Source organism: Methylophilus sp. TWE2, from assembly GCF_001183865.1.
Taxonomy (GTDB): Bacteria; Pseudomonadota; Gammaproteobacteria; order Burkholderiales; family Methylophilaceae; genus Methylophilus.
On sequence record NZ_CP012020.1, the window covers coordinates 2,234,361 to 2,349,703 of the forward strand.

The 115,343-nt window shown below is 50.5% G+C and carries 100 protein-coding genes and 2 rRNA genes (2 of these 102 cut by a window edge); 32 read left to right on the forward strand and 70 right to left on the reverse strand.

What is annotated here, in order from left to right:
• A protein-coding gene (locus ACJ67_RS10520; protein ID WP_049639886.1) for a lipocalin family protein crosses the window boundary here: on the forward strand, nt 1–100 show its 3' portion. The gene continues 428 nt to the left of window position 1, outside the view; 100 of the gene's 528 nt are visible here — the last part of the coding sequence; its start codon lies beyond the left edge, outside the window; the stop codon is at nt 98–100.
• A 45-nt stretch (nt 101–145) separates the two neighbouring features.
• Here the strand turns inward: ACJ67_RS10520 and ACJ67_RS10525 are convergent, their stop codons facing one another.
• From ACJ67_RS10525 to ACJ67_RS10535, 3 genes are all read right to left on the reverse strand, one after another.
• Nucleotides 146–559 carry a BON domain-containing protein gene (locus tag ACJ67_RS10525; protein WP_049639035.1) on the reverse strand — a complete coding sequence of 138 codons (414 nt, stop codon included), beginning with the start codon at nt 557–559 and terminating at the stop codon, nt 146–148.
• 144 nt (nt 560–703) lie between these two features.
• Nucleotides 704–1,219 (reverse strand): BON domain-containing protein, encoded by a 516-nt coding sequence (locus tag ACJ67_RS10530; protein WP_049639036.1) that lies wholly within the window; start codon nt 1,217–1,219, stop codon nt 704–706.
• 156 nt (nt 1,220–1,375) lie between these two features.
• Nucleotides 1,376–2,800, reverse strand: a complete 1,425-nt coding sequence (locus tag ACJ67_RS10535) for a CHASE3 domain-containing protein (RefSeq protein WP_049639037.1) — start codon at nt 2,798–2,800, stop codon at nt 1,376–1,378.
• Between the two features lie 299 nt (nt 2,801–3,099).
• Here ACJ67_RS10535 and ACJ67_RS10540 point away from each other — a divergent pair, with 299 nt between their 5' ends.
• From ACJ67_RS10540 to ACJ67_RS10560, 5 genes are all read left to right on the forward strand, one after another.
• Nucleotides 3,100–3,504 carry a YqjD family protein gene (locus ACJ67_RS10540; protein ID WP_049639038.1) on the forward strand — a complete coding sequence of 135 codons (405 nt, stop codon included), beginning with the start codon at nt 3,100–3,102 and terminating at the stop codon, nt 3,502–3,504.
• A gap of 12 nt (nt 3,505–3,516) precedes the next feature.
• Nucleotides 3,517–4,008 (forward strand): phage holin family protein, encoded by a 492-nt coding sequence (locus ACJ67_RS10545; protein ID WP_049639039.1) that lies wholly within the window; start codon nt 3,517–3,519, stop codon nt 4,006–4,008.
• Nucleotides 4,009–4,031: 23 nt separating this feature from the next.
• On the forward strand, nt 4,032–4,664 hold the full coding sequence (locus tag ACJ67_RS10550) for a response regulator transcription factor (protein ID WP_018986371.1): 633 nt from the start codon (nt 4,032–4,034) through the stop codon (nt 4,662–4,664).
• Between the two features lie 64 nt (nt 4,665–4,728).
• A complete protein-coding gene (locus ACJ67_RS10555) occupies nt 4,729–5,109 on the forward strand; it encodes a response regulator (protein WP_049639040.1) in 381 nt (126 codons plus the stop codon).
• A 64-nt stretch (nt 5,110–5,173) separates the two neighbouring features.
• Complete coding sequence (locus ACJ67_RS10560; protein WP_197080602.1) at nt 5,174–5,653, forward strand: hypothetical protein; 480 nt, start codon at nt 5,174–5,176, stop codon at nt 5,651–5,653.
• 7 nt (nt 5,654–5,660) lie between these two features.
• Here the strand turns inward: ACJ67_RS10560 and ACJ67_RS10565 are convergent, their stop codons facing one another.
• The gene (locus ACJ67_RS10565) at nt 5,661–6,512 is read right to left on the reverse strand and encodes a TraB/GumN family protein (protein WP_049639042.1); all 852 of its coding nucleotides are present in this window, start codon (nt 6,510–6,512) and stop codon (nt 5,661–5,663) included.
• A gap of 167 nt (nt 6,513–6,679) precedes the next feature.
• On the opposite strand from ACJ67_RS10565, the gene ACJ67_RS10570 reads away from it, so the two are divergent.
• Nucleotides 6,680–9,160, forward strand: a complete 2,481-nt coding sequence (locus tag ACJ67_RS10570; RefSeq protein ID WP_231587150.1) for a patatin-like phospholipase family protein — start codon at nt 6,680–6,682, stop codon at nt 9,158–9,160.
• Nucleotides 9,161–9,173: 13 nt separating this feature from the next.
• A complete protein-coding gene (locus tag ACJ67_RS10575; RefSeq protein WP_082164005.1) occupies nt 9,174–10,217 on the forward strand; it encodes a DUF2235 domain-containing protein in 1,044 nt (347 codons plus the stop codon).
• Here the strand turns inward: ACJ67_RS10575 and ACJ67_RS10580 are convergent.
• Entirely contained in the window at nt 10,214–12,397 is a 2,184-nt protein-coding gene (locus tag ACJ67_RS10580) for a YgiQ family radical SAM protein (protein WP_049639045.1), read from the reverse strand. The two genes, ACJ67_RS10575 and ACJ67_RS10580, sit on opposite strands and share 4 nt — an antisense overlap.
• A 281-nt stretch (nt 12,398–12,678) precedes the next feature.
• Between ACJ67_RS10580 and ACJ67_RS10585 the strand changes: the two genes are divergently transcribed.
• The 4 genes from ACJ67_RS10585 (at nt 12,679) to ACJ67_RS10600 (ending at nt 17,587) form a co-directional block, all read left to right on the forward strand.
• Nucleotides 12,679–15,465, forward strand: coding sequence for an EAL domain-containing protein (locus ACJ67_RS10585; RefSeq protein ID WP_197080603.1), 2,787 nt, complete (start codon nt 12,679–12,681; stop codon nt 15,463–15,465).
• 189 nt (nt 15,466–15,654) lie between these two features.
• The gene (gene aat / locus ACJ67_RS10590; RefSeq protein ID WP_049639046.1) at nt 15,655–16,353 is read left to right on the forward strand and encodes a leucyl/phenylalanyl-tRNA--protein transferase; all 699 of its coding nucleotides are present in this window, start codon (nt 15,655–15,657) and stop codon (nt 16,351–16,353) included.
• On the forward strand, nt 16,340–17,068 hold the full coding sequence (locus ACJ67_RS10595) for an arginyltransferase (RefSeq protein WP_049639047.1): 729 nt from the start codon (nt 16,340–16,342) through the stop codon (nt 17,066–17,068). The genes aat and ACJ67_RS10595 overlap by 14 nt, the downstream gene beginning before the upstream one ends.
• 24 nt (nt 17,069–17,092) lie before the next feature.
• Nucleotides 17,093–17,587: a hypothetical protein gene (locus ACJ67_RS10600; RefSeq protein ID WP_049639888.1), complete on the forward strand. Its 495-nt coding sequence runs from the start codon at nt 17,093–17,095 to the stop codon at nt 17,585–17,587.
• 3 nt (nt 17,588–17,590) lie between these two features.
• Here the strand turns inward: ACJ67_RS10600 and ACJ67_RS10605 are convergent, their stop codons facing one another.
• The 4 genes from ACJ67_RS10605 to ribD form a co-directional block, all read right to left on the reverse strand.
• On the reverse strand, nt 17,591–18,229 hold the full coding sequence (locus ACJ67_RS10605) for a class II aldolase/adducin family protein (RefSeq protein WP_049639048.1): 639 nt from the start codon (nt 18,227–18,229) through the stop codon (nt 17,591–17,593).
• The gene (mtnA, locus tag ACJ67_RS10610) at nt 18,226–19,299 is read right to left on the reverse strand and encodes an S-methyl-5-thioribose-1-phosphate isomerase (RefSeq protein ID WP_049639049.1); all 1,074 of its coding nucleotides are present in this window, start codon (nt 19,297–19,299) and stop codon (nt 18,226–18,228) included. Before mtnA ends, ACJ67_RS10605 begins: the two co-directional genes overlap by 4 nt.
• A 271-nt stretch (nt 19,300–19,570) precedes the next feature.
• Entirely contained in the window at nt 19,571–20,371 is an 801-nt protein-coding gene (locus ACJ67_RS10615) for a TatD family hydrolase (RefSeq protein ID WP_049639050.1), read from the reverse strand.
• Nucleotides 20,372–20,376: 5 nt separating this feature from the next.
• Nucleotides 20,377–21,468: a bifunctional diaminohydroxyphosphoribosylaminopyrimidine deaminase/5-amino-6-(5-phosphoribosylamino)uracil reductase RibD gene (gene ribD / locus ACJ67_RS10620; RefSeq protein ID WP_049639051.1), complete on the reverse strand. Its 1,092-nt coding sequence runs from the start codon at nt 21,466–21,468 to the stop codon at nt 20,377–20,379.
• 163 nt (nt 21,469–21,631) lie between these two features.
• Here ribD and ACJ67_RS10625 point away from each other — a divergent pair, with 163 nt between their 5' ends.
• Both ACJ67_RS10625 and ACJ67_RS10630 read left to right on the forward strand, forming a co-directional pair.
• Entirely contained in the window at nt 21,632–23,776 is a 2,145-nt protein-coding gene (locus tag ACJ67_RS10625) for a RimK family alpha-L-glutamate ligase (protein ID WP_049639052.1), read from the forward strand.
• Nucleotides 23,773–24,915, forward strand: coding sequence for a phosphoserine transaminase (locus ACJ67_RS10630; protein ID WP_049639053.1), 1,143 nt, complete (start codon nt 23,773–23,775; stop codon nt 24,913–24,915). Before ACJ67_RS10625 ends, ACJ67_RS10630 begins: the two co-directional genes overlap by 4 nt.
• Before the next feature lie 4 nt (nt 24,916–24,919).
• On the opposite strand, the gene ACJ67_RS10635 is transcribed toward ACJ67_RS10630, so the two are convergent.
• The 4 genes from ACJ67_RS10635 to ACJ67_RS10650 all read right to left on the reverse strand — a co-directional run bounded on the left by ACJ67_RS10635 (nt 24,920) and on the right by ACJ67_RS10650 (nt 29,537).
• Complete coding sequence (locus tag ACJ67_RS10635) at nt 24,920–25,297, reverse strand: hypothetical protein (protein ID WP_049639054.1); 378 nt, start codon at nt 25,295–25,297, stop codon at nt 24,920–24,922.
• 20 nt (nt 25,298–25,317) lie between these two features.
• Nucleotides 25,318–25,779, reverse strand: coding sequence for a transcriptional regulator NrdR (gene nrdR / locus ACJ67_RS10640; RefSeq protein ID WP_018986353.1), 462 nt, complete (start codon nt 25,777–25,779; stop codon nt 25,318–25,320).
• 21 nt (nt 25,780–25,800) lie between these two features.
• A complete protein-coding gene (glyA, locus tag ACJ67_RS10645; RefSeq protein ID WP_049639889.1) occupies nt 25,801–27,048 on the reverse strand; it encodes a serine hydroxymethyltransferase in 1,248 nt (415 codons plus the stop codon).
• Nucleotides 27,049–27,437: 389 nt separating this feature from the next.
• Nucleotides 27,438–29,537 (reverse strand): AsmA family protein, encoded by a 2,100-nt coding sequence (locus tag ACJ67_RS10650; protein ID WP_049639055.1) that lies wholly within the window; start codon nt 29,535–29,537, stop codon nt 27,438–27,440.
• A 138-nt stretch (nt 29,538–29,675) separates the two neighbouring features.
• Here ACJ67_RS10650 and iscX point away from each other — a divergent pair, with 138 nt between their 5' ends.
• Genes iscX through ACJ67_RS10665 form a run of 3 tightly spaced genes read left to right on the forward strand, consistent with a single transcriptional unit; the run spans nt 29,676 to nt 31,798 of the window.
• The gene (iscX, locus tag ACJ67_RS10655; RefSeq protein ID WP_018986349.1) at nt 29,676–29,870 is read left to right on the forward strand and encodes a Fe-S cluster assembly protein IscX; all 195 of its coding nucleotides are present in this window, start codon (nt 29,676–29,678) and stop codon (nt 29,868–29,870) included.
• On the forward strand, nt 29,871–31,274 hold the full coding sequence (locus tag ACJ67_RS10660) for a phosphomannomutase/phosphoglucomutase (RefSeq protein WP_049639056.1): 1,404 nt from the start codon (nt 29,871–29,873) through the stop codon (nt 31,272–31,274).
• An 11-nt stretch (nt 31,275–31,285) separates the two neighbouring features.
• Nucleotides 31,286–31,798 (forward strand): TIGR02281 family clan AA aspartic protease, encoded by a 513-nt coding sequence (locus tag ACJ67_RS10665; RefSeq protein WP_049639057.1) that lies wholly within the window; start codon nt 31,286–31,288, stop codon nt 31,796–31,798.
• A 37-nt stretch (nt 31,799–31,835) separates the two neighbouring features.
• Here the strand turns inward: ACJ67_RS10665 and ACJ67_RS10670 are convergent, their stop codons facing one another.
• From ACJ67_RS10670 to ACJ67_RS10685, 4 genes are all read right to left on the reverse strand, one after another.
• Nucleotides 31,836–32,213: a putative quinol monooxygenase gene (locus tag ACJ67_RS10670; protein WP_049639058.1), complete on the reverse strand. Its 378-nt coding sequence runs from the start codon at nt 32,211–32,213 to the stop codon at nt 31,836–31,838.
• Between the two features lie 25 nt (nt 32,214–32,238).
• Nucleotides 32,239–33,792 carry a M48 family metalloprotease gene (locus tag ACJ67_RS10675; RefSeq protein ID WP_049639890.1) on the reverse strand — a complete coding sequence of 518 codons (1,554 nt, stop codon included), beginning with the start codon at nt 33,790–33,792 and terminating at the stop codon, nt 32,239–32,241.
• 35 nt (nt 33,793–33,827) lie between these two features.
• Nucleotides 33,828–35,459 carry an alpha-D-glucose phosphate-specific phosphoglucomutase gene (locus tag ACJ67_RS10680; protein ID WP_049639059.1) on the reverse strand — a complete coding sequence of 544 codons (1,632 nt, stop codon included), beginning with the start codon at nt 35,457–35,459 and terminating at the stop codon, nt 33,828–33,830.
• Nucleotides 35,460–35,591: 132 nt separating this feature from the next.
• On the reverse strand, nt 35,592–36,248 hold the full coding sequence (locus ACJ67_RS10685) for a YoaK family protein (RefSeq protein WP_049639060.1): 657 nt from the start codon (nt 36,246–36,248) through the stop codon (nt 35,592–35,594).
• Nucleotides 36,249–36,444: 196 nt separating this feature from the next.
• Here ACJ67_RS10685 and pqqA (ACJ67_RS14655) point away from each other — a divergent pair, with 196 nt between their 5' ends.
• Nucleotides 36,445–36,516 (forward strand): pyrroloquinoline quinone precursor peptide PqqA, encoded by a 72-nt coding sequence (pqqA, locus tag ACJ67_RS14655; RefSeq protein WP_081624291.1) that lies wholly within the window; start codon nt 36,445–36,447, stop codon nt 36,514–36,516.
• Between the two features lie 64 nt (nt 36,517–36,580).
• Here the strand turns inward: pqqA (ACJ67_RS14655) and ACJ67_RS10690 are convergent, their stop codons facing one another.
• Complete coding sequence (locus ACJ67_RS10690; RefSeq protein WP_231587153.1) at nt 36,581–37,387, reverse strand: sulfite exporter TauE/SafE family protein; 807 nt, start codon at nt 37,385–37,387, stop codon at nt 36,581–36,583.
• A 240-nt stretch (nt 37,388–37,627) separates the two neighbouring features.
• Here ACJ67_RS10690 and ACJ67_RS10695 point away from each other — a divergent pair, with 240 nt between their 5' ends.
• Nucleotides 37,628–38,254 (forward strand): LexA family transcriptional regulator, encoded by a 627-nt coding sequence (locus ACJ67_RS10695; protein WP_049639062.1) that lies wholly within the window; start codon nt 37,628–37,630, stop codon nt 38,252–38,254.
• A 71-nt stretch (nt 38,255–38,325) separates the two neighbouring features.
• Here ACJ67_RS10695 and pqqA (ACJ67_RS15190) read toward each other — a convergent pair whose 3' ends face one another.
• Nucleotides 38,326–38,397 (reverse strand): pyrroloquinoline quinone precursor peptide PqqA, encoded by a 72-nt coding sequence (pqqA, locus tag ACJ67_RS15190; RefSeq protein ID WP_081624291.1) that lies wholly within the window; start codon nt 38,395–38,397, stop codon nt 38,326–38,328.
• Between the two features lie 138 nt (nt 38,398–38,535).
• Here pqqA (ACJ67_RS15190) and ACJ67_RS10705 point away from each other — a divergent pair, with 138 nt between their 5' ends.
• Nucleotides 38,536–39,846: a Y-family DNA polymerase gene (locus ACJ67_RS10705; protein ID WP_231587154.1), complete on the forward strand. Its 1,311-nt coding sequence runs from the start codon at nt 38,536–38,538 to the stop codon at nt 39,844–39,846.
• Nucleotides 39,847–39,874: 28 nt separating this feature from the next.
• Here the strand turns inward: ACJ67_RS10705 and ACJ67_RS10710 are convergent, their stop codons facing one another.
• Nucleotides 39,875–40,513 carry a response regulator transcription factor gene (locus ACJ67_RS10710; protein WP_018986338.1) on the reverse strand — a complete coding sequence of 213 codons (639 nt, stop codon included), beginning with the start codon at nt 40,511–40,513 and terminating at the stop codon, nt 39,875–39,877.
• A complete protein-coding gene (locus tag ACJ67_RS10715; protein ID WP_049639065.1) occupies nt 40,510–41,889 on the reverse strand; it encodes an ATP-binding protein in 1,380 nt (459 codons plus the stop codon). Before ACJ67_RS10715 ends, ACJ67_RS10710 begins: the two co-directional genes overlap by 4 nt.
• A 419-nt stretch (nt 41,890–42,308) precedes the next feature.
• On the opposite strand from ACJ67_RS10715, the gene ACJ67_RS10720 reads away from it, so the two are divergent.
• The 4 genes from ACJ67_RS10720 (at nt 42,309) to ACJ67_RS10735 (ending at nt 45,270) form a co-directional block, all read left to right on the forward strand.
• Nucleotides 42,309–43,064, forward strand: coding sequence for a hypothetical protein (locus ACJ67_RS10720; protein WP_053092896.1), 756 nt, complete (start codon nt 42,309–42,311; stop codon nt 43,062–43,064).
• A 73-nt stretch (nt 43,065–43,137) separates the two neighbouring features.
• The gene (locus ACJ67_RS10725; RefSeq protein WP_049639066.1) at nt 43,138–44,016 is read left to right on the forward strand and encodes a HEPN domain-containing protein; all 879 of its coding nucleotides are present in this window, start codon (nt 43,138–43,140) and stop codon (nt 44,014–44,016) included.
• 56 nt (nt 44,017–44,072) lie between these two features.
• On the forward strand, nt 44,073–44,621 hold the full coding sequence (locus tag ACJ67_RS10730; protein WP_082164009.1) for a transposase: 549 nt from the start codon (nt 44,073–44,075) through the stop codon (nt 44,619–44,621).
• Between the two features lie 124 nt (nt 44,622–44,745).
• Nucleotides 44,746–45,270, forward strand: coding sequence for a hypothetical protein (locus tag ACJ67_RS10735; RefSeq protein ID WP_049639068.1), 525 nt, complete (start codon nt 44,746–44,748; stop codon nt 45,268–45,270).
• A 282-nt stretch (nt 45,271–45,552) separates the two neighbouring features.
• On the opposite strand, the gene ACJ67_RS10740 is transcribed toward ACJ67_RS10735, so the two are convergent.
• From ACJ67_RS10740 to ACJ67_RS10810, 15 genes are all read right to left on the reverse strand, one after another.
• Entirely contained in the window at nt 45,553–46,515 is a 963-nt protein-coding gene (locus ACJ67_RS10740) for a beta-propeller fold lactonase family protein (RefSeq protein ID WP_049639069.1), read from the reverse strand.
• Between the two features lie 205 nt (nt 46,516–46,720).
• Complete coding sequence (locus ACJ67_RS10745) at nt 46,721–47,671, reverse strand: beta-propeller fold lactonase family protein (RefSeq protein WP_156171675.1); 951 nt, start codon at nt 47,669–47,671, stop codon at nt 46,721–46,723.
• Between the two features lie 153 nt (nt 47,672–47,824).
• On the reverse strand, nt 47,825–48,217 hold the full coding sequence (locus tag ACJ67_RS10750) for a thioredoxin family protein (protein WP_156171676.1): 393 nt from the start codon (nt 48,215–48,217) through the stop codon (nt 47,825–47,827).
• A 3-nt stretch (nt 48,218–48,220) separates the two neighbouring features.
• A complete protein-coding gene (locus ACJ67_RS10755) occupies nt 48,221–48,586 on the reverse strand; it encodes a hypothetical protein (protein WP_049639070.1) in 366 nt (121 codons plus the stop codon).
• A 10-nt stretch (nt 48,587–48,596) separates the two neighbouring features.
• Nucleotides 48,597–49,193, reverse strand: coding sequence for an SRPBCC family protein (locus ACJ67_RS10760; RefSeq protein WP_049639071.1), 597 nt, complete (start codon nt 49,191–49,193; stop codon nt 48,597–48,599).
• Between the two features lie 31 nt (nt 49,194–49,224).
• Entirely contained in the window at nt 49,225–50,319 is a 1,095-nt protein-coding gene (locus tag ACJ67_RS10765; protein WP_049639072.1) for a vWA domain-containing protein, read from the reverse strand.
• Entirely contained in the window at nt 50,319–50,921 is a 603-nt protein-coding gene (locus tag ACJ67_RS10770) for a hypothetical protein (protein WP_049639073.1), read from the reverse strand. The genes ACJ67_RS10765 and ACJ67_RS10770 overlap by 1 nt, the downstream gene beginning before the upstream one ends.
• Nucleotides 50,918–51,949: a VWA domain-containing protein gene (locus tag ACJ67_RS10775; RefSeq protein WP_049639074.1), complete on the reverse strand. Its 1,032-nt coding sequence runs from the start codon at nt 51,947–51,949 to the stop codon at nt 50,918–50,920. Before ACJ67_RS10775 ends, ACJ67_RS10770 begins: the two co-directional genes overlap by 4 nt.
• Nucleotides 51,950–51,951: 2 nt before the next feature.
• The gene (locus ACJ67_RS10780) at nt 51,952–52,878 is read right to left on the reverse strand and encodes a hypothetical protein (protein WP_049639075.1); all 927 of its coding nucleotides are present in this window, start codon (nt 52,876–52,878) and stop codon (nt 51,952–51,954) included.
• A complete protein-coding gene (locus tag ACJ67_RS10785; RefSeq protein WP_231587155.1) occupies nt 52,875–53,813 on the reverse strand; it encodes a DUF58 domain-containing protein in 939 nt (312 codons plus the stop codon). Before ACJ67_RS10785 ends, ACJ67_RS10780 begins: the two co-directional genes overlap by 4 nt.
• 29 nt (nt 53,814–53,842) lie before the next feature.
• Nucleotides 53,843–54,862 (reverse strand): MoxR family ATPase, encoded by a 1,020-nt coding sequence (locus ACJ67_RS10790; RefSeq protein ID WP_049639076.1) that lies wholly within the window; start codon nt 54,860–54,862, stop codon nt 53,843–53,845.
• A 127-nt stretch (nt 54,863–54,989) separates the two neighbouring features.
• Entirely contained in the window at nt 54,990–55,265 is a 276-nt protein-coding gene (locus tag ACJ67_RS10795; RefSeq protein WP_018986322.1) for a methanol dehydrogenase [cytochrome c] subunit, read from the reverse strand.
• Nucleotides 55,266–55,347: 82 nt separating this feature from the next.
• Entirely contained in the window at nt 55,348–55,956 is a 609-nt protein-coding gene (gene moxG, locus ACJ67_RS10800) for a cytochrome c(L), periplasmic (protein WP_197080605.1), read from the reverse strand.
• A gap of 37 nt (nt 55,957–55,993) precedes the next feature.
• The gene (gene moxJ / locus ACJ67_RS10805; RefSeq protein WP_049639077.1) at nt 55,994–56,836 is read right to left on the reverse strand and encodes a methanol oxidation system protein MoxJ; all 843 of its coding nucleotides are present in this window, start codon (nt 56,834–56,836) and stop codon (nt 55,994–55,996) included.
• Nucleotides 56,837–56,934: 98 nt separating this feature from the next.
• Nucleotides 56,935–58,731, reverse strand: coding sequence for a methanol/ethanol family PQQ-dependent dehydrogenase (locus tag ACJ67_RS10810; RefSeq protein WP_049639078.1), 1,797 nt, complete (start codon nt 58,729–58,731; stop codon nt 56,935–56,937).
• Nucleotides 58,732–59,008: 277 nt separating this feature from the next.
• Here ACJ67_RS10810 and ACJ67_RS10815 point away from each other — a divergent pair, with 277 nt between their 5' ends.
• The 5 genes from ACJ67_RS10815 to ACJ67_RS10835 are packed head-to-tail and all read left to right on the forward strand — an operon-like array spanning nt 59,009 to nt 63,547.
• Nucleotides 59,009–60,400 (forward strand): histidine kinase, encoded by a 1,392-nt coding sequence (locus tag ACJ67_RS10815; RefSeq protein WP_231587156.1) that lies wholly within the window; start codon nt 59,009–59,011, stop codon nt 60,398–60,400.
• Nucleotides 60,387–60,740, forward strand: coding sequence for a hypothetical protein (locus ACJ67_RS10820; RefSeq protein WP_049639079.1), 354 nt, complete (start codon nt 60,387–60,389; stop codon nt 60,738–60,740). Before ACJ67_RS10815 ends, ACJ67_RS10820 begins: the two co-directional genes overlap by 14 nt.
• Nucleotides 60,741–60,753: 13 nt before the next feature.
• Entirely contained in the window at nt 60,754–61,386 is a 633-nt protein-coding gene (locus ACJ67_RS10825) for a response regulator transcription factor (protein WP_018986316.1), read from the forward strand.
• Between the two features lie 12 nt (nt 61,387–61,398).
• Nucleotides 61,399–62,145 carry an ABC transporter permease gene (locus ACJ67_RS10830; RefSeq protein ID WP_049639080.1) on the forward strand — a complete coding sequence of 249 codons (747 nt, stop codon included), beginning with the start codon at nt 61,399–61,401 and terminating at the stop codon, nt 62,143–62,145.
• Nucleotides 62,138–63,547 (forward strand): DUF4350 domain-containing protein, encoded by a 1,410-nt coding sequence (locus tag ACJ67_RS10835; protein ID WP_231587157.1) that lies wholly within the window; start codon nt 62,138–62,140, stop codon nt 63,545–63,547. The genes ACJ67_RS10830 and ACJ67_RS10835 overlap by 8 nt, the downstream gene beginning before the upstream one ends.
• A gap of 70 nt (nt 63,548–63,617) precedes the next feature.
• Here ACJ67_RS10835 and ACJ67_RS10840 read toward each other — a convergent pair whose 3' ends face one another.
• From ACJ67_RS10840 to ACJ67_RS10875, 8 genes are all read right to left on the reverse strand, one after another.
• Nucleotides 63,618–64,595: an EpsD family peptidyl-prolyl cis-trans isomerase gene (locus ACJ67_RS10840; protein ID WP_231587158.1), complete on the reverse strand. Its 978-nt coding sequence runs from the start codon at nt 64,593–64,595 to the stop codon at nt 63,618–63,620.
• 125 nt (nt 64,596–64,720) lie between these two features.
• Entirely contained in the window at nt 64,721–65,407 is a 687-nt protein-coding gene (locus ACJ67_RS10845) for a CAAX prenyl protease-related protein (protein WP_049639082.1), read from the reverse strand.
• A gap of 40 nt (nt 65,408–65,447) precedes the next feature.
• Nucleotides 65,448–66,122: a hypothetical protein gene (locus ACJ67_RS10850; protein WP_049639083.1), complete on the reverse strand. Its 675-nt coding sequence runs from the start codon at nt 66,120–66,122 to the stop codon at nt 65,448–65,450.
• Between the two features lie 9 nt (nt 66,123–66,131).
• The gene (locus ACJ67_RS10855) at nt 66,132–67,760 is read right to left on the reverse strand and encodes a putative porin (RefSeq protein ID WP_049639084.1); all 1,629 of its coding nucleotides are present in this window, start codon (nt 67,758–67,760) and stop codon (nt 66,132–66,134) included.
• Nucleotides 67,761–67,807: 47 nt separating this feature from the next.
• Nucleotides 67,808–68,524 (reverse strand): TonB C-terminal domain-containing protein, encoded by a 717-nt coding sequence (locus ACJ67_RS10860; protein WP_049639085.1) that lies wholly within the window; start codon nt 68,522–68,524, stop codon nt 67,808–67,810.
• Between the two features lie 2 nt (nt 68,525–68,526).
• Nucleotides 68,527–68,931, reverse strand: coding sequence for a biopolymer transporter ExbD (locus ACJ67_RS10865; RefSeq protein ID WP_049639086.1), 405 nt, complete (start codon nt 68,929–68,931; stop codon nt 68,527–68,529).
• Nucleotides 68,932–68,934: 3 nt separating this feature from the next.
• The gene (locus tag ACJ67_RS10870) at nt 68,935–69,345 is read right to left on the reverse strand and encodes a biopolymer transporter ExbD (protein WP_019883051.1); all 411 of its coding nucleotides are present in this window, start codon (nt 69,343–69,345) and stop codon (nt 68,935–68,937) included.
• Between the two features lie 9 nt (nt 69,346–69,354).
• The gene (locus ACJ67_RS10875; RefSeq protein ID WP_049639087.1) at nt 69,355–71,031 is read right to left on the reverse strand and encodes a DUF2341 domain-containing protein; all 1,677 of its coding nucleotides are present in this window, start codon (nt 71,029–71,031) and stop codon (nt 69,355–69,357) included.
• Between the two features lie 275 nt (nt 71,032–71,306).
• Between ACJ67_RS10875 and ACJ67_RS10880 the strand changes: the two genes are divergently transcribed.
• Together ACJ67_RS10880 and ACJ67_RS14925 are read left to right on the forward strand one after the other, a co-directional pair.
• Nucleotides 71,307–73,520: a PhoX family phosphatase gene (locus ACJ67_RS10880; protein WP_049639088.1), complete on the forward strand. Its 2,214-nt coding sequence runs from the start codon at nt 71,307–71,309 to the stop codon at nt 73,518–73,520.
• A gap of 53 nt (nt 73,521–73,573) precedes the next feature.
• Nucleotides 73,574–74,233 (forward strand): FxDxF family PEP-CTERM protein, encoded by a 660-nt coding sequence (locus ACJ67_RS14925; RefSeq protein WP_231587159.1) that lies wholly within the window; start codon nt 73,574–73,576, stop codon nt 74,231–74,233.
• A 790-nt stretch (nt 74,234–75,023) separates the two neighbouring features.
• Here the strand turns inward: ACJ67_RS14925 and ACJ67_RS10890 are convergent.
• The 10 genes from ACJ67_RS10890 to epsA form a co-directional block, all read right to left on the reverse strand.
• On the reverse strand, nt 75,024–75,524 hold the full coding sequence (locus ACJ67_RS10890) for a PEP-CTERM sorting domain-containing protein (RefSeq protein WP_231587160.1): 501 nt from the start codon (nt 75,522–75,524) through the stop codon (nt 75,024–75,026).
• Nucleotides 75,525–75,558: 34 nt separating this feature from the next.
• Nucleotides 75,559–77,850, reverse strand: a complete 2,292-nt coding sequence (locus tag ACJ67_RS10895) for a 5'-nucleotidase C-terminal domain-containing protein (RefSeq protein ID WP_049639090.1) — start codon at nt 77,848–77,850, stop codon at nt 75,559–75,561.
• Between the two features lie 47 nt (nt 77,851–77,897).
• A complete protein-coding gene (locus tag ACJ67_RS10900; protein WP_049639091.1) occupies nt 77,898–78,656 on the reverse strand; it encodes a PEP-CTERM sorting domain-containing protein in 759 nt (252 codons plus the stop codon).
• Nucleotides 78,657–78,712: 56 nt separating this feature from the next.
• Entirely contained in the window at nt 78,713–81,790 is a 3,078-nt protein-coding gene (locus ACJ67_RS10905; protein WP_049639092.1) for an ExeM/NucH family extracellular endonuclease, read from the reverse strand.
• A 275-nt stretch (nt 81,791–82,065) separates the two neighbouring features.
• A complete protein-coding gene (locus tag ACJ67_RS10910) occupies nt 82,066–92,265 on the reverse strand; it encodes a filamentous haemagglutinin family protein (protein ID WP_231587161.1) in 10,200 nt (3,399 codons plus the stop codon).
• 54 nt (nt 92,266–92,319) lie between these two features.
• Nucleotides 92,320–94,029, reverse strand: coding sequence for a ShlB/FhaC/HecB family hemolysin secretion/activation protein (locus ACJ67_RS10915; RefSeq protein ID WP_231587162.1), 1,710 nt, complete (start codon nt 94,027–94,029; stop codon nt 92,320–92,322).
• 311 nt (nt 94,030–94,340) lie between these two features.
• Entirely contained in the window at nt 94,341–95,750 is a 1,410-nt protein-coding gene (locus ACJ67_RS10920; protein ID WP_082164011.1) for a hypothetical protein, read from the reverse strand.
• A 189-nt stretch (nt 95,751–95,939) separates the two neighbouring features.
• Entirely contained in the window at nt 95,940–97,358 is a 1,419-nt protein-coding gene (locus ACJ67_RS10925) for a hypothetical protein (RefSeq protein WP_049639095.1), read from the reverse strand.
• Nucleotides 97,359–97,433: 75 nt separating this feature from the next.
• A complete protein-coding gene (locus tag ACJ67_RS10930) occupies nt 97,434–98,231 on the reverse strand; it encodes a PEP-CTERM sorting domain-containing protein (protein WP_049639096.1) in 798 nt (265 codons plus the stop codon).
• Nucleotides 98,232–98,496: 265 nt separating this feature from the next.
• Nucleotides 98,497–99,330, reverse strand: coding sequence for an XrtB/PEP-CTERM-associated transcriptional regulator EpsA (gene epsA / locus ACJ67_RS10935; protein WP_231587163.1), 834 nt, complete (start codon nt 99,328–99,330; stop codon nt 98,497–98,499).
• A 272-nt stretch (nt 99,331–99,602) separates the two neighbouring features.
• Between epsA and ACJ67_RS10940 the strand changes: the two genes are divergently transcribed.
• Nucleotides 99,603–100,268 carry a lytic transglycosylase domain-containing protein gene (locus ACJ67_RS10940; protein WP_082164013.1) on the forward strand — a complete coding sequence of 222 codons (666 nt, stop codon included), beginning with the start codon at nt 99,603–99,605 and terminating at the stop codon, nt 100,266–100,268.
• 6 nt (nt 100,269–100,274) lie between these two features.
• Here the strand turns inward: ACJ67_RS10940 and ACJ67_RS10945 are convergent, their stop codons facing one another.
• The 16 genes from ACJ67_RS10945 to ACJ67_RS11020 form a co-directional block, all read right to left on the reverse strand.
• The gene (locus ACJ67_RS10945) at nt 100,275–100,763 is read right to left on the reverse strand and encodes a type II secretion system protein (protein WP_049639901.1); all 489 of its coding nucleotides are present in this window, start codon (nt 100,761–100,763) and stop codon (nt 100,275–100,277) included.
• Nucleotides 100,764–100,776: 13 nt separating this feature from the next.
• Nucleotides 100,777–101,169, reverse strand: coding sequence for a type II secretion system protein (locus ACJ67_RS10950; RefSeq protein WP_049639098.1), 393 nt, complete (start codon nt 101,167–101,169; stop codon nt 100,777–100,779).
• A complete protein-coding gene (locus ACJ67_RS10955) occupies nt 101,156–101,668 on the reverse strand; it encodes a type II secretion system protein (protein ID WP_049639099.1) in 513 nt (170 codons plus the stop codon). Before ACJ67_RS10955 ends, ACJ67_RS10950 begins: the two co-directional genes overlap by 14 nt.
• Nucleotides 101,668–103,743, reverse strand: a complete 2,076-nt coding sequence (locus ACJ67_RS10960) for a secretin and TonB N-terminal domain-containing protein (protein ID WP_049639100.1) — start codon at nt 103,741–103,743, stop codon at nt 101,668–101,670. The genes ACJ67_RS10955 and ACJ67_RS10960 overlap by 1 nt, the downstream gene beginning before the upstream one ends.
• On the reverse strand, nt 103,740–104,372 hold the full coding sequence (locus tag ACJ67_RS10965; RefSeq protein WP_049639101.1) for a hypothetical protein: 633 nt from the start codon (nt 104,370–104,372) through the stop codon (nt 103,740–103,742). Before ACJ67_RS10965 ends, ACJ67_RS10960 begins: the two co-directional genes overlap by 4 nt.
• The gene (locus ACJ67_RS10970) at nt 104,362–104,979 is read right to left on the reverse strand and encodes a hypothetical protein (RefSeq protein ID WP_049639102.1); all 618 of its coding nucleotides are present in this window, start codon (nt 104,977–104,979) and stop codon (nt 104,362–104,364) included. Before ACJ67_RS10970 ends, ACJ67_RS10965 begins: the two co-directional genes overlap by 11 nt.
• A complete protein-coding gene (locus tag ACJ67_RS10975; protein WP_049639103.1) occupies nt 104,976–105,542 on the reverse strand; it encodes a hypothetical protein in 567 nt (188 codons plus the stop codon). Before ACJ67_RS10975 ends, ACJ67_RS10970 begins: the two co-directional genes overlap by 4 nt.
• Nucleotides 105,532–106,380: a hypothetical protein gene (locus tag ACJ67_RS10980; RefSeq protein WP_049639104.1), complete on the reverse strand. Its 849-nt coding sequence runs from the start codon at nt 106,378–106,380 to the stop codon at nt 105,532–105,534. The genes ACJ67_RS10975 and ACJ67_RS10980 overlap by 11 nt, the downstream gene beginning before the upstream one ends.
• On the reverse strand, nt 106,361–108,043 hold the full coding sequence (locus tag ACJ67_RS10985; protein ID WP_049639105.1) for a GspE/PulE family protein: 1,683 nt from the start codon (nt 108,041–108,043) through the stop codon (nt 106,361–106,363). The genes ACJ67_RS10980 and ACJ67_RS10985 overlap by 20 nt, the downstream gene beginning before the upstream one ends.
• On the reverse strand, nt 108,040–109,212 hold the full coding sequence (locus ACJ67_RS10990) for a type II secretion system F family protein (RefSeq protein ID WP_049639106.1): 1,173 nt from the start codon (nt 109,210–109,212) through the stop codon (nt 108,040–108,042). Before ACJ67_RS10990 ends, ACJ67_RS10985 begins: the two co-directional genes overlap by 4 nt.
• A gap of 6 nt (nt 109,213–109,218) precedes the next feature.
• Nucleotides 109,219–109,641, reverse strand: a complete 423-nt coding sequence (gene gspG / locus ACJ67_RS10995; RefSeq protein ID WP_049639107.1) for a type II secretion system major pseudopilin GspG — start codon at nt 109,639–109,641, stop codon at nt 109,219–109,221.
• A 192-nt stretch (nt 109,642–109,833) separates the two neighbouring features.
• Nucleotides 109,834–111,663: an ABC transporter ATP-binding protein gene (locus ACJ67_RS11000; protein WP_049639108.1), complete on the reverse strand. Its 1,830-nt coding sequence runs from the start codon at nt 111,661–111,663 to the stop codon at nt 109,834–109,836.
• Nucleotides 111,664–111,669: 6 nt separating this feature from the next.
• Nucleotides 111,670–112,152: a 2-C-methyl-D-erythritol 2,4-cyclodiphosphate synthase gene (gene ispF / locus ACJ67_RS11005; RefSeq protein ID WP_049639109.1), complete on the reverse strand. Its 483-nt coding sequence runs from the start codon at nt 112,150–112,152 to the stop codon at nt 111,670–111,672.
• Entirely contained in the window at nt 112,149–112,856 is a 708-nt protein-coding gene (gene ispD / locus ACJ67_RS11010; protein ID WP_049639110.1) for a 2-C-methyl-D-erythritol 4-phosphate cytidylyltransferase, read from the reverse strand. Before ispD ends, ispF begins: the two co-directional genes overlap by 4 nt.
• Nucleotides 112,857–113,033: 177 nt before the next feature.
• Nucleotides 113,034–113,147 (reverse strand): 5S ribosomal RNA (rrf, locus tag ACJ67_RS11015).
• Between the two features lie 224 nt (nt 113,148–113,371).
• Nucleotides 113,372–115,343 (reverse strand): 23S ribosomal RNA (locus ACJ67_RS11020); it runs 911 nt beyond the window's last position.

The window sequence follows — 115,343 nt, forward strand, 5'->3', positions numbered from 1 at the left end:
CAAGGCATTGGGATTTGCCACTGATCAATTACTATTCATCAGACAAGCCAACCAGGTTGAGTACGAATCCGGTCGACATGTGGTGCCCGAGCATCACTAACTCTTGCCTGGTCAATCCCCGGGAGAGCGGTGTCTCCCGGTGAGCTCATTGCGCATTTATCTGCTGTTGGCTAGTCTCATTACCAGCGGCAGGGGCATCCATCACAGGATCAAGGCCACCTGGAACGGGGGCAGGCACTACTTCACCAGTCTCATAGCGTAAAGAACCCAGAACAGCATATACACCCTCTGACTGCTGTGCAATCTGGGTAATGCTTTCAACCTGTTGTTTTGAGTCCACTTCACCTCTTAATCGCACCACACCTTGCGCATCAGCATCGACTTGAATGGCAGACACATCTACGCCATGGCTTTGGAGGTTGCTTTTCACATTATCCACCACGGTGTCACTGGGCAGAAAATCATACATGGGTTCGCCTTTAGCCATGGCATGAGCGCCTGACACCAGCAAAATACCACTGAATACACTACTTACCAGATAACGATTCATCTTGTTCATGATGTTTCCTTTCTGTTACTTAAGGTGGCGAGTTGTTCGAGTCGCACAGAGGATGAATCAGCCAACACTTGTGAACAACCCGCCGGAAAAAAAAGAGCAAGCTACGTACTTGGGAGAGAAAATGTAGCTTGCAAGGGGGTGTAATTAACCTTTAACTACGATTGCATTTTTGACTGACTTTACGCCTTCGACCGTCGCAACAAGCTCTTCTGCTTTTGCTTTAAGGGTGGAGTCATTCACAAACCCGCTCAGCAACACTTCACCTTTATGTGTTTCAACACTGATTTTCAGTGACTTCAATGATTCTTCTTCTAACAGACGCGCTTTTACCTTAGTGGTAATCCAGCTGTCAGACATGGCGCCCTTGATGGCTTTCTGACCAGTTTGCGTTTTGAGTTCTGCGTATTCTTCGTAACTCAAGGTACCATCTTTGTCATGGTCGTAGGATTTAAAATCTTGCTGCTTGAGCCCTTTGTCTTTTTGCGCTTCAGCCCAGGTCAGAGTGTTATTCGCGTTTTTGTCCAGCGTAGTGAACTCTTCTAAATAAGGCTTATCACCCTTTTGCACTTCCTCAAGATCGAACGCAAAAGCGTTTAATGTAATGGTTGTCGCCAACAGGCCGCCAAAGATTGTTGCTTGTTTGTATTTTGACATTAACATGTGCGTCTCCTTTTTCACACTTAGCCACAAAACAATTCAATTGAATTTGTTGTTTAGTGTGTTGCCATGTTAACAAGACAAACAAATGCAGTCAGTCGTCCGATCACTGAATCCAGTGTCAGAATATGACTACATGAGGTGAAATACGTGAAGTGACTAGGAAGGATCAGCCAGAAGATATGGCAGTAACACGCGCGTGCTGGTTCCCTGGCCGGGAGCACTGGTGACTTCATAGTGACCACCAATCGACTCTACCCGATTACGCATACCGCTGATGCCAGTATTGGCGGTGGTTAAGCTGTTCATATCAAAACCTATGCCGTTATCGGCAATTTCCAGCTTGATATATTGGTCATCATGCATCAGGTGCACGGAAACCTGTGTCGCTTTGGCATACTTGCTGCAATTATTAAGGCTTTCTTGGACCAGCCGATAAATAATCAGGCTCAGTGTCTCGTTAATCAACATTTCCTGCTCTGGCATGATGACATCCAGTTGCCATTGATTGCGCCCCCCGGCTTCATTGAGCAGGTTCTGTAATGACGCAATCAGGCCAAAGCTCTTGATCATGGAGGGATGCAGGTTCTGTACAATTTCACGCTTGAAATTAATACTGCGGTCGAGGTACTGATTAGTTTTTTTCAGTTTTTCCGTGACCTGCGGCATATCCTCTTTTAAGTGCTTGATCGCCCAGGAGATATCCATCTTGATCGCTGTCAGCAAGGAACCCAGCTCATCATGTAATTCCCTGGACAGCTGATAGCGCTCACGCTCTACATTGGTTTGCGCCTGCAATGCCTGGCGCTGCAACGTCGTCGTCATGCGCTGGATATTACGCTCATATTCGGCATTCTCGTCTGTCAGCCGCACATACAGGTTTGCTTTTTCTGCCAGTTCCCGCAGCAGACGCCTGATCACCAAAACCACCAGTGAAACAAAAATCAGCGGACAGGCCATCACAAACCATCGCATCATGCGACGCATCGTATTACGCCTATCCTCCAGCTCTACCCTGTAAGCCAGCACCTGCTGTTCGAAGCGGCGTGACAAGACCTCAATATTATGGCTCTCCTTGATACCTGAATCCAGCCTGACCACTGCCAACGCCTTATCGAACTGGCGCTTCTTGGCAAAATCTATGGTCACGCTCATTTCTGCAGATTTTTTTGAAATACTGCTCATGAGTTCGCTCATGGTCGACTGGATTTCGGCATGTTTCACCAAGTTGGTATGGTTGAGCAGAGTATTGATATTTTGTAATTGCTGGCTGATTTGCCCGGTTGCATCGTCATAGGGTTCAAAGTAATTGTCAGAACGCGTCAACAGATATCCTCTCTGCGAGCTTTCTGCAATTGCCAGATTGGACTGCACCTTCCAGGTTTCCAGGAGCAATTCGTCCAGCATGGACAACACATCGGTTTTTTCTCGCGTAGAAACAATGAAACGATCATTGACCACCAGCATGGCTGCAGCCAACAGTAAACTCACCGTGAGCAAAGCCACCGTGTTCCCGCCGAAGGTGTCACTGATTTTTTCCAGGCGGTCAAGCAAGGTAATAAGAGTGGTTCTGACTTTGTGCATGCAGTTCAAATGAAAAGATTGAAAATCCAGACAATCCGGCGTAACGTTTTTAAATATATGGTAAACAATATCTGAAACGCATCATAACGATGTTATTACTGATCGGCAACGTAAAACATGAAATAAAGCATTCTTGACAAGGATTGTCAGATGATTCTGACTTCGATATCGGTGCTTGGCCGATAGGGATTCAACATGTGATTACGTAAGATGGATACATGTTGAAAGCACTTTTGATTCTAGGTGATTCTGAGTGACTGTGTTTTCTTTTGTAATCAAGATAAAAAAGGAGTTCCACTATGTTTAACTTTTCAAAAGACAATGTTGAGAATACAACTGATCGTCTGGCAAAAAAATCGGATGAAGCAATAGAAGAAATTGCCGCGCAGGTGAAGTCCACCGCCAACGACTTGCTGGACGCTGTCAATGACACTGCAGACACTACCCAGGACAAAGCAAAAGAACTCATTCATAGCCTGAAAGCCAATATTGACCGTCTGACCAGTGAAGAAAATGCGGCAGCGCTTGCCTCCAAGGCCAGCCGCGTCAAAGATCAGGTTCAGCGTGAAGTGAGCGAAACTTATCAATCGCTTAAAGGTAAAACGGTAGATACCGTACAAGAGCATCCTATGGGCACCGTTCTGGTAGCCGCGGGCGTTGGTTTACTGATAGGATATTTGTTAGGTTCCAAACGTCGTGAATAAGCTAGGAAAGCTATGTGGGTAAACCTCTTGAAATTTGCTGCTCTTTTATTTCTTAATCGCAAGGTGACGGCACTAAAAGATAATTTTTTCAATCTGCGCCATCATGTTGCCGACTACACAGAGGACCGTGCACAGCAATTGAAACAGGATTTTGTAGAGGAAACAGAACGGCTAGCCACCAGCATCGTAGGGTTGCTGGTGGTGTTTAGCATGTTTATTTTTACCGGCCTGCTGGGATTGATGTGGCTATTCTCATTATTGTGGGAACATCCGCACCGCTCCCTGATCCTGGGGCTTGCAATGCTGGTGCCTATCATTATAGGCGTAGTCATTTTTCTGGCTGTCCGTGCTACCTGGCAGAAAAAACCTTTGTTTGCTGACTCGCTGAACATGATTAGTCATGACTGGCGCTTATTCAGGAATGAAATGGCTCCGGAGCAGCAACCTCAACCAGACCAAGCTGAGCCTGGGTCGAGCGCTGATGTGGCAAAATCTGCAACCTGATAAATAAAATCAAAGAGAACATAATGAAAAGAATTCTTTTGGTAGATGATCACAGCATAGTCCGTGACGGCCTACGTAACCTGATAGAACTTGAGTCTGACTTGCAAGTGACCGGAGAGGCCAGCTCAGGGGCAGAGGCCATCCAGTTGGTACGCAAAAATGAATATGATGCCATGGTGCTGGATATTTCCATGCCGGATAAAAACGGGGTAGATACGCTACACGAATTAAAGCATGTTGCGCCAGAGTTACCTGTATTAGTCCTTAGCGGGTATGCTGAAGACCAATACGCACTCAATTTAATGCGCAATGGCTGTAAAGGGTATTTGTCCAAAAACGCCGATTCTGATGAGATTATCCAGGCCATTCGCACGGTCTCTGCAGGCAAGCGCTATATTTCAACCGAGCTGGCTGAACTGATGACTAACGAGCTTAGCCATCCTTCAGAAAAGCAACTGCATGAGACGCTCTCAGACCGCGAATTCCAGGTATTCGTCAAACTGGCTGCCGGGCAGACGCCCACCGCCATCGCTGACGAATTGTTTATCAGTATCAAAACCGTGAGCACTTACCGTAGCCGTATTTTGGAGAAAATGGCCATGAAATCGAATGCCGACTTGACTTACTACGCCATCAAATACGGTTTGCTTAATTAAAAAATGAAATTCGTCAGGCAGCAATATTTTTACCATCACGTGAGTAAACATTGGTTGAATCGTCATGTATAGACTATTGTTAGTTGAAGATTCTGCGCTCATCCGCGATGTGATCGTGGAGATGTTGCATGACTGTAATCAACTGGATATCAAAGATATTGCCACCACCAGTGACGAAGCCATTGATTTGCTGAACAAACGCCAATACGACATGATCGTGCTGGATATTGAGCTGGCCAAAGGGACAGGTTTTGACGTGGTGCGCCACACCCGGCAGCAGGATTATCCTTTCAAGGCCCCTGATATTGTCATGCTAACTAACCATGGCAACAGTTATTACCGCAACCTGGCGCACAACATGGGTGTAGAATATTTCTTTGATAAATCACTGCAATTTGATGAATGCATTGACGTGATTCAACAACATGCCAGCGAATTGAATTGAATTGCATTTATTTCCCTTTTAAAACAACGGTGCGGGTGTAATATTTAAACCACGTTGCCACATTATGTCTATTGCTACTTGGGAATTACTGAGTTATGTCGTCACCGTGATCGGCTTGCCGCTCGCGATCCTCACCTTTGTCTTAGAGCAACGCAAAGAGCGCGAGAACGAAGACGAAGAGGTCTATCAGTTATTGGCTGACAACTATACCGACTTTCTAAAACTGGTCATGGCTAATCCCGACTTACAATTGCGCTCTCACCGCGGCGCCTTACCCATGACGGCTGAGCAGGAAGAACGCAAGCTGGTGCTGTTTGAAATCCTTATTTCTCTTTTTGAGCGGGCTTACCTTCTGGCTTATGATCCTGATATGCGTGGCAAACGTCTGCGGCGCTGGATGTCTTGGGAAGATTACATGCGGGAATGGTGCCTGCGTGAAGACTTCCGCCAACACCTGCCTCGGCTATTGGTTGGCGAAGATGCAGATTTTGTCGCGCACATCACACGCATTGCGCAGGAGATGTCGCAACAAAAGCCAGCCTGAACACTGGCTACTTTTTAAGTGGCGTCAGTTTAAACCCAGCCTGCCGGAAGGTATTGATCAATCCGTCTTTTCCAGCCAGATGGGCGGCACCCACCGCAATAAATACCCTGCCCTGTTTCGCTTGCTCCAGGCTGCGTTCTGCCATCAACACATTACGCTCATCCAGCAGTTTTACGCGCATCCGCTGCCACAAAGCGGCAGGCAATACCCCCTGGGTCATGGCATCATCCATGTTTGCCACCTGCTCGGCATCACCCGCCAGGTAAGCCTTCATAAGCCGCTCAAAATCATTTTCCTTTTGTTTCTGGCTACGTTTGAGCACGGTACGCAACATCTGCAATTGCTCCTCTGTGGTCAGGTTATCCATGACGCCAAAATGTTCCTGTGGACTCTCTAGCCCCAACACTCGTTTATCCAGCTCTTCCGCCTTGGCTTTCAGCAACAGGTCTTGCGCAAAAGGGGTTTGTGGTTTGGGCAAGTCAAACAATACCGCGAGCAACCATGGTTTCATCCTGAGCACCATTTCCATCGGCATCACATGCATATCAGCCAGCCTTGCCACCTGCTCCAGCTCGGTCTCAGACAAATACTGCTTTAAATTGCCCTGCGGCAACTGCAATAAGCTTGCTGGCGGCGCATCCGCCACCTCCAGCATAAAGGTATCTACATTCTTTAATGCCTGTATGACGGATGGGGGAAAGTTAGTCACCCGGTTGTCGTCGGTATGCATGGTGCCAAACAGGTAACTGACCTGGCCGCTGGGAGACTCTAACTGCCAGAACAACCCTTTCTCAGCGGCATCAACATGCTGAGAGAGCAGTAAAAAAACTGTCGTTAATAACAACCATACCCAGCGCATCGCATTCCCCACTTTTCATTACTCCTGGTCAACATGACCCTGCTTTACATCCTCTCATAAATCATGCGGGCTTGCCATGATTACCCCTGGCGACACTAGTTGTCACATAAATGAGACAGCGCTACCATGTGTTAAATAATATCAACGATAAATTCTGGGAGAAAGCCATGCACGCAAACGACCAGCCAGATGAGACTGATCCGCATAAAACACATTCTTTTGATACGGTCCTTGATGCCGAAATCCGCGGCATGTCACATTTACGCGAAGAGATACATCGCAACAATTTGATAGGGTTAGCATTTTCCGGTGGAGGCATACGCAGCGCGACACTGAACCTGGGCATCCTGCAGGGCATGGCTAAAAAAGGGTTGTTAAGCAAGTTTGATTATCTTTCAACCGTCTCGGGCGGTGGCTACATCGGCGCCTGGTTTTCCAGCCTGGTCAAGCACAGCAATCATGTCAATACGGTTCAAACCGAACTGGTGTTGTCCACGCAACCTGAAGGCTCGCTTCCACGCCAACCGACAGCGACTGAACGCGCAATTCTGTGGTTACGCAGTTATAGCAATTACCTGACCCCCAAAACCGGTTTGTTCACGGGTGACACGTTGTCTGCCTTGGCACAATGGATGGCGAATACCTTACTCAACCAGGTGCTATTACTGTGTGTTCTGGTCTGCCTGATGATGTCGGTGATTTTCCTGAGTCATTCAGACATTCATCCAACATTACAGCCAGGTTTCAGCGTTGATCTCGGTCTGCTCTTGAGTTTATTTGAGAATGCATGGCAAACGACACTGGGCAAAACTGGTGTGGCTTTGGCATTAATCAGCCTGGCCACCTCCTTCTATTTTAGCCGCCTGACGTGCCTGACGCCTGCGCACGCCAGATATCCACTGATTGCGTTTTTATGTGGCGTTGCAGGATTCACCTTGCTGTTATGGGCGTTTCCCAGTGAAGGCTGGCAGCAGCTATTGGTGATTTATCCTACCGACCACCAGGATAGCCATATCAGCCCGAACTACTGGATAGGATTGGGCGTGCCTGTGATTTCACTGGTGATTTCTGCAGGGTTGGTCGCCTTGATGGGATTAAGTGGTCGTTTGATTGATGTGAGTACGCGTGAATGGTGGCATCGTATCGGCGGCGTTAACCTGGCATTTTGTGTCATTTGGCTGGCCCTCTTTGCTTGTGCCCTTTACATTCCCTACTTGTTTTACCAAACCCTGGCAGACATCCCTGCCACGGAAAAAAGCCTGACAGGATTAGGATCCTGGTTGCTCGCTCTTTTTACCTCCAGATTAGGCAAAAGCCGCAATACCGGGACCGAGCCGCCGAATAGCGTGAAAGGCAAGTTCACGCATGTCTTGCCTTATATTGTGGTGGCGTTGATTCTGCTGATGTCCGGATACCTGAGTTTTAGCCTTTACCTTTCCCCGCACCGTGTTTGGTGGTTTGCTGGGGCATTGCTGATGGTGGCATTGGGTAGTTGGCGCATCGATATTAATGTGTTTTCACTGCACAATTTTTACCGTAATCGCCTCACCCGCTGCTATCTGGGTGCCGCTAACAATGCCAGAAAGCCTAATACTTTTACGGGTTTTGATGACCAGGATGATCTGCCCATGGCTGCGTTGCGCGGACAACGTCCGACCCATATAGTGAACACCGCAGTGAATATCAGTGATGGCTCTCAGTTGGCCTGGCAACAACGCCAGGCCGCGTCGTTTATGTTCAGCCCTTATTATTGCGGTTTTAAATTGCCGGATAAGGAAGTCTGGTACGACACTTATCATTACACGGGAGAAGGCGGCCCGGAACTGGGAAGCCTGGTGTCGACCAGCGGTGCCGCAGCCAGCCCCAATATGGGGTACCACACCAACCCAGTCATGGGCTTTATCATGACCATATTTAACGCCAGATTGGGCCGCTGGTTTGGTAACCCCCTGCATGAAAACTACCTTAACCGCCTGTTGATCCACTGGCGCTGCAAGTATCGCCTGCGCAATCCGCCAGAACGCAAATCACCCTTCTGGAACCTGTTTTACCTGATCAAGGAACTGATCACCAACACCGGCTCGACCTCAGGTTACCTGTATTTATCAGACGGCGGCCACTTTGAGAACCTGGGCATTTATGAACTGGTACGCCGCCGTTGCAAATTGATCGTTGCGATTGATGCCGGTGCGGATGCTGGGTATGAATTCGAGGACCTGGGCAATGCGATCCGCAAATGCAAAGTCGATTTCGGCATCACCATCAAGCTGGATATCAGCGCCTTGCTTCCCGTCAACGATTGCAAATATGGGGTGTTTAAATGTGGGAGCCGTCACTTTGCGATTGGCACCATAGATTATCTTGGGGATGGTGATCCTGAACATATGGGCTACCTGGTCTATATCAAAAGCTCACTCACCGGGGATGAACCCAGCGACCTCATCAACTTCAAATTGCAGGAACCCAGCTTCCCGCACCACAGCACCGTTGACCAGTTTTTCAGCGAGTCCCAGTTTGAGAGCTATCGCCGCTTGGGTGAACATATCGCGCAAAATCTTAAATTGCCCATGGGCACAGCCGATCAAGCCATTCTGTCACAGATTCAGCACCTGATGCCTGGCCTGATTACCCTACAACCGGCCCATTAGCCTGGAGGCAGCAATGAGGAAAAAAGAAAGACTGATTGTGCTGTTTGATGGCACCTGGAACGACCCCGAAGACCTGACCAATGTCTATCAGCTCTCCACGTTAATCGAAGAATATGACGGTGAGATTCACCAACGGTTTTTTTACGAACCTGGGGTAGGCACGGCCACCGGCGACAAACTGCGTGGTGGCTTATTTGGCTACGGATTAAGCGAGAACCTTCTCAAGGGTTATGACTGGCTAGTGAAACATTACCAAGAGGGTGATGACATCTGGGTATTCGGCTTCAGTCGCGGTGCCTATACCGCCAGGAGCATGGTCGGCCTGATCAGGAAATGCGGGCTACTCAAAACCAGCACGCCAGACTTATTGCAACGTGCAGAAAAGTTGTATCGCGACAAATCTGCCCATCCTGATAGTCCGCAGTGTCAGCTATTCAGGCAAACCTACAGCAAAGAGGTCCGTATCCATTTTTTAGGGGTTTGGGACACCGTGGGTGCATTGGGGATTCCTGGCACCATGATTTCGGAATACGGCTTTTACGCCTGGCATGATACAGAGCTTTCCAAAATTGTCTCTTATGCCTATCACGCCATGGCGATTGATGAGCACCGTGAAGCTTACAAAGTGGCTATGTGGACCAACGAAGGTGGCAGCAAAAAAAACGAGAATATTGCCGTGGAACAACGCTGGTTCATTGGCGCGCATGCCAATGTCGGTGGCGGTTACGGCAAAGACCCGCTGGCAGGGATTGCCTTAGCCTGGATGCTGAAAAAAGCACGCGATGCCCAGTTAAAGCTTAAGCCGTTCATGACGGCACCAGATGCCTACTTAACCAACCCCACCGACTCATTTAAAGCTTTCGCTTATGGGTTATATGGCTGGTTTAAAGGCATATTCAAAAAAGGAGATGGCCGCTTTTACCGGCCATATGCAGTCACACAAGGCCCGTTGCGTGCGGTGAATGTCACCATTGATGACAGCATTACTGCCAAATGGCGGGCGCAAGCCGAGTATCGGCCACCCACTCTGGTGGATGCCCACAGAGATCCCAGTTAGTGCTTGTTGCGGCTGCCCGTGTGTTTTTTCGGGCTGGCAAAGCTTTTGGTCTGGTTAAAACCTTTAGGCATAGGCTTGGCCTGGAAGCGGCTACCATCAGACTGCACAATTTTAGGCAAGACCGCGGGCTGGTAAGCTGGCACCAGGTGTTTTTTACCATTACCGATCAAGTCTGCACGGCCCATTTTTTTCAGCGCTTCGCGCAACATGGGCCAGTTTTGCGGGTCATGGTAACGGATAAAGGCTTTATGCAGTTTACGGATGGTTCCTGTTTTGGGGATGGGAACAGGCTCAGAATCAGCCGTCACTTTGCGCAAGGGATTCTTGCCACTGTGATACATGGCCGTCGCCATCGCCATCGGGGTTGGCGTAAATGTTTGCACCTGGTCCAGGCGGAAATCGTTACGCTTCAACCATAAGGCCAGGTTGACCATATCCTCATCTGTCGTCCCGGGATGCGCCGCAATAAAATACGGGATCAGGTATTGCTTTTTACCGGCTTCGGCACTGAATTTTTCAAACATGCGCTTGAACTCATCATAAGCACCCATGCCGGGTTTCATCATTTTACTTAACACATTCTCTTCAGAATGCTCTGGTGCAATTTTTAAGTAGCCACCGACATGGTGCTGTACCAGTTCCTTCACATACTCGGGTGACTTCACGGCAAGGTCATAGCGCAAGCCCGAACCGATCAGGATTTTTTTCACGCCACGCAGGTTGCGTGCCTTGCGATACAACTGTATCAATGCCGAATGGTCAGTATTGAGGTTTTCACAGACACCAGGATAGACGCAAGACAATTTGCGGCAATTTTTCTCAATTTCTTCAGACTTGCAGGATAAACGGTACATATTGGCCGTCGGGCCGCCCAGGTCAGAAATCACGCCGGTAAAGCCATCGACCTTGTCACGGATTTCTTCAATCTCGCGCAAAATAGAATCTTCAGAACGGCTCTGGATAATACGTCCCTCGTGCTCGGTAATCGAACAGAATGTACAACCGCCAAAACAGCCGCGCATGATATTGACCGAAAAGCGGATCATTTGCCAGGCAGGAATATTGGCACCTTGATAGGCCGGATGCGGCATACGCGCATACGGCAAGTCGTAGACGTAATCCATCTCCTTGGTAGTCAGCGGGATGGGGGGCGGATTGAGCCAGACTTCACGGTTGCCATGCCTTTGCACCAGTGCGCGTGCATTACCGGGGTTGGCTTCCAGATGCAGCACGCGTGAGGCATGCGCATACATCACCGGGTCATTCACCACCTCTTCATAGGAAGGCATGCGGATGACCTGGCGGTCACGTGGTATCTTGGCCGCTTTGAGCGGTAGCGGCAAGCTGATCGTGGGTGCAGTCTCACCAGCTTTCTCATCGGTTGCACAGCTGGCATCGCCCTTACCCATTTTCATGGCATAAGGATCTTCGTGCTTCTCTACGACGCCAGGCCTGTCCAGGCGTGTAGAAGGGACTTCCACAAAATCATCCGGCACTTGTTTGCGTATAAACGCCGTACCACGGATATCCTGAATCTCGTGAATGGCTTCACCGCGCGCAATCCGGTGCGAAAGCTCGACGATGGCACGCTCGGCATTGCCGTATACCAACAAGTCTGCTTTGGAATCAATCAGAATAGAGCGGCGAACTTTGTCCGACCAGTAATCATAATGGGCAATCCGACGCAGGCTGGCCTCAATACTACCAATCACTAGTGGCACATCGGAATAAGCTTCCTTGCAGCGTTGCGAGTACACCAATACGGCACGGTCCGGACGTTTATTCGCCTCGGCATTGGGCGTATACGCATCGTCGGAACGGATTTTACGGTCCGCCGTGTAGCGGTTGACCATACTATCCATATTGCCTGCCGTCACCCCGAAGTACAGATTGGGTTTACCCAGCACCTTAAATGGTTCGGCCGATTGCCAGTCCGGCTGCGCAATAATACCGACGCGAAAGCCCTGTGCTTCAAGCAAACGCCCGATCAGGGCCACACCAAAGCTGGGATGATCAATATACGCATCGCCACTCACCAGAATAATGTCGCAACTATCCCAGCCCAACGCATCCATTTCTGCTCGGCTCATGGGCAGCACGGGCGCGGTCCCGAAACGCTTGGCCCAATAAGGGCGATAGCTGTTAACAGGTTTGGCAGTAAGGGAGGTGTAGATTTCCACGCGAGGTGACCAGCAATGCTTGAGAGTTGCGCATTTTACGCGTTAATTGATTGATTTGAAATCGTTTTTTAATAGAATTTATCGTCCGACAGCGACCATATGGACAAAAGCATGTTTAGAACGCTGTTAGGCCGGATGTCTTATATAAGTCGAGGGTCATTAAAAAATACTTACATATTGCCTGCACACCCTTATTTCCGATTGCAGCCAGCGTCAAAGCCCTGTATAACCTTACAGGTATCAAGGGGATATTTTTTATATAATAATTACATATTTTAACAATGAAGCATTACGCGTTATTCAAGAAAATCTTGTTGCCACTGGCAGCGTTCGGCCTGATCACTGGCCTCCTTTCATTTGCCTATATTTTCAATCACCACCTGAATGATATTGAAAGCAAAGCGCATGAAGAAACACAAAAACTCGCCAACCTCTTAATCACCGCCAGAACACTGGTCAGTGAGCATGTGCTTTCGAGCATGGCCTTACTCAAACAGTATGCCTCAGTGGAAGGTGCCCCCAACATCCAAGGGGTCACAGACATGCTGGGCACGACAGTACCCAATTTGCGTTTTGGTGATATTGAACAGACTGGCCGAACGATTCTGGTGGATTCTGTGACCCGCATTGGTAGCGGCACAGCCACCATCTTTGTCAAACGCGGCCGGCAGTTTTTACGCATAGCCACTAACGTCAAAAAAGCCGATGGCAGCAATGCTTTCGGAACGGAGTTGAGCCCGTCTGGCAGGGCCATTGAGAGCCTGCTTAACGACCAAACCTATTACGGCGTGGTAGATATTCTTGGGGAAGCCTACCTCTCGCGCTACGAGCCTATGCACGACGAAAAAGGCAAACTCATTGGCGCCTGGTATGTGGGCTATAAGCTGGATTTTAATGCGCTTGACCAAGCAATCCGCCAATGGGGATTTATGGAAAAAGGGTTTGTCGCCATTACAGATGGTCGCGGTAAAATCCGCTTCCTCACGGAAGGGATCACGCCATCGCAAGCAATATCGGCGCTGGAGGACAAACAGCATCAGTGGAAACGAATCAGTAAGGACGTGCCGGAATGGGATTTCCAGATCAATATCCTGTATCCGGTCAATGAGGCTTACTGGTCGGCCCTGGGTGCAGTGTCACCGGTCATGATCATTGCCTTCAGCCTAACGCTGGTGGTGCTCATCGTGGTGGTTAGTGGGCTGCGGCGCTTTGTCTTGAATCCATTGGGGGGCGACCCCGACACTGCCAAACAGCTGTTGATGCGGATAGAACGCGGTGATTTTGAGGAAGATCATACGACTGCCGCCCCGGACACATTGATTGCCAACATGTTAAAAATGCGCCAGCGCCTGCGCGAAATGGTGAGCCAGATCCAGGCCAGCGCCAACCGGCTACAAGTGTCTGCCAGCGTGTTTGAGCACGCGCATGATGCCATCTTCATTACAGATCACCATGGCCTGATTGTGCAATGCAATCCGTCCTTCAGCGTGGTCACCGGCTACTCTTCGGCAGAAGCGATTGGCGAATTGCCCGCAGCACTGGGTATCGCCTGCCAGCTGCCTGACTTTTTTCAATCGCTTTATACAGGCGAACAGGCTTTCAAAACATGGAAAGGTGAAGTATGGAACCGCCATCGTCTGGGGCATGATTACCTGGTGGAACTGGAACTGTCACCCGTACTTAACCAGGCGGGGGAGTTTCAGCATTATGTGGGCTTATTTTCCGACATTACACATGCCAAAGAGCAGCAGAACATGCTCGAGCATCTGGCGTACCATGATGTATTAACACAATTACCAAACCGCGTGCTGTTTTCCAGTCGCTTGCAACAGGCCTTACTGGAAGCCGAACGCCAGCAATCCCTGGTGGCCATTTGTTACATAGACCTGGACGACTTCAAGATTGTAAATGACCAATATGGCCATGAATATGGAGACAAGTTACTCATGCAACTGGCGACCAGGCTGACAGGGATACTTAAGCCACAAGATACCTTGGCCAGGCTGGGAGGAGATGAGTTTGCGATGCTGCTCTGTGGCGGTCGCACACAAGCTGAATATACACGTTTACTTAAAAAACTGCTGTCTGCCATTGAAAAACCCTTTACGGTGGATAAATTCAAATTCTCGATTTCGGCCAGCATCGGCTATACCCTCTATCCGACGGACCACAATCCCCCAGACACCTTGCTGCGACATGCCGATCATGCCATGTACCATGCAAAGACCCATGGCGGGCACCAGTACCAGCTGTTTGACCTGGCTTCAGCACAGCAGTCCCAGCAACAGCAACTGCTACTGCGAGATTTACTCAACGCTATTCAGAACAACCACATCAAACTGGTCTACCAGCCACAGGTTTGCATGCGGTCTGGCAAGTTGTTCTGTTTTGAAGCGTTGCTGCGCTGGCAGCACCCGGTGCGTGGCCTGCTCTTCCCCAAGGACTTTCTAGATGCCGTGGAACATACAACCATGATTATTGATATTGGCAACTGGGTGATTGAAGAGAGTCTGCGCCAACTCACCGAGTGGCAAGACCAGGGCCTGCATACGCAAGTATCGGTGAACATTGCCGCACAGCATTTGATGCATAAACAATTTCCGGACCACCTGGCCGCTTTATTTAAAAAGTATGCCCGGATCACTCCACAGCAATTGCACATCGAGATTACCGAAAGTGCCGCAATCAGTGACTTTTCCCGTGTGAACCGTGTCATCCAGCAATGTCAGTCGTTGGGCGTAGCGTTCTCAATCGACGACTTTGGTTCGGGCTATTCTTCATTGATTTACTTGCGTCGCCTGCCGGTCAATATCATCAAGATAGACCAGTCATTTGTGCATAATATGCTCAGCAACCAGGAGGATATGGCGGTGATCCGGGGTGTCATTACCCTAAGCCGTGAATTTGGCCGTAAAGTCATTGCAGAAGGCGTAGAACAAGCCGAGCAGGCTCGCATTCTGGCAGGACTGGGATGCGATTATGCGCAAGGGTATGGCATCGCGCGTGGCATGCCTGGTCACAAGGTTATAGAATGGGCAGGTAAGCACGACCCTTACGAATTTAGCTGACGGGCACTTCTATAAATTCAACTTCCGTTACCATACTGCGTTGATCATAAAAAATTTCTCCTTAAATATAAACTATATGCGGCGTCAAATGGGGTATGCAGGCAATGCGTGAAACGCATGCTCGCAAAATTTTTCAATCGCGCCTTGTCTGGCTTAGCAATTTGAATTTATAGGAGCGCCCTGACGTTTATGCACGAACACTACTACCCCCTGCCAGGAGGGCCAGTCCTTATTCTGGGCAGAGAAACGCCTTTTCCGCCCTTGCAGCAAGCCCTGACCGACCCCAATGGCTTGATTGCAATCGGTGGCGATTTACAGCCGGAAAGGCTGATCGCTGCCTATAAACAGGGTATATTCCCGTGGTTCAGCCCAGAAGAGCCCATCCTCTGGTGGAGCCCTGACCCGCGCATGGTCCTGTTTCCAGAATCCCTCAACATCAACCGTTCATTACGCAAAGTCATCCAACAGCGTCCATTCGACATCCGTTTCAATACCGACTTCAAACAAGTGATGCAGGCTTGCGCACAAACACCCCGTCCAGGTCAGCCGGGCACTTGGATTTCAGACGACATGGTAGAGGCCTACCATCAGCTACACCTCATGGGTTATGCCCATAGCGTGGAGGCCTGGCAACAGGGCCAACTGGTTGGCGGCTGTTATGGGGTCAAAATTGGCCGCATGTTTTATGGTGAAAGCATGTTTCATCATGTCAGCAACGCCTCCAAAGTAGCGTTTGCCCATCTGGTGCAATGGTTAAACGCACAACAAGTCGGTATGATAGATTGTCAGATGCATACACCGCTACTGGCGGGTTTTGGTGCATATGAAATACCGAGAGACCGATTTATCGCACAATTGAACGAGCTAGTGCAATATGACGCTACCTAATGATGCCCCGCTGCAAAAGCTGCAGTTTTATGTCACCACAGCCTATCCATGTGGTTACCTGCCCAAGAAACTGGCACAAAGCCTGATTGCCACACCGCAGAACCTGGTGGATGACACCGTTTATAGCGGATTGATTCAACAGGGCTTCAGACGGAGCGGCAAGTTTGCTTACCGCCCCCATTGCGAGCATTGCAATGCCTGCATTTCCGTACGCCTGCCCGTGAATGAGTTCCAGGCCACGCGCAGCCAACTGCGTGCGTTTAAAAAACACGCAGACCTTCAAGTCTCTATTGTCGAAGCGAATTATCACGAAGAGCATTTTGCCTTATATCAGGCCTACCAGGCACAACGTCACCATCAGGGGCCTGATCATTCTGCAGAGCTGGAAGATGAAGCTGCACAGTATCAACAGTTCTTGTGCCAGAGCAATGTGGATAGCCTGATGGTGGAGTTTCGTGATGCGCAACAGACCCTCAAAATGGTGAGTGTCATCGACGTTGTCCTTGATGGTTTGTCTGCGGTATATACATTTTATGATGCTAACGATAAAGCCAGCTATGGCACCTATAGCATATTGTGGCAAATCGAGTGGGCCAAACAACTCAACCTGCCTTATTTATATTTAGGCTATTGGATCGCCGACAGCCAGAAAATGACCTACAAACAGCAGTTCCAGCCGCAAGAAAAACTGGTGGATGGTGAGTGGATTCGTTAGGCCTGGATCTTGTAACAGATGCAGATGACACAAACAGTCCAGTCCCTCGCCAAACAGTTTTGCATGGGTTCGTATGTCAACGCGGTGGATGCCCCGCTCTGGCGCGAAACGTTCAACTATCTGTCTCAACTCAAAGATGATTCCGCTTTTCAGAAAGCGAAAATAGCCACGTTGTGGATGCAGTACGGCGGTGACTTGCGTGCAAAAATCCGGGACGACGATTTGATACTGGCGGTACTCAGAAAGGCCTTGCCGGGTTACAACGGGGAAGGATTAAACTTGTATCGCGGCGAATGCTGGTTTTTATTTGACCAGCACCAGATCGGTTTCTGCTGGACACCTTCGCAAACGTTTGCCACCAGTTATGCCAAAGGCCTCAATGCGGTCGACTCCGGTGGTGTTTTGCTCAGGTGTTACGCCCCTACCGAAGCGATTCTGGCCATGGAAAATAATGTCTTCGTCTGTGATACTAGCCGCTTGTTGCGCCTGACCACACTGGAACTCTTTCCAAAGCTATAACTGCTATTTACCCCACTGACCATAACCGGTGAACTGGGCATGTACCTCGCGCATCTGTTCAGACGTCAGCAGTTTGACCTCACCCAACTTCAATAGCCGCCAATACTGCTCACACAGGTTCTCAACTTCCACCGCAATCGCCAGCGCTTGTGGCAGAGTCTTACCCACCGCAATCATGCCGTGGTGCGCCAACAGGCAAGCCTTACGATCTTGCAAGGCAGCAACGGCACTGTCGGACAAGGCCTGTGTCCCGAACAAGGCATAGGGGGCACAACGGATATCATCGCCGCCGACTGTTGCAATCATGTAATGAAAAGGTGGCACGTTGCGCCCCATGCAAGCGATGGTGGTAGAGAACATGCTGTGGCTATGGACAACGGCGCCCATTTCTGGCCTGGCCAGCAAAATATCGCGGTGAAAACGCCATTCACTGGAAGGTTTCTTACCAGCTTCCGGCCTACCCTCCCAGTCCATGTACACCATACTGTTTGCGGTCAACTGCTCAACCGGGACCCCAGAGGGAGTGACCAGGAAACCATCGTCCAAGCGGATACTTGCATTCCCGGAGGTGCCTTTATTGAGCCCAGCCTCTGCCATCTTTTGTACGGCTAGCAGCAACTGCTCAGCAGGGGTGGGTGTCATGTGGAAGGCTCCAAGGTGGTTAATTGGTTTGGAGAAAATACCCCCCGCTCGGTAATTATGCCTGTCACCAGCCTGGCCGGTGTCACGTCAAACGCAGGATTCAGCGCCTGACTTTCATGTGGAATCACACGCACCTGTTGCAACCGCCCATCCTTTCCCTGGCCTTGCATATAAGCCACTTCATCGGCATCACGCATTTCAATGTCGATATCCGCTCCGCGGGCCAGTTGCCAGTCTATGGTGGGTGTAGGCACCGCCGCATAAAAAGGGATGTCCTGGTCAAAGGCTGCCAGGGCCTTCAAATAGGTACCAATCTTGTTGCAGACATCCCCGTGCCGTGACACCCGGTCTGCACCCACAATCACCATATCGACTTGCCCATGCTGCATCAGATGCCCACCCGCATTGTCTGCAATCACTGTATGCGGCACGCCATGCTGCGCCAGTTCCCAGGCGGTCAGGCTGGCACCCTGGTTGCGCGGGCGTGTTTCGTCTACCCATACATGCACCTTCAGGCCGGCATCATGCGCAGCGTAAATCGGCGCCAGCGCTGTTCCGCCATCCACCGTCGCCAGCCACCCAGCGTTGCAATGGGTCAGGATATTCACTACCTGCTGAGGATTAATACCCGCTTTTGATTCAATCAACATTTTGCCATGCTGGCCAATCGCCAGGTTCTGCGCCACATCTTCATCAGCGATTTCTGCAGCCATCTGCCAGGCATGTGCTGCGCGTGCCGACACTGGTAAAGCCTGCAATTGTTGCTGCATACGTGTAGCCGCCCATGCCAGGTTAACGGCAGTCGGCCTGGTCGCAATCAATTCTTTCACAACAGCATTTAATTGCTGGTCTGTGGCAACAGCCTGTATCCCTAGTGCAACACCGTATGCAGCTGTGGCTCCTATCAGTGGCGCGCCGCGCACTTGCATGCTGCGGATGGCATGGCAAATTTCCGGCAGGGTCGTCACGGTGACGGTCACAAATTCAAAAGGCAGGCGTGTTTGGTCTATGAGGCAGACAGCATTGGCTTCCTGCCAAATTGTACGAAAATGTTGTTCATGAATACGCATGTAATGATGCCTGACGATGGAGAATCAATTGTTGTAAAGTTTGTAAAACCGCTTGCTTTTTTTGTAGGACAAACACTGTAAATTTCAATCCACAAAATCTGTGGATAACTTTGTGGATTGCTGTGTCTTAAAAACGTAACTTACCAATTTAAAAGGACTTTTTCCAAAAGTTCATTTTTTAATCTATTTTTTTATTCAATAAAATCAATGACTTAAAACTCACCACTATAATTGAAACACTTTCGTCACATTCTTAAAGTGTCACTTTAAGTCATGTGCATAAATGCGCTAATTTTGGCAAAACTTGCATAGAATTTTTACCTGTGATTTCAATGAGTTGCGAAATTTCCAAGCCACGAATTAGGGCCATTTCCTCTGCTATTCTTTTTAATTGTCCAGGCGTATTCCGTCCGTGATGGCCCACCCAAACCGGGGGAATATCGGGCGCATCCGTCTCTAAAACCAGGACTTCCACGGGGAGCTCAGCAGCCAGCTTGCGGATTTTCAGTGCGCGTGGCCAGGTCATGGCACCGCCAAATCCAAGCTTGAATCCAAGTTCACTGAATATCGTTGCCTGTTGCAGGCTGCCATTGAATGCATGCGCAATACCACCATCTAGATGATATTTGCGCAAGTATTTAAGCACGCTATCCACAGCCGCACGCACATGTAAAATGACCGGCAGACCAAACTGCTTGGCGATCTGTAACTGCCCTTCAAACAGGGCAAGCTGCTTGGCTTCGTTGTCGCGCGTGACATAAAAATCCAGGCCGATTTCCCCGATTGCCAGGAGTTGCCGTCCTTGTGGGCCTGCCAACACTGCTGCCACCGTGTCTTGCATCTGCTGCAAGGCGTCATCTGCCGCCTGGTCGACAAACAGAGGATGCCAGCCCAGGGCAAAGCCAGTTTGTGGATGCTGTGAGCACCAATCCATTACCGGTTGGAACGTGGATTGCATGACAGCCGGAATCACCAGCGCACGCACGCCTTGCGCTTGCGCCTCTCGCCACACTTGGTCACGATCGGCATCAAACTCGCTGGCATCTAGATGGCAATGGGTATCAATCAGCATACATATCAGGGTTCAAGTTTGGCCTGCACACGAATATCCTGGCCAAACTGGCGAATATCAAGAATATGCAGGGGATGTGCGTCCGTCATATGAGCCATCTCTGGCAGGGCAAACATGCCGCGCGCAGTACTGCCCATCAGTTTGGGGGCGTAATATAACAATAGTTCATCCACCAGGCCAACTTGCAGGAAGGCACCATTCAGGGTTGCACCCGCTTCTATCAGCACCTCATTGCAGGGTAGCGCAGTGAGCGCCTGCATTAATGCGGCGATATCCACCTGTCCTTGTGCATTGGGAATATGCAGCGTGCGTATCCCCATGACCTGCAACACCTCCAACTTGGACGCGTCGCCTTGTGCGTAAGCAATCATGGCCTGGCCATGCTCTAACACTTTTGCATCAACAGGGATACGCAGCTGGCTATCTACAATCACTCGCAAAGGTTGTCTGGTTGTCGGGACATCCCTGACCGTCAGTGCGGAGTTATCCTGAAGAATACTCCCTATGCCCGTCACGATGACACAACTCTGTGCACGCCAGTGATGTACATCCTTACGCGCATCTGCTGAAGTGATCCACTGGCTGACACCATTCAATAACGCTGTGCGGCCATCCAGGCTGGCAGCCACCTTGAGCCTAACATATGGCCGCTGCTGGGTCATGCGAAGTATAAAACCCGGGTTGAGTGCCCTCGCCTGTGCTTCGCATACCCCCACCGTCACCGCGATGTTTTGTGCCCGCAAGCGTTCAATGCCCTTGCCCGAAACCAGCGGGTTAGGATCTTGCATCGCCACGACAACGCGGTTGACGCCTGCTTTCACCAAGGCATCGGCACAGGGTGGCGTGCGTCCAAAATGACTGCACGGCTCCAGCGTGACATAGGCTGTCGCGTCACACGCCAAGTCACCTGCCGCTTGCAGGGCATGCACCTCCGCGTGCGGTTCACCCGCCTTGAGGTGGGCACCTTCGCCTAACACCTGGCCATGTTTGACAATAACGCAGCCAACCCGCGGGTTAGGCGTCGTGGTATACAGCCCTCGCGCTGCCAGACGCAGCGCACGCGTCATCCATTCAATATCTTGTGTAGTTTGAGACATAGCTTGCCATGATACAAAAAAATACCGCGTTTACGGTTTTTTTGTGCACCAGGCCTCATGACTGAAATCGCAACATCACTCGCATCACGAACTGCCGAATACGGGGGGGTTTGCATGTTTCTTTCATGCAAGCACGCACGCGTAATGACGCTACACTCAAAGTATGATTTATATTGCCGATCCCAACCCTTGGCTGGCCCTGTACGCACAACCGCTGCATACACGCACTGCCCCCCCTACCGCAGACTTGCAGTCGTTTTTATCGACTTATGGCCGCTCGCAGCAGCAGACATGCACTCTCACCCGAATAAGCCCTGAAATAGGATCAGATTTAACAGAAGCGTTGGCAACTCTGCCAGAAAGCCTCCTGAATACCCTCAACAAATCTGTACTGGGGATTTTCTTTGCTGATGGCCTGGGGGCTTCCGGCCTGACCGATATGGTCGCGCTGGGTGATGGCAGCAACAATATCGGATTTATCATCGTGCTGGATACTCAAGCATTTGCGCACGCTTCGGCAAATGCCTGGGCCAGCTGGAAAGAAAATTCGGCGTTTACGGCGGATGAAGAGGTGCAGATTCAGGTGTGCATTGCTAATGAAGACAGCGACCATCGCGTGCAAGCCTTGCGCTTCCTGTTGCTGCACGAATTTGGCCATGTCCTCGCTACCATGACAGACATTTGCCCCAAAGAGTGGAGCTTTCCCCTGCAAAAACTGGCCGGTCACTTCAGCAAACATAGCTGGCAAACGAGTGGTACTAAAGCGATTCGACCAGAACAGAACTTCCCCCACCGTGAAAAAATCTCGTTTTACCGCCAGCCAGCACTGCAGGCCAGCCAGGCACTAGACCTTTACCGTGATCTGGCAAGAACCGCTTTCCCCACCTTATATGCCAGCATGGATGTACAGGAAGATTTCGCCGAGTGCTTTGCCACTTACGTGCATACACAATTGCTGGGCCAACCCTATCGCGTGCAGGTAAAGGTCGGCGATGCTCTGGTATTTACCAGCGATGACTTCTGGGCATCGTCGCGTGCCAGTGAAAAGCGGCGATACTTTCATCACTTATTGCAGTCACTGGAACACAATAATGCCAGGCATACCTTCCAGGGTCTTGCGCCTTTCCTGCGCATGAACCTTAATGGCGCTGACTTGCGGTCCCATGCACAATCGTTGCTGGTACAAGCTAATCAAGACCAGGAGAATGCCATCTTATGGATGAACCTGGCGACAGTATTTTTATGCCTCAAAATGCGAGACATGGGATTAGCCATCCAAGAGCAGGCGTTAGCGTTACAGCGTCTGTACGTTCGCCCGGCAAACTGCAGGCGACCAAAGTTCCGCCTGCTGATGATTATGACTGCAGGGGATCTGTCAGAAAACACCCCGATTGATTGCCTACTGGAAAACAGCCCGGTAGAGTTGCTTTATTACTATGCGACGGTAGCGCAACCTTTACCATCCCCATTGCCAGAGCATGATGCTGTGATGGTAGGCTTGTCTGACAGCGAGGCTAACCGGGCGCTATTGTTAGCCGTACAGGCCAGCCTGTCAGGTCACGCAAAGCCGGTCATCAACCCACCGCACCTGCTGCCCAACGTTAACCGTGATCAATTAAGCGCGCTCCTGCAAGACATCCCTGGACTGGAAATGCCACGCACACATAAACTGTCGCGTAGCCAGGTAGTGACTCGTTTAAGCCTGCAAAACCAGGGTAAACAAACCGCCCCTGAGGCAATGCCTGGTTTTCCATTGATTATCCGACCCGTTGGCTCCCAAGCAGGTAACAATCTGGCCAGAATCACCTCTGCGAATGAACTAGCGGACTATTTAAAAGAGGTGACAAGCCCCGATTTCTTTGTGTCCCGTTTTGTGGATTACAGCAGCCACGATGGACAATTTCGCAAATACAGAATTGCCATGCTGCGCGGCGAACCCTTTATTTGCCATATGGCGATTTCGAGTGACTGGATGGTGCACTACGTGAACGCTGGCATGTATGAGTCCGCCGAGAAACGCGAAGAAGAAGGCCTGTTCATGCAAAACTTCAACCGCTTTGCGACTCGCCATCAGGCTGCGTTGGAGGCCATTTATGCGCGTCTACAACTTGATTATCTCTGCATTGATTGCGCCGAAACCTCCGATGGCAAACTGCTGGTGTTTGAGATAGACCATATCATGGCCGTGCACGCCATGGACTCGGCCAGCCTGTTCCCGTTTAAGGCGGGGCAGATCGCCAAACTACAGCACGCTTTCGAGCAGTATTTATATACATTACAGACGCAACCATTACTGGAGAGCGCATGATGAAACTGAATGCCAATCAACTGAATTTTTCTGGTGGTCCAGGTGCATTGCCAGAAAGTGTATTGCAGCAACTCCAGACAGCCATGCTCTGTGTACCAGAAGTTGGCTTGTCTATTCTTGGCATCAGCCATCGTTCGCAATGGTTTGCACAAGTAGTGCAAGAGCTTGAGGATAATATCCGCCAGTTGATGGGCCTGCCTGACTCTACGCGCGTGCTCATGATGCAAGGTGGCGCCACGCAACAGTTCTCCATGTTGCCCATGAACCTGTTACGCGATGGGCAATCTGCCGACTATATCCACAGCGGCTACTGGAGTGGCAAAGCCATTCACGAAGCTGAAAAGTCCGGCAAACTTCAACTGGCCTGGAGCGGCAAGGCCGACCAGTTTAGCCGTTTGCCGAGTGATGCGGAGCTGCAACTGTCAAAAGACGCTGCCTATTTTCACTACATTTCAAACGAAACCGTAGAAGGCCTGCAGTTTCACCGTGTGCCTGGCCGGGACGATGTCCCGCGTATCTGTGACATGTCCTCCGACCTGCTGTCTGCACCGGGGGAATTCAACCGCTATGCAATGATCTATGCCCATGCCCAGAAAAACATAGGCCCCGCAGGCGTGACACTTGTCATTTTGCGTGATGATTTTATGCAGACCCTGCCCAAGGATTTACCTGGCTTTATCAACTACCATGCTCAGGCGGATGCGCACTCTATTTACAACACGCCGCCTGTGTTTGCCATTTACAGTGTATTGCTGGTGACGCGCTGGCTACTTAATGACATCGGCGGCTTGCACAATATTGCCAAACATAACGAGCTGAAAGCAGCTTGTTTGTACCAGGTGCTGGATGACCATGCCGATTTCTACCGCGGCCGTGCCGCTATCGCTGACCGCTCCAACATGAATGTGGTATTTAATTTACCTAACGCAGAGATAGAACAGGCATTTTTACTGGCTGCCCAACAGGCAGGCTTTTCAGGCCTGAATGGTCACCGCAGCATCGGCGGCATACGAGCCTCGATTTATAATGGGTTGGAAATTGCTGCCGCTGATCAACTGGCAGACTTTATGCAGACGTTCTATAAACGCTATAAAACCTCTACGCCGCAAACCGCAGGATTTTCCCCGGCCTACGCATAAGGCATTAGTGCGAGGAAATCTGGCTATGGGTTAAGCGCCCATCCGCGTCAAAATAAATACGCAACGCATGGTAAACATGCATACATTTGCCGAGGTCATATTCCAGTGCGTTGGCATCTTCCAGACTGGGACGGCCTAGCAGGGCCATGACAGCCTCTTTTTTGGCGCCGCGGATCAAGATGTGATTTTTGAGATCATAAGCCATGTCACCCCGGCGGCAATCTTTTTGTACACTACTTGAAAGTTCCATCCAGCGTGTCTGGTCAAATTTCTCACTGCCAAAGACCGCTTCGTCCTTGAATGCCCACCAGGTAAAAAAGACGATGGTGAGGATCACCGTGAATACCGCCAGTACAATTGCAGACACCTTGATCAGTTTCATGCACGTTGCCTTTCAGAGGATTAGTCGCTATCGGTCACATCCAGGTCACGGATGGCGTTATGGAAATCATCCACATCCGAAAAGCTGCGGTACACCGATGCAAAGCGGATATAAGCGACCTGGTCCATCTGCTTGAGTTCCTGCATCACGGTTTCACCCAATAGCCGCGCAGGCACCTCTCGCACACCAAGGCCCAGTACTTTTTGAATAATACGGTCCATGGCTTTGTCCACATACTCGGTAGGCACCGGGCGCTTGTGCAAGGCACGCGTAAATGACACCCGCAATTTTTCGCGTTTGAATTCTTCACGCGTACCGTTTTGTTTGACCACTTGCGGCAGGTGCAACTCGGCCGTTTCATAAGTCGTAAAACGCTTGTCGCACACCTGGCAACGTCTACGCCTGCGGATAGAGTTCCCCTCCTCATTGAGGCGGGAATCTACCACTTGCGTATCGTCAGCACCGCAAAACGGACATTTCATGGCTGGAAATAACCAGAGAAATTATTTACCGTAAACAGGGAATTTATCAGTCAAGGCGTGTACCTTGGCTTTCACCGCAGCAATCACTTCCGCACTTTCCGGATTATCCAGCACGTCGGCAATCAGGTTGGCCACTTGCTCTGCTTCCGCTTCTTTGAAGCCACGTGTGGTGATCGCTGGTGAACCAATACGGATACCGGAAGTCACGAATGGACTTTCAGGATCGTTAGGGATCGCATTCTTGTTGACGGTGATATGTGCCTGGCCCAGGTAGGCATCGGCTGCTTTACCGGTCAGGCCTTTCGGACGCAGGTCTACCAGGAATACGTGAGATTCTGTACGGCCAGAAATGATACGCAAACCGCGTGCTGCTAATGTAGACGCCATGACGCTGGCGTTTTTAAGTACCTGCTCCTGATAGGTCTTGAACTCAGGTTGGGCAGCTTCCAGGAAAGCAGTCGCTTTACCTGCAATCACGTGCATCAAAGGGCCGCCTTGCAAGCTTGGGAACACATTGGAGTTGAGTGATTTCTCGAACTCCGCTTTAGCCATAATGATACCGCCACGTGGACCACGCAAAGTTTTGTGCGTGGTCGAAGTCACAAAGTCAGCATGCGGCACCGGGTTAGGATACACGCCCCCTGCGATCAGGCCTGAATAGTGCGCCATGTCGACCATAAAGTAGGCACCTACTTTTTTGGCGATTTCTGCCATGCGCGCCCAGTCAAAACGCAAGGCGTAGGCAGACGCACCGCCTATCAGCAATTTTGGTTTGCATTCAACGGCAATACGCTCCATCTCGTCGTAGTCGATTTCTTCTTTGTCGTTTAAGCCGTAAGGCACGATATTGAACAACTTACCGGACAGATTTGCAGGTGAACCATGCGTCAAATGGCCGCCGTGACCCAAGTTCATGCCCATCACGGTGTCACCTGGTTTCAGGATAGAGAAATAAACCGCCTGGTTAGCCTGTGAACCGGAGTGTGGTTGTACGTTGGCATACTCAGCACCATACAACGCCTTCAAGCGGTCAATTGCCAATTGTTCAACCTGGTCAACAAACTCGCAACCGCCATAGAAACGCTTGCCTGGGTAGCCTTCAGCATACTTGTTAGTGAGTTGCGAGCCCTGGGCTTCCATCACCGCAGGACTGGTGTAGTTTTCCGAAGCAATCAGCTCAATATGCTGATGCTGACGCTCTACTTCAGAAGAAATCATTTGGGCCAATGCTGGGTCTGCAACGCTTAAGTTTCTTGAAAAGCTAAACATGACGATCAAGTTTCCGTATTCACAAAAATAAAGCGTGATTTTACCATGAGGCGACCCTTGCATGCATCTTTAGCATGGCTCCTCGCCAGACAGCAAGCTTGCTATCCCCGCAGAATTTGCTTCCCTAGGTGACGATGGCGTGCGCTGGCATTGCCCGCACCGCACCAATTCGGTGCACTTAATTCAGCAGTTGATGACTGTAAATATACTGATCAATATGGAAAAATTATTTATGTACATGATTTTTATAGCATTATTAAACCTGGCATGGCTTATGCTTAGTAATAACCGTAAGCGTATATCTCCAAAATCGCTCCCTAAACCCAACTTCGGTTGGGTTCTTTTTTGCCTCACTGCACTTTAGGACTGCTGTGCATAGGAATGTTGACCTAGGGCTGTTTGCCCTCAGTATTTTTTGTTTGCGGACTTTTACTCTGTCGCGATTTTAATTGTTGCAAGGTTTGCTGGCATCCATCATCGGCAGCCGCATCGGCCTGACTACCTGGATCCAGGAAAGGCACAATCGCCGCAAAGGGGTTGATGAGCGCCAGCAACAAACCACCAGCTACACGTGCAGCAATTGGGCCAGGACTTAATGACACCTGCGGATCGACAAATGGACCAGTGACAAGAATCGGGGAGCGCACGGTAAACGGTGAAAAGTTTTTTGGGTTAGCCTGCAATTTAAGATTTAACTGTTCTTCCCCCAGGTTCACCTGCCCCAGCACATTCACTGTGGTGACCGGGGTATCAATCAAGGCGGCTTCAGGCGTTAGCACACCTTGCTTGGCACGCCAGCCCATGGCCGCACATTGCATAGGTAACGGCTGGTCCCCTTTGATCAGCACACCCACGGCCTGCGCGATATCCAGGCCCGCCGCTTCCACGACCAAGTGCGAAATTTCGCCCTGGCGTATCATCAGCGCCACTTGTCCATCCAGCGACTTAAGCAAGGCCGCCGTGGATCGGCCCTGGCCCTGCAGTTTCGCCTTACCGGTTAACCGGCCAGAAATATAAGGTGGTTCTGCATTGGCTACTTGCTTATTTTGCTGCTGCCCTGCCTGAGACTTATCTGGTGGATTTTGCTGCACCTGATTTTTCTGTACTTTCAGCCACTGCTCCAGCCGGATATCGCGCACGGCCAATTGAATCTCCCAATCAGGTGCAGGGGGCGGGGAAATATCTGTATTTTGGGAGTCATGTGCATCAATGCTCAGTGCGCCTGACAGGCTGCCTTGTGCCGTATTGGCCTCAAGGTCAGCCAGGCTGAGTTTGTGTTTATTGAGCGTCAGATGCAATTTAAGCGGCGAAATCTTCTGCCTGAAGGCACTGCCTAAATCGACCGCATCCAGGTGCACATCAATATCGGCATTCATACGTCCATAAGTGGCAAAATCGAGCGACTCATCGGGAAATAGCTTGCCTGGATGTGTATTGGTTGCGTTGTCTTGAGTCGCCCCAAAGGCGGGTGCCAGATCAGCCAGCATTAATAATGCACCTTGCAACTTGCCACTTAGCATGGGAATTTCGGGCGTCAGGTCATAAACAAACTCGCCCGATAGGCGGCTACGTCCTATTTTTGCTGAAGGGATATTCACTTTCCATTGACTGGTCCCTTTTTCCACCTCGGCTGCCACTTTAAAGGCAGAAGTCCGTGGAAAAGTCAGGTCCAACAAGTCACCGACATCTGCCAATGAAGGCCCGGTGACATCGACCTTACCTTTGACGCGCTGCTCACCAAATAAATCATAGACCGATCCACGAAACTGTGCCTTCACAGCCCCATATTTGAGCCAGCCCTGGGAATTAATCGGTTGGGAGTCCTTGCCCTGCGTCGCCACCGGCAAAAACCCTTGGGTGACCAGCTCCCCTTGTAATGGCAACCGACGGAACTTACCATTCACTTTCACCCTGGACTCAGGACTTGCCAAGTGCTCGCCTTCTTCGGTAAAAAATTTCACCGCCAATTGTGCATGCGTAATGGCATCATCTACTTTGGCTTGTCCCTGATTGACAGCAAGCTGTTCAATCACCGGGAAAGGCCTTGGCGGGCTGGTATCATCCAGCTCAAAATCCCAGCTGGCATGGCGGTCAGTATGACGAAGCAGATAGGCGTTGAGTTGATCGGCGCGAATCGCCTGGATGCGGTAAGGATCGCCCTCTTTCAACGACCACAAATGTCGATACCGGAGCTGTAAATCCAGCCCTCGTGCATCGACAAAATAAGGCGCGTCAAATCCTTCAGGCGCAGAGATATTTAATCCACCGACCTGCAGGCGAATGCCACCTAGCAGCTGTAAGTGGAACGGCCGTTCAATTTCCACAGACCGATGTAATTTATTTTGTAGGAATTGTTGCAAAGGTTGGCGCAAAAAAGGCCACCCAGCCATTTCACAGCCTATGACGGCCAACACCAACACCAGTAAACTCGCCATGACCCATCTGGTGACTTTGCTGGATTTTGTTTTTGTTATCTCAGTATCACTCATCTTCGCTATGATGCCCAGACAATGACCTACTGAACAGTCCCGCTTGTCTGACAAAAGTGTAGGCGGATTCTGTCAAATTCGGTAAGCGCTGTCAGTTATAATATCAACCATCTCGCCTTGAAAAATGGAGTAATGACAATGAAATGGACCGATAGCCAGCGGATTGCTGAAGAACTTTATGATAAATTTCCCGACGTAGATCCCAAAACTATCCGTTTCACTGACCTGATGCAGTGGGTCATAGAATTGGAAGACTTTGACGATGAGCCTTCCCGTTGCGGTGAAAAAATCCTCGAAGCCATACAGCTGGCCTGGATTGAAGAAGCGGAATAAATGCAGTTTCTGCCAGCGTCCATTTTCAAGGCTTATGATATCCGCGGCATTGTGGATGACACATTGACTGTGGAGATTGTCAAACAGATAGGTCTGGCACTGGGCTCGCTGGCAGAAGAGCGTGGCCAGCATCAAATCTGTGTCGGCTATGATGGCCGTTTGTCCAGCCCAACCCTGGCAGCCGCCCTTAGCGAAGGCATCCTGGAGGCCGGGATGGATGTAATTCATTTAGGCATGGTCACCACGCCCATGCTCTATTTCGCAACGCACTACCTGGCCCAGACCAGCAGTGGCGTCATGATTACCGGCAGCCATAATCCGCCTCAGTATAATGGCCTGAAAATGGTGATTTCTGGTGAAACCTTGAGCAGCGACGCCATTCAGGCCATCAAGCAACGCATTATCCAACAACAGTTGGACCAACCAGATCAGTCGGGTTCTGAATCCCACTATGATATTCAACCGGCCTACCAAGAAGCCATCGTTTCCGACATCCAGCTTGCCAGGCCCATCCGGGTCGCCATTGATTGCGGGAACGGTGTCGCAGGGGCTTATGCACCTGCGTTATTTCAAGCATTAGGTTGTGAGGTTGACCTTTTGTTTTGTGAGGTGGATGGCCGTTTCCCTAACCACCATCCTGACCCGGTCGAAGCCAAGAACCTGCAAGATCTCATCCACTGTCTGCGCACAGGCGAGGCCGAAATCGGGCTGGCGTTTGATGGCGATGGTGACCGCCTGGGGGTGGTCACTAAAAGTGGACAGATCATTCGCAGCGACCGCCAACTGATGCTGTTTGTAGAAGACGTCCTGACACAGCAACCAGGCAGCCACGTGGTTTTCGATGTGAAATCCACGCGCCACTTATCAACCTACATACGCGAATACGGCGGCAAACCAGTGATCTGGAAAACCGGCCACTCACTCATGAAAGCCAAAATCAAGGAAACCGGTGCCGCCATTGGCGGTGAGCTCTCCGGACATTTGTTTTTCAATGATGCTAAAGAAGGTAAACCGCGCTGGTTTGGCTTTGATGACGGGCTTTATAGCGCAGCACGCTTGCTGGAAATTGTCAGCCGCAGCCCGAATGCCAGCGCCGTACTCGAAGCCCTGCCAGATAGTTTGAACACGCCAGAATTGCAAATTGCCATGCAGGAGGGCGAACCTCACGCGCTCATTGCAGCACTGCAACAATCTGCCCGTTTCCCGGATGCCATTGAAGTCATCACCATTGATGGCTTACGTGTGGAATATGCAGATGGCTTTGGCTTGATCCGCGCATCCAACACCACGCCCGTCCTGACCTTAAGGTTTGAAGCAGATGACACCACGGCGTTAACACGCATTCAGCAAGCATTCAAACAAGTGCTTAGCAGTGCCAGACCAGACTTGAAAATTCCTTTTTAAGCCTCCATTGAATGAGCATGCTTAAAGCAACTCATCAAAAATACTCGCGTGGGCGCGGCCTGCTTTTTACAATGATCTGGCTGGGCCTTGCCGCCCTGGTCTGGCTACTCATAGAACGTGTACAACATCCTAATACACTAGAGCAGATCGGGCAGCAGAAAGTCGTTAGCCTCAAGCGCGGCCCCGATGGTCACTACAGTGCCGAAGCCCTGATTAATGGAGAACGCGTACGTGTACTTGTGGATACCGGTGCCACTGGTGTCGCCATTTCTCAGCATGTCGCCAACCGTTTAGGGCTGGTCAGCCATGAGGCCATCAATACGCATACCGCCAATGGCACTGCTGTGTCGTATCTGGTACGGCTGAAAACCGTTCAACTTGGTGGTGTCGTAGCCCATGATGTCGCTGCGACAATTTCACCGGGGCTGGAAGGCGATGCGCTACTCGGCATGAGTTTTTTGGGCCGGATGGATGTCCGGTTACATCGGGGAGTGATGACGATTAGTGACGGAGAGACCAAGTAACGAGTTGAGGTATTCAATCCGCCTGTGTAAAAGTCATTCAGTAGTCATCCATGGCTTTTCGATATCCAAACTCCAGCACAAAATATTGGGGATTCAACCCTGCCAGCGGCTCTTTCAGTTTTGCTAACTCAGCTTCCTGGCCATGCACTTCAATTCGCACCAGTCTGGACACCTCACCCATTTCATGCAAAATCGGACGCAGATTGTTAATATGCGCAATTAAGGCATCTGCATCTACAAAGCCTTCACGGCAATGTGCGAGGTCGCCATCAAAGCTGAAGCCGTAATACAAACAGCCTGGCTCGCGGGATGACCACTCAACGTATTTCTCGCAAATGGCGCGAAATACGGCGGCTTTACCGGGGTTAATTTGAAAGTAAGGAGAAACGGAACAGCAGGTGTCTTGAGTCGCCATGAGAGGTCTATTGGTATTGATAAATTTAATTGGCCAGTTCGGCACCCTCTACCACCACACGGAAAAACTGCAATGCGGCCTGATCCTGAATGCGGATGCCAGTGGCGACTGAGCCACGCTTGCCCGGCGCAATCCCGCCAGTAATCAGCATGGGACGTGTCTGGTTGACCAGACGGCCACGGCTATCATATTGCAGCATACGCACTTGAACGCGACCTACAGGCACACTGCTGTTATTTTGCACTGCGGCATAAACCATACCGCTGTCGTCTGCCAATGGGCCAGAGGGCAAATAACGTGCGGGATTACGTGGCAAGTCGATACGCATGGCGCGAGCCGCAGCTTCCTTACCAATTTCAGAGCCGGAACTGGCGGCCAACTGGTAATGTTGCAACGCCAGTGAAGTTTCACCGCGGCCTTCGGCAATCTGGCCAAGCAAAGCATAGCCTGGCGCCGTTGGCAGCAAGGCGTTGGCTTTCTTTAAAAACGGTTCAGCCTGTTCTTTTTTGCCGTCATTAAACAAGGCAATCCCGCTTTGCACATAAGGCTTGAAGTAATCTGGCTGCATTTGGATCGCCTTGTCATAAAACGCTAAGGCTTCAGTGGTGTTTTTCTTGGTTAAAGCAATATCACCTAATAGTTCCTGGAAGCGTGCCTCACGCGGCTCAATGCTGATGGCTTTTTTAGCCAATGTCTTGGCCTTTTCAGTATCGCCTTTTTGTAGCGCTTCCTTGCCTTCATCATAGGCTTTATAGGCCTCGCGCGTGGCCATCAGTTTGGCGACTTTTTGTGCATAGATCTCTTTACCCATCTCACCGCCAGCACCTAACTCGGCCAGCGTTTTTTCGTTGAGATCTACCCGCTCTTGCGAAGGTGGATGACTGGCAAACAAGCCGGACAGAAAGTCCTGTCGCTTGCCTTGACTCAGCCTGACAAAGGTCTCTTGCAGCGTCACAGCCGCAGTAAGGTCATAACCGGCCAGTTTCATATATTTCATGCCATAGTGATCCGCTTCAGACTCGGCATCACGGCCATACTTGCTGGTAATCAACTGACCGCCCAACTGCGCACCACCGACCACCAGATTGGCATAGTTAGAGTCACGTGTCGCCAGGCCAACTGCCAGCATCGCCCCCTGCATAAATATGCCGCGCTCCATGCCTTTGGCACCGTGACGGGCGGCAGCGTGCACAATTTCATGGCTTAGCACCGCGGCCAACTCGGCCTCGCTATGCAGCTCATATAACAAGCCGCGGTTAAATGCGATTTTTCCACCAGGCATGGCCCAGGCATTGGGCACAGAGTCATTGAGCACCACAAACTCATATGGTAAATCGGGCCGGTCAGACACCGCTGCCAGCTTCTGGCCGACTTGTTGCACATAGCGGGTGAGTTCAGGGTCCAGCGTATAGTCACCGCCTTGCGACTGACGCGCCGGGCTGTAGTTTTGCTGGCCGATCTGCACTTCCTTGTCTTGCGAGACAAACTGGAACTCACGCTCCTTGGTCACCGGATTGATACCACAGGCCAACAACCCTGCGGACAGTAGCACCGGGCAAAGAATTGTTTTTTTGATCATCGTCATTCAGCCGTTTCCCCAGGCAGCCACGCTGATTAAGTAATCACCGTAGGTTGCTGCCTGCCAGTGAGTTGTGGCAGTTGAGAAATCTGATGCGAGACGGCAATCAACTCGGCCAACGCCTCCTGTGCATCTAGTTGCTGCTGGGCTGCGTCTTCAGTGAACGCTTCGAGATAGACACGGATAGTCGCCCCCTCAGTGCCCGTACCAGACAAACGGATGACCACACGCGAGCCGCAGGCAAACAGAATACGCCAACCCTGGTTGTTGCTGACCGAGCCATCAACGGGGTCGATATAGCTAAAGTCATCCACCGTCTGGACGGTATAACGGCCAAATACCTGGCCCGGCAAAGTGAGAAATTGGGCCTTGATGTGGGTGATCACGGCATTGGCCTGCTCGGTAGGCACGCCTTCGTAATCATGGCGGGAATACACATTGCGGCCATAGGTTTGCCAATGCTTGCGCACCAGAGACTCCACACTTTCATTAGTCGCCGCTAGCAGATTCAACCAGCACAACACTGCCCATAAACCATCTTTTTCGCGCACGTGATCACTACCGGTACCAAAGCTTTCTTCACCGCATAAGGTGACACGCCCCGCATCCATCAAGTTGCCAAAAAACTTCCAGCCGGTGGGCGTTTCATAGCAATCAATGCCCAGCTTGGCGGCAACGCGATCCACTGCACCGCTAGTCGGCATGGAGCGGGCTACGCCAGACAAACCCTTTGCATACGCCGGAATCAACTTGGCATTGGCCGCAATCAGCGCCAGGCTGTCCGAGGGGGTGACAAAAAAATGATTGCCCAGGATCATATTTCGGTCACCATCGCCATCTGAGGCAGCTGAAAAATCCGGGGCTTGCGGGCCATAAGCAATCTTGACCAAATCTTCAGCATAAGTCAGGTTGGGGTCAGGATGGCCGCCGCCAAAGTTCTCTGACACTTCGCAATTCATCAAACTGTTGGCCGGTGCCCCCAAACGGTTGCCAAAAATCTCTTTGGCATAAGGGCCGGTCACAGCATGCATGGCATCAAACTGCAATCGATGTCCGGCCGCCAGCCAGCGCTTGATGGCGGCAAAATCAAACATGCTTTCCATCAGGTCAGCGTAATCGCTGACCGAATCAATCACCTCGACTTCAAACCCATCCAGGGTGGTGATGCCTATGCTCGACAAATCAACCTCGGGTAAATCGGCCAGCTTGTATTGGGTGATCTGCTTGCTGTTGGCAAAAATGGCATCGGTGATTTTCTCTGGTGCCGGGCCACCATTGCTGGTGTTGTATTTAATGCCAAAGTCATCATCAGGGCCTGCCGGGTTGTGGCTGGCAGAAAGGATAATGCCGCCAAAAGTCTGGTATTTGCGGATGATATTCGACGCGGCCGGGGTAGACAGAATACCGTTTTGTCCAACCAGCACCTTGGCAAAGCCGTTGGCTGCTGCCATTTTGATAATGACCTGGATCGCTTCCTTGTTATAGAAACGGCCATCGCCACCAAGCGTTAAGGTCGCATTGGACGGAATCTCCAGCGTATCAAAAATACTCTGCACAAAATTTTGCAGATAATGCGGCTCTTGAAACACCCGCACTTTCTTACGCAAGCCCGAGGTGCCGGGTTTTTGGTCAGAAAAAGGTTGGGTTGGGATAATTTGAATCGTCATGGCCTGGTTTCTGAAATAGATTAAAGTTTCTGAAATGTTAAAAAATCTAAGACTGATTGTATTACAAATTGATGACAGTTTTTTGTCTGCTCGCCAGGGAGAGACTGACTTTTAATGGATCAACAGTGAGGATCAGTGACAACGGCTAAGGCCGTAGTAACTCACAGAGAGTGCAGCCACATGCACTGCCGGCAACAGCAAGGCGTTAAAGTGCCAATGCAGATATCCCCACGCACCCAGCACCCCGCCACAAATAAAGCCAGCTATCAGCAGGGTATACAGTAGCAGGCGCCGCCTATCTACCGCCTGTCCACGCAAACGCAGGCCGAGCGCAATGCCAATATCGGTAAATAGCCCTGACACATGCGTGGTGCGCACCACCGCGCCGCTAAAGGTACTGGTCATGGCATTTTGCAGGCCGCAAGCGGCTGAGGCCAGCCACTGCCCACTTTGCCAGCCATGATTCAGCAACCAGACAGAGGCGGCCAATAAACCAGCCTCTAGCCATAACGCCACATGGTAGCGACGGCCAATTCTGAGTGCTTCATTTCCTATCAGCACACCGCTCAAGATGGCCCCCAGCACAAAAAACAGGATCACCCACAATAGATGCAACACTTGCCATGCATCCTGATTCACCAACTCAATGGAGAAATAAGTGGAGATGCCGGTCAGGTGCGATACTGCCTGATGGCGAAAGCCCAGTACGCCAACAGCATTAATATAGCCAGCGTTCATGGCCAGTAAAAAACCGCCCCACTCCACCCAGCGGGGCAAGCGCTGCATCATGTCACACCCTTATTGTTGTGATGATTCTTGACTACCATTCTACGCTGCCGGCTAAGGACTTCAACTCAAACTACGTAAAATCATGAGCCGTTTTTACGTGATCGCCTCAGGGCACTTTTGAAACACATGCGTATAGTAGGAGTCATACAAGTACATCAGCACGATGTACTACTTAACAACCAAAAGGAGACTTACCATGTGGACTAAACCAGCTGCTACTGAAATGCGTTTTGGCTTTGAAGTGACTATGTACGTCATGAACAAATAATCGGCCAACGCTGATTAAGAAAACCCGCCGAGAGGCGGGTTTTTTATTGCCGGTTATTTGCAGGTCAGGCCAGCTGTGACCAAAACAGGTTGAGGCTGACGGCAATCAGGAAAATAGCAAAAATGCGTTTTAATACCTTCACCGGTAAACGCTTGGTCAATGCCACGCCGGCCGGGGCAAACAATACACTCAGCGGCGTAATCAGCATCACGGCTGGCAAATAGATCAGCCCAAAGGTGTCGGGCGCATGCGTAGCTTGACGGATGGCATCTTGCAAATAACTTACCGTACTCGCCAACGCGATGGGAAAACCTAAGACTGCAGAAGTACCAATTGCCTGTTTGACCGACACATTCCGCATGGCTAGATAAGGTACCGTCAAGGTGCCACCGCCAATCGACACCAGCGCAGAAATCACACCAATCAACAGGGATACCAGGCTTATTTCAATCTTGCCCGGTACTTTATGCTGGATAGGTTTGCGGTCGCGGAATAATTGAGTCGCTGCAAAAAAAGTAAACACGGCAAAAAACAGCGTCAAATAAAAAGCATCCAGATGAATCGCCACCAATGTTGCAATCAGTGAGCCCAAAAACGCCATGGGCACCATGGCCCAGACATATGGCCAAACGATATTCTGGTTTTTATGATGCGCTAAAATACTCGACAGTGAAGTAAACACAATACAGGCCATTGAAGTGGCCAGCGCCATATGAAAAGCCACATCAGCTGAAAATCCTTTAGCAACCAATATGGCATGCAGCATGGGCACCAATACAATCCCGCCTCCGATCCCCAGCAAACCGGACAGCACGCCAACAAGCATCCCTATCAGGCAAAACAACGCATATTGCTCAAAAAATAGTGACATCCAGTTCATCGTCAGTCAATGATTCAAAGCGCAACAGTATAACGGTTAGCCTGAATGCTGGTTAGAAAAACACATGCAGCAACCGACCTCCCCTTGGAAACAAGGGCACCTCCAAAAATTCAAATTGCGCCTTGTCCGGCTGAGCAATGTGCATTTTTAGAGACGCCCATAAAAGTTTAATTTTAAGTAAATACCAACATAATGACTTATGCACGATTGATTATTTGTTACAATTAATCAATGAGCGATGAGACTAAAAAGATAAAAGGCGGTAAACGGCCAGGTGCTGGGCGCAAGCCGGGCTCTACCACCAGCCTGGAAAAGACTATTGTTGTGCGTATTCCGGTGAGCCAGAAACCGGTGGTCAGCGATCTCATGGCAGCTTACGCCAAAAAGCGACAAGCCAGTCAGTTAAAGCAAAACCTGGATCAAGTGTCTAACTTCGCTCTGCCTGCAGCAGATCTGCAAGAAGTCAGTGTGCCGATGTTCCAATCCAAAGTGCCGGCAGGTTTTCCATCACCAGCAGATGACCATATCGAAGACCGTCTGGACCCGAATGCCTACTTGATTGATCAGGTGGATACCACTTTTTTTGTCACGATCCAGGGGGAGTCCATGATTGAAGCTGGTTTGATACCAGGAGACAAAGCGGTCGTGGATAGAGGCAAGCAAGCTGTTGTAGGTGATATTGTACTTGCCATGATAGATGGCGAATTCACCATCAAAATCTTGGCAAAACAAAAAAATGGCAACCCTAAGCTGTTACCCGCCAATGCATCTGGCAAATACAGCCCTATCCTGATCGAGCCGCCCATGCAGTTTGAAGTGTGGGGCGTGGTGACTGGTTCGTTCAGGCGGTTCAGGTAGACAATCATGGCGCTGATGGCAATAAAAAACCCGGCATGGATTCATACCGGGTTTCTGGGTACTCAGATGAATTATTTGTTCATCACGTACATGGTTACTTCAAAGCCGAAACGCATTTCGGTAGCAGCTGGTTTAGTCCACATAATGATCTCCTTTTTTATTTCCCGAACCGACCCCATGTCTGGTTCGTGTGAATGTATTATCGGCTTGGTCAGTCAGAATCATGCTATTGCGGATCATGAACGGACTTTAGGGAATTTCATGAAATGGGCCTCATAAAAATGAATGAGACCCCATTGAGAGAGCAGACCCTCAGGGCCATCGCACTGGTAGATGTGAATAACTTCTACGTCAGTTGCGAGCGCGTGTTTAACCCAAAACTGCGCAATCGCCCCGTGGTGGTGTTAAGCAACAATGATGGCTGCATCATCTCCCGCAGTGCAGAAGCAAAAGCCCTGGGCATCCCCATGGGTGCACCCTGGTTCAAGGTCCGCAAGTTTGCCGAACAGGAAGGCGTCGTTGCGTACTCATCCAACTATCCGCTATATGCCGACATGAGTAACCGCGTCATGTCTGTTTTGCGGCAATTCAGCCCGGCGCAAGAAATTTATTCCATTGATGAATCATTTCTTGATTTCACCGCATTTGCGACGCGGGACCTGACGCTGTATGCCCAGCAACTCAGGCAAAAAGTACTCCAATCGACCGGCCTGCCGGTATGCGTGGGCATCGCCAGCAGCAAAACGCTGGCGAAACTGGCTAACCATCTTGCCAAACAAAATTCAGCACTTGAAAGTGTCTGCAATTTTAATCGCATGAGTTTGACCGCCATTGATGCCGCCTTACGTGACATTGATGTCAGCCATGTGTGGGGCATAGGCCGGCATTTAAGCGAACACATGCATGACGCAGGCATACACACCGCCTATGACCTCAAGCTAAGCAATGCTGTAGCCATGCGACAAAAGTTTAACGTGATCATGGAGAAAACGGTACGCGAACTGAATGGTAACGCTTGCCTGAAACTGGAACAGATACGAGGCCCCAAGCAGCAAATCTTGAGTACCCGCAGCTTTGGTCACCCTGTGCGAGACCTGCAAAGTCTGGAAGAAGCCGTCACGCTTTATACGACCCGTGCAGGGGAAAAACTGCGCCAACAAAAATTATATGCAGGCAGTATTTATGTCTATATCCGCACTAGCCCTTTCCGCGACCCCGGCCAACAATACGACAACAGCCTGCTGTTACCCCTGCATGTCGCCACCAATAACACCTTGCAGCTGGTGCAGGCAGCACTCGTTGCACTAAGAAAGATTTATCGTCCGGGATACGACTATGCTAAGGCGGGAGTATCACTGGGTGAACTGGTGACTGCCGGGGCACAGCAACAGGATATGTTCCATGCTGCCACTGGCCGGGAAAAATCGGAACGGTTGATGCATGTGCTGGACAGTATCAACCAGAAAATGGGCAGGGCCACGGTCAAACTAGCCAGCGAGGGATTGCAGGTCAGGCAAGACTGGCGCATGAAGCAGGAGCGTAAGAGTCCTGGCTATACGACGCGCTGGGAGGATTTATTAAAGGTAGATTAATTGCAGATGAGGAATAAATCGCGGCCGGTTATTCGGCATCAATCAAGCCGTGTTTCATCGCCAATCTCACCATTTCCACCGGGCTGTTCACGGATAACTTCTGCTTGATCAGCGTGTAATAATTAGCGACGGTTTTCTGGCTAATTTTAAGCATCTCGGCCACGTCTTCGACCCGCTTGCCTTCGGCCAACAGCCTGAATACTTCAAATTCGCGCGAGGTCAGCTGTTGTAATGGGTTACTTTCGCCAATCAATGTCTGCAAAGCCACTTTTTGCGCCACATCCTGGCTCAAGAAGGTACGGCCTTTGGCCACATCAAGTACCGCCTGTACCAGATCATCAGCCACACCCGTTTTGGTGACATAGCCTTTTACGCCGGTTTTAAGCGCCTGGGCAGCAAACGACACCGCTTCATGCATAGAGAAAATGACGATTTTTGCCTGGGGATAGCGCTGCAAAATACGTTTGGCGGCTTCCAGCCCGCCCATGCCAGGCATGGAAATATCCATCAGCACCACATCGGGCAGCACTTCACCATACACTTGATATGCCATCTCGCCGGTATCGGCTTCTGCCACAATCTCTATGGACTTATGGCTCTCCAGCAAACGGCGCAACCCTGACCTCACCACCGTGTGATCATCGACTAATACAACCTTGACTATCATGGCGCAGTATCCTGAAATTTTCCTGTATTTTGAAAGTGCACTTCTATGCGTGTCCCCTGACCAGGGGCGCTACTAATATTCATCGTTCCCATCAATCCTTCCACGCGCTCCTGCATGCCAGCCAAGCCATAACCCCGGCTTGGCACTGTGGGATCAAAACCACGGCCATCATCTTCAACCAGCAAGTACAAACCACCCGCCTTGTCGCTCACCTCTATGGTCACCCGCTCAGCCGCAGCGTGCTTACTGATATTGGTCAGGCACTCCTGCAAGATACGATAAACCGTCACTGCGACCGATTCCTCTGGCTGTGCCAGATGGTTGGAAATATTATTCACCACCAGAATATTACGATTTCTATCATGCCAATGGTGAATCAACTCGGCCAGGGCCAGGCTCAATCCCAATTCATCCAACACGCGTGGGCGCAGGCGCGCCAGCAAATCCTGTATGGTGAACATCATTTGCCGGGTGATTTGCGCAATCGCCTTAGCACTTTCCCGCGCCACAGTCAGCTTTTTGGCCGCCACCATGGCACTGGCGTCGATATGAACCGCCGTCAGGTACTGGCCGATTTCATCATGCAGGTCGCGCGCCAGCTTTTTGCGCTCTTCTTCCTGCAAGTGGATAATCTGCTGAGTGAGCCTGTGGTTATTGCGTATGCTTTGCTCCAGCGTGCTCGCCATCTTGTTAAACTTGTCGCTGATTTCACTTAACTCAACCTGCTCAAAACCAGGCAGCCGAGTCTGGTAATCGCCATGCTCAATCTGGTTTAAGCCATGGATAATCTGCTTGACCGGTTTAAACGTCGCCCGCACCGTCCAATACACAAACAACAGTACACTGAGGCCAAACAAGCCAACGATAGAGAGCAAGCCTGAAGTATCGTCCCAGATCTCGCGCAACTCGAAACTCGGATCAGGCGTAATGACTAACTCACCAATCAACCGCCCATTCAAGATGATATTTTTGCGTTTGGGCTCATTGAGCACGCTGGAAATATCAAGCAACCTGACAAACCAGATCGGTGGTTCTTCCCCCGCATGCTCCACACGCGTCGAGCGGTTAGACTCCCTTAAGCGACCATTCACATCAAAAAAATCCACCTTCAGATGCCGAATATTGGTCAACTCTTCCAGCCTGAAAACAGAGACTTTTCCTTCTTCGCTACGGCTGAGCCAACCAAAATCTGTCATGTAATGCGCAATCTGCGCATCCAGCAAATGCATCACCAGGTTGGTCGTCGAATCCACCTCTGCCAGCACATCTTCCCGCGCATTTTTAATCACGGAAATCGCCCAAGTCAGTAATAGCCCAAGCAGTAACAGGGTAATTATCAGATTGAGTTTGAATTGGAGGCTGAGAGATTTCATCATGCAATGGGGATTTTAAAGAGTATTCACCAAAAACATTCGGGAATTTTTCCCTACTCGTTCATACAGCAAGAAATTAGCAAGGCGCGGGGTCACATGGTCGATTGTAACGCCTCACACAAAACCTGCCAGCCTACCACAATGGCCTATTTGAACAATGACCTGCCGCTCAAGCAACGCTAGAAGGACTGGAACTGTTTTCGGCAGAACGGGCTTTTGATGTATTTGGGATTAAAAGGCATTGGTGACTTTTCAGCACAGACAAAAGTTGACGGAGTTAAGGTTGTATTTTAGGATGGTCTAAAATTTAATAACAGCTTGAAAATGTTAAATAAAACCCTTAAACCTTCAATCAAAAAAGCATCAATGAAAGAAAGTTTTGCGTCATTTAGGATGACTACTTTACGTTAGGCGGCACAGCCATGACCAATGGGACTCTTCCGCACTTCGAGATCGCTTTTTCAAGCGTTGGATGGTTCCTTCCGCCCTACGCTGCGATGGGATTCCTTAGTGCCATGGCAGCGGAAATTCTTCGCAAAGGGAATGGATTTGGTCAGAGCGATCTTGAACAGTGGCTAGCGCATTTGTACGGAGCAGATGGCCTAGCCGCGATGGTATGTAGTCGCTATCCAATTACTCCGGTAATCGCCGAGTACAAAGAAACGATTGCTGAATCAATTGAGGCTCATTTCCTTGGCCTTCATCATGTCGCAGTCGCGGGTCTGGTTCCTGTAATCGAAGGTGCCGGGCGAGAAATCTTGGCTAGTCGCGGCTTATCTTGCAAGGGCGTTCGCGGAGTGTTTTCTGAACTAGCAGCGGACTGTAAGCGCGAGTCGATAGAGAAGAATATTGGGGCAACGGGCGAGATCGTTTCCATGATGGATTCGTTTGCGTCTTTCACGAACAACGTGTTGTATGTGGACTCTGCCAAGTATCCGTTCATCGATGGAACGAATCGCCATGGCATTACACATGGCTCCTTCAAAGATAGTGACTACGGTAGCCCCATAAATTTCTACAAGACAATAGGGGCAGTAGATTTCTTGGCCTTTGTGTCTGCGTTTCGCGCCGCGATCTCCTGGTTTGCGCCCGAGGTGACTGAGGAGTCGGCGAAGTTGGCCAGCTACTACCGCGAGCTGCAAGGCATTCGATCGAAAGGTGATACAAGTGCCGCCTAACCCTGCGGTCAACACCGACCTTGCGCGAAAAGCCGCGCAAGGTCGGTTACCTTCACGTTAGGCCTCTTGAACTATGAGCACAATATTTGGTGAAGCACTACATGCTGGCCTGTCCGGCCTCGAGATTGCAGAGCATCAGTTAGAGCTTGGCGAGGGCATTGTTTTGCGGAAAACATTTGCTCATATGTTCGCGCCATTCATGCTTGCATTTTCCCCTGCTGAAATCGGCAAGCCTCATCCTGGCCCATGGAAGGCAGCACGTGGTGGCTTTGGATTCGATGTGACCACTGAATTGTATATCCCTGCTGATATTGAAACTCGCTTCGGATCCAAGATTGGCGTTGCAAAAACTATACTTTTTCTGCTGCGACTGGGCGTCAACCCAGCAACCACGCTACCGGTCTTCGCCAATGCCTCCTTCTCTTCGCTGGCAAGCAGGTTAGACAATGACGTTTTGCTCCAACCCTACGAAGTCGAGTCACGCCACTTCCCGCTTGGCGTTGTCGGCGGTGTGGCTACAGAGGCAGCGGCTACTTGGGTAAAAGAACGATGGCAACTCGCCTATAAGCTCATCGAACATCATGCTGACTTTGCGCTTGCCGTTGATGCACTCGACAGCGGCCAGTTTGTGCGGCACTCTGCCCTAACATTGGTCTCACTTTGGGCAGCACTTGAAGCGCTGTTTTCGCCTTCAACTTCGGAACTCAAGTTCCGCGTATCTGCGTTGATCGCCGCCTACCTTGAAGCGCCGGGCGCCAGTCGCATTGCCAAGCAAAAGGCCATCTCCAAGCTATACGACAAGCGCTCGGCCGCCGCTCACGGAAAGCCGACACATGAACCACAGCATCTGCTGGAATCCTTCAATCTTCTGCGCGAAGTCATCACAAAGATGCTTGACGATGGGTATGTACCCACAAAGGATCAGCTTGAAAAACTATTATTTGGGGCTTAGCCTGGTAGGGTGGGCAACTCGTTGCCCACGCGGTAAAACTCACGCACAATTCCACCATGTCACGTTATCGTCGCGCTAATACTGCTGGAACTACTTACTTTTTCACAGTTGTGACTTACCGCAGGCAAAGATTTCTTTGTGATGATGATGTACGTGATGCGTTAAAACATGCCATTCAAAAAGTTCGTACTGACTATCCTTTTACAATCGACGCATGGGTGTTATTGCCTGACCATACTCATTCCATATGGACGCTACCACCCAATGATGTAAACTTTGCGCTTCGTTGGCAACTTATCAAACGTCATGTGAGCCGTGCTTGCGGTTCGCGTTTAAACCATGCTGAATGGATGTCAGCATCCAAAACCAAACATCGTGAATCGACCATTTGGCAACGCCGTTATTGGGAGCATCAAATTCGCGATGATAACGATTATGCAAAGCATATGGATTATTTGCATTTCAACCCGCTTAAACATGGCTTAGTGAACAATGTGAAAGATTGGCCTTATTCAACATTTCACCGATATGTTAAAGCGGGTGTTTATGATGAGCATTGGGGTGTTGGGCTAGAATTTATGGAAGGAGCGTTTGGTGACGCATAACGATTTTACGCGTGGGCAACGAGTTGCCCACCCTACAGACTGGCAAGCTCGCGCCTATTACGCGGGCGTTAGGCCCCGCATGCTTTCCATGTGTAGTCAGCAAATTTGAGGAGAGGATCAGCAGATGAAAGTTGCCATGTCATTAATTGCGCTCATGCTGCCAATTTCGGCTTTCAGTGGATGGGTTGACAGCTCCGGAAAGCCTATCCCCGAAACGCCTTCGATGCGCTCAGCGGGAGACTTTGGCGCTCAGCTTATTCTCACTAGCAGCGACCAAGAATTCCGCAAGGTATGGAATGCAACCACCGGCACTCCCAAACTCCAGACAACCAACCATATCAAGCTTGGCCAGTCCATCGCAGGAGTCATTGTATTCAGCGGTTGCGCGCCAGGTCCAGCAAATACATGCAATGTCACAGCTGATTTCTCCGTACAAAATCCAGATGGCACGACAACTCTCGCAGGCAACGGACCAGTATGGTTAAAGGCTGCTCCAAAGCGTCGAATCATCGTGCTCGGAGATGCAAGCATAACCTTAGGTTTTGGCAAAGACGATTCACCTGGAACTTATAAATTGATAGCGAACGTCACAGACAAGGTCACACAACAAACGCTAATGCTTGCTCTCCCCTTCAGTGTCTCGAAGTAAAAGCCTCAACCCATTCATGACCAGCCCAAGCCACTCGCCGAGACATGAACACAAAGCAGTCATGAGTATCTTAGCTACTGCCACCTGACTAACTAAAAGTTAGCCTGTTAGATACCGTGATAAAGGACAAGCTTTTTGATACATTTCTTTATCGAAAGCCTGGTAGATTTTGTGGAGGGAGGAGCGTTTGGTGACGCATAACGAGCATTGACGCGTGGGCAACTAGTTGCCCACCCTACAGAATGTTAATGGGCACTGAGAAGCAACAATCACCTATCAAGGTTAATGAATCACCACCCCCCAAGGCAGATTCCCCACCGCAATATCCTTCAGCTTGGCATTGGTTTGAGTATCAATCACCGAGACATTATTACTACGTCCATTGGCGACATAGAGCTTTTTGCCATCCGGCGTCAGTGCCATATTCCAAGGGCGTTGGCCGACGGGGATAGTGGCGATGACTTCGCGGGTGGCGGTATCGATCACGCTGAGGTTGTGATCGCCGCCATTGCTGACATAAATACGGCTGCCATCGGCGTTGACCTTGACGCCATTGGAGCGCAGGCCGACCTTGATATTGGCTTGCACTTTCCAGTCGGCGGTGGAGACAATCTCTAGCAGGTTAGCAGCTTCGTTGGCGACATAGGCCCATTTGCCATCGGGGCTAAAACCAACGCCGCGCGGGTGTTTGGTGGATGCGATCAGGTGTTCTGATTTGAGCGTATTGAGGTTAATCACATCGACATTATTGCTCTCTTCATTGCTGGCGAGCAGCCATTGCTGGTCGGGTGAAAATACGCAATGCTCGGGGTTTTTGCCCTGGGTTTTAATGGTGTGTTTGAGCTTGTTGGTTTGCAGGTCTACCAGCGAGACCGCGTTTTCTTCTTCCAGGCAGGCGGCCAGCAACTTGCCATCGGGTGAAATATCGATGCCTTCTGGTTCATCGCCAACTTTGATCAGGGCAGTTTGTTTGCCGAGCTGGGTGTCTACCACCGAGACGGCGTTTTTATCGCGCACAACGACGTAGAGTTTTTGGTTGCTGGGGTGGATGGCGGCGGCTTGTACTTTTTTGCCGAACTTGCCTTTTTTAGGCAGCGTATTGATGACTTCGTCAGTGCTGGTATCAATCACTGAAACCGTGCCATCTTTTTCGTTGGGCACATACGCAAGGGGTTGGGAAAAAACGTTTGAACAGAAGCTGGCCAGCGCGCCAGCAAGCAATAGATGTGACAGGTGTTTTTGCATACAGCATCCTTAAAAAAAATCGGCCAGTTGCTGCAACAACTGGCCCGAACATGGAGATATACTTTATGCAAAATCAATTAAATATAATATTTAAATGATGATTGCATCATAAGTGTTCAGGCGTACTGCCAATAGCGGCATGCTTCCCGATTTATCCGGGAAAAATTCCCTTTATTTGCACAACGAGCATACTCAACCAACATCCTCACTCGGTATGCCCGACAAACTGGCCAAATGCACGCGGTTGCGAGCCCACCTTGATAGCAGGTTTCAAGATCAGGCGCTCGCCATCAATTACTGCCAATACGTTATCCATCCAGCTCGCTACCAGTATCTGCTGATGCACCGCATCATAAGCAATGCCTTCTGGGCTGCCTGGCACCCGAACCCTGGCGATGGCTTTGCTGCTGGCGAGGTCAATCACACTGACGCTGTCTTCGCCGGTATTGGTCACATACAAGCGCTTGCCAAGCGCATCCGTCGTCGCACAATAGGGATGGTCTCCCACCGGCAGCGTGGTCTCCACCTTGTCAGTGCGCGTATCCACCAGGCTGACCGAATTTGAATACACATTCACTACAAATAGCCAGCGGCCATCCGGGCTTACACTCAACCCGAACGGATGCTGTCCGACCTTGATGCGCTGCCGCTCCTGATTAGACGCGGTATCAATCACGCTGACATCATTGCTATCGCGATTGGCCACATACAAAATGGTTCCATCCTGGCTTAGCTGCAAACCGCCCGGCGCCTGCCCTACCTGCACTTGCGCAATCACCTGTCCGTCTTGTGCGGCTATCACCATCAGGGTGTCGTGATACCAGTCAGCCACATACAAGCGATCACCCTCTTTGTTCACAGCCAAGCCCACGGGCGCAATTGGTAAAGCAAACGTCTGCGTCACTTGCTGGCGCTGCATATCTATGACCGATAGCGAGCGCCCTTCTACATTGCTCACATACACTTTTTGATGGCGCTGATCGACTGCCACACCCACTGGTGCTTTGCCTACCTGAATACGTTTCACCACTTGCTTCCGTTGCAGATCAACCACCGAAACCGTGTGATCGCCCTGGTTGGTGACATAGGCATAATCTGCCGCCTGAGCACCAAGCGCCAGGCCAAAAGCAAACAAACTCCATAATGTTTTCATCATTTGAATACGATGGTCACGGCTGGTGCTCTCATTGCAACCATGGGACACACTATAAGGATTTCTCTGAAAAGCGGATTGAGACGCTCTCCCGCAAGCAGTTAGGAATTTTTCACGCTACTGGCGGGATTCCGCGTCTTGATGAGATTGCACGCTTCAGGCAGCGGCAGAAGGATGCTCGAAATGAGCGTTAATGGCCGTCATATCCATGGCCTGCCACATCTGGATATGGTGTTGCAATTCATCTGCGTGCATGGCCCCTGTGACCATATCAATGACTACCCGGTCACGCACCACCATCAATGCAGGCACTTGTTTCACCTGAAAGTTGGCTATCAAGTCCGTGGCAACATCAATATCCACAGTGACAAAGCGGATGTCCGGATACTGTTCCGCAGCCGCGGCAAACACAGGATAAAACACCTGACATGGTTCACACCATGTCGCGGTGAATAGCAAGACCACAAAGTTTTCGGTGGCTACTTGCTGGTTGAACTGCTGCTGGCTTTCAATGGCGACCGGCAGTCTAGTGAGAGTGATGTCCTGCATGAACTACTCCTTGCGATAGGGAGCCCCTGCCAGCGGCAGGCGCTTAATGGTACTTAATGTCCAGTGCTGGGGACCAGCAATACTCTGCGAGCAACCGAGCTCTTTCTCCGGGGTTTCGGCAGTGAGCAGATGCTTGGTGTGATCCGCGGTTTGCACCTGCATGAACCAGCGATCCACCCACACTTCGACGGGCTCCTCCTGCATAGCCATGGCGGATTCGGTCAGTTGCAATGACACCATTTTTCCGCCATGTGCCAGGCAAAGTGAGTCATCTGTTTCTATCAACCTGACCAGCGCTGGTTCTGCCTCGACTGCAAAACAGGATTGCGCGGCCACAAGTAAAAGCAACAGTAAAAAACGCACTCGCATTGCGAAGCCCTTAGGCGCAGACTGACATGCCTATACTTTTAAAGATCGGGCGCATGGCCACGCAAACTTTCTGACGCCAATCCGTCCTACTAGCTGCGGCGGCATTACGGCCGTCTTTCAGCCCTTGCAGGCCTTCTTTAACGAAGGCATCCACGGCATTTTTAGCAGATTCATCGTCCTGGCCTGCAGGTGGCTCATTGCCGGTAAACGCGCGGTAGTAACGTGCGGTCCATACCACCTTGGCATTGCTGCCATCTGCACTCACCTTGATTTTGCCATTGAGCGAGCTGACTGGCAGTGCTTCCAGGTCAATATCCCCGGACAAGCGGTAAGCCACCGTCATATCCGCAGCCGAGACTTCATCAATCTCCTGCAGCAACTGCTTGCCGTTTTTGAGGGTGAGCTTTTGCTGCTTGTCCCCCACCGTCTCACAGGCCGTCACTTGCGGGTGCCATTGTGCCAGGCCACAGGGTGCGCTGATACGCTTCCAGACAGCCTCTGCCGACGCACCCACCTGGATGGATTCATCCGTTTTCTGCGGCGTAGGGCCATGCGCCCACACATTCGCACTCAACAATAATCCAGCCAGTAATAAAGACCACTTCATGTTTACTCCTTCTCGATAAAATCTATGGGGATCATCTGCCAGACCGCTTCAGCAACGGTAGCCTGTACCCGATGCCGCGCCAGATGCGCCGCAGAACACCTATCCAGGTGCTACCGGCAAAGGTCAAGGCCAGGTAGACCAGCCAGGCGGCCGCCGCTGGCCAGGCCAGCCAGGGTCTGAGGTCGGTATCGGCCCAGCGCCAGGCGGTCATGCCTAACCCTGTCGCCCAGCCACTGCCTTGGGCGGCATCATCCAGGCGGACAAAATGCAAGCCGGTGGTCTCGGCCAGACGCTGCAAGTTCTGGGCGTCCAGCGCAGACAAATGTGCGTTTTCCAGTAATGTATTGCCTGGACCGTGCCCGGCATTACGGTCGTGCTGGCCTTGCTCCATGGCCAATACGGATAAGGTTTCTGCCATGCCAAAATTACCGAAGCGCTGCACTTCTTCCTGCTCCCAATAACCGGAAACCGCATTTTTTTCGTCCAGTTTGGGAATCTTGCTTGGTGTCGGTTTGCCCATACCCACCAGAAAACCCTGTACATCTCCTGGCTTGCCAGCATAAGTAGGCATATATCTGGGATTGGCTGGCGGCGCTTGTTGTCCATCGGTAAAAAACATCAGCCGCATCTGCTTACCTAATTGCGGCGCTTGCTCAAGCGCGTTATACAAACCATGGGCGATAAAGGAGTCTGCCGCCCAAGCCATCCGCCAATCCATACTGGCCACGGTCTGGTCCAAGGCCGCAAAATGACTGCAGACTTCGACCGGTTTGACGACATTCACTACGTTACGCTCGGTGAACATGCCCAAAGCCACGTGCGAGCCGCAAGGCAAGGCGGACAAGGTTTTGCGTATGCTTTGCTTGGCTACTTGCAAGCGACTGACACTTTTGCCACCCATCTGGTAATCGGGCACATTCATGCTTTGCGTAATGTCGACCACGAAATACCAGTCATAAACGCGGTTGGGCAGCATGAGATGCGGCTTGAACAAAGCCAGCGTCAACAAGAGCAACATCAAGACCAGGCTGAGTTTGCGCCAGAATGGGTAACCTCGATGGCCTGTGCTGAAACCAGCCAGCCAGGATCGCCTTTGATCTTTCAAGGCAGAAACACTGACTCCCATCAAGGCATGCCTCTTGGATTACCAGGCATGGCAGGCCAGCCACTTGGCTCTTGCTCGGCCTTGATTTGCTCATCTTCATACTGTTGCGGCCCGGACATGCCATGGGTGGTCGGCGACAGGCGCAATGCCAGATGATAGTTATATTTCGCTTCTGACCAGTCAGGATCTATACGCAAGGCTTTTTGATAGCTTTCCTTGGCCAGGGCAACCAGCGGCCCGGCTTCATCCCAGGCGGGCAGGCCACGCTGTTCGAGCAGGCGGGTGGCGGTGCGCATGTAAATATTGCCGGAATTGAAATAGGCCTGCTTGCGTAGCGGATCGGCCTCGCTCACTTTACTGATCAAGGCGGCAAATTGCGCCAGGGCCTGCTCAGGCTTGAGCTGGTTGTCATAAAACACAGCATTGGCGAACAGTGCCTGTGGGGTCTGGTTGGCGCCCAGAAGGGTGTTTTGAATCAATACATGCGGCACCAGGCTATGGCGATACACCTGTGCCTGATAGATTTCAACCAGTTGCCTGGCCAACATCACCAAAGAAACCAGCATGAGCACGCCTGCCCATAGCACGCCGCGCCGCATCACGCTTGCAAACTTTTCATTCATGCCTGCCACCGCTTCAACTCCAGTCCAAACATACACATCAGTAATACCGCTGCCAGCCAGGCCAACCAGTACGCATACTGGCTTAAATCCTGCCTGGACACTGGTTCAAGATACCTGGTCGGTTTATTTTTCAAGGTGGCAATATCGCGCACTGCCGCCATCACCGCTTCCGGATTTTCAGCTTCATAAACCCGGTAAGGCACATTCAGCGTTTGAAAATACTCATGCAGGGCATATTCTGGATAAGCATCGATATTTTCACCTTCTGCCAGGCTTTGCTTGAGGCTGACACCGCTTTCAGAACGCAGATAAATCCAGTAGAGCGAGGCTTGCTGGCGCATGAACATGGCACGCAACATATCCTGGGTTTTACCATCCAAATGTGCCCCGCCATCCGACACCAGCACCATGGCCCGGGCACCCGTCACCGGCTGGTCAGCAAAATAATCAAGCGCCATGCCCAAGCCACGCGCCACCGCAGTGAAACCCATTCCGCCGGCCTCGGTAGCATCCAGTGCTGCCTGTACAAAACCACGGTCATTGCCCAGGGGCGCAGCCAGAATAGGCGAGGTACTGAAGGTCACCATGCCCATCAGGTCATCATGGCCTTGTGCCACCAGGGTTTTAAGTACCTGTCGTGCCACTTCCATTTTTGGGACGCGGTCAGCGGCATCGCCTCTTTTCACAAAGGGCTCATTCATGCTGGCACTACGGTCAAGCACGATCATCACATGTGCACCGCGACCGACTTTCTCAACGTATTGCGACTTCAGGTAGGGGCCGGCCAAGGCAACACTCAACGCCACGATCAGCGCGCTAATGGCTATTTTCCAGGTGCGATCCAGCCACACTGACAAGGGATCCGCGGGCAAGCCCTGCAAGGCGGGATGCGCAAAATTCATTTGCCCATGCAATATCCATGGCAAGACTGCCAGTGGTAATAAGAGCAACGGCCAGAGATTCGCCAGCCCCCAATCATCACCAAAACCGGCAGCCATGAGTACTGCCTGAGCGCCTTCATGCCACATGCTCAGGAAATCTCCACCTGACTCAAGGTTTTAGCCAGCTGTTTCAGTTTACCCAGCGAACAGGCGGCTGGTTTACCGGCAAAAAAAGTGTGCTGCAAGTCTTGGTAGAAATCTTGCAAAGCCTCGCTGTAGGGCTGGATAGCCTGGTGAGTCGCCAATAGTTTGGGCAAGTTTTCTGCCGTGACCACGTAGCCCGCAAACTGGTCCACGGCACGGCTGAGTAATTGCATCGCCTGCATGGGAGCATGCGCCTGTTGCTCTTTGAGCGCACGCATCGCCCGCCAGGCCTGCCTGAACGGCATGCGTTTTTCTTGCGGCAACTGGATCACACCAAAGTACCAGAGCATGTAAACCAGGCCCAGACCAAATGCACCTGCCCAGCCAGCGAGCTGCCAAAGCTGGCGTGACAGCGGCCAGGCAGGCAGTGGCACATCGGGATACAATTTGACATGTTCTGCATCAATACGCGCTGGCAACAGGCTGGAAACAATGACTTTATCTGCAGGCACATCCACCGTCAGGCGTTGCTGACCACGCTTGAATTCAAGATGCAGTTTTTTCAGCGGCATGGTTTTCACCGTATCGCCCGCAACAAATATCTGCCAGTCGATATCAAGCAGAATCAGTCGTTCCTGCTTGGTATCCTTGATCTCCCAGTGAGCCTCGCGTAACTCGATCGCCTCATTCTGCGCAGGTGCTGGCAGACTGGAGGCGTCCAGTTCAAATCCTGGTGGCACATGCAAGGTAATATGCTGTGTTGCAATACTGCCCAGCGTGTAATCCACTTCACGCGTCGCGCTCTCGGCTCGCACCTGCATCTGATCGCTGTTTGCCGCAAAAGTCTCATTGAGACCAGTCAGGCAGAACAACAAGCTACCCAGCATCAGCAGACCTGCTTTAATTTTCATGTTGTATGAGTCCGCGCTCATGCCATGGTCTCCATTAAATGTCGGCTGACATCTTCCGCACGCCAGCCAGGACTCAGCCACAATGGGGCACGTGTGCCTGCTTTTAATAGCTTTGCATTCAGTGCCTGTTTCTGCTGTTGGGCATTGGCGACGATCTGCTGATGCAAGCGACGCCTGAGCATCCAGCTGCGCTCTTCACCTGTCTCCATGTCACGTAACCTTGCCCAGCCAAAGGCGGGCAAGCCTTCCGTGGCGGAGCGGTCACGCAGAACCACCGGAATCACATCGTGACCCTGACCTGCTTGTAGTGTTTTTTGTAACAAGTCATCGGACCAGTAAAAATCTGACAGCAGGAAGACCAGCGCACGTTGTGGCCCTATCGCTTCCATTGCTTCAGGCATTGCCGTTGCGCCGCTGCCTTTCCCCTCCCTGGCAACTGTTTCTTGCCAGTATCTGGTCATTTGCTGTGCAACCATGTGTGCGGTGCCGGGTTGAAAAGTAGGCATGACCTGCCAGGCCGGGATAGAGGTGTCCGCTGCCGCACGCATGCCAAATGCATCGCCCTGCCTCGTCGCTGACCAGGCAAGCGAAGAGACAAACTCAGTCACCTGCTGCCGCATGTTCGATTCACCCTCAAAAAACATGGAGCTTGAGAGATCAACAATGGCAAAGACACGGATCGCCGCACGTTCAAGATAGGTCCTCACCAGCCATTGACGGGGGACGGTACGCACACTCGCCCTGATATCGATACGCTTTGGATCAGGACATGCCAGCAAAGAAGAGAACCCGGCAAAATCACTGCCATTCCCATGATGGGCAGTCAGAGTCGCCCCGGCGTGATAGGACTTGGAACGCCACTGAATCGAGTAAAAAAACAGTGACGGCTCAAACGCGCTGTGTACGCGGGAAACGGGGCCGGACATGGCACTAGGCGCAGACGAATTGGCCATCATTGGGATCAACCTTTTGCCTGATCATTACCTTAAGGTGCGGACACGTTGTCGAGCACCGCTTGCAACAGCAGTGGTGCGAGGCGCTCATGCTGCAAGGCATACGCGCCATTGAAGAACACACGATGCGTCACCACAAATGGCCATACGGCGCGAATATCATCTGGCGTTAAATAATCGCGACCTTCCAGCCAGGCACGTGTCCGTGCGCTGCGCATCAGCATCGCCATGCCGCGCGGGCTGGCACCACCCGCCAGCAACCGTGACATATCGACATCCGGCAGCTGAATGCCTGCCGCCTGCGGGTCTTTCAACACCCGCCACAAATCGACCGCGTAGTTCTGCAATGGCATTTCAGCGCGGACGGTAGATTGAACGGCCTCAGCCACCGCATTGAGTTGATCGTAAGGGGTCAATCCTGACGGCTGCTGGCTGACCAGCGCATCAACATCATAAAAACGGGTGTCAAACATCAGCGCACGCTGCAGATCTTTATCATCCGGCGCCTTGACGGATATTTCCATCAGGAAACGGTCGCGGGCCGCAGCTGGGATTTCAAACGTTTCTTCACGCTCCAGACGATTTCGATCGGCGAACACGGTCAGGTGCGGAAAATGGTATTCACGGTTAAAGGCGTTGACCGAGCGCTCGGCCATCAAGCGCAGAAACAAGGCATGCGCCTGTGGGCGGGCACGGTTGATCTCGTTGAAAAAGAAGACGGATAACGCCTCATCATGTTGTAATAACGGCCCTGGCTTGACTGCGGCCTGGCCGCGCTCGTCAATATAGGCATGATAGAGAAAGTCACTGGGCATCAGGTCGATGGCGCCTTCAATCCGCTGATAACCACCGCCCAGCAAATGTGCCGCAGCGCGCAGCAAGGTGGTCTTACCGACACCCACATCGCCTTCCAGCAACACATGGCCGCGCGAAAAAATGGCAATGGTCAGCGCACGAATTTGCTCTGGCATGCCAACGACGACAGTGTTTAATGCTTGTTCAAACGCCAGCGCGCGTTCGCGCCAGGCTGGCAACTCAATGTTGTTTTCCATACATAATCCATGATTCGGGATGAAACAGGCCACTATCGACTGCATGCAGTCGACACCGGTATGTCACATACTGGGGATGAAGCCGACACCGGAAACGATGTCAGCTTCCTTGGGGGGATTTTTTTGATTACTTCACGTCAAACACGAAATTGCCGCTGGATTTTGCGTTGGCAATGCGTTTTGCATTACGCTCATCCATGGCTTTGATGGCTTGCTCTTGTTTGTTGAGCTCTACCGGATCATGTTTCGGGTCATATTTTGAACCCGCAATTTTTTCCGGATAGCCTGGTTTGGCTTCCCAGCAGTTGCCGGCTTCTTTACAAGTTTGACCGTCGTATGCCAGGGCCTGATTTGACACTGCAAACACACCGGCGACTGCCAGTAATGTCAATACGTGTTTCATCACTTTCTCCTTAATCACAAATTAGCTGGTGTCTTGTTTTAATTACCGGAATGCCCACCAGCGAGACGATCCGGCAATCCTGTTAACCGTGCGGGGCTGCGCCACCGTTTTTCTGGTTTTCTTCTGCTTGATGACGAATCCAGGCAATAATCTGAATAATTTCGTCGACTTGCAGGCGGCCTTGTTGTGGCCCCATCATGCCGGCTGCGCCACCATAAATCGTTTCAAAAATGCCTTTGTCCGTTTCATTTTTGGGATAGGTCCAATATTCATCCGCCAGGGCCGGGCCTAACTTGCCTTCCGCCAAATGCCCGTGGCATCCAGAACAGGCCGTTGAAAACAGCGTATAGCCTTTTTTGATGGCCTCTTCATTGTTGCGATATGGATTTTCGCCTGTTGCAAGAAAGTGCTTGGCTTCGGGGGTGAAGGTTTCATCCTCCATCGGCGAGACATCCAGCACATCGCCGGACAGCGTGCCACGGAACTCCAGTGCGGGACCATCTTTTAAAGCGAGCTGCACAGGCGCACTCTTAGCGCTCTCTTTGGCATTTGCAGACGCATCCTCTTTCGCACAGGCCACCGTTAAAAAAGCAGCCATCACCAGGCCTGATACGCCAAAAGCCACCGCCAGCTGCTGTTTTGCACGACGTGATTGCGGATGTTGACCCTGCAATTGTTGAGATTCTTTCAATTCAAACTCCAAAACTTGATTAACAAAATAGGGTGACTTAATGCAGGCTTAACAGAGGAATACCTTCATCCTTGAGGATGGCAGTGATCTCTGCGCCATGCGCATCAATGACACGATTCAAAGCATCCACCAGCTCGGGGCGCTGCTTGTTGACGCCCATGACGACGTTGTAGTGCATGGGGATTTTTTCACCGTTGGTTTTTTTGGCGGTATCTTCGACGATCACCATATTCAACGGCACTTCGGAGGCACGCACATAACGTGCAGCTTCTGGCGCCCACAACATCGCCATATGCAAATGCATATTGGCCACATCATTCACCAACCGGGAAGGCTCGACGTGAATGTAACGGTTGCGGGTGGACTGAAAATTCTGGATTTCAGTAAAGTAGTCAAACATATCGTCAAAACGATTAATTTGCAGCAACATGTTTTTGCCAGGACTATCCGGCATCACCCCAATACGGAAATTCTTCTCTTTAAGGTAGGGATGATCCCAGGAGGTCACATCAATTTCGCGGTCTTTGCGCGTAATAAACACATAGGCTGACCGGTAATAAGGCTTGGTAGTCAGCACACGCGGGTCATTCGGGTCAGTGCCTATCAACACATCACACTTACCTGCTTCCATGTCTTTTTGCAGGGTGAGTGGATTGGTCCACCAAAAGTAGTTGACTGGCATATTTAACGCTTTGCCAATCACGCTTGCAATCTTGTTTTCAAAGCCTTCTTGCTTGTCATTTGAAAAAGGTAACTCGGCCTTGCCAGCACAGATATTGAGTGCATTTGCAGCCATGGCAGGCAATGCCAAAAGGCTGAATGCCAGCGTGAGGCAGGTACTTACCCAGCCAGCACGGACTTTTTTTACATCAGGAAACATATTTGCTCTCTTCACTCTAGGGCTGAGAACAGGGCGACCGGCCCGCCTTGCGACTGACGGCCACCCTGCACACTACATCAACAGGTTCAGGACTTGAATTACAGGCTGAACACCATCAGGCCACCGCCCATTTGTGTGTGGTTTTGCAGTTCTTTGAACGCACCAACCGCACCCAAACCAGCACTTGGGTCTGTCAGGTCAAACACCAGACCAACACCTGGCCAGCCACCAACACCGTACATGCTGCCGATATACTGTTTACCCTTGAAGGAGTAAGTCATTGGAGAACCGATACCACCGGATGGCATCTTGAAGTTCCACAGCTCTTTACCGTCTTTGTTATCCAAGGCTTTCAGGTAACCGTCCAGCGTTGCGTACCAAACCAGGCCGCCTTTGGTGTACAAAGTACCGCCCCAAGCTGCAAATTTCTCCCACTTGGTCCATTTAGCTTTACCAGTGGTCAAGTCAAATGCGCGGATCTGACCCATTTCTTTCTTGGTTGGGCCGTTAGGGCCAGGGTACATCGCCAAGGTCGCACCAACGAAGAACTGACCGGCACGGTATGGCAGCATGAACGGCTCCCAGTCCATACAAATGTGGTTCAGGCCTGCGTACAAGGTACGGCTTTCAGGATCGTAAGAATCAACACCCTGGTTGTGGAAGCCCATCGCAGATGGACAAATATTGGTACCTTTGTGGTCCATACGGGTTGCGAACTCTGGATCACGTACTGGCGTACCTGATTTCAGATCAACCTTTTTGAACACGTTCACAGCCGGGTCCACTTTTTCAGCAACGATCAGGTTGCCGTTTTCACGGTTCAGTGTGTACAAGATACCGTTACGGTCAATGTGGCTCAGCAGCGGCGTCATTTTGCCGTTGACTGGTTGATCAGTCAGCACCATCTGGTTCACACCAGCAAAGTCCCACTCATCATGTGGCGTCTTTTGGTAGCCCCATTTCGCCATACCCGTGTCCAGGTCACGACCCCAGATAGTCATGGTCCACTTGTTGTCGCCAGGACGCATGGTTTCGTTCCATGGTGCAGGGTTGCCTGAACCGTAGTAGAACAGGTTCAATTTAGGATCGTAAGCATACCAACCCCAGTTTGTACCGCCACCGATTTTCCAGGCATCGCCTTCCCAGGTTTTCAGGCCCAGACCGAATTGACCGTAGTGTGGATTGTCTTTGTTGAAGTCTTTAGCCAGGCGGATAGACTCGTCAGAACCGGTTGCAAATGCACGCCATTTCAGCTCACCTGTTTTCAGGTCAAACGCGTTTACCGCACCGCGCACACCCAGCTCAGCACCCGAGCAACCCATCAACACAGTGTCTTTGGCGACGAATGGCGCCTGTGTCAGTGTTTGACCAACTTTAGGATCACAAACTTCGACTTCCCAATTGATCTTACCGGTTTTAGCATCCAAAGCCAGCAAATGGCCGTTTGCCTGTTTTTTAACAATTTGACCAGCACCATAAGCCAGACCACGGTCTACCACGTCACAGCACATCACAGCCTTGGTGGAAGCGTCTTGCTTGGGTTTGTGTTGCCAAACAATTTTGCCTGGATCGTTCAGGTTCAGGGCATATGTATTGTTTGGAAAAGCGGAGTGAATGTACATCATATCGCCGATGACCAATGGTGCACCTTCGTGACCATTCAAGACACCAGTGGAAAATGACCACGCAGCTTTCACGTTTTTAACATTGGATTTGTTGATTTGCGCCAATGGGCTGCTGTGCTGGCTGTAATAGCCACCAGTTGCGATTGGCCAGGCACCAGGCGTGTTCACCGCCTTGTCCAGGTCTGCATCTGCCATGGCCAGGCCGGAAAAGCTTGCAAACAAGCCCCCAACCAAAGCGCCAACAACGGCACGGGATGATTTCAGTTTCATACTTTCTCCTAATCTCTTAAGAATGCGTTTTTTAAGTGTTGTGGCAGACACCCCCCCGAATGCCGCACTTCACGAACCGAATTGTTAATAATTTGTAACAAAGGCAATAGATGAAAGATTCCCTATGATGGATTCAAGAATTCATTCCTACAGACTGGTCAATAAAGGGAATTTTTCACGGGGCAATGGCAATCAATGTGGTCTATAGTGCGCATGTCTGTACATGACCCTCATATTCGCGTGCAGAAGCAATTTGGAAGTATTTGGTCACCTCATCATGCATTCTTATAACCGGTCTATCCCTGTGATTACTGACATTCATAAGCTGGGCAAATTAAGCCGCTCCAGTCGCGACACGCTCATCGTGATCGCAGGCGTGGCACTGACTTTTGTCTTGTCATCACAATTTGACTTGGCCGAACGCGTCACTGCCTGGCTGCTGACCTATGAATATGCCCAGCTGGATGAAATCCCGCTCACCCTGTTTGTGTTTGTGTTGCTGAGTGTGTGGTTCAGCCAGCGACGCATGCGCGAGATCCATGCAGAAATTCAGCGCCGCAAACAAACTGAAATGCAGTTACGCAACAGCCAGCAACTCTATATCACGCTGTTTGATGGCGACCTGACCGGCAATGTGGTGCTGGATGTTGAAGGCAATATTGGCATGCACAATCGTGCTTTTGACCGTATCTGCCGTCCCCTTAGCACCCACCGCAACGCCAGCCGTCTGTTTTCTTTTCATTGGCCGGAGTTTGTGCTGCAGTTGCAGCACCACAAGGAAATCAACTTCAATAAACTGCAGATCCGTCGGCCGGATGGATTGCCTTGCTATGTCGGTGCGCGCTTTATTTACGTCCCGGCTGAGGATATTCATGATGACGCCCAGATTCATGGTTACCTGGTCGATATGACCGAGCAATGCCTGGTAGAGCAAGATCTTGAGCGCACTCTGAAAGAAAACCGGGTATTGGCGCGCCATGCCATGCAGGTGCAGGAACAAGAGCGCAAATATATTGCCAGCGAGATTCACGATGAAACCGGGCAATACCTGACCGCCATCCGCATGGATGCCCTGGCCTTGCAGAAAAGCTCACCGGAACAGGCCAATGTGATTGCCGTCCGCATTGCCTCCAACACGCAACATGTGCAGCAGTCCATCCGCAGGCTGATCAAACATTTGCGGCCACCCGCGCTGGATTCGCTTGGCCTGATTGGCGCCGTAGAACGACTGGTCAACGACTGGAAAAAGCTGAATACGCGGATTGAGTGTCACCTTGCGCTGGATATAGGCGAACAGGCACTCAATGAAGACATCAATATCGTGGCGTTCCGCGTCGTACAGGAAGCACTCACCAACATCTCACGTCACGCGCAAGCCAGTGAAGTCTGGATAGACATCAAGGTGATGATGCGCCAGGACAAGCCCACGCTGCAAATTGAAATCCGTGACAACGGCAAAGGCATGGATACGACACAAGCCACAGAAGGCGTTGGCCTGGTTGGCATGCGGGAACGTATCGAGTCGCTGCAAGGCAGTTTCAAGCTCATGAGTGGCTTGCAGGCGGGCACCATGATTACCGGACTGATTCCTTTACCGGGGCTGCAGCATGCCCTGCCCCCGGAAACTTCCACTTCAAACTCAGGAGTAAACGATTATGCAACACCGTAACTGGCTGGCCCTGCTTGCTTTCCTTTTGCCACTATCCCTTTCCGCCAAAGATTTGCTGACGGAAGAACGTCCTTTTCTGGATGCCTACAGCGGTAAATCTCGCCAATATGTAGAGGAAAATCTGGGAAAACCGGTTAAAAAGGAAACGGCTATCAAGCCACACAATGCCGACCAGATCCTGCGCGAAAAAGGCCAGGCGATTGCCGGTGAAAGTGACAGCGTTGAAATGTGGTATTACCGCGGCAAAATCCAATACGCGCCAAACAAATTTTTTAATACGGCTGAGCTCACCTTTGCCAATGACAAATGTGTGAATATCACCTTTGCCAATAAGAAATAGGACGTAGAAACACATGGCAAAAGTAATGATTGCAGATGATCATGCCATGCTCAGGCAAGGGTTGCGCACATTGCTTGAGCAGGCCAATCATGAAGTGACCAGTGACGCGCTCAGTGGCGAAGAAGCCTGCGCACTGGTAGAGAAAAACCATCCAGACCTGCTCATCCTGGATTTGGATATGCCGGGGATAGGCGGACTGGAAACACTCAAACGCATTCTGCACCGCAAGCCACAGATGCGCGTGCTGATTTTCAGCATGCATGATGACTGTATTTACGCCACGCGTGCCATCCAGACCGGGGCAAGGGGCTATGTGACCAAAACCGAGCCGCCAGAAGTGGTCTTGGAAGCCGTGCAGAAAATACTCAAGGGCGGGCGTTACATCAATAATGAACTAGCGCAAAGCCTGTCGATGTACCATCTGGAAAGCCAGGAAAACCCGATACAGAAACTTTCTCCAAGAGAGTTCGAGGTATTCCGCCGGATTGCCCATGGCGAAGCCCTGGCGGCCATCGCCAAGGCCATGCATATCGGCTACAAGACCGTTGCTAATATCCAGACCAGTGTGCGGCAGAAACTCGGCGTGGAAACCACCGGCCAACTGGTACATATTGCGGTCCGTTTTGGCATTATCAAAGGGCTTTAGGCAGGCAGCATCATGATTCTGGTCATTGCCCGCAAAGAACTGCGCAGCCTGTTTGCCACGCCAATGGGCTGGCTGGTGCTGGCTGTTTTCCAGGCCATTGTCGGCACCTATTACAGCCTGAGTTTCAACCAGTACTTTGAAATCATGCACAGTGCACACTGGCAGGTTCAGCGCATAGGCATCACACAATTTATGGCCGAAGGTGTGTTTGGCGTGGCAGCCGTGCTGATGCTGTTTGTGGTCCCGCTGGTGAGTATGAAGTTGATTAGTGAAGAGCGCAAGAACCAGACCATGGCCTTGTTGATGAGTGCCCCACTGAGCATGAGTGAGCTGATTTTGGGTAAGTTACTGGGGATTGTCAGCTACTTGAGCCTGCTAATCGTCAGTATGGTGGTGATGATTGCCCTACTGTTACCCTGGGCAGAAATCGATCTGCCCTACCTGATCACGCATGCTTTTGGCCTGTGGTTGCTGATGGTCGCTAGCAGTGCGCTTGGTCTCTACGTTTCCTGCCTGACCGCCAACCCGATACTGGCGGCCTTTTGCAGCCTCACTGCCCTGTCTTTCTGGCTGTTATTGGATAAATTTTTCAGTGATCACTCCCAGGCCTTATTTCATGATTTTTCCCTGATGCAACATTACCGCCAGTTTGCCTTGGGTATACTCAATAGCTACGACGTCTTGTTTTTTGTACTGTTTGCGCTGTTCTTTGTTTTACTTGCAATCCGCCGCTTACATGCGGACCGACTTTATGGCTGACTTAGAACCCCCATACTTCCAATCAAAAAAACACTGGCGGGCCGTCTTGGCAGGCTGGTGGCAACACCACTTAGCAATCCCGGCATTACTGCTGATAACCATTCTCATAGGGGTGTTCTCCTGGCAATTCAATCTCATGGCTGACACCACACATAATCACCGCAACACCCTGTCTGCGGCCAGCAATCAGGTGTTGCAGCAATTACCCAGCCGCATAGAGGTGACAGCCTTTTGCAGCAACAGCCCTTACAAGGGGCGCTACTTCAGAAAATCTATCACTGCACTGATACACCGCTACCAGTACCTGCATCCCGCAATAGATCTCCAGTTTATAGACCCATCGAATGCCCCGGCACTGGCACGCCAGCAGCAAATACAAAAAGAGGGTGAAATGATCGTCCGTTACCGCGGCCAGGAAAAGCGCATGTACTTGCCTTACACAGAAGAAGCATTCACCAATCTGCTACTGCAACTGCAACACGGTGAACGTGCGCCGGTCCTGTTTGCCAGCGGTCATGGTGAATCTGAACTGGACGATACCTCAGCGCAAGGTGCCAGCCAATTGGCGACGGCGCTGAATAATGCAGGCTTGCAAGTCAGACAGAGTCAAGCTTTTGAGCTTAGCCTAGGTAACAAGCTACCCACATTAGTCCTGGCCGGGGCCATGCAACCCTATACGGCAACGCAAGTGCAAGCCATCCAGACACATATCACACAGGGTGGGAACCTGGTCTGGCTGACGGATTCAGCGTCAACACAAGGCTTGCAAACCATCGCAGACACCCTGGGCCTGCAGATCAGCCAGGGCACCGTGATAGACCCGACGAATCGCCAGTTTGATATTCCTCTGCATGCGCTCAGTACGCAGCGTTACGCCAGCCAAGGGCCAACCCAGGACTTTTCCTTACGAACATTTTTTGACCATGCACATGCCATCCATCGTCCGCGGCAGTATGGCGACCCTTGGCGTGTAATTCCTCTGGTGGCAGGGGCTGAACATGGATGGGTGAGTCATGCTTACCGTAGCGAGCAGGCTGGGACAATACCCGCTTTCAATGCGGAAACCGATATCCGTGGGCCAGCCACCATTGCGCTAGCGATGGAGAAAAAGCGGGCTTCCGGTGAATTACAAAGAGTTCTGGTGTTGGGCAGTCGTCAGTTCTTTACCAATGCGCAACTGCAGCGCGGAGGAAACCTGGCGCTCACCATGCAAAGCTTGCAATGGGTGGTCAACAACCAGCCCAGCATCAGCCTACCGGTCACGCCATTACGTGATAGCGTGATAGCTCTGCCTCAGCAACAACTCTGGCTGATCCTGCTGTTTAACAGCTTCCAGTTTGGCTTGCCTGTGCTGTTACTGTTTGCTGGCTGGCTTAGCTGGCGCAGAAAGCATCGCCACTAAGCCTGTTGCACCTGATAAACATGCAATAAAAAACCCCGGCATCGCCGGGGTTTGACAATGTCTTTACCAATTAGAGGCCAGACAAGCCTTTCTCAATCGCTGGATTATGCGCTGGCTGCGTGGATTCGGACGCAGGTGCAGCCAAAGGCGCTTCAGGTTTGTCGGTATCCGGCTTGACTGCTGGCGCTGCAGGTACGGTGGCATTGCCATCCATGGTCATTTTGGAGAAGTCGCCGTAAAACTCGACTTTCGCCTCCTTGCGCAATGCCGCCACCTCATTCTTGATCAAGGTTTGCTGATTGGAATTGACCAGGAATTGCTGGATCACTGGCTTGGCTTTTTCCAGATCTACCGGCTGACGGTCAATTTTAGCCAAGAACAGCAGCACTAACGCCTGTGGGCTTTTCACCACCAGCGTATCACCGGCCTTCAGCGTATTCATTTTTTTCAGCAATTCCAGCGGCAATTGCTCAGCGGCTTTACGGCTGGCATTCACACTGAACATATGGTTATGCTCTTTCAGCCAATTGGCAATGTCATCCCCGGTTTTGGCATCATTGATCCCCGCCTCGATTTCACTCGCATGCTCGTTACCCTCCTTGATGGCAAATTCCTGGATCACATACACATTACGTTCGCTGAATAGTTCGGGATGCGTATCGTAAAACTTCTTGATGTCATCTTCTGAGGGAGCCGCCTGTTTCGAGGCCACTTTCTGCATATAGGCTTGCGCCAGCACTTGCTGCTTGGTCGCTTCGAGGACTTGCAACACATTAGGGTCACGGTCCAGCTTTTCATCGACAGACTTTTGCTTAAGCAACTCCATGTCCACCATTTGCTGCAATACTTTTTCAGATGCTGCTTTGACCTGGGATTGATCCAGCTTGCCCATTTTGGACAAGGCAAAATTCAGCTGATGCACAGTGATTTCACTGCCATTCACTTTGGCAACCACTTGTGAGCCACCTTTGGCAGCGCCTTCGTGTTTACTACACCCGGCCATGACCAGCAACAGTGCTGGCACGATTAATGCGATTTTCTTCATCATCACCCTTCAATATTTGGTATTTTGTGTTTCCTGCCACGAAAGTCACCAACTGATGACGGCCCTGCCACAGGCCCGTCTTTAACGATGCTCATCGTCACTGAAAATCACATGCTATCACACCCTGTTTACCAGTACTGCCAGTGACCACCACATACCACCCAGAGTCCTAGGACGGCATTGGTTGTTACGTGAGCCAGGATTGATACCCAGAGCACTTGGAATTGACGGTATAACCAGGCATATACCAGCCCTGCCAACAGCCCGGCTAACCAGAGCTGATGTTCCACCGCGAATAATACGCTACTTACAACAATTGCATAAGTCGTCACAACGGCAGGTGAAACCGACATAAAATCTGCATCGTCTAGCCTGCGCATTAAATAAGACCGCCAGAACAGCTCTTCGATCACCGGCACGATCAGGGCAGAGCCGCTCCAGCGGCAAATCAACCAGAAGATATCTGCATGACTTTGCATAGGCATGGCCGGCGCAATAGTTGCAGCATGCCCACCCAACCAGGCAGGATAAGGGATGACCCATAGCAAAAACACAACCCCGCCCGCCAACAAGGCAATCAGTGCCTGATTAAAACTAGGCGCCACACGCAATTCGACATAATCACGGCAGAAGGTCAGCAGCAGGCACAAAGCCAGGACACTACGCAATAAGTAGGTAGGTTCTGTGCCTATCCCCAACCTTGTCAGCACACCCGCCAGCCAGGGCTCTATCGCCAGTAATAATATAAATCCGGCAAATGGGTAAATACGAGCACGTTCATGCCGGGTGAACCAGGAATTCAAGAGTGCAGTCATCAAGTCAGCCGATCAATAAAAACACAGCCCCTGAAAGTTTTCAGGGCGTGGCTATTGTATCAACTTTATTTTCCAGTAACTGTGCCTGTTTATCCTGCAGGAGATTTTCCAGCTCGACACGTTTGAGTTGAAAGAATGGCTCTGAACGCATGATTTTCTGATAAACGCTCGCATCGTCATACAGACTGATCAACTCATGCCCATAGTTGTACAAGCGACTGTTCTTTTCCTCACATGACACCAGCTGCTGATGCGACGCACCGACTTTTGCCACCAGGGCTTTACGCTGCCTGTCATTGGTGTCCAGGTCAGTTTTCGCTGCTTTCAATGCTTCCTGGGTGGTCTCAAGCTGCTGGCCCTGCTCGGCCAATTGCGTTTGCAATTGCTTTAACTGGGCCGACAACGCCTCATTTTCCCGGGTCAATTTCTGGTTATCTGACTGTAATTGCTGGTTGCGTTTTACTTGCCCTTGCAGTTTGGCCGAATGTGAGCGTTGCGCTGACTGAGCCTGATCAAGCGCCTCTGACAAGCCTTTCTTCTCCTGCTCAAATTGCGTTTGCAAGGCGGATTTCTCAGCCTCCAGATCCTGCTTCATCTTTTGCATCAGAATCGCTGCCCGCTTGGCGGCCTTGTCCTGCTTTTCGGCAGCCATCAGCGAGGTTGAATGCAACCCAAGCAGGCTCAGACTTAGCAGAAGTGAGAAAATGGTCTTCATACAATTCCTTTAAAACCGCCCGGTGAAGTCAACCAACAATGTGTCCACTGAGAATGGTAATCCGGAAATCTCATCGGTACTGATGTAACGTGAAGTCAAGAAGGCATTTTTACCCAAGCCATAATGGGCGCCAATAAAGTAACCCTTGGCATCCGTGCCACCTAACCTGAAGTTGGAATCAGTGAAGCCGTCCAGCATTGCATCTGCTTCAAGACGGCGGTAACCACCAAACACCTGCCAGTCATGCAGCTTTTTCATCGCAGGGTGCCCAACCATCAGCGCAAACTCATAGCCCTCATTCTCTTCATCATACAAAGTATTTGTTCTACGCAAAATTTCCTGTTGGTCAAAACCAATATTTTTCACATACTGGCCATGCAAGATCACATGGACAGGATCAAATAGCGCAAGATCTACCTCACCAAGTACATTCACTAATTGGAACTGAGAAGCCAGGCCACAAAGCGAAGGATTAGTCGCACTGCCACAACTGTTACCAAACGGATTTAACCTGAAGGTACTGTTTCCCTTTTGCCGCCAGAGCGGTACAGTTGCATCATAGCGAGTGTCACCAACAAACTCCCTGGGCTGGCCTTCCACATTTTTAAAGTCATAATAAGCCACACCAAGTTTCACCTTGCTGTTGTTATTAGATGTCCACTCCACACCACCCTGCGCTGCATACAGCCACTTGTCACGGCCCTTGTTGGTATCTGAGCTTTCAATCTCTTCGATTGGGAAGGCGCCGACAGTGGAGAACAGTTGCCAATGCTGGTTAATTTTGGGGTTTGCCCTGGCCGCCAAACCATCAAATGCCAAGTCCGGATCCCAGATCAGGTCTGTACCAAAGGTTCGATTACCCGTAAAGAATGGATTGGCAAAGCGGCCACCGGTCAAAGTTAACCAGTCGTAAGGCTTTGCTTCAAGAAATGCCCGGTCCAGGCCAAACACAAATTTTCCTTGTGAAAAGCCTTCGGTCTGGTTGGGCGTCACCGGAGTCTGCAATAAGCCGGTGGTAAAGCGGATACCACCGTTCAACCAATCGTTAATATGCAGATTGGCACCAAACAAGGCACGGATACGCTGACGCTCCCTGTCTTCGGAGGTATTGTTTACCTGCATAAACTGTCTCTCACGCGAAGCCAGATCTGCAGGCGTTACATTATTATCACTAAACATATCCTCCTGATAACGCAAACGTAACTCTCCCGTCCACTCTATGCGATCTATCCACTCAGGAATCCCCAGCCGCTCGCCCGCTTTGTAATTGAGCTTTTTCATCACCTCTTGCTCAATTTCAGCGCGCATTTCATTTTTCACGTGTTCAGGCACATATTGCACGCGGATAGACTTTGGCTGACCTTCAGCCGTTTTTTCTGCCGCGGGCGCTTCTTGTGCTGCAAGGGCTTCAGCCTCTTCTTTCGCTTTTTCCCTCGCCTGTTGCGCCTGCTTCAGCAAGGCATCGGCCTTATCTTTTGACAGCACACCTTCCTGTACCAGCAATTCGATCAAGCTCATGGTGGTTGCACGTACTTCCTCCAATGACTCACGCTCTCCCGCGACTACTCCTGCAGACTGTGAGCCAAATATGGCTGTCACCATCAATGGAATCACCCAATTTTTTGCTTTAATGTTCATTCGTTTTCCCTAAATTACTTAGCGCTTTACTGCGTTGCCTGCATTACTTAAGACATATTCTTTGAAGCCATCCTGACCACGACTTTTCTTGGCATATCTTCTGGTGCTGTTTCACTCAGTGGTGGAATTCTGGCCAGTACCTTACGAATCAAGGCATCCACCTCCGCATCCCCACTGGAGTCAATTAACTCAGCATGATCAATGGCGCCCTGTGCATTCAAAAATACCCGGACATCCACCTGATACTTGACCTTGTTCAAGCCACTTTCGGCATCCAGCGCTTTTTTAATCTGGCCATCAATCTTGTTTGTAAACCAGGCAAAGGCAGCCATGTTTTTCTTGCCACCGATTTTTGGGCCGGTAGTCACATCCCCACCCTTGTATTCGTTATTCACCGCACCGGCCTGGAACGCGCTAGGACCGTCACCGGCAGGGCCCTCCATTTTCAGGTTCTCCGCGGGCGGTGCCTCAACTGGTTTCGGCTCTGGCTCCTTTGGCGCCTCTTTAGGCTGTTCCTTTGGTGTTTCCTTGGGCGGCTCTTTAGGCGGCGGTGGCGGCGGAGGTGGGGGCGTATCCGGCAACAGTTTCACGGTTGTGATTTGTTTTTTTTGTGGGGCGCCCCCAGAAAACAGTTTTTTTATGCCATAGCCAATCCCCGCCAGTACCGCCAATACCAACAAGGCAATTAACACGCGTGTTGTCCATAAGCGTGTGGCAGACACAGGAGTTTCTTCTGCCATTGCATCTGTCTCATGCAATACCATGCTTATGTTCCGATCTTGCCGGTGACCAGGCCGACGTTTTCAATTTGCAGGCGGTTGACCAGGTCAATCACGCCAATCACACCTGCATAAGGCGCCTGTGGCTGACCCTTGATCATGACGTTGAATTTCGGGTCCATAGCCTTGGCCTGGTTGAGCTGGGTTTCCAGCTCGGCCATGCTCACGCCAACCCCATTGATGGTGAGCGTGCCACCCTGCTGCACCTGCACGATTTTGATATCGTGTTTTTCAGTGCTCGGCTTGTTGGACGGCTTGGGCAAGTTCATAGTCAGCCCCTGCACGCCAGCGGTGGTCATCAGGATAAAAATCACCAGCAGTACATAGGCCAGGTCGAGCATGGGCGTAATGTTGATGGTGTCGTAAGGTTGTGCGTCGTTTTGTACCTGCATGGCTTACTCCACCACTTTCTTGGTCACCAGGCCGACTTCGGTGATGTCCAGCCGTTTACAGATTTCGAGCACTTCTGACACCTTTTCATAATGGGCAGCGGCATCGCCTTTCAGTACCACGGGCAGCTCGGGGTTACTGCTTTTGTATTCAGCCAACCGTTGCTCCAGTTGCGCCATGTCCACTGGAAACGCATCCAGGTAAACACTGCCATCGCTGGTCACGGTAATTGCGCGCATTTGTGGCTTGGCCAGCGCGGCCGAGTTGACTGTATGGGGCATGTCGACTTTGACGCCTTGCACAGAGGCAGTCGTCATGATGATAAAAATCACCAGCAATACGTACGCCAGATCCAGCATGGGCGTAATGTTGATCTCGTCGTAGAGCTGGTTCTCTTCTTTGACGCCTTCTGACATCTCTCGGCCTTATTCCTTACCGTACAGTTCGGCGGTACGGGTAATGAATTCATCGACAAAAATTTGCATGGCGATGGTGATGTTTTTGACGCGGCTGGCCAGGTAGTTGTAGCCAAACAGGGCAGGAATCGCCACGCCCAGACCAGCCACAGTCGCCAGCAAGGCTGCCGCAATACCAGGCGCAATCGCATTGACGTTGACGTCACCCGCAGCGGCAATCGCGGCAAAGGTGATCATCACACCCACCACCGTCCCCAGCAGGCCAAGGAAAGGACCACCGGAAATTGCAATGGTGAGTAGCACCATCATGCTGTTCATGCGCTGGGTTTCACGCACCAGGTCAGCATCGACAGCCGCCTTGATCGCATCGATAGACGCGCCGCCAAGCGCCACTTTGCCGTCAACTTCGCGCTTTTTGATTTCGCGCAGGCCAGCTTTGTATAAACCAAACAGGCTGGAATGCGTGTAGCTACCGGTTTTATCCAGCGACAGCAAATCATTGGCATTGGATTGTTGGAAGCGCTTGAGAAACAAGGCATTGTCTTTGTCAGTGCGGGTGACCAGACGTGCCTTGCTCACCATGACCCAGACACTGATGGCGAACATCACCGCCAGGATGGCAATCACCACTTTGGCGTCGACTGTCAGGCTGTCAATGAGGATGCCCATATAATTGGCTTCACCACCCTCACCTTCTTCTTCAGCATCGGACGGAATCACTTTCACCAAACTGGCATCCGCACCCTGTGATTGCGCGACCAGCGCCAGCCAGGAAGCACTGCGGGCCGTTGAAGCAAGTTGCAGCTCATCAACTTCGGCATTTAAGTTCTGGCCTAAAGTAAGATCTGTAGCAGCCTGTGCATCGCTCGCTTTCACTTGACCTGTCACTTGCCCATTCACATAAATGATGGCCTGGTCACCCTGGAATACCAGCGCAATATGCTGCCATTGGCCAGGCTTCAGTTCACCACCTTGCGTGCTGGCGGTACCGGCTTGCAACGCCAGCGTAGTGCCTTCCAGCTTCAACGTCACGTTGCCGCTTTTAAAAATTTCTGCTGTTTGTGGCAGGTTGGCAGGTTTTAACCATACAGACCAGGTGCTGCCATTGGCCAGGACCGGCGCAGCAGATAAAGTAATCGTTACCGGGCTATTGGTTAGTATTGCGCTTTCAGCGATCAGGCCGGCTTTTTGCACGGTAGCATTACCCGCGGCGATCAATTGATTGGGGCCGCTATCTTTTAACAAGGCATTGTCAGAGAAAGCAAATCTTGCAAGCAGGGCAGGATCATTGAGCGCTTGCGCATCACTGGCAGACGTAGCTGATTCATTGCCAGTGGCAAGACTGATCGCAAGGTCTTTATTCGCGGAAGAAACTTGCGGCAAAACCACCCAGGCCACCGCCAATTCATTCACTGCATCATATTTTTCCAGTGAAAACTTCAGCTCCGTCTTGTCATCTGCCGCAATAAAACGCAGGTCAGCACCGTCCACATTTGCCCCGGTAAAATCAAAATTACCGGAATGCAGACGCACCAAAACAGGCGCCTGGTTGACGGCTTCCTTAATATTGGCAGTGTCTATGCTAATTTTCTGCTGGGTCGCCCAGTCCTTGTTCCAGGCGGCAAATACAGAAGTGCTGAGGCTAAGCCCCAGCAATCCAACCAATAAACCTAATGTTTTCTTCATAGCTTCGCTGACAAGTTAATTTGAGCGGTGAGTCTATAGAGTGAATGTTGCAGACACATGAAAAACGGACTAGTCGGACTAGTTTTTTTATCCGCTTTTTTCGTGATTCAATGACTTCAAAATGAACCTTTGGTGAAACGGGACCATAAGCTAATCCATCACGCAAGAAATCTTCATATTCACCGGTATCTTCAAAGATAGAATCTTTTGCATACTGAAATTTCAGCTTATTCAGTAGATAAAAGAATTTTTTCAACTTACCAGGAGAATACACAATGAAGGGTATTAAGCATCCTAACAACGATGTTGCACTGAATGACTCTGGCAATACTTCCATCTCAGAAGTGATGAACCAGGTGGATGTCAACCGTCGTAAGTTTTTGATGACTGGCATTAGCTCAACAGCCTTGGTTGCCGCTGGCGGTTTGACACTCTCTGGTTTTGCCAATGCAGTCACACCAGCTGGTGCAGCTGCGGCCAAAACCGGGTTGCTCGGAAGCGCATCTGCCTCTGCTGGGATGCCTAGCGCCCCCATCTCTTTTACACCAATCCCACCTAACCTGGCAGCCAGCGCTGTCGATGCCGTCTCTGTGCCACCTGGCTATACCGCAGAATTATTTGTCGCCTGGGGTGACCCCATCGTGCGTGGCGGTATGCCATTTAGCGGTACAGCCACTGAAACAGCTGCACAGCAGCGTCTGGCTTATGGCGGTCACACGGATGGCATGCATTTCTTCCCCTTTGCCGAAAGAAATGGCGAGTTGAGCAGTGATCGCGGCTTGCTTGTCTCCAACAGTGAATATACCCACGAAGAAATTTTATTCCCTGACTTCCATGCCAATTACAACATTGCTAAGGCTCGCAAATCGCAGGCAGCACATGGCGTGAATGTCCTTGAGGCAAGACGCGTGAGAGGCGCATGGGGCGTGCAACGCAATTCCATCTATGGCAGACGAATAGATGCCAATACGAGAATGCGCATCAGTGGCCCAGCTGCGGGTCATGCACTGCTGAAAACGGTGGACTACAAGATTGATGATAACGGCAGCACTCCTATCGGCATGACAGACGGGACTTACTGCTACGGGACAGTCAACAACTGTGCAAATGGTTATACACCTTGGGGTACCTACCTGACTTGCGAAGAAAATTTTAATGGTTACTTTGGCCGCGCCGCCGGGACGTTAGATACCACTGCAACAGGTTCAGAGAACAGCAAGCTTTATCGTCGTTATGGCTTAAGCACCACTGGGGCAGGCTACAGATGGCATACCGTTGACCCGCGCTGGGAGCTGGATGCTAACCCTAATGGGCCAAATACCTTTGGCTGGATTGTTGAAATTGATCCATTTAATCCCAAAAGCGTACCTGTAAAACGCACCGCGCTTGGTCGTTTTAAACATGAGAGCGTGCAATATGTGGTAGATACTGCCAACGATCTTGGCATGTATATGGGCGATGATGAGCGTAACGACTACATCTACAAATTTGTCGCCAATGCCAAGTTCAATCCAAGCAACCGTGCAGCCAACCGCGACATTCTCGATGAAGGCACACTCTATGTGGCGCGTTTTGACGCCAACCTGACGGGTGTTTGGTTGCCATTAACGCCGGACAGTATCGGCGTCAATGGACAGGCCTTGCGCAACAACCCGAACTTTGCTGGCGCTAACGATGCTGAAGTTCTGGCCAAAATCCTGATCAAAACCCGCATGGCGGCTGATGCAGTGGGTGCAACCATGATGGACCGCCCAGAGTGGGTAGGCGCTCGCCCACGTATAAATGGGTTCCAGGAGGTTGAGCTTTATTGCACATTAACAAACAACAACCGCCGTGGTACATCACCAGCCAGCGTAAATGCAGCAGACGGATCCACCTCTGCTGGCGGCGCCCGCCCACCAGTGGATGCTGCTAATTCCCGCGAAAATAACATTTATGGTGGTGTGATCCGCTGGCGTGAAGATGGTCGCAGCGTGCGCGCAACGACCTTTACATGGGATATGTTTGTGCAAGCAGGTGACACCCTCACTGCGCGCACGCCATTAGCCACCAATGACTTTAAAGGCAATATTGTAGATACGCCAAATGGCAGTGCAGATTTTGGTGCGCCAGACGGTTTATGGTTTGACGACTTCGGCCGCATGTGGGTACAAACCGACTCCGGCGCAGGCACGGGAGACTTTGTCAACCTGGGTATGGATCAAATGGTGTGCATAGACCCAAGCACCAAAGAGGCCAAACGCTTCCTGACCGCTTGCCCACAAGCTGAAGTCACCGGTATCGCGATGACTCCAGATGGGAAAACCCTGTGGGTAGGGATTCAGCATCCAGGTGATGCAGGCACTGAGGCTGCCCCTGAGCAATACTCTGCATGGCCACAAAGCCAATGGAATTTTGCCAGTGATGGCGTTACCCCGCTGAACCCAGGCCGTCCTCGCTCAGGTGTAGTGGTGATTACCAAAAATGATGGTGGCATTATCGGCACTTAATATCACCGGGCAGCGTGATTGCGCTGCCCCCCCTTTTATATTGACAGGAGCTTATGATGAAATTTACAACCCTTAGCATCGTCGCTTTAATGGCAGCTTCCTCGGCAGCCAATGCAGCCTCATTTTCTTCACCGTCCGCCACGTTTACGGGTGATGTGATTGACTTTAATGCCTTTGATGGCTATCTGTTGCCTCAAGGTGGTAGCAACAGCCTGAGTTTAGACTATGGTGTGACATTAACCACCGATGGCCTCGCGACCGTTGGTCAAAATGCATTCGACCTGAATGATAACGGACTGTGGAGTGTCGTGGGCAATGCAAACCGCGATGGCACATTTTTATCTGCTGAATTTAACAATGCTAATGACAGCATCCATTTTAGCTTTGCCTCTGGCATGCAAAAGGTCGGCATCTTTATCAACCAATATCAAGACATCGGTGAAAGTAACAGCCTGAATTTTTTTGCATATGACATTAACGGCAACGTGCTTGAAACACGCACCATCAACGTTGATACCGCTTGGGACAGCTATGATGAAGGTATGTTTGTCGGTTTTGAGCGTGCGTCCGCAGATGTTTACCGCTTTGGAGTCTCAGGCGGTACCTTTGTCATGGACAACCTGACCATCTCCGCAGTCCCTGAACCGGAAACAGTTGCAATGTTGCTGGCCGGATTGGGATTACTGTCTTTCGCCGCCCGTCGTCGCGCTTGACAGACCGCTGTTAATCGAAAAGAGCCGCCTCCTGCGGCTCTTTTTTATCATCCGAATTACTTATCTGGCGCTGCTATCAATTTAAATTGCTCATCCACAAAAGAGGCGAAAAAAATTTGCGAGCATACAGTAAGCATATTGCCTGCTTAGCCACCATAGGAGCAACGCCATATAGTGACAGAAGTTGTTCTGATGGAAGTGCTATATCACTTGATCAATTGTCATCATTCAAGGTTTTCCTAAAACAATACCTGCGAAACGCAACGTCGCTGCCCCCCCGCCTAATCAACGTATACAGCCTCACAAAAAACAAATGGAGTGACCGTTGACGCTGCCACATGGGGCAAATACCGGGGGCTAATCTGCTTAAACAAGGCCCTCAGGCAACCGTATCAACGCATCACTCACACGACAGACTATCTGGTAGACGATTTGGGTTGAATTTGAACACATCAATTCGGAACTGGTCGGCAGTCAGCACGCATGGCTTCCACGTTGCATGTATTTTGCACTTCAGGCGATGTTATCTCTACCACAGACTTTCCATTAGGAATGGAAATGACAACGCTGAACTGCTTGATGGATTTTTCGGGTAAATTTGAGGGTAATCATCGATTTTTGTTTAACCAACGATGCAAAATGGACAAAGTTCACTTTCGAGTAGATTGAAAATCACCTCATGCAAAATCTGGGATTACTTAACCGTTTTTAAGCAGCCATTCGTCATGCGAAAAAAAGCCCGGCGAACCGGGCTGGTGCGTTCATTGCAAACGCGTTGATGCAGAGAGAATCAGGATTGGCGGCGGGCAGCAATCCAGCCCATCAAGCCCAGACCAATCAGCATCAGGCCGGATTGTGTCGGCTCTGGTACCGCAGCGGCATAGGCCAGACTACCAGTACCGGACAAGCCCAGAGATGTGTCATAGGCCAAGAAAGCATCGGAGGCATCGGCGCTTCCTGCAATAAAGCTAAACCCGATCGCCGGGCTGTTGGAATCTACAGACCACTCCAGGCCAGTAAACACGCCATCCTGGAATACGGCCGTGGCATCGGCCAGAGCAGGCGTTGCCAGGTTGAACAGGTTGCCACCAAAAGTGAAGTTCAGGCTGCTCAGGTTGATCAATTCAGTGCCTGATGCCAGCAGGCCGGCATCATCAAAGCTGAACTGGCCCTGATAACTTGACCCGTTGTAGTAACCGGATTCAACTTGACCATTAAACTGCCAGGATTGAATCGCTGCCTGGGCTGGGATGACGACTGTCAACAAGGCAGCCAACGTGATTTTTTTCATGAATGTGTTCATTGCAAAATTCCTTTAGTAAACATTAAAGTATGAAGTCTCTGGCTGGCGACACTTGTTTGGCGGTCAAGCCTTTCAAGGTCACTAATGGTTTAGCTACGGCAGGACCTGTCGCACCATCGGTATCGACCATCAGCTGTACACCACCAGTCACGTCCATCAAGCGCAGGTAGCCACCTGTGAGCGCACTATTGGCAGACACGCCCAGCGAAGTCAGCAAGGCCGTCAGCTGTAATTTGTCGGCATAAGGCGTAAAGTCAGTAATGGTGTCGCCCGCTTCACGCATGCTGTTATAAACAAATACATCGTTACCTGCGCCACCGGTCAGCGTATCCACACCCAGGCCACCGTTGATCATGTCATCCCCGGCTGTGCCCACCAGTGCATCACGGCCAGCGCTGCCTGTTCGCGTGACACCAGCGGTTGAATTAGCAATCGCCAGGTCAATCAAACGGCCACCTTTGTCATACTGGTTTTCCAGGCCATACATATTCACAGTAATTTCATCACCATCACTATTATTCAAGCGACCCAGGCCACCCTCTGATTTTGGCGTTTGAATGAAGTTAGCCAGGGCTTCCTGATAGGTAATCGTGAACGGGCTGTTTTCAAACTCCACAGCATTGGCCGCAAACGGATAACCGTCGCCACCCGCTGCCGTGAAGTCTATGGTGGTGAATGAGAAAGTACGGTTATTGACCACCACACCGTTATCAATCAGCACGGTGCCGTCATCCAGCACTACACGCTGAATGCGGCTACCAGTCCCTTGCGTGGTTCTGGCAGGGTTACGGCTGTCATACACCACTTGCATGCCAGAGATTTGTGGGTAGCGGCCATTGGCACGACCAGTTGGGCTGGTATCGCCATAGCCATGCTCAAGCAAATCTTTAAGCTGAGTCGCATTCATGGCAGGCGCACGCTTGACCAGGTTGGTAAATGGCAGGATATTGAAAGTATCGCCAACAGAAACATTGCCGGCAGCCGCAATATTGGTACGGATACCGCCGCCATTCTGGATCGCAACATCGGTTTTACCGGCAAAACGCATGGCATCAGCGACCAGATTACCCAAGCCGGTTTCAGCGTTACGCACACCAGCGACAAATGTGCATGGCAGTGCAGCGCAGGTCGTATGGGTGGGGCCGTTCAACTTCACCGCAGTGGTGCCTATGATTTGCGCATTCAAGGCAGAAATATAGTTGAGGATTGGCGTCACTACTTGCGCCTGGATAGTGGCATCGCCACTCACGCGGTCTGCATCTGCGGCGGCACCCGAAACGCGCATCATTTTGCTGGAGTCAATCCCGACAAAGGTGCCATTGCTATCATCAATCGTGAAGTTGAGCTCCCCAACGTAACGGTTACCAAAGTGGCTGGTCAGCACAGGCACGGTATGGCCATTGGCATCTATTGCATTCACTGGATGTGAGTTGTAGGTCGCAGCCACGCCTCCGTTGATCAGCGCATCGTCAGGATCGACCATTAACTCATGACCTCCGCCGGACAATACCAGATCAACACCGGTCAAGGCAGGAATCACCACATTGATCTCATTGGCGGCATTTTGCAGATGGCTGATCAGGATGACGGTTGTCACGCCTTGCTCGTTACGCAGGCGATTCACTTCCGCCTGAATCAGCGGAATTAGCGCCTGCAGGTTTTGTGCCTCGGTATTGTTGGCATCAAAGCCAATCAAATTGACTGCCCCTGGAGAGGAAATACTAGGCAACAATGGTGTCGTTGCACCTATCAGGCCAATCTTGTGGCCCGCACTGGTCGTAATGATTTTTGATGGAGCCACTTTGCCTGCAGCCTTGAGACTGGCAAAGGGGTTTGTGGCATCAAAATTAAGGTTCACAGACAGGTAGGTGCTACCTGACACTTCAGCGAAACGGGCAGCCACATCGGCACCAAGGTCAAACTCATGATTACCAAACACAATCGCATCAAAACCAATCTGACGCAAAGCGATGGTGTCATAGAAGTCCTGACCACCCATGTAAGCGCTGCCCAGATTTTGAAAACTGGCATTGAAACGAGGACCTGGTAAAAAGGCATCGCCCGCATTCAGCTTGAGCACATGACGGCCGGCAGCTTGCGCGGCTGTTTCAGCATTCTTCATCACGGTTGCCAGGCGGTCCACGCCACCATAAAAAGAAATGGCCTGACCACTGCTATCACGCAAGTTACCTTGCGCAGACAGCAACCAGCTTTCTTGGTCACCCACATGTAATACAGTCACACCCTCCGCCCAAGCCACACTGGCAGTCAAGGTCAGTGCGACATAAGCAGTTAATTGTTTCAGTTTAAACATTGCATTCTCCACACAGTGCCGTGACGCATCACGGCACTCATTGATAATTAACGTGATTGACGGCGACGTACCAGGGCCAATACGCCAAAACCAGCCAGCAACATGGCAGCGCTATCTGCTTCGGGCACGGCACTGACACTAAAAGCAGCGGTATTTGGAATTAATGCAGCGGAAGTACTGTTATTCAGGGTGTCCACGCTCCAGTTATTCACATTCGCCACTTGTGCTTTGTAATCAGAAAAGTTGCTGAGGCCGTCACGCACACCGTTGTACTCGGCGTAGTCTGGTTCACTGGAAGCACCAGCTTTGGCAGTCAATTCGATCGCATTCACGCCTTTGGTCAGACCTGTGTTGGTTAGCGAGCCATCATTGGCAAATTTGCCATTGGTGATGGCTGTCAGGAAGGTGGTTGGTGCTGAGGCAGCAGTGCCTAAGTATGCATAGACCGTTTCTTTATCGTTACCAATGCCCCAGTTGCTGCTACCGCTCACTGTCACGCGTGACAACACCCCGGTAGATGCAGACAGGCTGGTTTTGTCATAAGCAGAAAAGCGTACGACGGTACCCGCGGCGACCAAGTCGCTGGACACCCACTGGTTGTAACTTTCACCGGTATTGAATGCACTACCAGTCCATTCGTTATCGCTGAAGTAAATTTTGGTATTTGCAGCAATATCAACAAACGTCACGAAGGACAAACCATCTTCGTCAGCGTTGAAGGCAGTGAACATAATGTCACCGGCATTCAGTGCCGCGTTAGCTTGGCTGGACAGCAACAAGGCTGCGATTAAACTGATTTTTTTCATCTTAAATATCCTCTCACTCGGTTTTTAAAAACAACTCACTGATTTGTTATGGTTGATTACCAGCGCACATCTCGTTGTGCGTCCAGTTGATTCATGGCTAATCCTTTTAAGGTCACCAATGCTTTGGCTGTTGCAGCCCCGGCGATGCCGTCGGTGTCGATTTGCAGTTGCGTACCGCCAGCCACACTGACCCAGCGCGCCACGCCATCAGCAAATGGCTGACCTCCTGTATATCCAATGCTTTGCAGCAAGGCACCGATGTCCAGCTGGTCTTCACCCGGCGTAAAGTCAGTGATAGTGTCTGTGGCATCACGCATGCTCTGGTAAACAAAGGTGTCGCGACCAGCCAGCCCAGTGAGGGTGTCTGCCCCCAGACTACCCGTCAGCACGTCGTCACCTGCAGTGCCGATCAAGGTGTCGCGCTGGGCACTGCCGTTGACCGTTTTTACCAATTGCACGCCGACAATGACCGGGTCATGGTCAGAAGAACGGTAAGGGCTATCGGTGTAGAGGTCTTGTGGTTTGAACTCGGTGTTGTAATCAATCACAAACGGTTCATCGGCGTTGATGTGCCAGTGCGTGGTGCCGGTCAGTTGCGCGGCCATACTGCTGCTGGCCAGGGCATGGTCCAGGTAACCGGATTCACCATCAAACACGTAGGAGTAGTCACTCTCGCCATTAAAGCGGGCAATCTGGTCTTGCAAACCACCAGCTTCCAGAGACAGGATAGGATCTTCCTTGCCGTAAGCATTGAGGTCACCAATGACCATCACATCGCTATCACCAGACTGCGCTTGCACCGTATTGATAAATTGCAACAAGCGGCTGGCCTGGGCGAGTCGTTGCGAGTTATAGCAACCCTGGCCATCACCTTGGTCCTGGTTAGCACCAGCGACATCCGAGCAGCTCTTGGATTTAAAATGGTTGACCAGTACGGAGAACTTCTCACCATTGGCTGCACGGAAGGTTTGTGCCAGCGTTGGACGGTTGTTGATACTGTCGTTATCGGACAAGGCCGCGGCGGTTGGCGTCAATTTTGCCGGTTTGTAGATCATGGCCACTTTAATCGCATCAGTACCAGTCCCCGTCACCGGGTCAGCGATCACGGCATAGGTGTTGGCGCCCAATACCGCATTCAAACCATCGACCAGATTTTGTGCCGCAGTGAGTCCGTTGTTCTGGATTTCCATCAAACCCACCACATCGGCATTCATCGCAGTCAATGCGCGGATAATCTTGTCACGCTGACGATTGAACTCTGTCAGGTTATTGGCACCCCGGCAGTTGGAGGCAGATACACTGTTACCCAAACGGCAGCCTTGACCGGTCTGGCCACTGGCAGTGGCGCCATTGGTAAAGGTCGTGAAGTAGTTGAGTACGTTAAAGCTAGCGATTTTAAGGTTACCTGCCACGCTGGCGGGTGACGCTGTCCGCACATTGACGCGGCTAAACTGTACTGGCTCGGTCGGGTGCAGCTTGTAGTCACGCGGACCTGTACCTGAGGCTGTAATCAAGCCATGGTCGATCACCCCGGTCAGGTTTTCCACCACATCGCCGGCACGCAAGGTATTGTCTTCGCCAATAAACGGAATCGGGTTGGGGTTTTGTGCACTGCTACCGTCATCCAGCACCAGGCGACGGCGCGCATTTTCATCGGCCAGTTGTGCCGCAGCGGTCGAGTTGGCAGGATAAATATTGCTAGGCTTGATCATGCGACCTTCGGCAGACAAGGTCACCTGACCATAACGTCCCTGGAAGTAATTCTGCGAAGCGGTCATCGGTGTGGTGATACGCACCAGCATGCCTTCATAAGCTTCCAGATCACCTTCTGTCACTTCTGGCAAGGTAATGTCTGTTGGCAGAATGTTGCCACTGCCAATCACCTGCAAGCCGCTCACGTTGACCAGCTCGGTAATGGTATTGAACTCTGTCACATTGGCTGTCAGGCGAATTTTTTGCCCTTTGCTCACCGTAGGGTTCACGCCTGAGCCTAGATAGACAAATACACCATCCGAAGTCTGTGGATTGCCATCACCGGTGGCATCTTGCAGGTAAAAGCCATTCAGGCCAGGGAACACAGCAGTGACCACACCCTCTGTCGTGACAGTTTGGCCATTGAGCGGGCTTACAGAGGCTGTGCCCAATTCGCTGCCCTGAATCTCGTAAATGCGGGTGATATTGCTGTTTTTAATCGTGATATTGACGGTACAAGTTGCCGTCTGCGCTTCATCATTGGCAAACTGGATATCGGCCGTGTATTGCCCTGCTGGCAGGCTGCCATCCAATTGAAACGTCGCGCTGGCAGACTGACCATCACTGCTGGCCGCGGCAAAATTGGCCAGACTCACGCCGCTCGGCGCATTAGAAGCCAAGGTCGCGGCATTCACCACACTGTCAACATCTGACGCCTGCACCTGACCGGCACCAACCTCGCCCACTTGCAGCGTTATCGCCGGACAAGAAGTAACAATCGGTTGATTTCCTGTCCCACCTCCCGTATTGCCGCCACCGCAGACATTCACTGCGCTGCTGCTATTGCGTGGTGCGGGTGCACCGGTCACAAAGTCGCTGCCGTTCTGGTTAGTATCCTGACAGCCATTATTCTTACGTAGCAATGCCGTGCTGCTTGAACTCGCCGGTGCTGCCGAGCCTTCGGCAAAGTTGGCCGTGCCATAACCTACCAAATCGGCAATCTGCGCCAACTGACTGCTGCTACACACATTAGAGCCACCGTTACAAGTCAGACCGATGCTGCTCTTGACCAACACCACCTTGCCGTTGGTCCCGCTCATGTCAGTGCCATTATTGCTGGTATCCGGCGTAGGCAAAGCTGAACCGTTGGCCGCGCTACGCAAACCCACCAGGTAATATTGGCCAGGTTGCAACAAGCCAGACAATGTTGTCACGCCATTGGCAGAAAAATTACCGTTCCCCGTGGCGCTGGCATACTGCACAGACCAGCCATTGATATCTACTGCCACGCTACCGTTGTTGAACAACTCAACGTAATCCTGGTTATAAATATTGCCCTGGCCGCCATAGATCTGGCTAATTACCACCTCGGCATAGACAGGGATACTTAAGGAGGACAGACCCAACCAGGCCAGTGCCCAATGCATTTTTTTAAATTTCATTCAGGACTCCGCAGCTTTTCGCTCGATTAAAATCCTGAATACTTTAACAACTTGAATTGCCGCCAATATTAAGTTTGGCACCGGCTAACTAGTCAGGTTGGACTATGAAAACACGACCAAATAAAACACTTCTTGCATACGAGTAGTCTAGTCTGTGTAGGAATGCGTTCGCCTGCCTTCACCAGACAACGCTTGTATTGGATAGCACAACAAAACACCAGCGTCACAAAAAAATACCCGCCAAAGGCGGGCATATAGACTGCATGAATTAATGATTAATCTTCTAAACGGATCGTTTTGACAGTCACGATAGGTGGCAGCTCTTTAGGTGCTACATTCTGGTTGTTCATCTGATTGGCGATATTTTCAGTCAACGCATTGCTGGCTCCCGCTGAAGTATTGGTTGCACTTAAAGCTGCACCAGCCAAGCCCCCGGTATCAGAAACTGGCACCCCTGCGGAGCTGCCTGCAGCACTGATATTGGTGGCATTGTTAATCACCTGTGCACCGACAAACAAATCTGCGCCAGAGGAAACACCCGCTTCACCTGCATCGAGTACACCATTCGGAGCAGCCAAAAACACGACACCAGCCTTCACTTCTTTTTGGTTGCCTATTGGACCATCCGGATCATAAGTTGAGGTGCTGATACCACTACCGGCAGCAACGCCTTTGAGCTCGACAATCCGATTACCAAAATCATCCAACTTACCCAAACGCTCAGGTACGGCCAGCGCAGTCTTGGAGCCACGTCCTGCATCAATATCACCATTATTGACCCAAGCACTTAAATCACTGCCCTTACCCCTGACGCCAAGCAAGTTTCCATCGGCATCCTGATCGCTGCCACCGCCCTTAACACCAAATAACGTGGAGACTTTGGACTGATTGATTTCGAAGCCTTTATCCGCATAGACCCTTAATGCACCGCCTTTTTCGGTCACAATACCGATTTCTTTACCAGCATCAGCGCCAGCAGCAGCCGGGACACCAGCATTAATCAGCCCACCAGGTGTGAGCAGATTGATGTCAGCAAAACGCAAGGTTTTAACCTGGCTCTGATACATCAACATATCGCCCTCATATATACGCGTTTTCGGGAACATGGCTGCAATCAGTTCTTCACCACGGTTAGCTTTACCTGTCTGCACATAATCGACAATCGCATTGGTCATTTCTATACCATACAGTGCATAAGCAAGTGGCTTCTGCTCATCCACAGCGAGCGCCAAAAATAAAGCCATCGCTTGCTCTTTGCTAAGGGATGAGCCAGTTTTGTTTTGCATATAGCCTTGAACACTGTCAGCTACCACAGTGCGGTATGCACTTAATTTTTCCGCGTCTCCAGCAATGGATTGAGGACCAACACCATTGGGGTTAATATAAGTGTTCACAAACTCGCTGACTGAAGCTCCATCTTTGCCCAAACCGGCCAGCATGGTGATATTGGCACCATTTTCAGGCAAGTTAGCGTTGACAGTATTAGCGACAGACAATACCCCGTTGGTTTTGCCTAAATTAATATTACGTGAAGCCTCTATCAACAAATCGCCAGGCCCATTTACCACGAACTCAGCATCCGGATTTGGCAGGTCCATCACAAAGTCATTGCCCGCTTTGACAATAGAGATATCGCCCTGATTATTATGTTGTATTGAAGCGTGCATGGTCACATCCTTACCGGCGCTAATATAAACAGGCATGGATGACTTCAAACCATAAACATTGGCACTATCGCTTGAGGACGGTGCGCCTTTAAAAGAGACGCTACCTTCTTTTGCAATAATCACAGATTGATTGTTGTTGTTTTTATGTACAGGTACCGCAGAGTTACCTGTTTTAAAGCTTGCAAGCTGCTGATTTAATGCACTCAGTCTTACATCCCCAACAAAAGGGTTATCAATGGTGAACTGACTGAGCACATCGGCATCGGAAATGATGACCGTACCAGTTGGCGACTGACTCCCAGTAGAATTTGAGTTAACCGCTGTTATATTGTTTGAGGCCATCAGTTGCAACTGACCATCGCTTGCTGGGGACAAAATCATTTTATAGCTAGTAATGTCCCCATTAAACGCTGTTACACTGACTTTTCCGGGATGAATAGCTCCATAGTCGTGCTGTTTGAGCGTTGTAGTTGCTGTACTTAGGCCAGTAGAAGAAATATTATCTCTATGCTGTAAACCAATTTGTACATTTCCAACCAACCCTGACACATCAAAGCTTGAGTCACTGGAGTAAGTATTGAAGTAATTATGATTATCGGCAACGAGTGAATTTGTTGAGCCCTGAGCCCATAAAGTCGGATTAAACACCGTATCTACTTTAACATCACCAATCGCACTGACTTTAGCGCTTGCATCTTGCAAGGCAATTAGTAAACCTTGTGAGTTTGCAGAGCCTGATTTGCCTATATTGCCATTGGCGCCGATATTCAGTTCACCTCGCCCGACATAATAGACTCCGTTGGTAATGTTTCCGCCTGCGTTCACAGTCACATCGCCGCCGCCATTGATAACGCTATTGTTGGTGTGTTTCTCGCCTTTATTATCAAACTGTGCATTAGTCGCGGAAGAAGCTGACACATTGGTAATATTACCGCCCGCACTCACTTTGACATCGCCACCCCCTAGTGCAGCAACGCCTTGCTGGAATAAATCAGGGCGCACCCACCAGCTAGTATCTGTTTCGCTAGATTCATTACCTGCTTGACGTAACAACCACTGATTGACACTTTGCGTGGTGGCAGTGCCAGAAATATTGCCTTGTGCGATGATATTGATATCTCCGCCATTATTCACATAACTGGCAGCAGTAGCCGCGGATGGCTTGCTAAAACCCACCGCATCGGGCGATGCTTTACCAGCGGTATAAATTACCCCAGTACCTAGCGTAATATCATTACCAGCGGCAACTGTAATATCCCCTTCGCCAGTTCTGATAATCTTGCCATTCGACAATGTTAAATTTCCAGTGTCTTGAACCGTTTTATTGACATTCGCCGAACTGTAGTCAGCACCGGCAATCAAGCTGATATCAAAAGTTTGGGCATTACTCTCCAACAAGCCTGCTGCGGTCGGGGTGCTAAATCCATCACTGATAGTACCCACTCTTAAGTCACCACTTGAACGCAGTGAAAGGACACCTCCTCGACCAGCAATTAGCGTATTTACACCAGATCCAAATGCACGCAAGTTATGATCTGCGCTTGAAGTCATATTAGTCGTGGTGTTTCCCGAGGTGCTTCGCACTTCAATGTAAGGTAATATCAGGGCAGCCACACCATCCTGGGTATTCGCATAACTGCCCGCAGTTTGATTGGCATTGTAAAAATTGTTGGTATCAGTCACAAGACCTGCGATCGTGCTTGCAAATGTAGTTGCCGTATAGGTCCGTACACCCTCCACTCGCACCTCACTAGCACCCTTGATAGCACTCGTCGTATTAAATGCAACGTTTACTGTATTTGCTGTTCCCGTCGTGCCACGGCGTCCTCGTAGGGTCACGGAGCCATCCGCACCATCTACGCCTGCATTATTGTTAGCCTTTTTATCATAGCCACTCACGTCAATGAGTGCGCCTGCTTCTGCAAAGACTGCATTCGTTGTGCTCAGGCTGTTGGAGGAGAGCAAAACGTCGCCGCCAGAACCTGTTTGTAAGTCACCGTTAGATTGATTCGCTTGTGTGCCTTTGGCGGTGATTCTGGCGGTATTTTTAAGGGTGACGGTACCACTGGCGTACATGGCAACATCGCCGCCTTTATCGCCATCCGCGTTCACCGTACCAGCGACCTGGATATTGCCATTGTCAACCCCCAGGGTAAACTGCTTGGCTGTCACTGTATCGGTTGACTGAATATCCACATTGCCGCTTCTGACGCGTAAATCGCGTGCCTCATTAAATTGGCCCGTCTCTAGCGCCTGGTTAACCTCACTAAAGTTGCCCAACTGATCGACATCCAGATTAAACTGCCCCCGTTTTTGCTTGCCTGCTGCGCTGGCTTTTAGCGTACCATCGGCCACTGTAAACTGTCCGCGCTTGGCATCCACATTCAAAGTGCCTGCATCACCAGACTGCTCACCGCCGGAAATATCAATCAAGGCCTTGTCCGCCACCACCACGTTGCCGGTATTCGAGATGAGTGACACACTCCCTGCATCTGTCGTTTTGCTGTGCGTTTGATCAAACTTGACGGTAGTCGCTTTTGTAATCACTTGTCCATTAGCCGCTACTGTTAAGTCAGCATTAGTTGAAGTGGCTTTAAATTGCCCGGCCAGCATTTCTACCCGATTGGCAATGGTGGTTGCATGTGAGGACAAATTAACATTGGCACCTAGACCTGTAGTCGCTACAGCGGCATTGCCGTTACTAAGCAGATTTAAAGTGCCAGTGGTACTCAGGTCATATTTTGCGCCAGTGTCTGCGGTCACCACAGCAGAGCGTAAATTGGTTTCTGCCGCACTAATATTCACTTTACCAGTATCGGCAAACTTGATTTGCTGATCAGCATTGACATTCACCTGTTCAAATCCGGCAATATTCAATTGATTGCCTGTACCAAACACAGTGTTTTCCGTATTCATAGTCAGCTGAGAGGTGCCTACATCCTGAGGAGCCACAAAACTATTCCCCAGCGTATTAGTCAAGCTAAGCGTTTTGGCATTGATGACCACATTTCCATCGCCATGATGCGCCATACCACTGGAATTTAACCTTAGATTTAAATCCTGGGAACCAAAATTCAGAGCACCATAGATATCAATTTGTTTGTAACTATTTAGCGTGACTGCAGATAACTGACCATAACTTTGCAAAGTGGCCGCATCAATTTTAGTGGCAGCATTAGGGTTACTGTCACCAAGTGCAAATTGCTGCGAGCCCAGCGTTAAACTACCGCCATTGGCAATACTCACTTCACCAGACTTGTCGAAGCGTTTTGTCGCGTCTAGTACTGCAGAGCGAGTCACCTCTACCCTTGCGCCTTGTTCAACTTCAAGCTCGCCTCCGCTCGCACTTGCACCTGTACGGGTGAGACTCAAATCGTTGTTGGAAGACACTGCCAGCAAAGCACCATCCCCCGTCGTAGTTAATGTCACGCTTCCAGGCTGAGTTGCAGCAGGACCTGTTTTAATGACTGCACCAGCTTTAACACTAAGCTTGTCTTTTGCACTGACAATCAACTCTGCACTTTCTACGACATGGTTTGCGTCATTCGCAAAAGTCACTTCAGATGCTTGCGTAGTAATGGTCTGTGTATTTCCTGAAACGGTACGTGTCCCGCCCAATAATACGCTGTCTGCCTGAATATTAGATAACTGACTGGCACTGAGCTGCAATACACCGTCTTGTATTGCACCCACATTTGATACCACCTGAATTTTATTGGATGAAATATCAACCAGTCCGCCTTTGCTACCCGCCGACTTTTGCGCCACAATCTGACCGTCCAGATTCAGTTGCGATGTTGCACTTATAGACAGCTGTCCAGCATCCGCAGACAATTGGGGAGTCACCATTGCATCTTGTCTGGATTTATTGATAAAGAATTGGTTACCTAACGTGACCAGATACTCTGCAGGCCCCTTATAGTCTTTAGTACCCACATTGTTATAAAAGACCTGCCCACTCAGCACATTAAAACTGACAAACTGGCCGCGACTCGTTCCGTCAACGCGGGTGAAATAACCCGACATATTGGTCGAGCCATCTAACTGGGCCAGCGACGTATTAATAGGCATAATTTCATTACTGACCTTTACCAGATAGGCGCCGGGAACCAAGGCATACCGCGCTGGCAACAGGGTATACGTCCCGGCCGCCAGTCCGTTTCCACCGTTCAGGTAAATGGACTGCCCAACATTCAGATCTGAAGGTTGAGCGCTGCCATACATCAAATAATCATAGGGGGCATATTGCTGGCCGAGCTTAGGCAAGACAGCATAGTAACCCTGCTTGGACAAAACATTCTCCGAGCCACCAATACCAGGCAACCACTCATAAGAGAGGGTATCTCCCCCGCCTGAAATATCTACCTTGGCACCGCCCTGCATATCAATATTGCTGGCATTCAGCGTAATTTTCTTTTCATTCAGCTTACTTTTCCCAATCGCGTCTTCATTCCCCTCTTGCTCAACCATGTTATTCCCCCCTAACACCGTCGTGAGGTAGGGAATCACACTACCCTCTGCAGAAACAGAGGTTAAGCTGTTTTTAGCTAAGACTAGGCTTTGTTTCGCATTTAAATTGATTTCACCCAAAGGGGCGCGCAAATTACCCGCTTGTATAATTTGATCGGCATTGATATTCAATTTGCCCTGTGCAGACATTGGCACATCTGGCTTAGTCCCCTGCGAATTTGTTATTACGACAAGGCTCTGGTCACCCTTGGCATTAATATTAAAGGTGGCCGCACTGACTGGATAAATCTGCGCCGCATCCATCGCCAGCTTGTCAGCGACGGTCAGTGAACCAATACTCTGCAAGCCATTCGCTACACCACGACCGCGAATATCTGTACGGCTGTTCAACTTGACAGATGACACCTGATCCAGTGCCACATTTCCAATCAAGTCAATGAAATTAGCATCAACGACCATCTCACCTGCCCCTTGTGCTGGTGTCGTCAATTGCTGACTGCCCGTATTTTTCAAGCTAACCGCTGACGCCTGTATGCGCGCAGCGCCAGCAATAGCAGTCGCATCGAGCGTCACACTTGCAGGCGCTGCCAACACACTGCCTGCTTCAAGCACAATCTTGCTGTCTGGTTTATTTTCGACGTTTTTCACATGTAATTGCACATGATCAAAGCCCCCTTCCGCGATTTGTGCTTGCGAAACCTGGCCCTTACCCACTGCATTGGTCAATGGCATATCAGGATCGTTAGTCTGAATGAGATTACCAACACTGCTCCCAGGCTGATTTAAATCAGCCATGACCTGTTTAGCTTGTGTCACAGTCAGCAAGCGCTTACCGTTGGGTAAAAATAGTGGGTTATTGTCATCCTTTTCAACTGCAGACCAAGTATCTCCACCAAGGACTACTTTCAAGGTCCCCGCCTCGCCCTGACCAGCACTTTTGCCAATTAAGGTGCCATCAAGCGCCATGCCGTCACGCGCCTCGATTTCAATGGTTCCTGCTTTACCATCCACTTGTTGACGCACAAAATTGTTCGAAGTGGGCAAGTCAACCAGGCCTGATGCAGCAGACACGTCAAGCTGACTTCCTTCTTTAAGGACGACCACACCGTTACCAGACTTGACTGTAATATGGCCCGCATCCAACACCTTGGCATTTCTTAGCGTACCATCAACTGTTGGGGGACTAATATATTGGCCTCTGGCCGAAAGCACTGACTTCTCTCCTACAAATAGACTCAAGGTCGGATCAAACTGCCTGTTAGGGGCAATCGGATCCATTCCTTCCGGTCTTTGAATCGTCAAAGTGATATCAGCCGCCGGCGCGGTGATGTCCCCCAAAATGGTCATCTGCCCATTGGAAGTTAAACTCACACTTCCCTTGGCGTCAGTCTTGCTATTGGGCGCCTGTGTCACAATGGTTGCACCTTCGTGTAGCGTAAGGTCATCCCCTGCTTGCATGCTTAATGATACCGGGCTTCGGCCAATCGCAGGGGGCGTGGTCAATGTCGCAACCTGGTTGATTCTGTTACCGCTGCTGGTTGTCTGCGCACTTCCGTCAAGAACCAGAGCCCGTTGTTGTGGCTGTATAAGGGTCGTTACGCCCTCCTGGCCAATCACCATGTCACCATCCTGGCGACTCTCATTACTTAAGGTGTAATGCGAAAAACCACCTCGCCCAAAAAAGCCTTCATCCAGCCATAAAGTATCCGCTTTTTCAGGGTTAACGCCGCCAATCTGAATATCCTTAACCGGGCTAGTACCGGCATCTCCTTGTAAATTAATCGTCAGCTTGCCACCTTGACTGGTTTTACCTGAGTCATAAATGCCATAGGCCGAAAAAGCATCATTATCAAGCTTGGCTTGTGCGAGGGTCACGTTAATATCGCCACCATGTCCGGTTTCAGTGGTTTTGTCTTGCTTGATCCACGCGCCGGCATTAGCTTCCATTCGCGCTCCCTCTTGCATGACAAGCCCGTCCGTGACCGTAATATTCCCTGCATCCTTAACGACCAAGCCAGTCATGGCACCAGCAATGCCAGGTTTGTCATTGGTTAACAAGCCGGAAGTGCTGATATTGACTCCTTTAGCTAAAACCACATTCGTTCGCTCGCTTGCGCCCAAAATGACATTACCACCTGCCGCCGTGATATTGGAGTTAATATTTAAACCGCCATTGGCATCCAGTTGAATACTGCCATTAGGATTGGTTTGTAGTTGCGTGTTGACATTGATTTTGCCATTGGCATTTACTACTAACCGGTTAACCCCTTGACGCAATACCTTGGTATCAATTTCTGCAACTGCCTTTTGCTGATCGCTTAGTTCACTATTGGCATTAAAAGCATTGTTCAGCGGATCACTCAGTTGATTGACAAAGTTCAGGTTGCTGTTACTGGTTAAGTTAATATTAAGCGCACCTCCTTGGGGTGTTGGACTATTCGCGTTATCTCCACGTTGATATGTACCGACTGTTGTGTTGGCAACCACGTCACCTTGTAATGCCAGTTGACTGGACTGGACTGTAAAAGTCCCGGCATTCCCACCTTTTACATAGCCCGCTTGATATGAACCATCTGGTGAGGAAGAAAGATCCCAAGTGCGCGTCACGCCCCAGCGGGGGTCTTTGATGGTCAGTTTTGAACCCGTCGATTCGTAAGCAACCCCTGCTTGTGCATCAGAAGCATCTACCCAGTTGCCATTAAACAACAGCTTACTTTCTTTAATATCTCCAGCCGCATAGTTGGTCTTGCCCCCGGAGGTATTTACCACCGAGCCCGCTTTTGTCACCACGCTATCGGCTGTGAATTTGACACTGCCGCCGTTGGTCATCGCTTCAGCAATGGTTTCTTTTTGCGCTAGTTTGGCCTGTTCAATCACCGCCTGACTGATGATAGGTGTCCCCTCTCTGGAATCCAGATAAAGGAACTCACCAAACAATGGACCACCCCGCAACACAGGGGAGTCTTTCAACTGCTCAGAGTAAAGCTGTATGATAAGCTGATTGCGTGACATGGGTGCATTGGCATCCACGCCAGAGACGTCAATCAATGCATTGTCACCCAAAAAAATTCTGGACTCCCCAATACCATTTGAGTTTGCCGTCACATTCACCTGCCCGGCATTGGCCGTCACGCGGCCCTGAATATCAATGGTTTTCCCCAGAATTTCAACGATGGACTGATTTTTCTCCCCAAGCTTTTGACCAAGCACAGCCTCTTCAGTGCTCTGGGTATCTACCAGCACCTGTGTGGTGCTATTTTTTGCCAGCGTGACGGTGCCTAAACGGTTATTTGCAGGGGTTCCTTTAGATTGAATCTCTTCAGCCTTTAAAAGAATTTTTCCGTTATTTCTTACAGAAGTCGTGGCAGTGATTCTGCCTTCCTGATTGACTGCTAAACCAACCAGACTGGCATTGCCGTTACCGACGACAATCTCACCAATATTTTTTACAGTACCTCCAGAAGAAACCTCTACCAGAATATTTTCATTTTGCTTGGCCATGTAAATAGTTTTACCTGCCGCCAGCAACGTTTGCCCATCCGGGGTAGTAATCACACCACTGTTTTTAACATCTGGCGCCAACAACATGACGCGCCCATTGGCAGCTGTTCTGATATCAGCGGCTTTTGTGACCAACTCGCCTTTTTCGTTATAAACGGCGCCAGCCACCTCAATAATGCCTACTGCATCAGCAAATGAGAATACGGGCTCATTTTCATTAGACAAAATACCTCGGTTGTAAACATCTTCAATTCTGTTATCAAAAATATTATCCAGCGTGGTCGCCGTTAACGAACCGACGTTGACTTGAGAGCCAGCACCAAAATAAATCCCGTTCTGGTTGACGAGATACACATGTCCACCATTAGGTGTATTCAGTGCACCGTTAATATAGCTAGCACCATCGCCCATCACGCGATTCAATACACTGGATGATGCATTTGGCATATAAAAATTGACAGTGGCTTTTGAACCAATATTAAAGCTATCCCAGCGAATAATTGCATTTTGGGTCGTTGTCGTCACATCCAGCACGTTTCCGACAGGATTAGTTGGTATATTGCCAGCGCCAGAAACGATATTGCCACCTGTTGGTAGGGTATTGGCATCCATTGCAAGTACTGGCGATGAAAACCAACTCAGATAGCCCGCTAATAACAGGGCAACACTTGCACTAGAGATGCGCCAAAAAGGGAATTCAATCGTGGAAGCATTGTTCACGGTTCGAGAGGCACTGGCAGAACTCACAGTTTTCTGATGCGTACGTGCAATTTCTGCAATCGGCACCAGCATGCCCAGACGTTTGCTAAATACCAATTTGAATCGTAACTTGTTCATCACATCACCTCGTATACTTCAGAAACTTACTGCCTGACCGGTGTCAACCTTGTACTACCAGTCGAAGCCGACTTTAAAATGCAATCGCGTATCGCCTGTTTCATTCATGCCTGCAGGCTTGGTCGGTGTTCTCCGCCCATTTTCAAGCTCCCAGCTTGACTGCAACACGCGAGCAAAATCTAGTCGCATAAACAAACCTCGCGCACCTTTCACATCTACGCCAAAACCATACGATGACAAGATGTAGCGCTCAATTTGTGAAATCCTGTCGTCGGCAAATGTCAGTGGATCCCGTGTTTTAGCCAACCCATAGTCATAAAAGCCTAGCAAGCGCAACTCTTTCACCCAGCTGCCGACATATTTTTGTAAGGGCGGTGTCCGTAACTCCATGGTGAAGTTCGCACCGTTATCTCCCAGTGCACTGGCCTCAAGAAAACCGCGTACAGTGTCTAAGCCACCCAAAAAAAACTGTTCATTGGAAACTAAAGAGTCTCCCGTGATCTGCCCCCCTATCGAGCCGTAGGCTTGCCATTGGTAGGGTAAGGTTTGCGTATGCTCAAGCTGGCCGCGCAGGTAAGAAAAATTGGGGCGAGCCAAAAAACGCCTGAGTGCGAACTCTCTTTCGTCATTCACCAGTGCTTTGGTGGAAAATACAAAATTCAAGTCGAGTTTGGATGTGCTTTCGGAGGTGACCAAGTTACCGTTGTAGCCAATCAAAAATGGCAAGTAGGTAATCGGATTGCTGCCTAGGTCAGCCCCCAATCGTCGGGTATTCTCCTGAAAGTCCTTATAATCGACACCCAGCGTTATATTGTGATTAAATCCGGCGGACGGGCTAGGCATAGGGTGGATATATCGTGCTCCATAAACATTACCCCGACCCACCACATTCAGGTCACCCACTGCACTGATATCACTTTCGTTAACAGCACCATACATGGCATAGTAATCCCCTGCATAAGGGATAACATAGGTGCCAGAAAACACCTTCACTTCATTCGTATCCTCTGGGGTGACTTGAAAACCCAAACCTAAACTGTGATCACGTTGCCACAGGTTGTCGTATCGCAAGTTGCCAGACAAACGTGTTTTGGTCGTATTTGGCGTGTAACGGTTGTTGTATTCCATGCTGGCGTGCAGTGGAAACTTGTCGTCCACTTTCAAATCCACCTCAACCATGCCGGGGGTTTTTCCAGGACGTAATACCGGGGCAACAACGCGGTCCTGGTTAATATTCACCGAGGCAATTTGTTTTTGAACCGTCGGGAAATGAGGCACCTGACCTTCTTTGAATTCAGTCACATTCTGCTTGATTTTGCCCAACGAATAATAACGTGAGCCAACCACATTGAGCCGCTCAACCTTGCCTTCCAGCACATCCAGCTTGACCACCCCGGCATTGACCTCCTGCTCGGGAATGTTCACAAACACCGTGAGATAACCTGACTCATGAAATGCTTTTTCCAGCGCACTGCGTGCCTTTTCAACATCCGCAATGGTGCGCTTCTCGCCCAGGTAGGGGTAAACCGCTTTTTCAACCTCAGTCACACCAAGAACAGTATTGCCGTCGACGACATATTCAAAAATATCGAACTGGTCTTTGGTTTCTGTTTGTACAGAGGGCTCAGCTTCTGCTCCAGACACATCAGTGGTTGCGTCCCAAGAATTGCCAGTTTTTGATGCCGATGGCTCGACCTCTTCTGCACCCACGGCAAAAGACCAAAGAACACAAGCCAAACACATTAAACGCAGCAACAATTGCAAACCCTTTCCATATCCGTTAAGGCACTTCTCAAGGCTTGCCATTTTGAAAGCACTGCGTGTCACAAAGATGAAATACGGACTAGTCCGCTGCCTGTTTTAAGTAGCCCTAGTGGGCCATTGCAGCTAACAGGTGAGCACGCCTCCCAAATTCGAGGAGTTCGAGCAAAAGATCATTAAAAAGAGTACTGACTGAGGTTCAACAACAAACTTCTGGAATCAACAAGCTGTGTACAAACGAGCAAAGCACACCCGTTAAGATGTGCTTTAAAGAGAGACGAATATAGCTTTTGGCTATACACTCTTCGATTTGCTTAGAACTTCCAAGTTAATGGCCGGCAGCTGTTAGCTTGGCGCGTTGTTTGGGTAATGTGCACGCCTTTGTTTAATATCGGACAAGCGCTTGAGGCAGAATTCAAAATCAAACCACGTGGCACAGAGGTACAAGACACTAAAGAAAGACTGCCGACGATGTTTTTGATCACCGTCTCGCCAAATGTGCCTTTTGCTTCATGGCTGATAAAGCCTTTGAGTGGAAACTGGAAAGGATACTGACCTTGCGCAGAAGTGTAACGGGCGAAGCTGTCAATGGTGTTGTAAGGCCCTGCTTCTGGATGCACACCATCCACTTTCAGGTAGCGTCTGCCAGCAGCAGGTGTACTTTCCAATGAAACGACACCAATTGCAAACTCACCTGCAGACGATGCATTGCTTATTCTAGTGCGCACTACAGAGGTTTCACCATCTTCAAAGATTTGATAATAATCAGGATCGCTATCCGCCTCTTTAGTGGGAAACAATGAGCCACCAATAGATGGGTTTTGCAAACATGGGTTACCTAAAAAAAATGTATTTGACGCAGTTTGCGTGCCTGATGTGTTCACGCGACGAGCGATAATCACCACCTTAGTTTCATCAACCCCTAATGGTGCCCATGTTGCCAATGGGTCAGACACCAAAGAAGCATATTGTTGCTTGTTGATGGAAGGTGCATTTTGTGGCAAGAAACCAGGATCAGCCGCGTTAGCAGCCGCAACAGAAGCATAAATGCCTTGCGCCACTTGCATGGCACGATATAACGGCTCCGTGGCCATGACACCAAACACTTGTGTGACACCGGCGTCAATCTCGGTACCATAAGAAGTTGCATTTACACCAAACAATGCCGCTTCAACATCTGAAAAACCACCCGCTGGTTTTTTGGGAGTGTTATCAGTTGCTGCAAAACCGTTGATCGTTGTTGCACATCTGTAAACTGGCGTTGCACCCTGACTTGTAACGGTGATAGTACCCACGTTAGTGCAACTATTTGTAGCCACGTTAGCCAAACGGTTTAGGTTAGTTGTTACGCCAAAGCCTGTACCAGCGACATCGTTAGGTACGTGCGGGGCAAAAGCATTAAATGAACCGCCCTGGTTAGTGTGGTATAACACAGAAACGACACCACCACGCACGCACGCATATGCAAATGTATTGCCAGTACGCCAATCACCTGGGAAAGATGCCTCTGCAGTTCCACCATGGAATACTGACAATGTGTTAGTTTGACAACCAGATACAAAACTTAAAAAAACACCCCTTGTTGTCGAGGATGAGCCACTGATCCAAGCCTGATTCAACGGTTGTGCATTCTGTATGTCTGTTTGAGTCACTGCTGCCGCAAATGCACCGGTCGCATACAATACCGCTGCCATTAGAATGACGAAATTATAAATCCTTTTCATACCCCATCTCCCTTATTGACAACTTAATTTATAGTCAACTGTAAATTCACATTACTAACACTTTCTTATATTAAGAGCCCAATTTGTCGTAAAGATGACAGGTGGACTAACTGAAATGAAAAAAGCACACCCGGTAGGGTGTGCTTTCAATCAGCTAACTACAATTTTTGATCGTAGTGATTTATTTAATTAGAACAACATCTGGTTAGCTTGACAGTTGTTACCACCACGTGTCATCTTAGCCACTTCTTCACCCGCAACACATGCAGAACCTGCCTCAGGATTCAAAGTCAAGCCGCGTGGCACGTCAGCACAAGATAAGGTACTAAATGCACCGACAATTTCACCAATCACAGTCTCACCAAAAGTACCTGCTGCAGAGTTAGCCACGAAAGAAACCATCTCCATGTGGAAACCATAATCACCATTTACAGCTTTGTTACGTGCCTTGACATCTTTAGTTGCACCGGAACCAGCAACGGGTGTTTCAGGATGAACACCATCAAGCTTGATGAAACGATAGCCGTTTCTGTCTGTTCTTGTCTCGGCGTCCCAATCATTTTCAAGAGACATCACACCAATAACATAGTTTGTTGGGTGAGTGAACTTGGTTTTCAGGGAGGATGTGGAAGAGTCTTCAGTCACGATGTAAGTAGAAACACCCAAACCAGCTGCTGAAGCTGCGGTTTGTGGAATTAGAGCACCACCAATGGAAGGATCACCATTACATGGGTTTTTCAGGAAAAAGGCATTTGATGAGGCTTGTGTGCCTGAAGTGTTAACACGTCGACCAATACGCACAGGGGTGGTGGTATTGTTTGGGATCAATTTGCTCCAGTTTGTGTATGAGCCTGTGATAAGTGCTGTGTATTGCGCACTGCTAATGTTAGGGGCATAGGCTGGGTCAAAGGTTGGATCCAGAGCATCGGTATTTCTTGAAATGCCTTGGGCAGTTTGCAATGCACGATACAGAGATTTTGAAACTGCAACACCAAACACTTGGCCCACGTAAGCTGGACTTTGTGTACCAAACTCACTCACATCTTTACCAAACAGCTGTGCTTCAACATCGGAAAAACCACCAGCTGGCAGTGCTGGGGCGTTATCATTTAGCGCTGCAGCAGTACCTGAAGCACAAGTGCGATATACCGCCGTAGCAGACTGGTTATCGTTCACATTGATTGTAGCACCAGAATTGACGCAGCCATTGCCTGCTGTTGAATCCAGGCTTTTAACGCGAGTCAAACTGACACCATCAACATGAGGCGCAAAAGCATTGTATGAACCGCCTGCAATCGTATGATACAACACAGACACCACACCACCACGTGTACAAGCGTAAGCTAAGTTATCGCCTGCAGAACCTGGTCTCACAGCACCTGCTGTAGTCGTGTCATGGAAGAATGACAAAGTATCTGCATCACAACCTGCAGCAAAACCCTGAAATACATTATATGTTGGAGCAGATGCGCCAGAAATCCAAGCTTCTTGCAAATTGCCAGTTCCACGTGCAGCAGTAATATCTGCCGGGGTCACTGGTGCAGCCAACACTTGACCTGCGATCAAAGTGCCAGCCACTGCCAGCAACAGTTTATTTAATTTAAACATTTTTCGTTTCCTTCAGTAAAAGTTTGATTGGCGGCCAGTTTTTGACTGACCGTTATTCATGGCTTGCCTTATTAATTAAGCTTTGCGACGACGGGCAACCAGACCAATGACGCCCAAACCTGCCAACAACATGGCGTAGCTGTCTGCTTCAGGGACTGGAGCTGCAAAGGTCAATACACCGGCACTATTGAGGCTAAATGTGTAGTTTCCATTAGTATTACCCAGAGTAGTTTCTGTTAACGCAGTAGTGTTAGTTGCGCCATTCACCAGTTGACGGATGGTCATCGTGCCGCCCAAAACAGTCGTCGTGTCGAAACCTTGCTGATTAATACGACCTGAGGTACCGTATGCTTTTGCGTTTTCTGCGAAAGCAGCGCCTGAAATTGCTGAACTTGCACCATTTGCAACTGACGCGTGATTACCCAAGTTCTGGTTTGCTGCCAGATACTCGTCAAAGGCAGACAGTGTATTATTGAATTGTGAGCCAACCATTTTTGTACCTTTTTCATAGGTTGCAATCAGGTTTCTACTACCAGCACCACCGCCAAAATTGTCAGCAGACATTACACCCCATTGTAATGAAGCGCTGTTACTTGCAGTACCCCAGAATGTGTTCCAGGCATCAGCATAGTCACCTTTAGACAAATCCCAGCTTAATGCACCACCGCTTGAGGCTGCTTGCGCAACCATTGTGCTAAATTCACTGTTGCTGTATCCCAGATCAAAAAGAGCAGAAATGTTATTAGTGTTGTCGACAACAGTCAGAAAAAAGCTGGAGTCGCCACTACCGCTAAGTGTAAATGCCGCCTGTGCTGGAACAGTTGCTGCAGACAACGCCAACGCTGCTACCAATGCTTTATATTGAAATTTCATAAACCTCTCCTAAAAATTATTTAAAACTACTGAAAGAGCAAACCATCGAGATGGCGATTTAAAACACAACACACGAATATTGTCAGGCCAGCATGTCATACATGTGATTTGCAGTTAGTCCACATGGACTAGCTGAAAAACACCGCACTTGCCAGTCGATCAAACCTGAAAGAGTTTAAGGAGGAGAGATGACATTCTTTAAAACATGCCTAGTCCTATCGGACTATGTCTGCATGAAATTCTTGTGAATTTCATGCTTGAAGATTTACTGGCTTCTATGAATCAGGCCTAGTTTCAAGGCCTTGCTAGCAGCTTGGCTACGGTTTTCTACATCGAGTTTACGCAAGATGTTTTGTACGTGGTTTTTAATCGTCAATGGGCTGACCTGCATGATGCCGCCAATCTCCCAATTGGTTTTACCGGCTTGCAACCATTCAAGGACTTCGAGCTCTCGTTTGCTTAAGGGTTTGATACGGCCATTACGCGATGGGGTAGAGAGGACAGAAGGACTTTTATTTGCAGTCACTTTGACGATGGCACAGTGCAGATGTGGCATCAACAACTCCAACAGATGGGCCGTTTGAGCATTTGCAGGTGAATTCAAGCGGCCGAACATGACCATAGTTGCAATACGGCTATGCTCGTTGCCAAAGCCATGTACCACAAAGCGCTTGAGCTCTGAAGCCAGCATGCGATCTGCCTCTACATGCTCTACGGCATAATGATTGTATTGTTGTGATTGCGGGTCCGTATGGTAGAAGACCGGCATACCCAGCTGGCTCCAGCGCGTGAAGGCTTCATGAACAAGGCCATCTTCTTCATTCAGTACCTGGTCAAACTGAGTATCACCAAAGTAGCGGCTTGAGGTCAGATATTCATAATCGTAGCTGGCACGCTCCAAACCACGCACGCCGATGACGACAACCTCGTGAGCAAGCAAACACTGAAACCCGCGTTGTAACCAGTTAAAGAAGTGAGAGCGATGCTGCAAGCGAAGCGACTCTTCAATCACTTCCATAAATACTGTGCGCTGCTCTTCATTCAGCGCCAGCGCCCACTGGTCGCTGACCTGATCTATCCCTGTCATTGTGGTATCCATGTGTACGACACATTTATCATTTAATGTGCAGCAAGTTTGCGCATGATTTGTGACAGAAAAATGATTGCGGCATGTCAGTTCGTTGATGAATTCATGACATCGGACTAAAAAGAGAACCATGCTGGCAAGATGTTGTTTTATAATGATTTTTCTTTACATCAGCTTACGTTTTGAGCATGACAATGCTGTGACAGACTGACAAAAAGAGGGTGAACTCCGTCAGTCCGGCTGTCTTTGCATTGTCACATGCGCATGCCAGAATCCTCCCCATCATGTTTTCAACTTGCCCTGGACTTTACCAAAGCCTATTCGCTGCTTGCTGGCTTAGCCTGATCCTGCTTAGCCAGCACAATATTGCTTATGCCGAGGGGGCTCATACACAAGAGATACTTGCCGGAAACATCGTGCTAGATAATACAGACGCGTCTGAAATTGTGATTAGCAATACAGACTCAGAGGCCATTCCCACAGAGGAATTAACGACAGCAAGCCACACCAAGCCAGTTCGCTGGCAGTCTGGCAAGCTGCCTTACCAGTCAGAGGTGCAGGCCGCAGCAGAGGTGACGCAGTTGGAGCCGGCGCTGATTCATGCCGTGATTGCGACCGAATCCGGCTACAACCCCAGAGCCGTTTCAAGTAGGGGCGCTTTTGGTCTGATGCAGGTACTGCCAGCCACTGCCAAGACGATGACGACAGTGCCTGTGAAACAATGGTCAGTCCCTCAACAGATATTATGGGGCTCGCGTTATTTAAAACGTATGCTGGACATGTTTGAAGGCGATGTGCCGCTGGCGCTGGCAGCCTATAATGCTGGCCCGGCAGCAGTGAAAGCGCATCAACACAGGATTCCCCCTTTTACCGAAACCCGGCAATATGTACCCAGGGTGCTGGGGTATTATCAACACTTTAAAACTCGTGCAACCCAAGTCAACCACTAACAGGCCTTAGCGATTCACCCAAGCCTGCTCGAGATCTGCCAGCGTATTCGGCTCATAGATAAACTGCCACTCACTATAGCGCTTGGCTTTTTGAAACCCCTCCTGAAATGCTTGATAGCTGACGTTACGGATCGGCGCCAATAAGGACTGGCTACGCACACCGATAATGCGGCCGTCTTTTATGATCAATACCATGCCTTGTTTCGCAAAAAATGGATCAGGGTAAAGTTTGCGCATATGGCGTTTTAATACTGGGAAGCGCTTGTCTTCAAGCAGTTCCTCCAGCCGCACCGGATATTGTTTGACTGGCTGCGGGGTAGACTCATAATATCGGCCAATGGCCAAGCGGTAGGCTTCACCCGTTTCCAACAACATTGCTTCATTATGACGCTGGGTTTGCTGCTGCCACATGACGGCCGCGCCCTGCATGCCAATCGCGGCAATCACCAGCGTCACCATGACACCTATATAAGAAAACCCCATTTGTTTAGACATGTCGCCCAAAGCCCTACCAGTCAGCATATGCCGAACCGTCGGTGGCCTGTCCTTCTGCATTGCTGTGCAGGGTATACACGCCCCCAACCAGCGGTAATTCTGGGGGCGTGATGACCCAGGCATCATTACGTTCGGCAATCGGGTCCCACGGCAATTTATCCAGATAATGCTTGTCGACCAGCTCTTGCAAGGTGTCGGGGTACTGGCCCTGATCTGCATAAAACTCATCCAAGGCCTTGCGCGTGGTCGTGAGCTGTTGCTTGAGTGCCTGCTCCTTGGCGCGCTGCACGCCCGAGAAATAGCGTGGGACAGCCAAAGAAAGCAGCAATGCCAGGATGGATAGCACCACCAGCAGTTCCACCAAGGTAAAACCGGCAGCGGTCTTTTGCTGTCTACCACTGCGCATAAGGCACTCCATTGATTCCTGTTCTGGGACTCAGCGAATAAACGTCGTAGACATCCTGTGTGTAGCGCGGTTGATCTGGCGGACTGTCATAGCTACGCAAACCCCAGCCCGTAACCTGTCCCAAGCCGTTATTGGACTGCGCATTTAACATGGGATCCTGAGGAATACGCCGTAAAAAGCGTATACGGGCGTGTTTGGCATCCTTGGCGTCTTCCACCCCGTCCACTAATATTTGCAGATTTGGAGGATAGCCACTGGCATCGGCATTTTTCTTTACGCGTCCGTCATCAGCCGCTTTTTTATAAGCATCTATCGCACGTCGTATTTCCCGCAATTGCTCTCGTAGCTGCTGCTCTTTTTGACGCTGTAGTGTCAGCTGTACCATGGGAGTTGCCACACTGGCCATGATCGCCACAATCACTAGTGACACCATAAGCTCGATGAGGGTGAAGCCAGAGTAAAGACGCGTATGAGATAACCATTGCGCGCATCTGCCCATTAAGGAATCTCCTTGGGCGATGGCAAGCTTGTGGTGCCTTGTTCCGGCAAGTCACTGATATTATTGGTCAAGCCCCCCGACGGATTGGCTGGTGCCGTTGAGGCACCGGAATTAATAGTTCCCGTTGAGGCACCCGAATTGGCAGGCGCCGCATCAGGGGGGGGGATTGCCGTGGGCTCGTTAGCAGGGGCTGTCTCAGCGGGGAGAGACTCGGATGTTTCACCGCCCTGAGCATTGTCGCCATCATTCAACTCACGTTGACGCTGTAACTGCAACTCGCGAATTTGCTGATTGCGGCCAGTGTTTTGGGTCGCAGGCTGATTGTTTAATAATGGTTTGTCTGAAATAACCGTGTCCGTTCCACTCCAGTACTCAGAGAAGGTGGCTTCCGGCAAGGTGACATTACTGAGGATTTTGGGGGTAATGGCTAATACAATTTCAGTTTTGTTTTTTTCATCGGAATTGTTGGAGAACAGGCGGCCCAACAGGGGGATTTCACCCAACCCTGGGACTTTGTTGGCGTTTTTACGTTCAGAATCCTGAATCAGGCCTGCCAGAATTTGTGTTTCCCCATGTTTGAGGCGAAGTACCGTGCTGGCATTTCGTGTACCGATATTGAATACCTTGGAGTTATTGCTAAGGGTGACCGCCTCACCCAGTGAACTGACCTCCAGTCCGACCTTGATACTGATAAAGTCATCCAGCATCACCTTGGGCTCGACATCCAGCTTCAACCCTACATCCACGTAAGAGACGCTTTCTGAAGTAACTCCGCCCTGAATGGCATTGGTCGTAATCACGGGTACTTTGTTACCCACCACTACTTTGGCTTTTTCATTGTTTTTAACGCGGATCCGAGGATTCGAGAGTAAATTAAGGTCACTGTCAGTGGTTCTAAACTGCACATTAGGCGCGGGGCTCACACCGATGGTACTCGATTTGATCTGCTTGATAGTTTCAAGTGTCAGCGGATTATTGAGTACGGTCAGACTGGTGGGATACCCAATGCCCAATTGTTGCAGTTTGTTGCGGGTAATCTCAATCACCTCAATTTCCAGCATGACCTCCGGATCAGCGATATCCTGGGCCTTAATCATTTTTTCTGCCAGCGCCATCACTTCCGGCTTGTCGCGCAACACTAACATATTAAGGCGCTCATCCACATACACATCGCGTATCTTCAGGATGGTCCGTAACATATCGGCGCACTGCTTGGCACTGGTATTGGCAAAATAAAAGTTGCGGATCAGCAGGTCCTGGTAATCTTTGTTTTTTTGCTGGGTGGCCGGGTATACCAGCACACTGGTGGGCGACAACACCTTTTTCTGCAAACCATTGCTCGAAAGTACCATATCAATGGCATCTTCAATCGGCATTTTTTTCACAAACACCGAGGCCTTGGTTTCAGGCTTGATGTCTTTATCCAGCACAAAGTTGATGCCAGTAGCACGCGACAACGCCTCGAACACTACTTTGACATTGGCATCACGCAATTCTAGGGTCACGGGTTTATTCGAGTTGCTTTGCAATTGTGGCAAGGCAACACGCGCTTTGGGCTCCTGTGCAACCAGCTGCTTTTCCAACGCACGCGCCTCAACATTGGCGGGCTGCTCCAGCAAGATATCCTGCACTTCTTTTAAAGCCTGCTTTGGTTTATCCAGATGCAGCTTGGCCTGTTCAAGCTGCTTACGCAAGACAATGTCACGCTCACTGGCGCGTTCGTAATCCAGCGCTTTGACATGATGCGGATCCAGGGTGAGGATACGGGCATACACCTGTTTGGCGGTAGCAATATCGCCTTTGGCATCCGCTGCCTCCGCCTCTGCCGATAAGGCATTAATCGCCAGTTCACGTTCGCGGAACCAGCGGTTTCGCAATACCACATCTGTCGGGTGTTCGGCGACTTGCTGCGCCAACTCATGTACCTTACCCTCGGGGGTGGTCGCATTTAGTCTGGGTGGAAACAAGCCGCAAGACGATAGCATCAATACTGACAAACCCATTACAATCATGGTTGGCACATACTGGGCTCTTCTCCCTGGAATAGCGTTTGAACTCAAATTTAAAGCGCTCATTGGTTAAACATTTCTTCTGAATAATTGTTTTCAGCGTTGGCAGGGGCCTGGCGCTGGCTGGCTGTGACTGTTTTTGTTTTACTTAACATCACTACTTTATTTAGCGGCAAATAAGTGAAATACACCGCTTGGGCATCTTCACGGTCCAGCCGCCACTGTGGACTGACCTGGCTACCAATTTTGGGTAACAATAATTTTTTCTGTTGCAAGAGAATGACGATGTCACCCTCTGCGACATCCTGCATGCTGCCAACATAGGCATAAGGTAACGGTGGTGCCTGGGGTGGCGGTGGCGGCTGTGGCTTAGGCGGCGGTGGCAACCATTCATGCGCGGCAAATAAAGCATGCCTGGCTTTTTTGGCAGGCAACTCACGCGTAAAGTAAGTGGCTACTTCGGATGATGTGTCAGACCTGTTGGCAACAGAAACAGACTCCTCAGCCCTGACTAATGGGGCATTGGTTACAGACTTGGCAGCGTGTGAGCGTGATGGCGAGGCTGGTTTGGCCAACATGTCTTCAGATGGCCCAGTATTGTCTTCTTGCGACCATTGCCAGTACACCAGTGCCAGCGTCACCAGTAATGCTATCCAGATCAAGAATTGCGACGAAGTTTTACGATCAGGAGGCATGTGATTGCCCTCCGCGGATAAACACCGAAAATGTCAGTGTGGCGTCTATGGTAGGCTGCACTGTTTCGTTTTTACGCAGCTCTAATCCTGTCAATGCCATTGAAGGATATTTCCGCAATACATCCAGGATAAACTGTCTGCAGGTGATGTAATCAGCCTGGATAGTGAAACGCATATCAAACTGCTGAATGTCATGGCTGGCATCTTTGACCTGGTGCGCCTGCCATTGGTAATCCCCCACGTTAAGCAGTATTTGCCGTTTTTGCGCCAGATTGGCGATCTGTATCATGCGGGGAGATAAATCACTGAAAGCAGGCAGCTGTTGCCATAGCATAGATAGTTGGACGGGTTCAGGCGTCACGGTCTGCTCTTTTTCGATCACAACAGTTTCCTGGGGTGCCTGTTCCACTGGTTTGATGGCCAATTGGCGGATGTCGCTTTGCAGCATATTGATTTGTGTTTCTTGGGCTGCTTGCTGCTGCAGTAATCCTGCCCATATGAGTAGCAACATGCCGGAAATCAGCATCGGTATCCAGCCCAGAGTCCAGGCACAGCGGCGCAGCACCCAAAGTAAGGTCATGGGCGTTGGCAAACGTAATTGACTCATGGCTGCCACCCTCCCTGGATTTCAAAACTGACCGGGCGTTGTGGATGGCTTTCGTTGACCTGGTGTTTCTGCAAATGCACCTGGTCAAGTGCTTCCACTGTTTGCAATTGGCTGACGTACTTGAGCAAGGCCTGGTAGTTCTTTGCTTCTCCAGAGAGCACAAATTGCCCCCGGCTGGCATCCGGCAATAGCTGCAACAAGGCAATCTCCGGGACCTGTTGCGATTCCAGCGCCTGCAGCAAATCAAACCAACGCACATTTAGCTGCTGCACAATTTTTTCTGCTGCTTTTTGTTGAGGCTGGCTCAGTTTGATCTCACCCTGCTTGGCGGCTACCTGTAGTGGTGCGGGCGCGGATTTGACCTGATTGGCACTCAAAGCAACAAGTTGTTGCTGCCGTTCTACCAATATTTGCAATTGCGACTGCTGATCAACCGCCCGGTTATATTCCACTGCAACCAATACTGCAAGGCCCAGCATCACCAGCCCTCCTGGCCAACGCAACCTGCGCCAGGCAAATGCTGGCCGGGAAAACTCCAGTTGGTAATCAGGATCAGGCCACATGCATCACCTCCTGCCACAAGGTGGTCACTGCATGCGCAGCATATAAAGTTTGCAGGGGAAGATGTGCAGACAATGCCTGTTTTATATGGCCGCCTGTCATGGCCATGACACTGCAACCTGGCTCGATAAGCCAGTAACATGAGGAGGCTTGGACACTCAGCAAGGTACGTTCACGCATCAGCCAGGCTGTGATTGACGCCAGGTCAGACAGGTCAACAGCCAGGCTGGACACATGCACAATACGGCCTTGCTTTAACTGTATCAGGCGCAACATCTGGGATTCTGCCATGAGCACACTCCCACTTTCAGGCAAGCGTGTGTGTGCCCACAACGCCGAAGCATAAGGCTGCACACTCCATTGCACGGCATTCCCTTTGAACAATACTTGCAAATCCGCTGATTGCAGTGCAGGGATTGCCGCTAACAGGCAATCTTGTGGCTGGCGGATATCCTGCAAACGAAATGGCCATGTACGCGCGGTTTCACCATACGTTTGCATCAGCACAGCTCGCGCATAAGCCAATTGCTCTTCACCAGACCAGCTAAATACTTGCAATGACTGCGCCATGGCGGGTAATAGCAGCAAATGCACATGCCTGTCTGCCAGATACACTTCTATGTGTTGCCAATGTGTCGCGGGGAGTTGCGCCAAGACGGCCTGCAAGGCCGCTGAAAGAGGCTGCTCTTCTGGGCCGGGCCAGGTGGCCTGCGCTACTACCCGTCGCGAACGCAAACCCGCGGACCAATGCTCAGCCCACAACTGATCAGACAACACCAGAATGCGGGTTAACCCGCACCACCGAATATCAATCGGTAGCTCAGGCAATAAACGTGACACGGTTGATCTCCTGCAAACTGGTCATGCCTTCTGCCACTGCACTTACCGCCGCTTCGCGGATGGTGCGCATGCCATTCCTGGCGGCGGCCTCTTTTAATTGTCGTATCGGTTGCCTGGCAATAATCATCTCGCGCAACTCGTCATTCAGCACCAGTATTTCTGCGACGGCTTTGCGTCCCTTGTAACCGGTGCCGCGGCAATGACCACAGCCTTTGGCATGCATAAACTGCATGGTCGATGCCTGTTCCATGGTTAATCCAGAGGCAGCAATCATTTCCGCATCCGGCGCAAACGGTTCTGCGCATTGCGGACACAAGGCGCGCACCAGGCGCTGAGCGATAATGCCATTCACGGCAGACACAAAATGATAAGGATCGACCCCCATATGCATAAAACGGCCGATCACATCCAGCACGCTATTGGCATGCACGGTAGAAAACACCAGGTGGCCCGTGAGTGCAGCCTGCACGGCAATTTGGGCTGTTTCGGCATCGCGTATTTCACCAACCATGATTTTGTCAGGGTCATGCCGCAGAATGGAGCGTAACCCCCGCGCAAAGGTCAGGCCTTTTTTTTCATTGACCGGGATTTGCAGCACGCCAGGTAATTGATATTCCACCGGGTCTTCAATGGTGATGATTTTGTCGAAACCCGTATTCACTTCTGAAATCGCGGCATAGAGTGACGTGGTTTTGCCGCTACCGGTGGGCCCAGTGACCAGTACCATGCCATAGGGTTCACTGGCCAGTTTCCTGAAGCGTGCGATGACATCTGCATCAAACCCCAGCGCTTTCAAGCTCAGCCCTTGCGCCTGCTCAGTTAATGCCTTTCTATCCAGCACCCGTAATACGGCATCCTCACCAAAGGCACTCGGCATGATGGAAACACGAAAGTCAATCAAGCGCCCCATGGCATGTACCTTAAAGCGACCGTCTTGCGGAATGCGGCGCTCGGCAATATCGAGTTGCGCCATGACCTTGATACGTGAAATGGCCTGTTCGGCACTGTCCAAGCCAGGGCTATTGGCAATACTGGCCATGACGCCATCAATCCGGTATTTAACAGCCAGACCACCGGGATGCGTTTCCAGGTGGATATCACTCGCCCCGGTTTTAAGGGCATCGTACAACGTCGAGTTAATCAACTTGACGATAGGGTTGGCGTCTTCGTGGATAGATTTGAGCGACAGCTGCATGACCACTTCTTCGTCGCCCTCTTGCCCCTGCTCGGCAGGCAGCCCAACACCATCCATGGCGCGCATGGTTTCTTCTTCACCCGCAAGGTAGGCGCTGATCTCTAAGCGATGTGCTAGGCGCCACTCAACCTCCTGCGGCACTGCATGCTGTGCCCACAATGGCAATTGGCGGTTAAATGGATCGGCAAACACCAGAATCAGACTTTGCTGTGCATCATAAAATGCCAGGCATTCCTTTTGCTGCGCATCGTTATAGCTGACCACCTCAAAGGCGACTTGCCACTCACGCATCTCACGCATGGTCGCCACCGGGTAATGCAGCAAATGGGCCAACTGGCTGACCAAGGTTTCATTGTCTACTGGCACCAAGTCTTCCAGCAGCTCAATCACGCGGCGTTGCTGCTGGAGCGCCTGCGTTTGCGCCAGGGACAATAGGTCGGCGGATAGCACAGGTAAGGGCTGATTCATTGGATTTGTCCTGCCAGTTCAAAGATTGGCATATACAGCAGGAGCACGACCACACCAATGACCAGGCCGATAAACAGCATTAATAAAGGCTCAAACAATTTGGTAAACCAGTCGATCCAGCGCGCTAGTTCTTCGTCGTAAAAACTGGCAATTCTATCCATCATCTGCGCAACGTTGCCGCCACGTTCACCGACCAGCAGCATGCGCTCTCCAATCGGGGTGGTCATGCCTACTGCTTGAAACGCGTGAGAGAGAGGCTGACCTTGGCTGATCATGGTTTTCGCCTGTTGCAGACTACGGGCCATGCTGCTATCCAACAAGCCACCAAGCGAATCTAGCGCTGTCATGATGGGTGTGCCGCCCGCCAACAACATGCCTAATGTGCGGTAGAAACGGGCAAGCTGGTAAAGATGCAGTTTTTCACCAATCGCAGGGATACGCCAGATCACTTTGAGCAGAGACTGGCGCGTGGCAGGTGTTTTGAACAGCAACACCAGACCTACGAGCATGCCTGCCAAGATTGCCAGCATGGTTCCGCCATGCTGTGCAATCAATGAGCCCCATCTAAGCATCATGAGTGACATCCAAGGCAAATCAGCGCCTGTCCCCTCATATACACTGCTGAATTTAGGAACGACAAATCCCATTAAAAAAGCAATGACCAATCCACCCACCACGATCAGCAACATCGGATAAATCGAGGCACTGATGATTTTCTTTTTGAGCAAGGAAACCTGGTTGTCATAAGCGATATACCGTGACAGGGCATTACCCAGATCACCAGTGCGTTCAGCCGCCTTGACAGTGGCGATATAAAGAGGAGGAAAGACCGTTGGCTGGCGCTCCAGCGAGGCAGAAAAAGATTTGCCCTGCTGTAGCGATTGCAGGATGCTTTGCAAAACTGCCCGCGTATGGTCCTGACGCAAAGAGAGTGCATCAATCGCCTCTACCAAATTCAGGCCAGAATCAAGCAATGCCAGTAACTCTTGGCTGAACAATGCCAATGGAAAAGCCTCTCGTCGGGAAATTTTTGCTGCTTTTTGCGCATGCAGCGATACTGGCATCAAGCCTTTGGACTTTAGCTGCGCATAGGCATCCTGCTCATCGTCTGCTTGCAGCTCGACCATAGTCAGGGTGGAGCCATTAAGAACTTTTGCCTGATAGTTCATGGCAATTTACCAATTGGTAATATCCTGCGCTTCGTCACTACCACCCACCTGCCCATCCTTACCGAGGCTGAACAAGTCATATTCGCCATGCTGGCCTGGTGCACGGTACTGGTAAGGTTTGCCCCAAGGGTCGTTCGGTACTTCTTTTTTCAGGTAAGGGCCACTCCAGTGCGCATTGTTATCCGCATTTGTCATGAGCGCCTGCAAACCTTGTTCAGTCGCAGGATAGTGCCCGACATCGAGTCGGTACTGGTCCAGCGCCTGCTCCAATGCCGCAATTTGTGCTTTGGCTGTCTTCACCTCGGATTTACCAATCTGCTGGAAGTATTTAGGCCCAACATAGCCCGCCAGCAAACCGATAATGACCATCACGACCAATAGCTCAAGCAAGGTAAAGCCGTGATTGTTACGGACAGAACGACCAAACATCGTAAACACTCCATGAAAATTTGATGACAATACTAAGCAGATTAGATTGCAGAAAAGTGGCGGTAATATGACAGTCTGTCATATTTGTAATATTTGGTTGGCGCCTGAAGCGGGCAATCGCACAAGAAAAAACCAGTGCTGTTTGGCACTGGTTTCAATTTAAAACATGAGGTGAATCTTTTCTAGCGAGTATTACTCACCAAGGAAACCACCGCTTTGATGAGTCCACAATTTAGCGTAAATACCATCCTGAGCCAGCAATTCATGGTGTGTTCCGGTTTCAACAACACGGCCGTGATCCAATACAATGAGTCTATCCATCGCGGCAATGGTCGATAGTCGGTGGGCAATCGCAATCACGGTTTTGCCTTCCATCAATTGTGAAAGGTGATGCTGGATTGCCAACTCGACTTCAGAGTCCAAGGCACTGGTCGCCTCATCCAGCACCAGGATAGGGGCGTTCTTAAGCATGACACGCGCAATCGCAATCCGCTGGCGTTGGCCGCCAGATAACTTCACGCCACGCTCCCCGACATGGGCATCATAGCCCGTGCGACCGTTGGCATCGCGCAGAGTGAGGATAAAGTCATGCGCTTCGGCACGCTTGGCCGCCATGATCATTTCTTCATCACTGGCATCTGGGCGGCCATATAAAATATTTTCCCTCACTGAACGGTGCAACAACGAGGTATCTTGAGTCACCATGCCAATTTGCTGGCGTAATGAATCTTGTTTTACGCTGTCAATCGCTTGCCCATCTATGCGGATATGCCCGGCCTGGATATCATAAAAACGCATTAGCAAATTGACGATGGTCGACTTGCCGGCGCCTGATCGTCCCACCAGGCCGACACGCTCTCCCGGCCGAATATGCAGGTCAAAATCTTGCAGCAAGGGGGCTTGTTTTTCATAAGAAAAATTCACCTGCTGGAACACCACTTCACCTTTCGGCACATCTAATGCCAAGGCATCCGGCACATCCACCACGCGGTTTTCGATGGACAGCGTATTCATGCCATCCTGCACGGTCCCAATTTGCTCGTACAATGAGGTCAGCTCCCACATCACCCAATGCGAGATCCCATTCAGGCGCAAACTCATCGCCATCACCGCCGCCACGGCACCTGCCGCCACCAGGCTTTGCGACCACAGCCACAACACCATGCTGCCGCTGGCAATAATCAGGCACATATTTAAAAAGTGATTGATACTCTCGACACAACTCACCATGCGCATTTGCCCATGCACGGTATCGAGAAATTCCTGCATGGCCGATTGTGCATAGTCTGCCTCACGGCCTGCATGCGAAAATAACTTCACGGTTGAAATATTGGTATAGGCATCCGTAATTCGCCCTGTCATCAAGGCGCGCGCATCCGCTTGACGTTGTGAAACCTTAGCCAGACGTGGAATAAAATAGAACAGCGCACAGGCATAAAGTGACAGCCAGCCTAAGAAAGGCAACACCATCCAGGGATGGAAACTGCCAACAACAGTGACAATGGTCGCGAAATACAGCAACACATAGACCATAATATCGGCCAGGATAAACCATACCTCGCGCACGGCCAGTGCCGTTTGCATGACCTTGGCCGACACTCTACCGGCGAACTCATCTTGGTAAAAACCCATGCTTTGATTCAGCATGTGTTGATGGAATTGCCAGCGCAAACGCATTGGAAAGTTACCTGCCAACGTCTGGTGTTTAAGCAGTGTTTGCAGGACGATGATCAAGGTACTGCCCATCAGGATCGCGCCTACCAACCATAGGGTTGAATGGTGTGTAGTCCATAACTGGGAAGGTGAGATTGCTGTCAGCTTATCAACCACCTTACCCATCAATGCAAACAAAAGTGCCTCGAACGAACCAATACAGGCCGTGAGCACGGTCATGACGAGGATATAACGGCGCATGCCATAAGAGCATGCCCACATAAAAGGCCAAAAACGGGTAGGAAGGTGCGTGAGGATTTCCCGTGGAAACGGAGAAACCAATGACTCAAAACGGCTAAACAATCGCATAACAAACTACTTGGAATAAATGATACAAACGGCTTCTGCAGCAATGCCTTCGCTACGCCCGGTAAAGCCCAGTTTTTCTGTGGTGGTCGCCTTCACATTTACCTGCTTGCTCTCTATCTTGCAATCCGCCGCAATATTGGCGCACATCTGTGTCGTATATTTGTTCAATCTTGGCGCTTCACACATCACAGTGGCGTCAATGTTGCCAACTTGATAGTCTTTTTCATTCAGTAGCTCGACGACATGTCGCAGCAATTCACGCGAATCAATGCCTTTAAAGCGAATATCGGTAGGCGGGAAGTGCTTACCAATATCTCCTAAAGCAGCTGCCCCAAGCAGAGCATCGCAGATCGCATGTAGCAAAACATCTGCGTCCGAGTGGCCATCCAGGCCATGACTATGAGGAATATTCACGCCACCGATAATACAGTCACGTCCGGTGACCAGTACGTGCACATCAAAACCATGACCAATCCTAAACGGAATCATTCTGTATCCTGTTCGCTCTGCGTAGCCTGCATCAATGCCGAAACAACGGCAATATCATGAGGATACGTAACTTTCAAATTTTTTAAATCGCCGAGTACTAGTTTTGGCGTATGTCCTGCCCACTCCATGGCCTGTGCTTCATCCGTAGGTTGGCGATTCAGTACTTGGGCCAAGGCTTGCTGTAACATGCCAATTTTGAACATTTGCGGTGTTTGTGCCTGCCATAGCAATTCGCGTGAAACAGTGGCAGATACATGCTGTGTCTCATCTGCTCGCTTCAAGGTATCAGCCAATGGCAATGCCAGCAGCCCCCCAATATCCGTTGGCTGCATCGCATCGATTAAACGCTGCACCATATGTGCATCAATCCCAGGACGAGCAGCATCGTGTACCAGGACCCAGTCTTCACTATCGACATGCGAGCCAAGCGCTTGCAACCCCTGATAAACACTTGCCGCCCGGGTATCGCCACCACAATACAATACCTGTGTTTTATGACATCCCTGCAGGAGCGTGTCTGACCAATAGGCATCCTCAGCAGCGATCACAATAAATATCTGACTAATGATAGGCATCGCCTCAAAGATATCGATGGGGTGACGCAGGATTGGTTTCCCGTGCATGGGCAAATATTGCTTGGGTGACGCACTTTGCATGCGTGAGCCATGACCGGCACAAGGAATCAAAACATGATATTGAGTCATCCAGACATTTTATCATGCAGTAACTCCGTTGCTTTGTTCGCACTGATAAACGCGAAAGAATGTGACTTATGACATAAGCTAGCTTAGAACTATTGATGTCTAACTACATACTAGCTTTGGTGATAATGCCGAGCAATAAAAAACCCAGCACAGTAGTGCTGGGTTTTTGAGTAAGGAGCTTGGGGATGACCTACTTTCGCATACGAAGAGTACACTATCATTGGCGCAAGTTCGTTTCACGGCCCTGTTCGAGATGGGAAGGGGTGGTTCCAAACCGCTATTGTCCCCAAACATAACTGGTAATGTTATGCCTGACATATCCCTTGGGATATGTGACATGCAGAGTGCTGACATGAGTCAGCCTGCTTTAACAAATTGGAAGAAGTAAAGGAGTTTTCTTTTTCAAGCTTCAATGGGCAGGGTATGAAACACTGTGTGTTTCTTGTATCTTGATGATTGCCAAATCATTTGCTTTGAACTACACCTTTAGACTTAGGTTTAAGTTTTAAGGTTATAGGATCAAGCCTCACGAGCAATTAGTATCAGTTAGCTTAATGCATTACTGCACTTCCACACCTGACCTATCAACGTCCTGGTCTTGAACGACTCTTTAGCTGGCTTAAAGCCAGAGGCAAGTCTCATCTCGAGGCGAGTTTCACGCTTAGATGCTTTCAGCGTTTATCTCTTCCGCACTTAGCTACCCAGCTATACCATTGGCATGATAACTGGTCCACCAGAGGTGCGTCCACTCCGGTCCTCTCGTACTAGGAGCAGGTCCCCTCAAACTTGCAGCGCCCACGGCAGATAGGGACCAAACTGTCTCACGACGTTTTAAACCCAGCTCACGTACCACTTTAAATGGCGAACAGCCATACCCTTGGGACCGGCTACAGCCCCAGGATGTGATGAGCCGACATCGAGGTGCCAAACTCCCCCGTCGATATGAACTCTTGGGAGGAATCAGCCTGTTATCCCCAGAGTACCTTTTATCCGTTGAGCGATGGCCCTTCCATACAGAACCACCGGATCACTATGACCTGCTTTCGCACCTGCTCGACCTGTCCGTCTCGCAGTCAAGCAACCTTTTGCCATTGCACTATCAGTACGATTTCCGACCGTACCTAGGTTACCTTCGCACTCCTCCGTTACTCTTTGGGAGGAGACCGCCCCAGTCAAACTGCCTACCATACACGGTCCCCAGTCCGGATTACGGACCTAGGTTAGAACCTCAACAACATCAGGGTGGTATTTCAACGACGCCTCCACGCGATCTGGCGACCACGTCTCTCAGGCTCCCACCTATCCTACACAAATCTTGTCAAAGTCCAATGTAAAGCTGCAGTAAAGGTTCATGGGGTCTTTCCGTCTAGCCGCGGGGAGATTGCATCTTCACAAACATTTCAACTTCGCTGAGTCCCGAGAGGAGACAGTGTGGCCATCGTTACGCCATTCGTGCGGGTCGGAACTTACCCGACAAGGAATTTCGCTACCTTAGGACCGTTATAGTTACGGCCGCCGTTTACTGGGACTTCAATCAAGAGCTTGCACCCCATCATTTAATCTTCCAGCACCGGGCAGGCGTCACACCCTATACGTCCACTTTCGTGTTTGCAGAGTGCTGTGTTTTTATTAAACAGTCGCAGCCACCTTTTCACTGCAACCCCATCATGCTTCGTGAGTAAATCACTACACACTACCGGGGCGCACCTTCTCCCGAAGTTACGGTGCTAATTTGCCGAGTTCCTTCTCCCGGGTTCTCTCAAGCGCCTTAGAATTCTCATCCTGCCCACCTGTGTCGGTTTGCGGTACGGTCTTATACAACTGAAGCTTAGTGGCTTTTCTTGGAAGCATGGTATCAATCACTTCGTCTGCAAGCAGACTCGTTATCACGTCTCAGTCTTAGCTCTCCGGATTTGCCTAAAGAACCAACCTACACGCTTGAACCGGGACATCCAACACCCGGCTGACCTAACCTTCTCCGTCCCCACATCGCATTGTATAGAGGTACAGGAATATTAACCTGTTTCCCATCAGCTACGCATCTCTGCCTCACCTTAGGGGCCGACTCACCCTGCGCCGATGAACGTTGCGCAGGAAACCTTGGGCTTTCGGCGAGGGAGCTTTTCACTCCCTTTATCGCTACTCATGTCAGCATTCGCACTTCTGATACCTCCAGCATGCCTCACAGCACACCTTCGCAGGCCTACAGAACGCTCTCCTACCATACTAGTAAACTAGTATCCGCAGCTTCGGTTACGTGCTTAGCCCCGTTACATCTTCCGCGCAGGACGACTCGACCAGTGAGCTATTACGCTTTCTTTAAATGATGGCTGCTTCTAAGCCAACATCCTGGCTGTCTATGCCTTCCCACTTCGTTTTCCACTTAGCACGTCATTTGGGACCTTAGCTGGCGGTCTGGGTTGTTTCCCTCTTGTCCACGGACGTTAGCACCCATGGACTGTCTCCCGTAATTGAACTTCTCAGTAT

Coding starts and splice junctions, on each gene's coding strand:
- ACJ67_RS10525 (WP_049639035.1), bottom strand. CDS start 559: ATGAACAAGATGAATCGTTATCTGGTAAGTAGTGTATTCAGTGGTATT.
- ACJ67_RS10530 (WP_049639036.1), bottom strand. CDS start 1,219: ATGTTAATGTCAAAATACAAACAAGCAACAATCTTTGGCGGCCTGTTG.
- ACJ67_RS10535 (WP_049639037.1), bottom strand. CDS start 2,800: ATGCACAAAGTCAGAACCACTCTTATTACCTTGCTTGACCGCCTGGAA.
- ACJ67_RS10540 (WP_049639038.1), top strand. CDS start 3,100: ATGTTTAACTTTTCAAAAGACAATGTTGAGAATACAACTGATCGTCTG.
- ACJ67_RS10545 (WP_049639039.1), top strand. CDS start 3,517: ATGTGGGTAAACCTCTTGAAATTTGCTGCTCTTTTATTTCTTAATCGC.
- ACJ67_RS10550 (WP_018986371.1), top strand. CDS start 4,032: ATGAAAAGAATTCTTTTGGTAGATGATCACAGCATAGTCCGTGACGGC.
- ACJ67_RS10555 (WP_049639040.1), top strand. CDS start 4,729: ATGTATAGACTATTGTTAGTTGAAGATTCTGCGCTCATCCGCGATGTG.
- ACJ67_RS10560 (WP_197080602.1), top strand. CDS start 5,174: ATGTCTATTGCTACTTGGGAATTACTGAGTTATGTCGTCACCGTGATC.
- ACJ67_RS10565 (WP_049639042.1), bottom strand. CDS start 6,512: ATGCGCTGGGTATGGTTGTTATTAACGACAGTTTTTTTACTGCTCTCT.
- ACJ67_RS10570 (WP_231587150.1), top strand. CDS start 6,680: ATGCACGCAAACGACCAGCCAGATGAGACTGATCCGCATAAAACACAT.
- ACJ67_RS10575 (WP_082164005.1), top strand. CDS start 9,174: ATGAGGAAAAAAGAAAGACTGATTGTGCTGTTTGATGGCACCTGGAAC.
- ACJ67_RS10585 (WP_197080603.1), top strand. CDS start 12,679: ATGAAGCATTACGCGTTATTCAAGAAAATCTTGTTGCCACTGGCAGCG.
- aat (WP_049639046.1), top strand. CDS start 15,655: ATGCACGAACACTACTACCCCCTGCCAGGAGGGCCAGTCCTTATTCTG.
- ACJ67_RS10595 (WP_049639047.1), top strand. CDS start 16,340: ATGACGCTACCTAATGATGCCCCGCTGCAAAAGCTGCAGTTTTATGTC.
- ACJ67_RS10600 (WP_049639888.1), top strand. CDS start 17,093: ATGACACAAACAGTCCAGTCCCTCGCCAAACAGTTTTGCATGGGTTCG.
- ACJ67_RS10605 (WP_049639048.1), bottom strand. CDS start 18,229: ATGACACCCACCCCTGCTGAGCAGTTGCTGCTAGCCGTACAAAAGATG.
- mtnA (WP_049639049.1), bottom strand. CDS start 19,299: ATGCGTATTCATGAACAACATTTTCGTACAATTTGGCAGGAAGCCAAT.
- ACJ67_RS10615 (WP_049639050.1), bottom strand. CDS start 20,371: ATGCTGATTGATACCCATTGCCATCTAGATGCCAGCGAGTTTGATGCC.
- ribD (WP_049639051.1), bottom strand. CDS start 21,468: ATGTCTCAAACTACACAAGATATTGAATGGATGACGCGTGCGCTGCGT.
- ACJ67_RS10625 (WP_049639052.1), top strand. CDS start 21,632: ATGATTTATATTGCCGATCCCAACCCTTGGCTGGCCCTGTACGCACAA.
- ACJ67_RS10630 (WP_049639053.1), top strand. CDS start 23,773: ATGATGAAACTGAATGCCAATCAACTGAATTTTTCTGGTGGTCCAGGT.
- ACJ67_RS10635 (WP_049639054.1), bottom strand. CDS start 25,297: ATGAAACTGATCAAGGTGTCTGCAATTGTACTGGCGGTATTCACGGTG.
- nrdR (WP_018986353.1), bottom strand. CDS start 25,779: ATGAAATGTCCGTTTTGCGGTGCTGACGATACGCAAGTGGTAGATTCC.
- glyA (WP_049639889.1), bottom strand. CDS start 27,048: ATGTTTAGCTTTTCAAGAAACTTAAGCGTTGCAGACCCAGCATTGGCC.
- ACJ67_RS10650 (WP_049639055.1), bottom strand. CDS start 29,537: ATGAGTGATACTGAGATAACAAAAACAAAATCCAGCAAAGTCACCAGA.
- iscX (WP_018986349.1), top strand. CDS start 29,676: ATGAAATGGACCGATAGCCAGCGGATTGCTGAAGAACTTTATGATAAA.
- ACJ67_RS10660 (WP_049639056.1), top strand. CDS start 29,871: ATGCAGTTTCTGCCAGCGTCCATTTTCAAGGCTTATGATATCCGCGGC.
- ACJ67_RS10665 (WP_049639057.1), top strand. CDS start 31,286: ATGAGCATGCTTAAAGCAACTCATCAAAAATACTCGCGTGGGCGCGGC.
- ACJ67_RS10670 (WP_049639058.1), bottom strand. CDS start 32,213: ATGGCGACTCAAGACACCTGCTGTTCCGTTTCTCCTTACTTTCAAATT.
- ACJ67_RS10675 (WP_049639890.1), bottom strand. CDS start 33,792: ATGATCAAAAAAACAATTCTTTGCCCGGTGCTACTGTCCGCAGGGTTG.
- ACJ67_RS10680 (WP_049639059.1), bottom strand. CDS start 35,459: ATGACGATTCAAATTATCCCAACCCAACCTTTTTCTGACCAAAAACCC.
- ACJ67_RS10685 (WP_049639060.1), bottom strand. CDS start 36,248: ATGATGCAGCGCTTGCCCCGCTGGGTGGAGTGGGGCGGTTTTTTACTG.
- ACJ67_RS10690 (WP_231587153.1), bottom strand. CDS start 37,387: ATGTCACTATTTTTTGAGCAATATGCGTTGTTTTGCCTGATAGGGATG.
- ACJ67_RS10695 (WP_049639062.1), top strand. CDS start 37,628: ATGAGCGATGAGACTAAAAAGATAAAAGGCGGTAAACGGCCAGGTGCT.
- ACJ67_RS10705 (WP_231587154.1), top strand. CDS start 38,536: ATGAATGAGACCCCATTGAGAGAGCAGACCCTCAGGGCCATCGCACTG.
- ACJ67_RS10710 (WP_018986338.1), bottom strand. CDS start 40,513: ATGATAGTCAAGGTTGTATTAGTCGATGATCACACGGTGGTGAGGTCA.
- ACJ67_RS10715 (WP_049639065.1), bottom strand. CDS start 41,889: ATGATGAAATCTCTCAGCCTCCAATTCAAACTCAATCTGATAATTACC.
- ACJ67_RS10720 (WP_053092896.1), top strand. CDS start 42,309: ATGACCAATGGGACTCTTCCGCACTTCGAGATCGCTTTTTCAAGCGTT.
- ACJ67_RS10725 (WP_049639066.1), top strand. CDS start 43,138: ATGAGCACAATATTTGGTGAAGCACTACATGCTGGCCTGTCCGGCCTC.
- ACJ67_RS10730 (WP_082164009.1), top strand. CDS start 44,073: ATGTCACGTTATCGTCGCGCTAATACTGCTGGAACTACTTACTTTTTC.
- ACJ67_RS10735 (WP_049639068.1), top strand. CDS start 44,746: ATGAAAGTTGCCATGTCATTAATTGCGCTCATGCTGCCAATTTCGGCT.
- ACJ67_RS10740 (WP_049639069.1), bottom strand. CDS start 46,515: ATGCAAAAACACCTGTCACATCTATTGCTTGCTGGCGCGCTGGCCAGC.
- ACJ67_RS10745 (WP_156171675.1), bottom strand. CDS start 47,671: ATGATGAAAACATTATGGAGTTTGTTTGCTTTTGGCCTGGCGCTTGGT.
- ACJ67_RS10750 (WP_156171676.1), bottom strand. CDS start 48,217: ATGCAGGACATCACTCTCACTAGACTGCCGGTCGCCATTGAAAGCCAG.
- ACJ67_RS10755 (WP_049639070.1), bottom strand. CDS start 48,586: ATGCGAGTGCGTTTTTTACTGTTGCTTTTACTTGTGGCCGCGCAATCC.
- ACJ67_RS10760 (WP_049639071.1), bottom strand. CDS start 49,193: ATGAAGTGGTCTTTATTACTGGCTGGATTATTGTTGAGTGCGAATGTG.
- ACJ67_RS10765 (WP_049639072.1), bottom strand. CDS start 50,319: ATGGGAGTCAGTGTTTCTGCCTTGAAAGATCAAAGGCGATCCTGGCTG.
- ACJ67_RS10770 (WP_049639073.1), bottom strand. CDS start 50,921: ATGAATGAAAAGTTTGCAAGCGTGATGCGGCGCGGCGTGCTATGGGCA.
- ACJ67_RS10775 (WP_049639074.1), bottom strand. CDS start 51,949: ATGTGGCATGAAGGCGCTCAGGCAGTACTCATGGCTGCCGGTTTTGGT.
- ACJ67_RS10780 (WP_049639075.1), bottom strand. CDS start 52,878: ATGAGCGCGGACTCATACAACATGAAAATTAAAGCAGGTCTGCTGATG.
- ACJ67_RS10785 (WP_231587155.1), bottom strand. CDS start 53,813: ATGATGGCCAATTCGTCTGCGCCTAGTGCCATGTCCGGCCCCGTTTCC.
- ACJ67_RS10790 (WP_049639076.1), bottom strand. CDS start 54,862: ATGGAAAACAACATTGAGTTGCCAGCCTGGCGCGAACGCGCGCTGGCG.
- ACJ67_RS10795 (WP_018986322.1), bottom strand. CDS start 55,265: ATGAAACACGTATTGACATTACTGGCAGTCGCCGGTGTGTTTGCAGTG.
- moxJ (WP_049639077.1), bottom strand. CDS start 56,836: ATGTTTCCTGATGTAAAAAAAGTCCGTGCTGGCTGGGTAAGTACCTGC.
- ACJ67_RS10810 (WP_049639078.1), bottom strand. CDS start 58,731: ATGAAACTGAAATCATCCCGTGCCGTTGTTGGCGCTTTGGTTGGGGGC.
- ACJ67_RS10815 (WP_231587156.1), top strand. CDS start 59,009: ATGCATTCTTATAACCGGTCTATCCCTGTGATTACTGACATTCATAAG.
- ACJ67_RS10820 (WP_049639079.1), top strand. CDS start 60,387: ATGCAACACCGTAACTGGCTGGCCCTGCTTGCTTTCCTTTTGCCACTA.
- ACJ67_RS10825 (WP_018986316.1), top strand. CDS start 60,754: ATGGCAAAAGTAATGATTGCAGATGATCATGCCATGCTCAGGCAAGGG.
- ACJ67_RS10830 (WP_049639080.1), top strand. CDS start 61,399: ATGATTCTGGTCATTGCCCGCAAAGAACTGCGCAGCCTGTTTGCCACG.
- ACJ67_RS10835 (WP_231587157.1), top strand. CDS start 62,138: ATGGCTGACTTAGAACCCCCATACTTCCAATCAAAAAAACACTGGCGG.
- ACJ67_RS10840 (WP_231587158.1), bottom strand. CDS start 64,595: ATGATGAAGAAAATCGCATTAATCGTGCCAGCACTGTTGCTGGTCATG.
- ACJ67_RS10845 (WP_049639082.1), bottom strand. CDS start 65,407: ATGACTGCACTCTTGAATTCCTGGTTCACCCGGCATGAACGTGCTCGT.
- ACJ67_RS10850 (WP_049639083.1), bottom strand. CDS start 66,122: ATGAAGACCATTTTCTCACTTCTGCTAAGTCTGAGCCTGCTTGGGTTG.
- ACJ67_RS10855 (WP_049639084.1), bottom strand. CDS start 67,760: ATGAACATTAAAGCAAAAAATTGGGTGATTCCATTGATGGTGACAGCC.
- ACJ67_RS10860 (WP_049639085.1), bottom strand. CDS start 68,524: ATGGTATTGCATGAGACAGATGCAATGGCAGAAGAAACTCCTGTGTCT.
- ACJ67_RS10865 (WP_049639086.1), bottom strand. CDS start 68,931: ATGCAGGTACAAAACGACGCACAACCTTACGACACCATCAACATTACG.
- ACJ67_RS10870 (WP_019883051.1), bottom strand. CDS start 69,345: ATGTCAGAAGGCGTCAAAGAAGAGAACCAGCTCTACGACGAGATCAAC.
- ACJ67_RS10875 (WP_049639087.1), bottom strand. CDS start 71,031: ATGAAGAAAACATTAGGTTTATTGGTTGGATTGCTGGGGCTTAGCCTC.
- ACJ67_RS10880 (WP_049639088.1), top strand. CDS start 71,307: ATGAAGGGTATTAAGCATCCTAACAACGATGTTGCACTGAATGACTCT.
- ACJ67_RS14925 (WP_231587159.1), top strand. CDS start 73,574: ATGATGAAATTTACAACCCTTAGCATCGTCGCTTTAATGGCAGCTTCC.
- ACJ67_RS10890 (WP_231587160.1), bottom strand. CDS start 75,524: ATGAAAAAAATCACGTTGGCTGCCTTGTTGACAGTCGTCATCCCAGCC.
- ACJ67_RS10895 (WP_049639090.1), bottom strand. CDS start 77,850: ATGTTTAAACTGAAACAATTAACTGCTTATGTCGCACTGACCTTGACT.
- ACJ67_RS10900 (WP_049639091.1), bottom strand. CDS start 78,656: ATGAAAAAAATCAGTTTAATCGCAGCCTTGTTGCTGTCCAGCCAAGCT.
- ACJ67_RS10905 (WP_049639092.1), bottom strand. CDS start 81,790: ATGAAATTTAAAAAAATGCATTGGGCACTGGCCTGGTTGGGTCTGTCC.
- ACJ67_RS10910 (WP_231587161.1), bottom strand. CDS start 92,265: ATGAACAAGTTACGATTCAAATTGGTATTTAGCAAACGTCTGGGCATG.
- ACJ67_RS10920 (WP_082164011.1), bottom strand. CDS start 95,750: ATGAAAAGGATTTATAATTTCGTCATTCTAATGGCAGCGGTATTGTAT.
- ACJ67_RS10925 (WP_049639095.1), bottom strand. CDS start 97,358: ATGTTTAAATTAAATAAACTGTTGCTGGCAGTGGCTGGCACTTTGATC.
- ACJ67_RS10930 (WP_049639096.1), bottom strand. CDS start 98,231: ATGAAATTTCAATATAAAGCATTGGTAGCAGCGTTGGCGTTGTCTGCA.
- epsA (WP_231587163.1), bottom strand. CDS start 99,330: ATGGATACCACAATGACAGGGATAGATCAGGTCAGCGACCAGTGGGCG.
- ACJ67_RS10940 (WP_082164013.1), top strand. CDS start 99,603: ATGTTTTCAACTTGCCCTGGACTTTACCAAAGCCTATTCGCTGCTTGC.
- ACJ67_RS10945 (WP_049639901.1), bottom strand. CDS start 100,763: ATGTCTAAACAAATGGGGTTTTCTTATATAGGTGTCATGGTGACGCTG.
- ACJ67_RS10950 (WP_049639098.1), bottom strand. CDS start 101,169: ATGCGCAGTGGTAGACAGCAAAAGACCGCTGCCGGTTTTACCTTGGTG.
- ACJ67_RS10955 (WP_049639099.1), bottom strand. CDS start 101,668: ATGGGCAGATGCGCGCAATGGTTATCTCATACGCGTCTTTACTCTGGC.
- ACJ67_RS10960 (WP_049639100.1), bottom strand. CDS start 103,743: ATGAGCGCTTTAAATTTGAGTTCAAACGCTATTCCAGGGAGAAGAGCC.
- ACJ67_RS10965 (WP_049639101.1), bottom strand. CDS start 104,372: ATGCCTCCTGATCGTAAAACTTCGTCGCAATTCTTGATCTGGATAGCA.
- ACJ67_RS10970 (WP_049639102.1), bottom strand. CDS start 104,979: ATGAGTCAATTACGTTTGCCAACGCCCATGACCTTACTTTGGGTGCTG.
- ACJ67_RS10975 (WP_049639103.1), bottom strand. CDS start 105,542: ATGTGGCCTGATCCTGATTACCAACTGGAGTTTTCCCGGCCAGCATTT.
- ACJ67_RS10985 (WP_049639105.1), bottom strand. CDS start 108,043: ATGAATCAGCCCTTACCTGTGCTATCCGCCGACCTATTGTCCCTGGCG.
- ACJ67_RS10990 (WP_049639106.1), bottom strand. CDS start 109,212: ATGAACTATCAGGCAAAAGTTCTTAATGGCTCCACCCTGACTATGGTC.
- gspG (WP_049639107.1), bottom strand. CDS start 109,641: ATGTTTGGTCGTTCTGTCCGTAACAATCACGGCTTTACCTTGCTTGAG.
- ACJ67_RS11000 (WP_049639108.1), bottom strand. CDS start 111,663: ATGCGATTGTTTAGCCGTTTTGAGTCATTGGTTTCTCCGTTTCCACGG.
- ispF (WP_049639109.1), bottom strand. CDS start 112,152: ATGATTCCGTTTAGGATTGGTCATGGTTTTGATGTGCACGTACTGGTC.
- ispD (WP_049639110.1), bottom strand. CDS start 112,856: ATGACTCAATATCATGTTTTGATTCCTTGTGCCGGTCATGGCTCACGC.